General features: G+C 58.0%; 96 protein-coding genes and 1 tRNA gene. 49 read left to right on the forward strand and 48 right to left on the reverse strand.

Annotated features, from left to right (window positions below; genetic code table 11):
• On the reverse strand, positions 1-1,152 hold a 1,152-nt coding region (locus tag ACQUWM_RS16715; protein WP_428922895.1), incomplete at its 3' end, for a fatty acid desaturase.
• Positions 1,153-1,288: 136 nt separating this feature from the next.
• Between ACQUWM_RS16715 and ACQUWM_RS16720 the strand changes: the two genes are divergently transcribed.
• Positions 1,289-2,311: an AraC family transcriptional regulator gene (locus tag ACQUWM_RS16720; protein ID WP_428922896.1), complete on the forward strand. Its 1,023-nt coding sequence runs from the start codon at positions 1,289-1,291 to the stop codon at positions 2,309-2,311.
• 30 nt (positions 2,312-2,341) lie between these two features.
• Here the strand turns inward: ACQUWM_RS16720 and ACQUWM_RS16725 are convergent, their stop codons facing one another.
• The gene (locus ACQUWM_RS16725; RefSeq protein ID WP_407002635.1) at positions 2,342-3,706 is read right to left on the reverse strand and encodes a KamA family radical SAM protein; all 1,365 of its coding nucleotides are present in this window, start codon (positions 3,704-3,706) and stop codon (positions 2,342-2,344) included.
• 638 nt (positions 3,707-4,344) lie between these two features.
• On the opposite strand from ACQUWM_RS16725, the gene aceE reads away from it, so the two are divergent.
• The 3 genes from aceE to ACQUWM_RS16740 all read left to right on the forward strand — a co-directional run bounded on the left by aceE (position 4,345) and on the right by ACQUWM_RS16740 (position 10,331).
• Positions 4,345-7,014 (forward strand): pyruvate dehydrogenase (acetyl-transferring), homodimeric type, encoded by a 2,670-nt coding sequence (gene aceE, locus ACQUWM_RS16730; protein WP_428922897.1) that lies wholly within the window; start codon positions 4,345-4,347, stop codon positions 7,012-7,014.
• A gap of 10 nt (positions 7,015-7,024) precedes the next feature.
• On the forward strand, positions 7,025-8,704 hold the full coding sequence (gene aceF, locus ACQUWM_RS16735; protein ID WP_428922898.1) for a dihydrolipoyllysine-residue acetyltransferase: 1,680 nt from the start codon (positions 7,025-7,027) through the stop codon (positions 8,702-8,704).
• Between the two features lie 373 nt (positions 8,705-9,077).
• Positions 9,078-10,331 carry an NADH:flavin oxidoreductase/NADH oxidase family protein gene (locus tag ACQUWM_RS16740; protein ID WP_428922899.1) on the forward strand — a complete coding sequence of 418 codons (1,254 nt, stop codon included), beginning with the start codon at positions 9,078-9,080 and terminating at the stop codon, positions 10,329-10,331.
• Between the two features lie 499 nt (positions 10,332-10,830).
• On the opposite strand, the gene ACQUWM_RS16745 is transcribed toward ACQUWM_RS16740, so the two are convergent.
• Positions 10,831-12,045, reverse strand: coding sequence for a DcaP family trimeric outer membrane transporter (locus ACQUWM_RS16745; protein WP_428922900.1), 1,215 nt, complete (start codon positions 12,043-12,045; stop codon positions 10,831-10,833).
• Between the two features lie 397 nt (positions 12,046-12,442).
• On the opposite strand from ACQUWM_RS16745, the gene ACQUWM_RS16750 reads away from it, so the two are divergent.
• From ACQUWM_RS16750 to astB, 5 genes are read left to right on the forward strand one after another with little or no spacing between them, the layout of a single operon-like run.
• Positions 12,443-13,666 (forward strand): aspartate aminotransferase family protein, encoded by a 1,224-nt coding sequence (locus ACQUWM_RS16750; RefSeq protein WP_407002628.1) that lies wholly within the window; start codon positions 12,443-12,445, stop codon positions 13,664-13,666.
• Between the two features lie 41 nt (positions 13,667-13,707).
• The gene (locus ACQUWM_RS16755; RefSeq protein WP_407002626.1) at positions 13,708-14,724 is read left to right on the forward strand and encodes an arginine N-succinyltransferase; all 1,017 of its coding nucleotides are present in this window, start codon (positions 13,708-13,710) and stop codon (positions 14,722-14,724) included.
• A gap of 34 nt (positions 14,725-14,758) precedes the next feature.
• Positions 14,759-15,847: an arginine N-succinyltransferase gene (gene astA / locus ACQUWM_RS16760; protein WP_407002625.1), complete on the forward strand. Its 1,089-nt coding sequence runs from the start codon at positions 14,759-14,761 to the stop codon at positions 15,845-15,847.
• Complete coding sequence (astD, locus tag ACQUWM_RS16765) at positions 15,828-17,303, forward strand: succinylglutamate-semialdehyde dehydrogenase (protein WP_407002624.1); 1,476 nt, start codon at positions 15,828-15,830, stop codon at positions 17,301-17,303. Before astA ends, astD begins: the two co-directional genes overlap by 20 nt.
• A 22-nt stretch (positions 17,304-17,325) precedes the next feature.
• Positions 17,326-18,666: an N-succinylarginine dihydrolase gene (astB, locus tag ACQUWM_RS16770; RefSeq protein WP_428922901.1), complete on the forward strand. Its 1,341-nt coding sequence runs from the start codon at positions 17,326-17,328 to the stop codon at positions 18,664-18,666.
• A gap of 43 nt (positions 18,667-18,709) precedes the next feature.
• On the opposite strand, the gene ACQUWM_RS16775 is transcribed toward astB, so the two are convergent.
• Positions 18,710-19,369, reverse strand: a complete 660-nt coding sequence (locus ACQUWM_RS16775; protein WP_428922902.1) for a TetR/AcrR family transcriptional regulator — start codon at positions 19,367-19,369, stop codon at positions 18,710-18,712.
• 164 nt (positions 19,370-19,533) lie between these two features.
• Here ACQUWM_RS16775 and ACQUWM_RS16780 point away from each other — a divergent pair, with 164 nt between their 5' ends.
• On the forward strand, positions 19,534-20,613 hold the full coding sequence (locus tag ACQUWM_RS16780) for an efflux RND transporter periplasmic adaptor subunit (RefSeq protein WP_406987534.1): 1,080 nt from the start codon (positions 19,534-19,536) through the stop codon (positions 20,611-20,613).
• Positions 20,613-23,639 carry an efflux RND transporter permease subunit gene (locus ACQUWM_RS16785; protein WP_428922903.1) on the forward strand — a complete coding sequence of 1,009 codons (3,027 nt, stop codon included), beginning with the start codon at positions 20,613-20,615 and terminating at the stop codon, positions 23,637-23,639. The genes ACQUWM_RS16780 and ACQUWM_RS16785 overlap by 1 nt, the downstream gene beginning before the upstream one ends.
• 16 nt (positions 23,640-23,655) lie before the next feature.
• Here ACQUWM_RS16785 and astE read toward each other — a convergent pair whose 3' ends face one another.
• From astE to ACQUWM_RS16815, 6 genes are all read right to left on the reverse strand, one after another.
• Positions 23,656-24,702 (reverse strand): succinylglutamate desuccinylase, encoded by a 1,047-nt coding sequence (astE, locus tag ACQUWM_RS16790; protein ID WP_407002619.1) that lies wholly within the window; start codon positions 24,700-24,702, stop codon positions 23,656-23,658.
• A 168-nt stretch (positions 24,703-24,870) separates the two neighbouring features.
• Complete coding sequence (locus ACQUWM_RS16795; RefSeq protein WP_407002613.1) at positions 24,871-25,593, reverse strand: ABC transporter permease; 723 nt, start codon at positions 25,591-25,593, stop codon at positions 24,871-24,873.
• A 3-nt stretch (positions 25,594-25,596) separates the two neighbouring features.
• Entirely contained in the window at positions 25,597-26,301 is a 705-nt protein-coding gene (locus ACQUWM_RS16800; RefSeq protein ID WP_428922904.1) for an ABC transporter permease, read from the reverse strand.
• Positions 26,302-26,352: 51 nt separating this feature from the next.
• The gene (locus ACQUWM_RS16805; RefSeq protein WP_428922905.1) at positions 26,353-27,105 is read right to left on the reverse strand and encodes a transporter substrate-binding domain-containing protein; all 753 of its coding nucleotides are present in this window, start codon (positions 27,103-27,105) and stop codon (positions 26,353-26,355) included.
• A 101-nt stretch (positions 27,106-27,206) separates the two neighbouring features.
• On the reverse strand, positions 27,207-27,977 hold the full coding sequence (locus ACQUWM_RS16810) for an ABC transporter ATP-binding protein (protein WP_407002610.1): 771 nt from the start codon (positions 27,975-27,977) through the stop codon (positions 27,207-27,209).
• Positions 27,978-28,088: 111 nt separating this feature from the next.
• Positions 28,089-28,844: an FCD domain-containing protein gene (locus tag ACQUWM_RS16815; RefSeq protein ID WP_428922906.1), complete on the reverse strand. Its 756-nt coding sequence runs from the start codon at positions 28,842-28,844 to the stop codon at positions 28,089-28,091.
• Between the two features lie 204 nt (positions 28,845-29,048).
• Here ACQUWM_RS16815 and ACQUWM_RS16820 point away from each other — a divergent pair, with 204 nt between their 5' ends.
• From ACQUWM_RS16820 to ACQUWM_RS16840, 5 genes are all read left to right on the forward strand, one after another.
• Positions 29,049-29,474: a GlcG/HbpS family heme-binding protein gene (locus ACQUWM_RS16820; RefSeq protein ID WP_407002608.1), complete on the forward strand. Its 426-nt coding sequence runs from the start codon at positions 29,049-29,051 to the stop codon at positions 29,472-29,474.
• Positions 29,475-29,514: 40 nt separating this feature from the next.
• The gene (locus tag ACQUWM_RS16825; protein ID WP_428922907.1) at positions 29,515-30,987 is read left to right on the forward strand and encodes an FAD-linked oxidase C-terminal domain-containing protein; all 1,473 of its coding nucleotides are present in this window, start codon (positions 29,515-29,517) and stop codon (positions 30,985-30,987) included.
• The gene (glcE, locus tag ACQUWM_RS16830; protein WP_428922908.1) at positions 30,980-32,044 is read left to right on the forward strand and encodes a glycolate oxidase subunit GlcE; all 1,065 of its coding nucleotides are present in this window, start codon (positions 30,980-30,982) and stop codon (positions 32,042-32,044) included. Before ACQUWM_RS16825 ends, glcE begins: the two co-directional genes overlap by 8 nt.
• A gap of 190 nt (positions 32,045-32,234) precedes the next feature.
• Positions 32,235-33,443 carry a glycolate oxidase subunit GlcF gene (gene glcF, locus ACQUWM_RS16835; protein WP_428922909.1) on the forward strand — a complete coding sequence of 403 codons (1,209 nt, stop codon included), beginning with the start codon at positions 32,235-32,237 and terminating at the stop codon, positions 33,441-33,443.
• A gap of 51 nt (positions 33,444-33,494) precedes the next feature.
• Positions 33,495-33,947, forward strand: coding sequence for a DUF4124 domain-containing protein (locus tag ACQUWM_RS16840; protein WP_428922910.1), 453 nt, complete (start codon positions 33,495-33,497; stop codon positions 33,945-33,947).
• A gap of 28 nt (positions 33,948-33,975) precedes the next feature.
• On the opposite strand, the gene ACQUWM_RS16845 is transcribed toward ACQUWM_RS16840, so the two are convergent.
• Both ACQUWM_RS16845 and ACQUWM_RS16850 read right to left on the reverse strand, forming a co-directional pair.
• Positions 33,976-34,947, reverse strand: coding sequence for a calcium/sodium antiporter (locus ACQUWM_RS16845; protein ID WP_428922911.1), 972 nt, complete (start codon positions 34,945-34,947; stop codon positions 33,976-33,978).
• Positions 34,948-35,028: 81 nt separating this feature from the next.
• Entirely contained in the window at positions 35,029-36,183 is a 1,155-nt protein-coding gene (locus tag ACQUWM_RS16850; protein WP_407002601.1) for a helix-turn-helix domain-containing protein, read from the reverse strand.
• Between the two features lie 161 nt (positions 36,184-36,344).
• Here ACQUWM_RS16850 and ACQUWM_RS16855 point away from each other — a divergent pair, with 161 nt between their 5' ends.
• Positions 36,345-38,837: a penicillin acylase family protein gene (locus ACQUWM_RS16855; protein ID WP_428922912.1), complete on the forward strand. Its 2,493-nt coding sequence runs from the start codon at positions 36,345-36,347 to the stop codon at positions 38,835-38,837.
• Positions 38,838-38,896: 59 nt separating this feature from the next.
• Here the strand turns inward: ACQUWM_RS16855 and rhtB are convergent, their stop codons facing one another.
• On the reverse strand, positions 38,897-39,517 hold the full coding sequence (gene rhtB, locus ACQUWM_RS16860) for a homoserine/homoserine lactone efflux protein (protein ID WP_407002599.1): 621 nt from the start codon (positions 39,515-39,517) through the stop codon (positions 38,897-38,899).
• Between the two features lie 86 nt (positions 39,518-39,603).
• Here rhtB and ACQUWM_RS16865 point away from each other — a divergent pair, with 86 nt between their 5' ends.
• Positions 39,604-39,759 (forward strand): hypothetical protein, encoded by a 156-nt coding sequence (locus ACQUWM_RS16865; protein WP_428922913.1) that lies wholly within the window; start codon positions 39,604-39,606, stop codon positions 39,757-39,759.
• A gap of 55 nt (positions 39,760-39,814) precedes the next feature.
• Positions 39,815-41,008, forward strand: a complete 1,194-nt coding sequence (locus ACQUWM_RS16870; protein WP_428922914.1) for a multidrug effflux MFS transporter — start codon at positions 39,815-39,817, stop codon at positions 41,006-41,008.
• Positions 41,009-41,048: 40 nt separating this feature from the next.
• Here ACQUWM_RS16870 and ACQUWM_RS16875 read toward each other — a convergent pair whose 3' ends face one another.
• The 5 genes from ACQUWM_RS16875 to ACQUWM_RS16895 all read right to left on the reverse strand — a co-directional run bounded on the left by ACQUWM_RS16875 (position 41,049) and on the right by ACQUWM_RS16895 (position 45,269).
• Positions 41,049-41,219, reverse strand: coding sequence for a DUF3012 domain-containing protein (locus tag ACQUWM_RS16875; RefSeq protein ID WP_428922915.1), 171 nt, complete (start codon positions 41,217-41,219; stop codon positions 41,049-41,051).
• 218 nt (positions 41,220-41,437) lie between these two features.
• A tRNA-Phe gene (locus ACQUWM_RS16880) sits at positions 41,438-41,513 on the reverse strand.
• Between the two features lie 120 nt (positions 41,514-41,633).
• Entirely contained in the window at positions 41,634-41,906 is a 273-nt protein-coding gene (locus tag ACQUWM_RS16885; protein WP_012136792.1) for an oxidative damage protection protein, read from the reverse strand.
• Positions 41,907-41,988: 82 nt separating this feature from the next.
• Positions 41,989-43,053: an A/G-specific adenine glycosylase gene (gene mutY, locus ACQUWM_RS16890; protein ID WP_428922916.1), complete on the reverse strand. Its 1,065-nt coding sequence runs from the start codon at positions 43,051-43,053 to the stop codon at positions 41,989-41,991.
• Positions 43,053-45,269: an AsmA family protein gene (locus ACQUWM_RS16895; protein WP_428922917.1), complete on the reverse strand. Its 2,217-nt coding sequence runs from the start codon at positions 45,267-45,269 to the stop codon at positions 43,053-43,055. The genes mutY and ACQUWM_RS16895 overlap by 1 nt, the downstream gene beginning before the upstream one ends.
• A gap of 196 nt (positions 45,270-45,465) precedes the next feature.
• Between ACQUWM_RS16895 and ACQUWM_RS16900 the strand changes: the two genes are divergently transcribed.
• The 5 genes from ACQUWM_RS16900 to hisF all read left to right on the forward strand — a co-directional run bounded on the left by ACQUWM_RS16900 (position 45,466) and on the right by hisF (position 48,833).
• On the forward strand, positions 45,466-45,927 hold the full coding sequence (locus tag ACQUWM_RS16900; RefSeq protein ID WP_407002589.1) for an SRPBCC family protein: 462 nt from the start codon (positions 45,466-45,468) through the stop codon (positions 45,925-45,927).
• 113 nt (positions 45,928-46,040) lie between these two features.
• Positions 46,041-46,634: an imidazoleglycerol-phosphate dehydratase HisB gene (gene hisB / locus ACQUWM_RS16905; protein ID WP_407002588.1), complete on the forward strand. Its 594-nt coding sequence runs from the start codon at positions 46,041-46,043 to the stop codon at positions 46,632-46,634.
• A 42-nt stretch (positions 46,635-46,676) separates the two neighbouring features.
• Complete coding sequence (hisH, locus tag ACQUWM_RS16910) at positions 46,677-47,318, forward strand: imidazole glycerol phosphate synthase subunit HisH (protein ID WP_428922918.1); 642 nt, start codon at positions 46,677-46,679, stop codon at positions 47,316-47,318.
• The gene (gene hisA / locus ACQUWM_RS16915) at positions 47,312-48,049 is read left to right on the forward strand and encodes a 1-(5-phosphoribosyl)-5-[(5-phosphoribosylamino)methylideneamino]imidazole-4-carboxamide isomerase (protein ID WP_012136786.1); all 738 of its coding nucleotides are present in this window, start codon (positions 47,312-47,314) and stop codon (positions 48,047-48,049) included. The genes hisH and hisA overlap by 7 nt, the downstream gene beginning before the upstream one ends.
• 10 nt (positions 48,050-48,059) lie before the next feature.
• Positions 48,060-48,833, forward strand: coding sequence for an imidazole glycerol phosphate synthase subunit HisF (gene hisF, locus ACQUWM_RS16920; protein ID WP_407002586.1), 774 nt, complete (start codon positions 48,060-48,062; stop codon positions 48,831-48,833).
• A 19-nt stretch (positions 48,834-48,852) separates the two neighbouring features.
• Here hisF and ACQUWM_RS16925 read toward each other — a convergent pair whose 3' ends face one another.
• From ACQUWM_RS16925 to gpmI, 4 genes are all read right to left on the reverse strand, one after another.
• A complete protein-coding gene (locus ACQUWM_RS16925; RefSeq protein WP_428922946.1) occupies positions 48,853-49,638 on the reverse strand; it encodes a divergent polysaccharide deacetylase family protein in 786 nt (261 codons plus the stop codon).
• Positions 49,639-49,679: 41 nt separating this feature from the next.
• Complete coding sequence (locus tag ACQUWM_RS16930; RefSeq protein ID WP_428922919.1) at positions 49,680-51,077, reverse strand: S41 family peptidase; 1,398 nt, start codon at positions 51,075-51,077, stop codon at positions 49,680-49,682.
• 111 nt (positions 51,078-51,188) lie between these two features.
• On the reverse strand, positions 51,189-52,322 hold the full coding sequence (locus tag ACQUWM_RS16935; RefSeq protein WP_428922920.1) for a murein hydrolase activator EnvC family protein: 1,134 nt from the start codon (positions 52,320-52,322) through the stop codon (positions 51,189-51,191).
• Between the two features lie 8 nt (positions 52,323-52,330).
• Positions 52,331-53,878 (reverse strand): 2,3-bisphosphoglycerate-independent phosphoglycerate mutase, encoded by a 1,548-nt coding sequence (gene gpmI / locus ACQUWM_RS16940; protein WP_407002582.1) that lies wholly within the window; start codon positions 53,876-53,878, stop codon positions 52,331-52,333.
• Positions 53,879-54,021: 143 nt separating this feature from the next.
• Between gpmI and ACQUWM_RS16945 the strand changes: the two genes are divergently transcribed.
• Both ACQUWM_RS16945 and secB read left to right on the forward strand, forming a co-directional pair.
• The gene (locus ACQUWM_RS16945) at positions 54,022-54,438 is read left to right on the forward strand and encodes a rhodanese-like domain-containing protein (protein WP_406987492.1); all 417 of its coding nucleotides are present in this window, start codon (positions 54,022-54,024) and stop codon (positions 54,436-54,438) included.
• Between the two features lie 30 nt (positions 54,439-54,468).
• Positions 54,469-54,969 (forward strand): protein-export chaperone SecB, encoded by a 501-nt coding sequence (gene secB / locus ACQUWM_RS16950; protein WP_406987491.1) that lies wholly within the window; start codon positions 54,469-54,471, stop codon positions 54,967-54,969.
• Between the two features lie 82 nt (positions 54,970-55,051).
• Here the strand turns inward: secB and trmL are convergent, their stop codons facing one another.
• The 4 genes from trmL to ACQUWM_RS16970 all read right to left on the reverse strand — a co-directional run bounded on the left by trmL (position 55,052) and on the right by ACQUWM_RS16970 (position 59,293).
• On the reverse strand, positions 55,052-55,516 hold the full coding sequence (gene trmL / locus ACQUWM_RS16955; protein WP_407002581.1) for a tRNA (uridine(34)/cytosine(34)/5-carboxymethylaminomethyluridine(34)-2'-O)-methyltransferase TrmL: 465 nt from the start codon (positions 55,514-55,516) through the stop codon (positions 55,052-55,054).
• A 4-nt stretch (positions 55,517-55,520) separates the two neighbouring features.
• The gene (locus tag ACQUWM_RS16960; RefSeq protein ID WP_428922921.1) at positions 55,521-56,699 is read right to left on the reverse strand and encodes an acetyl-CoA C-acetyltransferase; all 1,179 of its coding nucleotides are present in this window, start codon (positions 56,697-56,699) and stop codon (positions 55,521-55,523) included.
• A gap of 124 nt (positions 56,700-56,823) precedes the next feature.
• Positions 56,824-57,945, reverse strand: a complete 1,122-nt coding sequence (locus ACQUWM_RS16965; protein ID WP_428922922.1) for a multifunctional CCA tRNA nucleotidyl transferase/2'3'-cyclic phosphodiesterase/2'nucleotidase/phosphatase — start codon at positions 57,943-57,945, stop codon at positions 56,824-56,826.
• A gap of 82 nt (positions 57,946-58,027) precedes the next feature.
• Complete coding sequence (locus ACQUWM_RS16970) at positions 58,028-59,293, reverse strand: conjugal transfer protein TraF (protein WP_407002578.1); 1,266 nt, start codon at positions 59,291-59,293, stop codon at positions 58,028-58,030.
• Positions 59,294-59,546: 253 nt separating this feature from the next.
• Between ACQUWM_RS16970 and ACQUWM_RS16975 the strand changes: the two genes are divergently transcribed.
• Together ACQUWM_RS16975 and ACQUWM_RS16980 are read left to right on the forward strand one after the other, a co-directional pair.
• Positions 59,547-60,080, forward strand: coding sequence for an LPP20 family lipoprotein (locus tag ACQUWM_RS16975; RefSeq protein WP_407002616.1), 534 nt, complete (start codon positions 59,547-59,549; stop codon positions 60,078-60,080).
• A 48-nt stretch (positions 60,081-60,128) separates the two neighbouring features.
• Positions 60,129-61,322: a flagellar assembly protein T N-terminal domain-containing protein gene (locus ACQUWM_RS16980; RefSeq protein WP_407002577.1), complete on the forward strand. Its 1,194-nt coding sequence runs from the start codon at positions 60,129-60,131 to the stop codon at positions 61,320-61,322.
• Here ACQUWM_RS16980 and ACQUWM_RS16985 read toward each other — a convergent pair whose 3' ends face one another.
• The 7 genes from ACQUWM_RS16985 to sufB all read right to left on the reverse strand — a co-directional run bounded on the left by ACQUWM_RS16985 (position 61,323) and on the right by sufB (position 67,581).
• The gene (locus ACQUWM_RS16985) at positions 61,323-61,784 is read right to left on the reverse strand and encodes a SufE family protein (RefSeq protein WP_407002576.1); all 462 of its coding nucleotides are present in this window, start codon (positions 61,782-61,784) and stop codon (positions 61,323-61,325) included.
• Positions 61,785-62,327 carry a putative Fe-S cluster assembly protein SufT gene (gene sufT / locus ACQUWM_RS16990; RefSeq protein ID WP_407002575.1) on the reverse strand — a complete coding sequence of 181 codons (543 nt, stop codon included), beginning with the start codon at positions 62,325-62,327 and terminating at the stop codon, positions 61,785-61,787. It lies immediately after the preceding gene.
• Positions 62,328-62,367: 40 nt separating this feature from the next.
• Entirely contained in the window at positions 62,368-62,721 is a 354-nt protein-coding gene (locus tag ACQUWM_RS16995; RefSeq protein WP_407002574.1) for a HesB/IscA family protein, read from the reverse strand.
• A 13-nt stretch (positions 62,722-62,734) separates the two neighbouring features.
• Positions 62,735-63,988: a cysteine desulfurase gene (locus ACQUWM_RS17000; protein WP_407002573.1), complete on the reverse strand. Its 1,254-nt coding sequence runs from the start codon at positions 63,986-63,988 to the stop codon at positions 62,735-62,737.
• 6 nt (positions 63,989-63,994) lie between these two features.
• Positions 63,995-65,281 (reverse strand): Fe-S cluster assembly protein SufD, encoded by a 1,287-nt coding sequence (sufD, locus tag ACQUWM_RS17005; RefSeq protein WP_428922923.1) that lies wholly within the window; start codon positions 65,279-65,281, stop codon positions 63,995-63,997.
• A gap of 11 nt (positions 65,282-65,292) precedes the next feature.
• Positions 65,293-66,069 (reverse strand): Fe-S cluster assembly ATPase SufC, encoded by a 777-nt coding sequence (gene sufC / locus ACQUWM_RS17010; RefSeq protein ID WP_407002571.1) that lies wholly within the window; start codon positions 66,067-66,069, stop codon positions 65,293-65,295.
• A 63-nt stretch (positions 66,070-66,132) separates the two neighbouring features.
• Complete coding sequence (gene sufB / locus ACQUWM_RS17015) at positions 66,133-67,581, reverse strand: Fe-S cluster assembly protein SufB (protein ID WP_297792469.1); 1,449 nt, start codon at positions 67,579-67,581, stop codon at positions 66,133-66,135.
• Between the two features lie 514 nt (positions 67,582-68,095).
• Here sufB and ACQUWM_RS17020 point away from each other — a divergent pair.
• Entirely contained in the window at positions 68,096-68,452 is a 357-nt protein-coding gene (locus ACQUWM_RS17020) for a helix-turn-helix transcriptional regulator (RefSeq protein WP_407002570.1), read from the forward strand.
• Here ACQUWM_RS17020 and fabB read toward each other — a convergent pair.
• Positions 68,439-69,650, reverse strand: coding sequence for a beta-ketoacyl-ACP synthase I (fabB, locus tag ACQUWM_RS17025; protein ID WP_407002569.1), 1,212 nt, complete (start codon positions 69,648-69,650; stop codon positions 68,439-68,441). The two genes, ACQUWM_RS17020 and fabB, sit on opposite strands and share 14 nt — an antisense overlap.
• An 11-nt stretch (positions 69,651-69,661) precedes the next feature.
• A complete protein-coding gene (gene fabA, locus ACQUWM_RS17030; protein ID WP_407002568.1) occupies positions 69,662-70,171 on the reverse strand; it encodes a bifunctional 3-hydroxydecanoyl-ACP dehydratase/trans-2-decenoyl-ACP isomerase in 510 nt (169 codons plus the stop codon).
• Between the two features lie 202 nt (positions 70,172-70,373).
• On the opposite strand from fabA, the gene ACQUWM_RS17035 reads away from it, so the two are divergent.
• Complete coding sequence (locus ACQUWM_RS17035) at positions 70,374-70,889, forward strand: SRPBCC domain-containing protein (protein WP_428922924.1); 516 nt, start codon at positions 70,374-70,376, stop codon at positions 70,887-70,889.
• Between the two features lie 82 nt (positions 70,890-70,971).
• Here the strand turns inward: ACQUWM_RS17035 and ACQUWM_RS17040 are convergent, their stop codons facing one another.
• Positions 70,972-72,156, reverse strand: coding sequence for an NnrS family protein (locus tag ACQUWM_RS17040; RefSeq protein ID WP_407002566.1), 1,185 nt, complete (start codon positions 72,154-72,156; stop codon positions 70,972-70,974).
• A 130-nt stretch (positions 72,157-72,286) separates the two neighbouring features.
• Here ACQUWM_RS17040 and ACQUWM_RS17045 point away from each other — a divergent pair, with 130 nt between their 5' ends.
• Positions 72,287-72,658 carry a SirB2 family protein gene (locus ACQUWM_RS17045; RefSeq protein WP_428922925.1) on the forward strand — a complete coding sequence of 124 codons (372 nt, stop codon included), beginning with the start codon at positions 72,287-72,289 and terminating at the stop codon, positions 72,656-72,658.
• A 30-nt stretch (positions 72,659-72,688) separates the two neighbouring features.
• Here ACQUWM_RS17045 and ACQUWM_RS17050 read toward each other — a convergent pair whose 3' ends face one another.
• The 4 genes from ACQUWM_RS17050 to trhA all read right to left on the reverse strand — a co-directional run bounded on the left by ACQUWM_RS17050 (position 72,689) and on the right by trhA (position 77,744).
• Positions 72,689-73,519 carry an ion transporter gene (locus ACQUWM_RS17050; RefSeq protein WP_407002564.1) on the reverse strand — a complete coding sequence of 277 codons (831 nt, stop codon included), beginning with the start codon at positions 73,517-73,519 and terminating at the stop codon, positions 72,689-72,691.
• A gap of 79 nt (positions 73,520-73,598) precedes the next feature.
• On the reverse strand, positions 73,599-74,054 hold the full coding sequence (locus tag ACQUWM_RS17055; RefSeq protein WP_428922926.1) for an EVE domain-containing protein: 456 nt from the start codon (positions 74,052-74,054) through the stop codon (positions 73,599-73,601).
• An 83-nt stretch (positions 74,055-74,137) separates the two neighbouring features.
• A complete protein-coding gene (locus ACQUWM_RS17060) occupies positions 74,138-76,801 on the reverse strand; it encodes a nitrate/nitrite transporter (RefSeq protein WP_407002562.1) in 2,664 nt (887 codons plus the stop codon).
• Positions 76,802-77,057: 256 nt separating this feature from the next.
• Entirely contained in the window at positions 77,058-77,744 is a 687-nt protein-coding gene (gene trhA, locus ACQUWM_RS17065) for a PAQR family membrane homeostasis protein TrhA (RefSeq protein ID WP_428922927.1), read from the reverse strand.
• Positions 77,745-77,916: 172 nt separating this feature from the next.
• Here trhA and wrbA point away from each other — a divergent pair, with 172 nt between their 5' ends.
• Positions 77,917-78,516, forward strand: coding sequence for an NAD(P)H:quinone oxidoreductase (wrbA, locus tag ACQUWM_RS17070; protein ID WP_428922928.1), 600 nt, complete (start codon positions 77,917-77,919; stop codon positions 78,514-78,516).
• A 73-nt stretch (positions 78,517-78,589) separates the two neighbouring features.
• Here the strand turns inward: wrbA and ACQUWM_RS17075 are convergent, their stop codons facing one another.
• Entirely contained in the window at positions 78,590-79,297 is a 708-nt protein-coding gene (locus ACQUWM_RS17075) for a Crp/Fnr family transcriptional regulator (protein WP_407002560.1), read from the reverse strand.
• A gap of 174 nt (positions 79,298-79,471) precedes the next feature.
• Here ACQUWM_RS17075 and ACQUWM_RS17080 point away from each other — a divergent pair, with 174 nt between their 5' ends.
• Positions 79,472-80,392: an AEC family transporter gene (locus ACQUWM_RS17080; RefSeq protein WP_428922929.1), complete on the forward strand. Its 921-nt coding sequence runs from the start codon at positions 79,472-79,474 to the stop codon at positions 80,390-80,392.
• Here ACQUWM_RS17080 and ACQUWM_RS17085 read toward each other — a convergent pair.
• The 5 genes from ACQUWM_RS17085 to ACQUWM_RS17105 all read right to left on the reverse strand — a co-directional run bounded on the left by ACQUWM_RS17085 (position 80,358) and on the right by ACQUWM_RS17105 (position 84,759).
• Complete coding sequence (locus ACQUWM_RS17085) at positions 80,358-81,023, reverse strand: cation transporter (protein WP_428922930.1); 666 nt, start codon at positions 81,021-81,023, stop codon at positions 80,358-80,360. The two genes, ACQUWM_RS17080 and ACQUWM_RS17085, sit on opposite strands and share 35 nt — an antisense overlap.
• Before the next feature lie 79 nt (positions 81,024-81,102).
• The gene (gene cadR, locus ACQUWM_RS17090) at positions 81,103-81,567 is read right to left on the reverse strand and encodes a Cd(II)/Pb(II)-responsive transcriptional regulator (RefSeq protein WP_428922931.1); all 465 of its coding nucleotides are present in this window, start codon (positions 81,565-81,567) and stop codon (positions 81,103-81,105) included.
• 26 nt (positions 81,568-81,593) lie between these two features.
• Positions 81,594-82,652 (reverse strand): TPM domain-containing protein, encoded by a 1,059-nt coding sequence (locus ACQUWM_RS17095; protein WP_407002556.1) that lies wholly within the window; start codon positions 82,650-82,652, stop codon positions 81,594-81,596.
• A 108-nt stretch (positions 82,653-82,760) separates the two neighbouring features.
• A complete protein-coding gene (locus ACQUWM_RS17100) occupies positions 82,761-84,107 on the reverse strand; it encodes a sensor histidine kinase (protein WP_428922932.1) in 1,347 nt (448 codons plus the stop codon).
• Positions 84,094-84,759, reverse strand: a complete 666-nt coding sequence (locus ACQUWM_RS17105) for a response regulator transcription factor (protein WP_407002554.1) — start codon at positions 84,757-84,759, stop codon at positions 84,094-84,096. The genes ACQUWM_RS17100 and ACQUWM_RS17105 overlap by 14 nt, the downstream gene beginning before the upstream one ends.
• Positions 84,760-84,912: 153 nt before the next feature.
• Between ACQUWM_RS17105 and ACQUWM_RS17110 the strand changes: the two genes are divergently transcribed.
• From ACQUWM_RS17110 to ACQUWM_RS17145, 8 genes are all read left to right on the forward strand, one after another.
• Complete coding sequence (locus tag ACQUWM_RS17110; protein ID WP_428922933.1) at positions 84,913-85,506, forward strand: cupredoxin domain-containing protein; 594 nt, start codon at positions 84,913-84,915, stop codon at positions 85,504-85,506.
• A complete protein-coding gene (locus ACQUWM_RS17115; RefSeq protein ID WP_428922934.1) occupies positions 85,503-87,179 on the forward strand; it encodes a copper resistance system multicopper oxidase in 1,677 nt (558 codons plus the stop codon). Before ACQUWM_RS17110 ends, ACQUWM_RS17115 begins: the two co-directional genes overlap by 4 nt.
• On the forward strand, positions 87,176-87,919 hold the full coding sequence (locus ACQUWM_RS17120) for a copper resistance protein B (protein WP_428922935.1): 744 nt from the start codon (positions 87,176-87,178) through the stop codon (positions 87,917-87,919). Before ACQUWM_RS17115 ends, ACQUWM_RS17120 begins: the two co-directional genes overlap by 4 nt.
• Before the next feature lie 167 nt (positions 87,920-88,086).
• Complete coding sequence (locus tag ACQUWM_RS17125; protein ID WP_428922936.1) at positions 88,087-89,442, forward strand: APC family permease; 1,356 nt, start codon at positions 88,087-88,089, stop codon at positions 89,440-89,442.
• Between the two features lie 27 nt (positions 89,443-89,469).
• Positions 89,470-89,691: a hypothetical protein gene (locus tag ACQUWM_RS17130; RefSeq protein ID WP_407002549.1), complete on the forward strand. Its 222-nt coding sequence runs from the start codon at positions 89,470-89,472 to the stop codon at positions 89,689-89,691.
• 5 nt (positions 89,692-89,696) lie between these two features.
• Entirely contained in the window at positions 89,697-91,970 is a 2,274-nt protein-coding gene (locus ACQUWM_RS17135; protein ID WP_428922937.1) for a heavy metal translocating P-type ATPase, read from the forward strand.
• 51 nt (positions 91,971-92,021) lie between these two features.
• Positions 92,022-92,480, forward strand: a complete 459-nt coding sequence (locus ACQUWM_RS17140) for an ATPase (RefSeq protein WP_428922938.1) — start codon at positions 92,022-92,024, stop codon at positions 92,478-92,480.
• A gap of 210 nt (positions 92,481-92,690) precedes the next feature.
• Positions 92,691-93,173 (forward strand): hypothetical protein, encoded by a 483-nt coding sequence (locus tag ACQUWM_RS17145; protein ID WP_428922939.1) that lies wholly within the window; start codon positions 92,691-92,693, stop codon positions 93,171-93,173.
• 77 nt (positions 93,174-93,250) lie between these two features.
• Here ACQUWM_RS17145 and ACQUWM_RS17150 read toward each other — a convergent pair whose 3' ends face one another.
• Complete coding sequence (locus ACQUWM_RS17150; protein ID WP_407002544.1) at positions 93,251-93,394, reverse strand: DUF2256 domain-containing protein; 144 nt, start codon at positions 93,392-93,394, stop codon at positions 93,251-93,253.
• A gap of 66 nt (positions 93,395-93,460) precedes the next feature.
• On the opposite strand from ACQUWM_RS17150, the gene ACQUWM_RS17155 reads away from it, so the two are divergent.
• The 8 genes from ACQUWM_RS17155 to ACQUWM_RS17190 all read left to right on the forward strand — a co-directional run bounded on the left by ACQUWM_RS17155 (position 93,461) and on the right by ACQUWM_RS17190 (position 103,209).
• Positions 93,461-95,149: an HAD family hydrolase gene (locus ACQUWM_RS17155; RefSeq protein ID WP_428922940.1), complete on the forward strand. Its 1,689-nt coding sequence runs from the start codon at positions 93,461-93,463 to the stop codon at positions 95,147-95,149.
• Between the two features lie 72 nt (positions 95,150-95,221).
• A complete protein-coding gene (locus ACQUWM_RS17160; protein ID WP_407002542.1) occupies positions 95,222-95,938 on the forward strand; it encodes a response regulator in 717 nt (238 codons plus the stop codon).
• Complete coding sequence (locus ACQUWM_RS17165; protein WP_428922941.1) at positions 95,925-97,394, forward strand: ATP-binding protein; 1,470 nt, start codon at positions 95,925-95,927, stop codon at positions 97,392-97,394. Before ACQUWM_RS17160 ends, ACQUWM_RS17165 begins: the two co-directional genes overlap by 14 nt.
• 110 nt (positions 97,395-97,504) lie before the next feature.
• Positions 97,505-98,941 carry a carbohydrate porin gene (locus tag ACQUWM_RS17170; protein WP_428922942.1) on the forward strand — a complete coding sequence of 479 codons (1,437 nt, stop codon included), beginning with the start codon at positions 97,505-97,507 and terminating at the stop codon, positions 98,939-98,941.
• Between the two features lie 39 nt (positions 98,942-98,980).
• Entirely contained in the window at positions 98,981-100,240 is a 1,260-nt protein-coding gene (locus ACQUWM_RS17175; RefSeq protein WP_428922943.1) for an ABC transporter substrate-binding protein, read from the forward strand.
• A 54-nt stretch (positions 100,241-100,294) separates the two neighbouring features.
• Positions 100,295-101,221: a carbohydrate ABC transporter permease gene (locus ACQUWM_RS17180; protein WP_406987430.1), complete on the forward strand. Its 927-nt coding sequence runs from the start codon at positions 100,295-100,297 to the stop codon at positions 101,219-101,221.
• Positions 101,214-102,083 (forward strand): carbohydrate ABC transporter permease, encoded by an 870-nt coding sequence (locus ACQUWM_RS17185; RefSeq protein WP_407002536.1) that lies wholly within the window; start codon positions 101,214-101,216, stop codon positions 102,081-102,083. Before ACQUWM_RS17180 ends, ACQUWM_RS17185 begins: the two co-directional genes overlap by 8 nt.
• A gap of 7 nt (positions 102,084-102,090) precedes the next feature.
• The gene (locus tag ACQUWM_RS17190; RefSeq protein WP_428922944.1) at positions 102,091-103,209 is read left to right on the forward strand and encodes an ABC transporter ATP-binding protein; all 1,119 of its coding nucleotides are present in this window, start codon (positions 102,091-102,093) and stop codon (positions 103,207-103,209) included.
• A gap of 19 nt (positions 103,210-103,228) precedes the next feature.
• Here the strand turns inward: ACQUWM_RS17190 and ACQUWM_RS17195 are convergent, their stop codons facing one another.
• Positions 103,229-104,761, reverse strand: coding sequence for a cryptochrome/photolyase family protein (locus ACQUWM_RS17195; protein WP_428922945.1), 1,533 nt, complete (start codon positions 104,759-104,761; stop codon positions 103,229-103,231).
• Positions 104,762-104,876 lie beyond the last annotated feature (115 nt).

Genomic DNA, 104,876 nt, shown 5'->3' on the forward strand with positions numbered 1-104,876 from the left:
GGAGGTGGGGGAGGTGGGGGCGTGGGTTTGGGGGGGAAGCGGGATCTCTTGTGGGCCCCCCGCTGCCCGGCGCTTCTCTGCAGAAGCTTCCGTGTAAAAGCGGTTCCCCCTCAGGAAAGTTCCGTAGTCGTTAAAGCGAACCCCCATCTCTCGCATCACCTTGTGGGCAGCCGGTGCCGTCCATTGCCGGATATAGAAAGGTTCCCGCACCGCAAAGTGGTGAATCGCATGGGTGCTGCCGAAGTTAAAGCAGAAAACCTGCATCGGCATCAGCCACCAGGGGTTGAGGACCTGGCATTGCTGCATCACGTTTCGGGCTTCAACATCGCCATAGTAGTGCATGTTGGAGCTGATGAAGTGCAGGCAGAACGTGCGCAGGAAAGACGGCAGCATGTACACCACGGCAAAGGTGTTCAGAATGCTCATGGCCGCTGACAGCTCGGCAGACAGGGTGAGCGGGTTGCCGCTGATCTGGGCGGTGAACAGGACCACATGGGCGACCACCCAGGTATGAAACAGCAGGTAATAAATGTTGCCCAGCGGTGCATAGGCGAACATCTGCTGCAGGCTCATTTTTCTGGCTTCGCCCCGTGATGCGGGCTTCTGGGAGCGGATGTACTGGCGCACGGCGCGTTGCATGGTAAACGGGCGGAGGAATACCGCCATCATGTTGTCCCCGGTCATCAACAGGCGCCGTAAACCCCAGCGCTCGCCATTGGTAATGCCTCGCTCTTCCAGGTCGCTCTCGGTGCCGCTGAATTTGTGGTGGTGCAGGTGAAGCTTGCGCCGTACAAAGGGACTGACGGTGCTGGCCCGTGCCAGCCAGCCCACAGCCAGCATAAGATCGTTGGCCCAGGGGCGGTTCTTGAAGTACATCAGATGGATCAAGTCGTGTTCCAGCTCATGAATGAAGGAGGCGAAAATGGCCGTTGCCGGAATGCACGCCCACCAGGGTATGTGGCCCATGACGTAGAGCGTTCCACTGGCGATCATGCCCAGCAGCGAAACGATCATGATCATTGCGCCAATCAGGTTCTGGTGTTTCTCAAGCCACGGATGGCGGTGGCGAAGTGCGCGACCCTCTTCAAGGATGGTCTTGCGGATGTAATCGGTTTTCTCCGCATCGGTCATGGTGTTTGGATCAACAGACATGGATTTGACCTTTTTAACGGTTAGGGTTGGCAACCAGGCACCTGTACCTGGTGTTATCTGATGCTATTGTGGCCGTCTCCATACCGAATCCGGGTATGATTGCACGACAAAAAACGATCATTAGACGACAATTACAATGACAACCGTTTCCATTGTTTCCAGTCAGCCTACTGTTCCAGGGACCTACGTTCTGCTGCTGATAGACGTGGTAGAGCGGTGGAATGTCACCGTGGAGCAGCTGTTGTCGGAGGAGGGGCTTGCACTGGAAGACCTGCTGCGCAGCGGCTTCCGCCTGCCGAGAGAAAGTTTTTCACGGCTTATCCAGCGGGCTATCTCGCTCACCGGTGAGCCCGGCATCGGTTTCCTGTTGGGATTACAGATGAAGGTGTCGTGTCATGGAGTGATCGGGCAGGCTGCCATGGTGGCAAAAACGCTGGGCGAAGCGCTCGATATCGCCCAGGCCTATTTCGCCGTCCCATCGTCCAACCTGACATTGTCCCTCGATCGGGAGGGTGACGAGGTTCGTCTCACACTGAGTGAGCGGGATGGGCGCTACCAGCTCGGGGAGGTGGGGGCACAGTTCCTTCTCACCGGGTTTGCCGCCATGGGGGAAGCGCTCACCGGCCGCAGGCTCAAGGGAAAGGGGGTGGTCCGTTTTCCAGAGCCGCCCTACATGGAGCGTTTTGAGCACCTGATCGCGGGGCCGCTCATTTTTGGCGGTGATTTCAATGGCTTCATCTTCGATGCATCGATTCTCGACTACCCCCTGGTCATGGCGGACCCGGTGGCGGCGCGGGTTGCCCGGGAGCAGTGCAAGGAAGAGCTCGGGCGGCTAGGTGGCGGGCGCTCGCTGGTGCAACAGGTGCGGGATCTGGTGTTTGATGAAGAGCTGGGGTTTGCTTCCATGGAGGAGGTAGCGGAAAAGCTGAATGTGACTCCGCGAACGTTGCAGCGCAGGTTACAGGCCGAGGGTGTGGTGTTCCGGGAATTGGTGGAGTCGATCCGGCAGCAACATGCCAGGCGCCTGCTTGCTATCCGGCAAAAGAGTATCGGTCAGGTGTCGGATCTTCTGGGCTACTCCGATGTCACCAATTTCAGTCGTGCATTCCGGCGCTGGACAGGCTGTTCGCCGAGGGATTATATGAAGGCGCCGGACTAGCCGGCGCCTTCCGTTCAGGAGGGGCTGGCCTCAGCCATTCCCCTTCTTCATCTGCTCGTACTCATCCTCAAAGAAGAACTTCTCTTCCCCGAGTGCCGGTTCCAGTTCATGCAGCCAGGTGGCTGTCTCACTGTACTTGGCGAAGAACGGGCGCTGTACCCAGTCCGGGTTGCGGCCCTGCAGGAAGCGCAGAACGAAAACCTTCTCGCCATTGATTTCGGTGATGCCCTGTACCTCTACCTTGCCGGGGCCAGCGCTCATGCTGGGGCCGCGGGCGGTGCGGGCCAGGCCGGAGACCTTTTTCATGGCTTCGCGGTAGATCTGGAAGGCTTCGGCCAGCGGCACTTCGAAGTAGTTTTTCGCGCCGGTGTCCCGCTCCACAAACATGTAGTAGGGAATGATGCCCAGCTGCACTTCTTTCTTCCACAGCTTGGCCCACGCCTCGGCATCGTCATTCACGTGCTTGATCAGCGGGCCCTGGGCGCGAATTTCGGCGCCAGTGGCACGGATGCGACGGATCGCTTCTTCGGCGATGTCGGTGGTGATTTCCTGCCAGTGGTTGTAGTGCGCCATGATCGCCACGTGCTTGCCGGCGTCGACCAGGCGGGCAAACAGGTCGATCAGCTCATCCGCGTCCTTGTCGGTCACGAAGCGATACGGCCAGAAAGTCAGGGCCTTGGTACCGATGCGGATGGTCTGGATGTGGTCGAATTCCGGCTGCAGCAGCGGCTCCAGATATTGCACCAGGCTTTTGGTCTTCATCACCATGGGATCGCCGCCGGTGACCAGTAGGTCAGTGACCTCGGTATGCTCCTGCAGGTAGCCGTGCAGTTTCTCGGCTTCCGTGCTGGACATTTTCAGGTCCTTGTCACCGACGAACTGCGCCCAGCGGAAGCAGAAGGTGCAGTAGGAGTGGCAGGTCTGCCCCTGGGCCGGGAAGAACAAAACGGTTTCACGGTACTTGTGCTGTACGCCGTCCAGAACCTCGCCATCCAGCTCCGGCATGTTCATTTCCATCTGGCCGGCGGGATGCGGGTTCAGCTCGTCACGGATTTCCTTGGCAACGGCCTGAATTTCTTTCTTGTCGGCACCTTCCCGGTGCATCTTTGCCATACGTTCGAAATGTTCGTCCTTCAACATGCCTTTTTGCGGGAAGACAAGTTGATAGATCGGATCGTTAGGTACCTTGTCCCAGTTGATCAGTTCGTTGATTACATACTCGTTGACCCGGAACGGCAGTACGCTGGCGACGACCTTCATCTCGAACAGGGTGTCTTCAGGGAGATTCTGGATAACCTCAATCTTGTCGAGCTGGCGGTCTGTATAGACCTTGAAGCGCCGCTCTTCGAACTCGGCAGTCGGGATGCGGTTCGGGAACGTGACGATGGAGTTCATAGATCGCCCTCTGGTTGAATGCCAATGTCAGGAGGATGGGCGTTGCCAACGCTCCTCTGGTTAAAAAACGGGCAGGCAAGTATACATAAATCGATATTTATTTTCAGGTCTAATTAAAAAATCCTGGCCTAATGGCGGGGATTGTTAAGTAATTTCTGGGAAATTCGTGGAAAGTCATCGAAGTGAGGCGAAAAGTCATTAATGTCAGGCTGGTAATTCTTTTAGCGTGATAAGGATAGGTTGCCCCTGATAGGAATACTACGACCTTGGTCTAGACTTGGTTGTTTGATGCTCGAAAACCCGTCATTATTACGTAAGTAATCGCAAGAAAAGGTTTTGGTAATCCTTAAATAGCCTTTAATGTTGCATGTCTATCTGGTTTTGTAGTAAAAAAACTACATAATGACGAGCGAGATCTGAGCAGTTTCAGGCCGGGCTCATACCTTTTGGCCAAAAGCCGCTAATACAAAGGCGTCCGGGCAGTAAAGTTGGCCAAGCTGTTCTATGCTTGATGACACTAGTCAGGCGGAAATAACCAAAACAACAGGTTCTGCAATACACCGCAGCGAATAACACCGCAGGCGCCAGGCCGCTGATCGTGGCCCGAGCGGCCTTTTTGATGCCAAGGGGAGGGTTTGATGTACCAGGACGATGATCCCATCGAGACCAGTGAATGGCTTGATGCACTGGAATCTCTTATTGAACAGGAAGGCGTGGACCGCGCCAAGTATATTCTGGAAAGGCTCTCCGAACGAGCCAGCCGCGACGGCACCGAGCTACCGTATTCGATCACCACGCCATTCCGTAACTCCATCCCCGTAACCCAGGAAGTTCGCATGCCTGGGGATCTGTTTATGGAGCGCCGTATTCGCTCACTGATCCGCTGGAATGCCATGGCCATGGTGCTTCGAGCCAATCAGCGCCCGGGTGAGCTGGGCGGGCATGTGTCCTCTTTCTCCTCGGCGGCCACGCTGTACGATGTCGGCTTTAACTACTTCTTCCACGGCGGTGATGAAAAACGGGAGTCGGACCTGGTGTATTTCCAGGGGCATTCGGCGCCGGGTATTTACGCCCGTTCCTACCTGGAAGGCCGCTTTGACGAAGCACAGCTGGACAAGTATCGGGAAGAAGTGGATGGCAATGGCTTGTCCTCCTACCCGCACCCCTGGCTGATGCCGGATTACTGGCAGTTCCCCACGGTATCCATGGGCCTTGGCCCGATCCAGGCCATCTACCAGGCCCACGTGATGAAGTACCTGCACAGCCGCGAGCTGATCGATATGGGCGACCGCAAGGTGTGGTGCTTTATCGGTGACGGCGAGTGCGACGAGCCGGAAACCCTGGGCTCCATTTCCATGGCCGGCCGTGAGAACCTGAGCAACCTGATATTTGTTGTTAACTGCAACCTGCAGCGTCTGGACGGTCCGGTGCGAGGCAACGGCAAGATTATCCAGGAGCTGGAAGGCGTGTTCCGTGGTGCTGGCTGGAACGTGCTGAAAGTGGTCTGGGGTCGTATGTGGGATCCGTTGTTCGAGAAGGACGAGGACGGCCTGATGCAGCGGGTGATGGATGAAGCCGTGGACGGTGACCTGCAGAACTTCAAGAGCAACGGTCCGGCCTATACCCGCAAACACTTCTTTGGTAAGTACCCGGAGCTGTCCAAGCTGGTGGAAAACCTCACCGACGAGGACATCAACAAGCTCAACCGCGGTGGCCACGATCCCTATAAGGTATACGCGGCCTACCATCACGCCATTCACAACAATGGCGGACGGCCCACGGTGATCCTCGCCCATACCATCAAAGGTTATGGTTTCGGTTCCGCCGGTGAGGCACAGAACACCGCGCACTCCCTGAAAAAGCTCGATATCGAGCAGCTCAAGGCCTTCCGTGATCGGTTTGCCGTGCCGCTTAAGGACGAAGAGCTCAAGGAAGTGCCGTACTATCGTCCGGCGCCGGACAGCCCGGAAATTGTCTACATGAACAAGCGCCGACAGGAACTGGGTGGTTTCTATCCCAAGCGCCGCAAGGACTGCCAGCCACTGCAGACGCCGCCGCTGGACACCTTCAAGGCATTGCTGGATGGTTCCAATGGCCGCGAAATCTCCACCACCATGGCCTTTGTGCGCCTGCTGACGGCCCTGACCAAGGACAAGCGCATTGGCAAGCGGGTGGTCCCGATTGTGCCGGACGAAGCCCGCACCTTTGGTATGGAAGGCATGTTCCGCCAGTTGGGTATCTACACGTCGGAAGGCCAGAAGTATGTGCCGGAAGATCGTGACCAGATCATGTACTACAAGGAAGACAAGAAAGGTCAGATCCTTGAAGAGGGGATCAACGAGGATGGTTCCATGGCGGCCTGGATGGCGGCAGCGACCTCCTACAGCACCAACAACTTCCCGCTGGTGCCGTTCTACATCTTCTACTCCATGTTCGGCTTCCAGCGTGTGGGCGATCTGGCCTGGGCGTCTGGCGATATTCAGGCCCGTGGCTTCCTGGTTGGTGGTACCGCCGGGCGCACCACGCTCAACGGTGAAGGCCTGCAGCATCAGGACGGCCACAGCCACATCCTGGCGCAGACCATTCCCAGCTGTAAGGCTTACGACCCGGCCTACGGGTACGAGATGGCCGTGGTTATCCAGCATGGCATCAAGGAGATGTTTGAGGACAACCAGAATGTCTTCTACTACCTGACCATCGAGAACGAAAACTACGAACAGCCGGCCATGCCGAAAGGCAAGAAGGTGGAAGACGGGATCATCAAAGGTATGTACCTGCTGGATTCCGTTGAAACCAAAGGGCGCAAGAAAACCCCGCGGGTTCAGTTGCTGGGCTCAGGCGCCATTCTCAACGAGGTGCGTGCCGCTGCTGAACTGCTGAAGGAAGACTTTGGCGTAGCCAGCGATGTCTGGAGCGTGACCAGCTTTAACGAACTGGCCCGCGACGGTCTGCACATTGAGCGCTGGAACCGCCTGCACCCGGATGACACGCCCAAGAAGGCCTACATCACCCAGTGCCTGGAGAAACAGCAGGGGCCGGTGGTGTCGTCCACGGATTACATCAAACTGTTGTCCGAGCAGGTGCGTGCCTATATTCCCAAAACCTACCTGACCCTGGGTACCGACGGTTTTGGTCGCAGCGACACCCGCGAGAAACTGCGGAGTCACTTCGAAGTGGATCGCTATTACGTGGCGGTTACCGCGCTGTCGGCTCTGGCACGGGATGGTGAGATCAAGGAGGACGTGGTTCTCGAAGCCATGCGCAAGTACGGAATCGATCGCAACAAAACGAACCCGGTGCTGAGCTAAGGAGACCGCCATGAGTGAACAGGAAATCAAGGTTCCGGATCTCGGCGGTGCAGACGAGGTCGAGGTTATTGAAGTTCTCGTCAGCCAGGGGGATTCGGTTGAGGAAGAAGATCCGATACTGACGGTAGAGTCTGACAAGGCGTCTGTTGAATTGCCGTCGCCCGGTGCCGGCAAGATCACCAAAATCACCGTCAAAGTGGGTGACAAGGTCAAGGAAGGCGACGTTGTCGGCATGATGGAAGCCAGCGGCGACGCCGGTGGTTCGGATGACGATAAAGACGCAGGTGAAGAAGCCAGCTCCGGCAAGGACGAAAAAGCCGAATCCAAGTCGGAAGACAAAGCTGAAGAGAAAAAGCCGGCACCGAAGAAATCCGGCGGTTCCCGCAAGGAGACCGTTCAGGTTCCGGCTCTGGATGGCTTCGATAACGTACCGGTGATCGAGATCAACGTCAGCGAGGGCGACGAGGTTGAGGCGGATGATCCGCTGGTTACCGTGGAGTCTGACAAGGCCACTATGGAGATCCCGTCTCCCTTTGCCGGCAAGATCGGGAAGATTCTGGTGAAGGAAGGCGACAAGCTTTCCGAAGGCAATGACCTGGTCGAAATGACCGTTGTGGAAGAAGGCAGTGAAGAGGGCGGCGAGGAGGAAGCGTCTTCTGAACCGGCAGAGTCTTCCGGCGGCGACAAGCAGGAAAGCAAAGCCGGGTCGAAAGGCAAGAGTGAGGAACCGAAGTCTGAGCCGGCTTCTGCGACTTACGAGCCGCCCACACCCGGCGCCAAGGTTCACGCCGGCCCGGCGGTGCGCAAGCTGGCCCGCGAATTCGGCGCGGACCTGACCCGCATCAAGGGTTCTGGCCCGAAAAAACGCATCCTGAAAGATGACGTGCAGGCCTATGTGAAGAGCCAGCTGCAGCAGACGCAGCAGGGCAGCACGGTGGCAGGCGGCGGTGGTGCCGGCATTCCCGGCGTGAAACTGCCGGACTTCAGCCAGTTCGGTGACATCGAGCGTGAATCCATGTCGCGCGTGATGTTCGCTACGGCCAACAACATGCAGCGTAGCTGGCTGAACGTGCCCCATGTCACCCAGTTCGAGGATGCGGACATCACTGACATGGAAGACTTCCGCAAGGCGCAGAAAGCGGCCGGCGAGAAGAAGGGTGTGAAGATGACGCCGCTTCCGTTCCTGCTGAAGGCCTGTGCCACGGCGCTGGCGGAGCTGCCGCAGTTCAATGTGTCGCTGGACATGGAGCGCAAGGAGGTTATCCGCAAGCAGTACATTCACATCGGGATTGCGGTGGATACGCCTCACGGGCTGATGGTGCCGGTAATCCGCGATGTGGACAAGAAGGGGCTCTGGGAGCTGGCCGCGGAAAGTGCGGATCTGGCCCAGAAGGCCCGGGACAAGCAGCTGAAGCCGGCGGAGATGCAGGGTGCCTGCTTTACCATTACCAGTCTGGGTGGTATCGGTGGCACGGCGTTTACGCCGATTGTGAATACGCCGGAGGTGGCGATTCTTGGGGTGTCCAAGGCGGCGATGAAGCCGGTCTGGGATGGCAAGGATTTCCAGCCGCGGCTGATGTTGCCGCTGTCGCTGTCCTACGATCACCGTGCGGTGAACGGGGCAGACGCGGCGCGGTTCACGACGCTGCTGAGTCAGCTTCTTGGGGATATTCGGTCCCTGTTGCTTTGAAAGCAGTGAGATCCGCCCCCAGCCTGTGAGTTGTGGGGCGGCGAGAGGCGGGTAATACGCTTCAGGACACGCTACGAGCACATCCATGTGCGCTTGTTTCGGGCCGTCCATGGCTCTCAACAGTCCTGAAGCGTATTACCCGCCTCTCTCGTTTTCGCCATGAGTTATTTCAAGGCCTGGCTCCCAGAGTTCTGCATTTGGCCCTCAACAGTTCTGAACAGGTATACCGGCCTTCGTCGTTCTGGCTCTCAGTAGTCCGCGTTAATGTGCCGTCTTTACCAATCTTGTTCCGTCGCAGGGGCCAATGCCCTTAGTTTCTTTACTGCCCAACATCGTCTCTACGTAACCCGAATCCTAACGATAGAGGCTCCTGATGAATCCCGCCGAAACGCTATCCCAGCCGCTTACCCTCAAGAACGGCTCCGTTATTCCCAATCGCTTTGCCAAGTCCGCCATGAGCGAGACCCTGGGCACCATTGATAACCGGGTCACCCAGGATCTGGTAACGCTGTATCGCACCTGGGCCGAGGGCGGTACCGGGCTGTCGATTACCGGAAACGTGATGGTGGACCGCCGGCACATTGGCGAGCCGCAGAATGTGGTGCTGGAGGATGAGCGGGATCTGGCGTTGCTGAAGGCCTGGGCGGAGGCCGGGAAGGTTGGGGGTAATCAGATCTGGATGCAGCTGAACCATCCGGGCAAGCAGAGTCCGAAGATGCTGAACCGGGATCCGGTGTCTCCCAGTGCTGTGCCGTTTCGCAAAGAAATGCGGAGTATGTTTGCAACCCCCAGGGCGCTGACCGGGCCGGAGATTGAGGACATTATCCGGCGCTTCGCGAAAAGTGCGGCGATTGCGGAGAAGGCGGGTTTCAGTGGGGTGCAGATTCACGGTGCCCATGGGTATCTGGTGAGTCAGTTTTTGTCGCCTCATCACAATCAGCGGACGGATGAGTGGGGTGGCTCGGCTGAGAAGCGGATGCGCTTTGTGCTGGAAGTGTATAAGGCGATTCGGGAGGTGACCGGGGAAGGCTTTAATGTGGGCATTAAGCTGAATTCGGCGGATTTCCAGCGGGGTGGTTTTACCGAGGAAGAATCCCTGGCGGTGATTGAGGTGCTGGCGGATCAGGGGATTGATCTGGTGGAGATCTCCGGGGGGAATTATGAGAATCCGGCGATGGCCAAGGGCGCTGAAGGCGGTGAGGTGAAAGAGAGCACGTTGGCGCGGGAGGCGTATTTCCTGGAGTTTGCCGAGAAGGTGCGAGAGCGGGTGGATGTTCCGTTGATGGTGACCGGTGGGTTCCGTACGGAAACGGGGATGGCGGATGCCATTGCCTCTGGTGCTACGGACCTGGTGGGTATCGCGCGTCCGCTGGCGGTGGAGCCGGATTGTCCGAAGCGGATTATGGCTGGTGAGTCGTTTACCAGTGCGGTGAAGCCGATCAGGACGGGTATTCGTTTGATTGACGATATGGCGTTGATGGAAGTGAGTTGGTATACCCGGCAGCTTGGCCGTATGGGGAAGGGCAAGGCGCCGCGTACCCATGATCGGGGGGTGCTTTCTTTGATGGAGGTGATTGGGGTGATGGCTTCGCGTGGGGTTCGGACTCGGTTGCGGGCCGGGGAGTAAGCCTTTCTTTGGTGGTAGGGCGCGGGTGGGGTGTCTGGCAAAAAACTCCGCTTGAACTCGCTGCGCTCAGACAGGCGGTGTTTTTTGCCAGACACCCCCACCCACACCCTGAAGACCTTGGGAGGGGAGTCCTTTTAATTTGCGAAGTACATTCCTTCGAAGTAGTCGCGGAGATCCTGTATGACGGCGGCTTCGAAGGGGTGGGTCAGTTCGAAGAGCAGGCTGTAGTCGGTTGATGTTTTCATGGTGTCACCTCTGTTGGATTAAAACAGTGGCGGAGTGTGGTCCGTCACTCTGACTTCAATAGATGTACTTGCATCAGATATGCCAAAAGACAAGAGTGCTTGCAGGCTGCTGAATAGAAGGGAAAATTGGGTTTATCGCTGAAGGAAGGGCTGCGGGGGATGCTGCGGTTTGGTGCGGTTGATCCTGGATGGGGCGCCCAAAAGAAACCCCGGCGCTGGGCCGGGGTTTCTCCTGAGTTAACTTCTAAAGGAACTTAGAAGTTGTACTGGGCAGCGAACAGGAGGCGGTTGGCATCGCCGTCGTCGCCGTTGACGTTTTCACGCTGCAGGAACTGGTATTCAACGCCCATCATGACGTTCTGTACCGGAGTCCACTGGTAGTTGGCCATAACGGCTGAGTTGGTTTCGCTTTTGCCAGCAACAATGGCTGAACCGAGATCATCTTCTGCATCATCCCAATCGACTTCGACAATGCCGTAGCCAATATTAACGCTGCGACCGCCGCCAAGGTTGAAGCCAGCACCAACAGAACCGCCGTAACCGGAGATAGTCTCTACGTCACCATCTCCGTCTACGTAGGCGCTTTCTGCACCAAAGTTCTCGCCTGAACGGTACAGGTAACTATTTGCGCCGTCAGAATAGCTGAGTGTGCCTTGAATGGTGATCATGTCGGTCAGTGCCATTTTAGCAGCTACAAAGGTTGCGAAGCCGACACTGCTTTCGTCATTGTCGCCGTCATCGTAGCCAACCTGATGGGCCAGTACAGCTGCTGAGTAGGATAGTCCTCCAGCAGAGTCCTCAAGGCGGGCCGTCAGTGCAGGCATTGAATCCTTGGTATTGTCCAATGCGGTACCTTCAAACTCGCCGGTCCCAACATCGGTAATCACGCCGCCGACTATTTGCTGCTCTTCCACTTCTGCTACGCCCAGAATAGATGCATTTGGATCTTCCAGGGAGATAGAAAGTGGACCTGAGGTGTAACGTGCCTGGGCGCTACGAGCCTGGAAGCCGGCGAGGCCGGGCAGGGAGTCGAAGTCCAGGGTTGAGGTGTTACCAACGAAGCTGCCGAAGTTGGACCAGGTCTGACCCATCAGCACGCCGTTGTACTCACCATAGGCGTGACGAAGGCGCAGTGAACCGCCACCGCTGCCGCGGAAGTCGCCTTCAACGTTAATCTTGACACCCTGAGGCGTCATGGTAGTAACGCCGATACGGCTCTGGAAGGCGTCGGCGCCGAAATGGCCGTCTGCAGCGTCGTCGTTATTTGCGAGGCCATCATAAGAGCCGGAACGCGTGCTCAGTGACTGATCGCTGTCAATGTCGTAGGAAGCGTTAAGACGACCGTAGCCGTATACGCTCATTTCGTAGTCGCCAGCGTTGAAGCTGACTGCTCCGGCTTGTCCAGCTACCCCCAATACCGCTGCTGCTGCCGTTGCACGAATTGCCATTCTCAGTTTGTTGCTTTGCATCGTTGTTGTCTCCACACATTATTTTTGTTGGACCCACTTCAAAGTAGTTACGAATCTGTGACATTTCAAATAAATTTGGTCATTAATTAGACGAATGTCTATACACGTAATTCGTTGCTTTACAGGCATCTGCGATTCGCAGTTCAGAGTAACGTTGCATTATGACCTCCAAAAGTACTGATCTGAGTGCTATAACGCTCGCTTCCCCTGATGTCGGGGGCGTCAGTTGGAAGTCACGGATCGTGATCGGATCGCCGGAATTGATATTATTTTCTGACACGTGGGAGAGGAGTAGGTAACAGTCAGGTGTTGCCCGGGCGGATGTGCTCATGCCCTGAGTGGCGTATGATAAATACAGCTTTCTATCTTTGAACCGTTTTAGAGAGAACCCGACCCGATGAACAGAGAACCCGTCAGTCGCGAACTGTTTGATGAAGTCATGGTACCCAATTACGCTCCCGGCTCGATTATTCCGGTGCGCGGGGAAGGCTCCCGTATCTGGGATCAGGAAGGCCGTGAATTCGTGGATCTTCAGGGCGGCATTGCTGTGACCTGCCTTGGCCATTCCCACCCCGGGCTGGTGGGTGCATTGACGGATCAGGCCGAGAAGCTCTGGCACCTGTCCAACGTCATGACCAACGAGCCCGCTCTTCGCCTGGCCAAAACCCTGTGTGATCTGACCTTTGCCGAGCGGGTGTTTTTCGCCAATTCCGGCGGGGAGGCCAACGAGGCTGCGTTCAAGCTCGCCCGTCGTTATGCCTGGGAACATTTCGGTCCTGAAAAGAACGAGATCATCTCTTTCACCAGTTCCTTCCATGGCCGCACCCTATTTACGGTCAGCGTGGGTGGTCAGCCGAAATACCGGGAAGGATTCGAGCCGGCACCCGGTGGTATTCAGCATGCCACGTTTAATGATCTGGAATCGGTCCGCGAGCTGATCTCCAAAGAGAAAACCTGCGCCATCGTGGTGGAGCCGATCCAGGGTGAGGGTGGTGTTATGCCTGCAGACCCCGAGTTCCTGAAAGGCCTGCGCCAGCTCTGTGACGAGAACGATGCCCTGCTGGTATTCGATGAAGTGCAGAGTGGTGTCGGCCGTACCGGTTACCTCTATGCCTATGAAATGTATGACGTGATTCCCGATATCCTGTCCAGCGCCAAGGGCCTGGGCGGCGGGTTCCCGGTGGCGGCGATGCTGACCACCGCCAAAGTGGCCGCGAGCCTGGGTGTCGGCACCCATGGCAGCACCTACGGCGGCAATGCACTTGCCTGTGCCGTTGCCCAGAAGGTCATCGACACCGTCAGCCAGCCGGAGATTCTCAAAGGCGTCAAAGCCCGCTCCGAGCACTTGCGTAAAGGCATGATGGAAATTGGCGAGCGTTATGGCGTGTTCAGCGAAGTTCGCGGGGCCGGTTTGTTGCTGGGCTGCGTTCTCACCGAGAAGTGGCAGGGCAAGGCCAAGGAGTTTCTGAACGCGGGTCTGGACGAAGGTGTGATGGTGCTGATTGCCGGCGCCAATGTGGTTCGGCTGGCGCCGTCCCTGATCATTCCGGAATCTGATATCGAGGATGCCCTGGCGCGATTTGAGGCGGCCGTAAAGAAGGTGACCAAGACCGATAAATAACACCGCCCCCATAACAGTCAGCTATCAACAAGGGAGGCCTTATGTGGTTGGTCCGTCCGGTTAAAATGGATGACCTGCAAGGTGTACTGGGCATCTCCGGCAAGCAGGGGGCCAGGCTTTCGTCGACCCTGCCAAAACAGGAAGACGCGTTAGCGGCCAAGATTGAACACTCCGTTCGCTCCTTCGCTGGAAAAAGCGGATCTGGCGAGTCCGCGCGCTTTCTGTTTGTGCTTCAGAACACTGACACCGGCAGAATTCATGGCGTGGCCGGTATCGATGCCAGAGCCGGTAATGGTCAGCCTTTCTACAACTACCGCCGGGATGCGCTGATTCACGCGTCCCACGAACTGGGGGTTTCCCGGCGGGTCGAAGTGCTGTACCCGTCCCACGCGTTGACGGACGCCTCACTGCTGTGTGCGTTCGCCATCGATCCCACGCTGAGAGGCACCGAGGCCTTCGAGCTGCTGTCCCGTGCCCGCCTGATGTTTATCGCCGAGCACCGGGAGTGGTTCAGCGGTCGCATGGTGGTGGAAATCCAGGGTGTCCAGACCAGCAGCGGAGAAGTGCCGTTCTGGGACAGTCTCGGTCGGCATTTCTTCAACATGGATTTTGAAACCGCGGACCAGCACTCAGGCCTGCTCAGCAAGACCTTTATTGCGGAGCTGATGCCGCCGAACCCGGTCTACGTCACCCTGCTGTCCAGTGCCGCTCAGGAAGCGCTCGGCCAACCCCATGAACTCACCAGGCCTACCTACGAGCTGCTGCAGCATGAAGGCTTCAGTGCTGGTTGCTACGTGGATATCTTCGATGCCGGCCCGGTGCTTGAGGCCCGTACGGACAGCCTCAGAACTGTGGTCACCAGCCATCGCGCCGTGCTCCATGCCAACCACGATGATGAGGGCGATACCTGTCTGATTTCCGCAGGGCGCGGGGGCACGTTCCGCTGCACCTTGACGCCGGTCGGGGAAACCCTCAGGAAGGAAATCAGGGTGCCGGTGAAAACCTGGAAAAACCTGGAGTGCAGCTCCGGCGATGACGTGAGGATTGCACCGCTATGACCATCCGGAAGTTCACACGTTCAGGGAGGCGTCCATGCTGGTAATCCGTCCGTTGCAGGAATCCGATCTGGATGCGTTGTACGACATGGCCCAGAACGCGGGAAAGGGGTTAACTACCCTGCCTGCCGACAGGGCGTTGCTCGAGCGCAAGATTAACCACGCCAGGGAAACCTTTAACCAGCGGTGTGCCCCCGAAGCGGGCCTGTACCTGTTCGCCCTGGAGGACACCGAGATCGGGCGCTGTGTCGGTATCAGCGGCATCCAGGCCCGGGTGGGACTGGATGAGGTGTTCTATAACTACCGGCTTAGCGTGACGGTCAACGCCTCGCGGGAGATGGGGGTGCACGTGCGCACACCCACGCTGCATCTTTCCAATGACATGACCGACACCACTGAAATCTGTTCGTTGTTGCTGTCCGACAGCCACCGGGGCGGCGGGAATGGGCTGCTGTTGTCGCGCTGTCGCTTCATGTACCTGGACAGCTTCCACAAGCATTTTTCGGAAAAGGTGTTTGCGGAAATGCGTGGCGTGTCGGACAAGCAGGGGCGTAGCCCACTGTGGGATGCCCTGGGCAGCCAGTTTTTTGATATGGAGTTCAGCGAGGCGGACATGTTGTCGGGGCTGGGCAACAAATCCTTTATCGCGGAGCTGATGCCGAAGTACCCGATTTACCTACCGATGCTGCCGGACGCGGCCCGTGCCGTGGTGGGTCGGGTTCACGACAACACTGCGCCGGCCCTGAAAATGTTGCAGGCGGAAGGGTTCAACTTTAACGGCCTGGTGGATATTTTCGATGGCGGGCCCGTGGTGGAGGCCTTCGTCCATAACATCCGCACCGTCAGGGAGACTGTGAGCCGGCACGTGCTGATCAGCCATAAGCCAATGGACCTGGATGTGGCGGAGTCAGGGCGGGTAATGGTGTCCAACGTCTCGTTCCGGGACTTTCGGGTAACCACCATACCCGCGGAGTGTATCGGACCCGATACTGTCACTTTGTCCCGAGAGGTTGCGGACATCCTGCTGGTGGAATCCGGAGATCAGGTTCGTCTCGCCCCGTTAAAAGACAGCACATTCAAGATTCAAGTACCGGGAGGTGCACGTTATGGCAAACCTGACAGGTGAATTGTTTATTGATGGGTTATGGCTGCAAGGCCACGGCCGTCAGTTCGAGTCGATCCAGCCAGTTACCGGGGACACCGTATGGGAGGGTGGAAGCGCCAGCCTGGAGGATGTGGATGCAGCCATTCGCGAGGCTCGCAATGCCTTTGTAAAGTGGCGCCGCAAGTCGTTCGTTGAACGCAAGGCTCTGGTGGAAGCATTCGGAGAGAAGCTGGAGGAGCACAAGGAAGAACTGGCTCACCTGATCGGCCAGGAAACCGGCAAACCGCTGTGGGAGTCCCGCACGGAAGTAGCGGCGATGATCGGCAAGATCGGCATTTCCGTGAAAGCTTACAATGAGCGCACCGGCCATTCGGAGTCCGAAGTGGCCGGCGGTCAGGCGGTGTTGCGTCATCGGCCCCATGGCGTGGTGGCGGTTTTCGGCCCCTACAATTTCCCCGGGCACCTGCCCAATGGCCATATTGTGCCTGCCCTGCTGGCCGGTAACACCGTTGTCTTCAAGCCCAGCGAGTTAACCCCGGGGGTGGCTGAGTTTACGGTGAAAATGTGGGAGCGCGCAGGCGCGCCGGACGGAGTAATCAATCTGGTGCAGGGCGCAGCGGCAACCGGTAAGTCTCTGGCCAGTCACCCGGGCATAGATGGCCTGTTCTTTACCGGTAGTTCCACGGTTGGCCATTTGCTGCACGAGCAGTTCGGAGGTCAGCCGGAGAAAATCCTGGCCCTGGAGATGGGGGGCAACAACCCACTGATTGTTCAGGATGTGGCTGACATGGACGGTGCTGTTCATCATGCTTTGCAGTCCGCGTTCCTGTCGGCGGGGCAGCGTTGTACCTGCGCCCGTCGCTTGCTGGTTCCCAAGGGTACAAAAGGGGATCGCTTTATTGAGCGATTGACGGAAGTCGCCGCCCGTATTCAGGTGGGTGAATTTGATGCCGAACCGCAGCCGTTCATGGGTTCCGTCATCTCCGCCGAAGCGGCTGAGAAACTGTTGGCGGCACAGGGCAACATGATTGAAAAAGGCGCCCGTTCTCTACTGGAGATGAAGCAGCTCAAGCCTGATACCGGCCTGTTGTCTCCTGGTATCCTGGATGCGACTGGCCTGGACGTGAGTGACGAGGAGTTTTTCGGTCCGTTGTTGACGGTCTATCGTTACAAGAGTTTTGACGAGGCACTGGAGCTGGCCAACAATACCCGTTACGGCCTGTCCGCCGGTATTCTCACCGACGATCGCAAACTCTATGAGCGGTTAGCGGATGAAGTGCGGGCCGGTATCGTCAACTGGAACCGCCCGCTGACCGGCGCCAGCAGCGCGGCGCCTTTCGGAGGTGTGGGCGCCAGCGGCAACCATCGCCCCAGCGCCTATTACGCGGCGGATTACTGCGCGTGGCCCATGGCCTCGCTGGAAGCGAAGAAGAGTGAGGTACCGGACAGCCTGGCGCCCGGGTTGAGCTTTGATTAATCAACGATTGATGGACTGACACATGCCCAAGCACGCGGTAGAAGCCAATTTCGATGGTCTGGTTGGCCCCACTCACAATTACGCCGGCTTGTCCTGGGGTAACGTGGCATCCAAGTCTAATGTGAATGCTGCGTCCAACCCCAAAGAGGCAGCGCTTCAGGGCCTGGCCAAAATGAAGCGGCTGGCGGACCGGGGGTACGTTCAGGGCGTTTTGCCTCCCCACGAGCGGCCCCACATTCCCACCCTGAAGGCACTGGGGTTCACCGGATCAGATAAGGCCGTGCTGGAAGCTGTTGCCAGGGAGAATCCCTCAATTCTGGCTGCGGCATCGTCTGCGTCGGCGATGTGGACCGCCAACGCGGCCACCGTGTCACCCAGCGCCGATACCTCCGACCATCGGGTGCACTTCACGCCGGCCAACCTGAGTGCCAAGTTCCACCGTTCCATCGAGCATGTGGTGACCGGCAGGGTACTGAAATCCATTTTTGCTGACGAAGCCTGGTTTGCCCATCATCCGGCCCTGCCTTCGGTCAGCCACTTTGGCGATGAAGGAGCGGCCAACCATACCCGTCTGTGCAGCCGTTACGGTGAGCCGGGCGTAGAATTGTTCGTCTACGGTCAGGTGGCGTTCAACGAACAGGCTCCGGCGCCGGTGAAGTACCCAGCGCGGCAATCCCTGGAGGCCTCCCGGGCTATTGCCCGCCTGCACGGCCTGAATGATAGCCACGTGGTCTTTGCGCAGCAGAATCCGGCGGCGATTGATGCCGGCGTGTTCCATAACGATGTGATTGCCGTGGGCAACGCCAACACCCTGTTCTACCACGAAATGGCCTTTCTGGAGGAAGAGCAGGTGCTGGCGGATATCCAGAGCCGGTTAACCGGCGCCGAATTGCAGGCAGTACGCGTCAGCAGCACCGAAGTGCCCATTGAGGATGCGGTGAAATCGTACCTGTTCAACAGCCAGTTGCTGAATACCGCCGACGGCATGTTGCTGGCGGTTCCGGGAGAGTGCCGTGAGGTGCCGTCTGTCAGCCGTTATCTGGATGACCTGATAAAAGGCGATGGCCCGATCACCTCGGTGGAGGTGTTTGACGTCAAACAGTCCATGCGCAACGGTGGCGGCCCGGCGTGCCTGCGTTTGCGAGTTGCGCTGAACGACGACGAACTGAAAGCCATGCATCACGGCGTGTTGATGAACGATGCTCTGTATGAGCGCCTGACCAGTTGGGTCGAAGCCCATTACCGTGAAGAGCTGGCGACGGAAGATCTGGCGGACCCGATGCTGCTGGATGAAGTCCGCAAGGCCCTGGACGAACTGACCGGTATTCTGGGGCTGGGGTCCATCTACGACTTTCAGATTTGAGTTGTTTTGTCGGATTACGCCTGCGGCTAATCCGACAATATTCTTAAGAGGCAATAGAAGAAGTCAGCATGTCCATCGTGTGACGAATCAGTGCGTCTGCGGAGAAATCCGTAGGCGCGTGCGGGGATTCGTCGCCTTCCCGTTCCGCCATTTCACTCTGACACAACAGGATCACGCCATGGAGGGCGCCGCGAAGGTACAGTGCGGTTTGCTCGGGATTGTGAATCCGGTCGCGATTCAGGGTGCCATCCTCCAGACCCAGGCGGATGGCCCCTTCCATAAGCTCCATCAACCCGGATTCCGAGCACATCATGTCCATGGCTTGTTGTTCATCGGCCTCTGTCATGGCGGTGGAGGCCTTGGTCAGTGCTGAAAAATAATCCGGTTCTTCCAGGTAAAACTGGTAGTAGGCCTCACCCATTGCAGTGATCTGTGCCAGGCCCGTGGTGGCGGTATCCCGCGCTTGCTCGAAACGGCGGCACAGACTTTCCCCTGCACGCAATATGATGCTGCGCTGGATTGCCGCCTTGTCCTTGAAGTACACGTACAGCAACGCCCGGCTCAGGCTGGCAGTGCGGGCGATGTCGTCCATGGATGTGCGGTCGTAACCTTTTTCCGAGAATACCAGCTCAGCGGCATCCAGGATGGCGTCGTAACGGGCCTGCTTTTCCCGCTCCCTGCGTGTTTTCAACTTCTCGCTCATTCTCGTGTCCGGTCGGTGGAAACTGCACTGTCATCATACCTTATGACAGATAAAAACTGATTATTGACAATTTGTCAAAGAATGACATTATGTCTTTTAGCAACGATTGCTTGCAGGGATTCCGGGGCAGACAAACATTACAAACACGGAAGGAAGGGCCGGCCATGAATCCGAATAGAATCATCATCAAACCTTTTCTGATTGCGGCCGTCGTGCTGATCATGGCGGGCTGCAAATCCCAGGAAACTTCACCCGGGAGCGCTGTTCAGGCTGTCTCCGTTCGAACGGCGGAAGTGGCGGGCGGCCAGACCGAGGGAATTCCACTGAGGTTTTCCGGGATTATCCGTGCCACCCAGAGAGCCACCCTGACATTCCAGGTGAGCGGAACCCTGCGTGAGCGCGATGTGGAGCTGGGGCAGGAAGTCTCCGAGGGTGATTTGCTGGCGCGGGTGTATAACCCGGCCCTGGAGCCGGCCCGTGATTCGGCCCGGGCCCGGCTGGACGAACTGAATACCCAGTATGACCAGGCCAAACGGGAGTGGGAGCGCTCCAGTCGGTTGCACGAACGGGGTGTGGTTTCCGAACAGACCCTTGAGCAGCTCGCTGCCCGCCGTGATGGCTTGCGGGCCAGTGTCGCGACCGCCCGCGCTTCTCTGGCGGAGGCGTCGCGGTTACTGGAAGAAAGTGTGCTGAAGGCGCCGTTTAACGGTCGGGTGGAAGCGGTGCTGGTTGAGCGGGATGAGTTTGTAGCTGCCGGCCAGCCAGTGATCAGGCTGTCTTCCCCCAAAGGGCGGGAAGTTGAGGTCCGGGTGCCGGCCTACATGCTGAGCCACGTCAGCCTGGGGCAACTGTTACCGGTATGGTCGGTACAGGACCGGAACCGGGCGCCGGAAACCGGTTCCATTGTTGAAATTGCACAGGCAGGGGGCATGCGGGGCGAGCTGCACCCGGTACTGGTGAGCCTGCCCGCTGATACCCTGGAGCCGGGAGAACCGGTTGAAGTGGGCATCACACCGACCGAGGTGGTGGCCACCACGGTTCCCCTGTTGTCCGTCATGAAATCCCCCAGCGGGGCCAGTGTGTTTCGAGTGGCGGATGGTATTGCGCGCCGCGTGCCAATCAGTGTCCAGCGGGTGATCGGCGAACGCGTGGTGGTGGATGCCGAGGGCCTTGAGCCAGGCGATCAGGTTATATACGCGGGTATGACACGGATAACCGATGGTGACGCCGTGGAGGTGCACTGATGGCTTCCCGCTTGCTGAACTGCCAGCGTTTGCTGGGCATGGTGGTGGTCATGCTGTGCCTGTTGGGCATTGCGGCCTACAGCACTATGCCCCGGCAGGAAGATCCGTCGTTTCCCTATCGTGCCGGGATGGTGACCGTGAACTATCCGGGCGCCAGTGCGGATGCCGTGGAACGCCTGGTGCTGAATCCCCTGGCGGATGAGTTGCGGCAGGTGGAAGAAGTGGACTTCACCCAGGCCACCGCGCGAACCGGGGTCGCCATCGTCCAGGTTCGCCTGAACGACACCATATACGACACCGACTCGGCCTGGGACCGGGTACGTCAGGCCATGGACCGGGCCAGGCTCGACTTCCCCGATGATGTCGGGCAGATGTCCCTGGACGACCGCATGATCGATATCCCCGCCATCGTACTGGCGGTGGGCGGCTCCACCTCGGTGACCGAACTGAGCAAGGTGGCTGAACGCCTGAAGCGGAACCTGGCGGACATCCCCGGTGTTTCCAGGATTGAACTGGAGGGGGATGCCGACGAGCAGATCACCCTGGCCCTGGACGACGCCGCCATGTACCGCCTGGGCATTTCCCCGGCCCGGGTTATGGAAACCCTGTCACGGCGAAACCAGACCATTCCCGGCGGCTTTGTCGTGGTGGATGGCCGTCGCATGTCGGTATTGCCCAACAGTGAATTTGCGGATATCGACGCCATACGCGCGACCCCCATCGAACTTCCGGACGGTTCACAGGTACCACTGGCGGCTGCCGCCGAGGTATGGCGCGGGCCGGAAGAACCACGGCAGCCCGAAACCTGGTTTGACGGTGAGCGGGTAGTGCTGGTTTCCGTCATTATGGAAGAAGACTCCACCGATGCCATTCGCTTCGGTGAGCGGGTGAGGGAACGGCTGGACGCCATACGTGGTGATTTTGCTCCGTACCAGTTACGGGAAATGTTTTTCCAGCCCGACAAGGTGGAGCAGCGCCTGGATAACCTTGCCTGGAGCCTGGTGTTGTCCGTGCTTATTATCGTTGCCGTGGTATTTACCGGCATGGGCATCCGCATGGGGATTCTGGTGGCCTCCATCCTGCCGATGGTGGCGTTGATCAGTATTGGCCTGTATGACCTGGGCGGTGGTGTGCTGCATCAGATCGCCGTAATTGGCATGGTGATCTCCCTCGGTATCCTGATCGACAACGCCATCGTGATCGTCGAGAGCATCCAGGGGCATCTGGATAATGGTATGCGCCGGCTGGATGCCCTCAGGCAATCGGTCCGGGAGCTGGCCGGCCCCCTCGGGGCCTCCACCGGGACCACGCTGGCGGCTTTTGCACCGTTGTTATTGTCCAAGGGTGGTACCGCGGACTTCACCCGGGGCGTCCCGGTGATGATCATGCTGACGCTGTCGGTCAGCTATCTGTTAGCCATTTCCGCCGTGCCATTGCTGGCTGCGCGGTTCCTCAAGCCTCGCAAAGCCGTAGGGCAGGGACGTCTGGTGGGAGTGGCCCGGTTCCTTGGTGGACTGGTCTATCGCATGCCCGGGAAGCTGATGCTGGCGGGCCTGGTTCTGGTGCTTATCAGCCTGGCGTTGACGCCGTTTATGAAGCAGCAGTTTTTCCCCAACGCCGACCGGCCGCAGGTGATTGTGGAACTCTATATGCCGGAAGGTACCGATCAGGAACGCACCTCCGCCGTGGCCGCCGACCTTGAGCGGGCCATCCGTGAGCGACCGGAAGCCGTGCGGATTCACCGCTTCACCGGATTTACCGGACCGAGCTTCTATTACAACCTGCAACGTTCACCCCAGGCGCCCAACCGGGGCCGCATCGTGGTGTCGACACCGACGCTGGCCGACACCACCGAGTTGATTCCGTGGATCCGCGAATACGCCAACAGCCATCTGCCGGAGCTGAACCTGTCCGTGGGTATCCTGGGGCAGGGGCCGCCCCGCGCCGCACCGGTGGAAGTCAGGGTTTATCATGCTGACGATGACACCAGAGCGGAAGCCGTGGAGCGGGTATTTTCGGTTTTGCGACGAGTCGAAGGCACGGTGGACGTGCGTCACGATCTGGATATTGGCGTACCCAGCATTGCTATCAACGTGGATGACGCGAGTGCAGCGCGATACGGTATCAACCGTTCTGATGTTGCCCAGGGGCTTTATGGCCAGAGTTTTGGCGTGGTCGCAGAGCAGTACCGCCAGGAGGAAGATCCTATCCCCCTGGTGTTGCGATCCCGGGAAGGTACCGGCCTGTCGCTGTCACGCCTGTTGTCGATCAACATCTACAACGACCAGGGCGACGCTGTGCCCTTGTCGGCAGTGACGTCGGTGGAAACGTCCTGGGAGCCGGCAGCACGCTATCTGCGCAATGGCGTGCGAATGAACACCGTCACCGCCAACCTGCTGACCGGATACAGCTTCAGTCAGGCCCTGCAGGGGCTGGAAGCAGCACTGGAAGACAACCCGCTGCCGCCGGGGACGCGATTGAGTATGGGCGGTGACGCGGAAGGCTCCGACGATGCCAACAATGCCCTGCTGACAACCGCTCCGATCGGCATCTTGCTGTTGCTGTTCTTCCTGCTGATCCAGTTCAATTCCTTCCGCCGCGTGGGCATCATCCTGCTGACCGTACCGCTGGCGACCGTTGGCATCTTCCCCGGCCTGGTGCTGTCCGGATCGCCGTTCGGGTTCCAGTCACTGCTTGGGGTGATTGCCCTGGTGGGCATCGTGGTGAACAACGCCATCGTGCTGCTGGACGTGATGGACCGACAACTGGAAAAAGGCGAGGGCATTCGTGAGGCGGTACGCACCGCAGTGGAACAGCGCACGCGCCCGATCTTGCTGACCACCGCGACCACCGTAGCGGGCCTGCTGCCGCTGGCATTCTCCAGCTCCACACTGTGGCCGCCCATGGCCTGGGCCATCATCTCCGGCCTGCTGGCCTCCACCGTGCTGACCCTGCTGGTCATACCCGCGGTCTGCAGCAAGGTCATCCGCTGCAGGGTCGCCGAACCCGAGAACGCACCGGCATAAAAGACAACAGGCGGAATCAGGCCCCGAGCGTTTGCCGGGGCCTGATCAACAACCCGACCCGCTGCCCCACCGGCACATTCCGGTTGGGAAACACAATCGACTCCGGCGAAGGCCCCACCCGATACTCCGTTTCCGCATCCTCCCAGATCAACGTTCCGGGAGCGTACTCGGTGAAATTGGACACATCATCCGGAACGTGGAAACGGAAACTGTCGCCAGTATTGATGATCTCATGCACCACTTCGAAGATGGCCAGGTAATCGTGAGGCGGCCTGGGTGGAACCGGTGGTAGTCCACTCATACGACGACGCAGGGCATCGCCAATGCCGGTGAACCGACTCAGATCATTCTGACCAAAGGGCCGGACCTTCCCCAGCTCCACCGTGAAACTCTCCGCCTTCAGCACAGAAGACGAAAACGACGAAAACGTCGTCCCCTCCCGGTGCTGCAGCAGCAACGTCTCAACCCCGGCCTCCAGCAAAAAATCACACTGCGCCTTGGGCGCTTCCCGCCCCGTCACAAACGGGTACAACGCAAACTTCTCCCGCCGGGATGGCCGAATCGCCGTATGCAAATCATAGTGAAACAGATTGTTGGGATGCAGCGTCGCAAACTGCCGACAAACCTCCTCCAGAAACTGCGCCCGGGCCGCCTCGGGCAACCCCTGGTAAGCATCTTTTCCATGAGCGCCATGAAACAGCCGGTTCATATTCGCATCGACAAACCGGTCACCGGACACCATCGCTGGCGGATTGCCCAGAATCAGCAGCACCGGACAGGCCAGCGCCCATTGTCCGTTCAGCAACTCCGTCACCAGACCGTTCAACACCTCAATAGGCGCGGTTTCATTGCCGTGGACCCCGGCAGAGATGATCAATGCCTCATGGTTGGGATTAGGACGGTCTTCCGGAGGGCAGAGTTCGAGAACTCCAGTAGCTCGACGAAGGGCGCGAGTGCCATCTGGCAATTGGGTTTTGATTTCGGGAAGCGGATTAGTGCAGTTGGCGAGTGTATGGGCCAACCAGTCGGGATGAGCATCAAAGAGGCAATCACTGGCTTTCATAGAATCCCCGCAAAGAGTCTGGGGTCAGCCGGCAGGAGCGCCTCCCGGGAATCTTGAAGGCCAGGGACGGCCTGAAAGAAGCGCACATGGATGTGCTCGTAAAAGCTTCCAGGAGGCGCCCCTGCCTGCTGGCCGTACACCTGTGGCCGACATATAGAAAACAAGCCGTCAGGAACCGATCGGCCGCTGATGCTTCAGCAAATGATTTTCCAGCTTGCGGAACGCAAACACCAGCGCAAACGTCAGCAGCATGTAGAGCAAAGCCACAAACAGGAAGGCATCGAACGGCGCATAAAATCGCGAGTAGATATTCCGGGCAGCCCCGGTAAGATCCACAATGGTCACCACGCTGGCAATCGCACTCGCGTGAAGCATGAAAATCACCTCATTCGAGTACGCCTGCACCGCCCGCCGCGCCGCACTCGGCAACACAATACGCCGCATGCGCAGGAACCAGTTCATGCCATAAGCCTTCGCCGCCTCAATCTCACCATGGGGCGTCGATATAATGGCACCGCGGATAATCTCGGTGGTATAGGCCGTCGTATTCAGAACGAACGCCAGCAGGGCAGGGTAAAAAGGCTCGCGGAAAATCTCCCACCAGAAAGTTTCCTGAATACCCTCAATCTGCGCCAGACCGTAGTAGATAATATAAAGCTGAATCAGCAGCGGCGTGCCACGGAACAGGTAGGTATAGAGCCACACCGGGCCCGAGATAAAGGGATTTCTGACCGTACGCATTATCGCCAGCGGAACCGCCAGCAATAAACCAATCACCAGGGACAGAAACACCAGGTGAACCGTCGTGACCAGACCATCCCAGTATTCCATGATGGTCATGGCGGTAAAGATATCGTTCTGGTTCAGCCACTGGGCAATAAAATCAGGCATCACTTACCCCTCCTGAACCACGCCGACGTTGGCCCGTTTATTGAGCCACTTGATAAACAGTTCCGAGCCTGCCGTCAGGGTCAGGTACATAAGCGCCACCGGAATGAAAAAGTGGAAAGGCATCCGCTCCGCCTTGGCGGCTTCCTCGGCCACGCGGACCATGTCCGTCAACCCGATGATGGACACCAGGGCCGTGGTTTTGAGCAGCACTTGCCAGTTGTTGCCGATACCCGGCAGGGCATGGCGCAGCATCTGCGGAAACATGATTCTGCGGAAGGTGTGCCAGCGGGTGAAACCATAGGCGCGGGCTGCCTCTATCTGACCGGAGTCCACGGCCAGGAAGGCCCCGCGGAAGGTTTCGGTCATATAGGCGCCAAAGATCAGCCCGATCGTGATCACCCCGGAGATGAACGGATCGAACTGGAAGAAAAAGTCGATTTCGTAAGCGTCCCAGACATAATCCGAGATCATGTTCACGACGACCTGACCGCCATAGTAAAACAGCAGCATCATCACCAGATCGGGTACACCGCGGATAAGCGTGGTATAGGCCGTGGCAGCACCTTTGGCCGCCCGACTGTTTGATAGCTTGGCAGAGGCGCCGATCAGCCCAAGGGTCACAGAGAGGACAAGGGAGAGGAAGGCCAGTTCAGCGGTGACAACCGCCCCTTCCATCAGGGCCGGGCCATAGCCTTTCAAATCGAGCATGGGAACGTCCGGTAAGCAGGGGGCGGCCGTTGTGGCCGCCCCGAAGCAATTTTACATCTTGATGTCGTAAGCGAAGTACTTCTTCATGATGGTGTCGTAGGTACCATCTTCCTTCAGAGTGGCCAGGGCCGCGTTCACTTCTTCCGCCAGGTCCTTGTCACGCTTGCGCATCGCAACGCCAACGCCTTGGCCCAGCTTGACCGGATCCGCCACTTCCTTGAAGCCTTCCTTACTCAGTACGGTCTGCTCACCCACCGGGTAATCCACGAAGACCACGTCCAGGCGCTGACCTTCCAGATCCAGAACCATGTCGTCTGCTGTGGTGTAGCGCTTGATGGTGACAATACCGCCGAGCTCCTCGGTCACGAAAGTGTCCATGGTGGTGCCGCGCTGAACGCCAACGGTCTTGCCCTGCATGGCTTCTTTGTCGGTGACGTCGGTGTCGAAGCCTTCAGGGGCGAACCAGCCGCCCGGGGTGTTGTAGTACGGCTCGGAGAACAGTACCCGCTCGGCACGTTCCGGAGTGATGGACATGGAAGACATGATCAGGTCGAACTTGCGCGCCAGCAGACCCGGGATCATGCCGTCCCATGCCTGGATAACGAAATCGCAGTTGGCGTTCATTTCTTCGCACATGGCTTCTGCCAGTTCGACTTCGAAACCGGTCAGCTCGCCATTGTCGTCCTTGTATTCGAACGGCTCGTAGGGCACATCAAATGCGATGCGGAGGTTGCGTTCCTGGGCCTGCACGCCGCCTGCGATCATGGCCAGGGCGCAGCTTGCTGCAATAATCAGTTTTTTCATGTGTCACTTCTCCAGTGTTTTGCCTTTTGGGCTTTATTTTTTGATGGAAGTTTGTGGTTCCAACTTTTTATTTCTTCACCGGTTCAAGATAGCACCGAGTGTCAGAAGTTGGGAGCCAGGAACTGTTTCATGCGTTCCGAATCCGGGTTATCAAACACTTTATCGGGTGTACCCTGTTCCTCGATCACGCCCTGATGCAAGAACAGGACCTGACTTGACACATCCCTTGCAAATGCCATCTCGTGGGTGACCACGATCATGGTGCGGCCTTCCTCGGCCAGGCTTTGCATCACCTTCAATACTTCTCCGACCAGTTCCGGATCCAGCGCTGATGTGGGTTCATCAAACAGCATGACCTCGGGCTCCATGGCCAGTGCGCGGGCAATCGCCGCACGCTGTTGCTGGCCGCCGGACATCTGGGCCGGGTAGTAATCCTTGCGCTCGTAGATTCCGACTTTGTTCAGGTAGGCCTCGGCGCGCTCAATGGCTTCCTTTTTGGGAACCTTGAGTACGTTGACGGGCGCTTCAATGATGTTTTCCAGCACGGTCATGTGGGACCAGAGGTTAAAGCTCTGGAACACCATCGACAGCTTGGCGCGGATCAGTTCAACCTGCTTGTTATCGGCGGGGATACGCTCGCCCTTACGATTCTTGGTGAACCGGATTGGGTCGCCGTGCACGATAATGTCGCCGGAGGTCGGGGTTTCGAGCATGTTGATGCAGCGCAGGAATGTACTCTTCCCGGAGCCGGAACTGCCAATCAGGGAAACCACATCACCTTTACGGGTTTCCAGCGAGATACCCTTGAGCACTTCAAGCTGGTCAAAGGTTTTGTGAATATCCCTGCAGATCAAAGGCGCTTGTTCCGCCATGGGCGACTCCTGAGGCTGTCATTCAAAGGCGCATGTTTTACGGACTGTGGCATCGGAAATCAATACCCCTTTCAAAGGGTTTTACCGAGAATTACAACAGATTCCGCCAAATCATTGTGTCGCAATGTTGGTGCAATGCAAGTTTTTTGCGTCGGTCGGACGGGTGACCGACGCCCCCTCTTCTTCAAGGTGCTTCAGGGATGTGATGACAAACCTGACGTGAGATGTCGCCGCTTTTTGCGCTGCGGCGGCACGACCGGAAAGTATCGCCCGGTATAGGCGGTGATGCTGTTTCATGATGGTTTGCCGCATTTCCTCGCGAGGGTTCAGGTTGGCCACGGACGCCTGCACGGTTAACAGCATCATTTTTTTCAATCCGTTCAGAATGTGAACCAGGACCGGATTGTGGGACGCCTCCACAATGGCCTGATGGAAGCCGTGGTCGGGTTCGGCATTGCTGAGTGGGTCGGTCTCTCCCAGCCGTTCGAAGGCACGGGTAATCCGTATCCGGTCCATGTTGGTGGCTCTTTGGGCGGCCAGCCAGGCAGCCTGGCCTTCAAGCTGTTCGCGCACTTCAAGCAGGTCATAAAGCGTGCGGGAGTGCCCGGAATACAGGTGCATCAGGGGGCTGCTGTCATCGGCTTCCGAGCTGCCTGGCAAGATACTGGCTACGAACGATCCCTTACCGTGATACGTTTTGATTACGCCCCGGCCCTGCAGCTCATGCAGCGCTTCACGGACAAGCGCCCTGGATACCCCAAGCCGAAATGCCAGCTGTCTTTCTGACGGAATTTTCTGGCCGGGCGCCAGGCCGCCGTCGAGAATCAGTTGTTCCAGCCGAAAAGAAATGTCTTCCGATTGAGCCATAACCCGCCTTGTTCCGATCACTACCTGTTGCTGACGAATGAACTAGAGTTGGTATACCTGACAGCATAGTCTCCAAAAACTGGTCAGACCAGTGCTCAATAATCTGGACTAACCTGTGCGTGATCCGGACTATGGAAACAGGTTGGGCGTCAGGACTTTGCACGCCCAAATGACTTCACCTGGCAGACATGGGAGCGACCACATATGTTGACGATCAATCGACTGGACTTGGGAGATGCGAGACTCCTGATTGAGGGGGCGGCACAGAAGGCTCGTGACATTGGCGTACCCATGTGTATCGCGATAGTGGATGAGTCCGGCAACCTCATCGCTTTTGAGCGAATGGACGGCGGCAAGATTACCAGTGTGACCATCGCGCAGGACAAGGCGTTTACTGCTGCCGCTGCCAAGAAAGCCACTCACGACTACAACAAGGTCAACGTACCGGGCAGCCTGGCGTTCGGTATTCATACCGAAGTGGGCGGCCGCATCAGTTCCGTCGGTGGCGGACTACCCGTGATTGTTGACGGCGAAGTGGTGGGCGGTATCGGCCTGAGTTCCGGTACCCCGCAGCAGGACATGGACTGTGCCCAGGCAGGTATCGACCATTTTGAAACCAAACGCGGTTAATGGCTGTCACAGCTGAAGCGACACATTCCCAGAGACTGATATGACCATCAAGCCGAAAGTCAGCAAAGCAGACCTGGCGGAGCAGTTCCGGACGTTTATCGACCCGGACTATGTCATTACCGATGACGAAACCATGAAGCCCTACGAATGCGACGGCATGTCCATGTACTGCGAAATGCCGTTGTTGGTGGTGCTGCCGGAAACCGTCGAACAGGTACAGCGGGTGATGCGCATCTGCAATGAAAACGCCGTGCCGGTGGTGGCCCGTGGCGCGGGCACTGGGCTCAGTGCTGGCGCCATGCCCAACAAGGAAGGCGTGGTGCTGTCACTGGCCAAGTTCAATCGTATTCTTAATATCGACCCGCTGGCGCGCACGGCCAGTCTGCAGCCCGGCGTTCGTAACCTGGCGATCAGCGAGGAAGCGGCCCAGTATGGCCTCTATTACGGTCCCGATCCTTCCTCCCAGATTGCCTGCACCATCGGCGGCAATGTGGCGGAAAACTCCGGCGGCGTGCATTGCCTGAAGTACGGCCTGACCGTCCATAACATCCTTAGCGTGGAAATGGTCACCGCCGAAGGTGATGTGGTTACCGTCGGTAGCGATGGTCTCGACAGTTGCGGCATGGACCTGCTGGCGCTGATGACCGGCTCCGAAGGCCTGCTCGGTGTGGTCACCGAGGTCAAGGTCAAACTGCTGCCCAAACCCGAAGTGGCCCAGGTAGTCATGGCCGGTTTTGACAGCGTGCAGAAAGGCGGTGATGCGGTGGGCGGCATCATCGCCCACGGCATCATCCCCGGTGGTCTGGAAATGATGGACGGCCACGCCATTATCGCCGCCGATGACTTTGCCCATGCCGGTTATCCGCGGGATGCCAAGGCCTTGCTGCTGTGCGAAGTGGACGGCACCGAAGAAGAAGTGCATGAACACATCGCCGAAGCGGAAGAGGTCTTCCGCAAACTGGGCGCCACCTCGGTGCGAACCTCCCAGAGTGAAGAAGAGCGCGCACTGCTGTGGAAAGGACGCAAGTCCGCCTTCCCTGCGGTGGGCCGTATCTCGCCGGATTACTACTGCATGGATGGCACCATTCCCCGCCGTGAAATCGCCCACGTGCTGACCGAGATGGAAAAAATGTCGGAAGAATTCGGCCTGCGGGTGGCCAACGTATTCCATGCCGGCGACGGCAACCTGCACCCGCTGATCCTGTTCGATGCCAACGTACCCGGCGAATTCGAACGCACCGAAGCGTTCGGCAGCAGCATCCTTTCCCTTTGTGTGGAAGTGGGCGGCTGTATTACCGGGGAACACGGTGTGGGTGTGGAAAAAGTTCGCCAGATGGCCGTGCAGTTCAACGACGAAGAACTGCAGCAGTTCCACGACATCAAAGCTGCGTTCGACCCCAAGGGCATCCTGAACCCGGGTAAAGCCGTCCCGGCTTTGCGGTTCTGCCAGGAATACCGCTCACTCGAATACAAATTACACAAGCACGACCATACGGATGCCGCCCATGGCTGATAATCTCCAGACACTCCGCGAGCAAGTGCTCCGGGCCCGGGATGGCGGGCAAAAACTCAATATCGTTGGTGGCGGCACCAAAGCCTTCATGGGTCGCGCCGCCGATCCGGATGCCGGCACTCTCAACGTAGGAGAGCATACCGGAATCGTCGACTACCACCCGGTGGAACTGGTGCTCACCGTGCGCGCCGGCACCACCCTGACAGAAATAGAAGCGACCCTGGCCGAAGAAGGGCAGGCGCTGCACTTTGAACCACCCCATTTCGGCGAAGGCTCCACCATCGGCGGTACCCTGGCCTGCAACCTCTCCGGCCCCGGCCGCCCCTGGGCCGGCTCCGTGCGCGACCAGGTGTTGGGTGTACGGCTGATCAACGGCAAAGGCGAACACCTGCGCTTTGGCGGCCAGGTGATGAAAAACGTCGCCGGTTATGACGTTTCCCGCATGCAGGCCGGCGCCATGGGCACCCTCGGCGTGCTGACCGAAATCAGCATGAAAGTCATGCCCAAACCGGCCGCCACCCTGACTTTGGTTCAGGACATGGCAATGGCCGACGTCATCCACTACATGAACAGCCGCGCCGCCGAACCCAAACCCATCACCGCCGCCTGCTGGCTCGACGGCAAGGTCTACGTCCGCCTGTCCGGTGCCCGCTCGGCGGTGGAAGCCACCGCTGAGAAATGGTCCGGCGAGGTAATGGAAAACGGCGACCAGTTCTGGCGCCAGATCCAGGATATGCAGCATGAATTTTTCACCGGTGACGACCCGTTATGGCGCTTCTCCGTGGGCTCCACTGCTGCTAATCCAAAGCTCGACGGCCCCTGGCTGATCGACTGGGCCGGTTCCCAACGCTGGTACCGGGGCGACGCCGAATTGAAACAGATGGAGACGCTGGCGAAAGAGGCCGGAGGACAGGTCAGCCTGTTCCGTGGCGGCGACCGCGAGGGTGAAGTGATGCATCACCAGCCGGATGCCCTGAAAGGTATACAGCGGCGTGTGAAAAATTCGTTCGATCCCGATGGTATATTCAACCCGGGCCGGCTCTACAGCTGGTTGTAACGAATTGAATTGTCCGGAAAAGGAGAGAAGAAGCCCTCTTCGATGTCCGGGAAGCGGGCGGGTAGATCTTCTCTGAAACTGTGCGGAGCCATGGATGGCGGAGCCCAAGCACACATGGATGTGCTTGAAGCGTGTTTCAGAGAAGATCTACCCGCGCGCTTGTGCTCCAAAACATAAAAGCAGGTAAAAAATGCAAACCAATCTAGTCCAACAATTCGCCAACACCAAAGAAGGGCAGGAGGCCGAATCCATCCTGCGGGCCTGCGTCCACTGCGGCTTCTGCACGGCAACCTGTCCCACCTACCAGGAACTCAATGACGAGCGCGACGGCCCCCGTGGCCGCATCTACCTCATGAAAATGTTCCTCGAAGGCCAGGAAGTCACCGAAAAAACCCGCGAACACCTGGACCGCTGCCTCACCTGCCGCAGCTGCGAAACCACCTGCCCCTCCGGCGTCCAGTACGGCCGCCTGATAGATATCAGCCGCGGCCTGATGGAAGAAGAAATGCCCCGCCCGCCAAAAGACAAGTGGGTACGCTGGGCACTGGCGCGCGTCCTCCCCAACCGCAAACTGTTCGGGGTGTTGCTGCGCCTCGGCCAACTGTTTCGCCCGGCGCTGCCGGAAAAACTGCGCACCAAAGTACCACCCAGAAAAGAAGCCAGCCCCTGGCCTGCGGCGAGCCATAGCCGCATCGTGCTGGCATTGGCCGGTTGCGTGCAGCCGTCCGCCACCCCCAACACCAACGCGGCCGCCGCCCGTGTGCTCGACCGCCTCGGCATCACCATGGTGGAAGCGCCGGAAGCCGGTTGCTGTGGCGCAGTGAACTACCACCTGTCCGAACACGAGAAAGGCCTGGAGCGCATGCGCCAGAACATCGACGCCTGGTGGCCCGCCATCGAAGCCGGCGCCGAAGCCATCATCATGACCGCCTCTGGCTGTGGCGCCATGGTGCAGGACTACGGCCACCTGCTGAAGGATGATCCGGTCTACGCCGCCAAGGCCAAAAAGGTGAGTGAGCTGACCATCGACCTGGGCGCATTCCTGCTCAAACAGGACTTGGATAAGCTCAAAGTGCACCAGAATCCGGGCAAGGTGGCCTTCCATTGTCCCTGCACCCTGCAACACGCCATGCAACAGAACGGCGTAGTGGAACAGGTGCTGACCAAAGCGGGCGTGAACCTGGCTGCCACCAAAGACAAGCACTTGTGTTGCGGGTCAGCGGGTACATACTCCGTGCTCCAGCCGGAGCTCAGCCAGAAGCTGCTGGGTAACAAACTCAAGGCACTGACCGTCGATAACCCGGACCGCATCGTCACCGCCAATATCGGTTGCCAGATGCACCTGGAAACCAAAGCCACTGTGCCAGTTCAGCACTGGATCGAATTACTGGACCAATAACCTCTGCTATAGTCCCCGGCTTACAACTGAAACCACAGGGAGTGGAATCGTATGCCAGGGAGTTTGGTAGTCTTGTTTATTGTCTCGCTATTTACCTCAGTATTCGCGTCGTCCGCGTCAGCAGGTGTTTACACCTGGACCGACGTCGACGGTGTGGTTCACTTTACCGACAAACAACCGCCGACCCGCAACCACGACACCGTCACGCTCAGTGAACCTTCGGTGGTGCCTATGTCCGAGAACATCGAGCAGGGTAGGCGGGTAACGACCATCAACCAACAGGTCAGTCGCAGTCTGGAGCGATCAGACTCAGGCCGGCGTTCTGCCGGTGGCAGCAAAAAAACGGACGCGCGTCACCAGAAAACGTGTGAGGGATACCGTAAGCGACTCGACCGGATTCAGCAGAAACTCAGGGCCGGTTACAGTAATGACCAGGGCAACCGCCTGCGGCGTCAGCGCAGAGAGGTGAGCCAGGCCCTGAGCCGTGAATGTCTGTTGCGGTAGGGCCCCTTCACTATTGGAGTCGGGCAGGTTACTGCCCGAATGTGGTGGTCACCAGATAGGCGGTATAGCCGACAAAGCAGGCCATGAGCAGGGTGCCTTCCACTCTGTTGATCCGGCCCGGACCACGGAAGCCATAGCCAAGCACAAACAGCGCAAAGGTAAGGCCAGCCATCACCGGAAGGTCCCGCACCAGAACTTCATCCGCGACCGGCATGGGTGAAATCATGCCGGCGATGCCCACCACCGCAAGTGTGTTGAACAGGTTGGAGCCCAGAATGTTGCCCAGAGCCAGATCGTGCTCACCCTTGCGGGCAGCAATAACAGACGATGCCAGCTCCGGCAACGAGGTTCCAACGGCCACAATGGTCAGGCCGATGATCAGATCGCTTACGCCAAAAGCCGTGGCCAGATCCACCGCCCCCCATACCAGAATGCGGGAGCTGATGATCAGCAGGATCAGCCCGGCTATCAGCCAGAACACCGCCCTGCGAATGGGCATGGCATGGGCTTTTAGCTCCACGCTCACTTCATCCGCGAGTGGGTCATCCGGTTTCTTCATACCTGACCAAATACTCCAGGAAAGTAGTGCCGCAAAGGTCAGCAGCAAGCCAACGGCATCCAGCCGGCTGAGGGAACCATCCAGAATCTGCCAGGCCGCCAGAAGCGTCACCAGGATCAGAATGGGCAGTTCCTTCCGCATGACCTGAGAATGCACAGCAATCGGAGAAATCACTGCGGTGATACCCAGAATCAACGCAATATTGGTGATGTTGGAGCCGTAGGCGTTACCCAGCGCCAGTCCGGGGTTGCCCTGAGAGGCGGCCAGAGCCGAAACCACCATCTCTGGTGCGGATGTGCCAAAACCAACCACCACCATCCCGATCAGCAGCGGCGGCATGCCGAAATGTCCGGCGGTGATTGCAGAGCCCTCAACAAACCGATCAGCACTCCAGACCAGCAGGGCAAGACCGGCAAAAATGGCAAGTAAGGCAATGAGCACGTTAGTGAACTCCTGTGTAAGCGTTGCGATATTTGACGGTACGCGCCTTCTCGGCGCAATTACACACATCTACCTATGCATTCATGGGGATAAATCCGGATTGGCGCATCCGGAATGCCTCGAATGTTTTTTACGAAACTCGGTAGGTGTGCAGCCCTTGAGTTTGCGGAATGCGGTATTAAACGTGGACTTTGAGTTGAACCCCACGTCGTAACAGATTTGTGAAACATTGAGATCGGTACCGGACAGGGCCTTGCAGGCGGCCTGTATGCGATACCCATTCACCCATTCATAGAAATTGGATCCGGAACACAGGTTGATGGCAGCGGATGCGTTGTGGGTGGTTGTACCGCATTGCTCGGCGAGTTTCCCGAGTGTCAGTGAGCTGTTCCTGAAAAGGTCCTTTTCCATGGCAATAGTGAGCTCCCGGAACAGAAGCCGTTCAGCTTGTGCTGCGGCTTCGTCGCCAGACATTTCCGGTAGCGCTGCGGGGAGGCCTTCGTTGTGTACCGGGGCTTCCCTTGGAATATGCATGGGCGGGTGGGCATGAGTCAGCAGCAGGTAAGTCAGGTACGCGGTAGTCGGCGCCAGCACGTAGATGACAGAAAAGCTCTCGCCGAATGCGATATAGATAGCGATGCGGATGGTCATGCTGGCAACGATAATCAGTTGGATCAGCTGCAGGTGACCGATCCACTCCCGCACCGCGGGCTTACGGGTGTTGACCCCCCGCAAGTGCTGTATCCACCAGTAAGTCAGGCTAAGGCCGCCGATGACCGCCAGATACGAATTACCATAGAGAGTGACCGGCTCCCAGAGCGACTCAGATGTACGGGCCTGAAGCATCCAGTGTATCTTGAGTTTGCCCGGCAGGCTCCAGAAGGGAATGGCAAGCAGTGCGACCGCAATCATGGGGGAGGCATGCAGCCACCGATTTTTCTTCCGTGCCAGGACATTTTCACCCTGCAGCGCTCTGATGTATCCGTAGATGCAGAAAGGAATCAGTACTATGACCGGATCTGCCAGCTTCAGGAAAAACGGAACCTGCCGGAACCAGCCGCTGGCATGATAGAGAAACTCGAGAGACTGCAGGACGATAAGGCAGACGAGTGCCAGTAAATAGGCCATGGGCAGCCGATCCTGCTGTCGCTTCACAAACCAGCCCAGACTGGCGAGAAGCAGGATCCCTCCGATGCACAGGCACACCAGTGCTGCAGCAGCCGTCCAGTAATTCATTTTGACCTCGCGTTCGGATAGATCGAGACGAACTCGTAATCTGTTGTTATCAAATAATAAATCATTGTTTTGTCGGGTCCATCGACACGGACGACCAGGGCCTTGTTATGCCGTTAAATGGTTGGCTCCAAACCACAAACATAACAAGAGAGAAACCTGCTATGCGTATACCTGTCGGTATTCTTCTGCTTGGCTCTGCCATATTATCAGGCTGTGGCGGCGGCTCTGACAATTCAAGCCATCAGCCTGCGCCGGAGCCGGATACAGACTATCAGGCGACGATTCGGTATACCGAATCCGGCGTGCCTCACATCACCGCTGAGAACTATGGATCTCTGGGGTATGGCATCGGGTATGACCATGCCCGACACAACCTGTGTACTCTTTCCGAGCAACTGGTCAAGCTCAAATCCCGCAAGTCCCGATACTTCGGCCCGGGTGACAATAACGCAAATCTGTTGATGGATGTGGGCTACAAGGCGCTGGACTATCCCGGCCAGGCCGCTGACCTGTTCGGCCAGTTGTCAGAAAGGTCCACCGAGCTTCTGGAGGGCTATGCAGCCGGATTCAATCGCAACCTCGAAGAGCGGCAGGGGCCAGCGGATTATCCGTCTCCCTGTCGGGGCGCCGAATGGGTTGAGCCGATTTCAGCCCAGGATCTGTTGGCTTACCAGCTGGATCTGGCGGGGCTCTCAAGTGCTCGGAATTTCCTCAGCGCCATTGCTGCTGCGCAGCCGCCCACCGCGAAAGCGCACACTTTGCAGGCCACGCTCGACGTCAGCCAGGTGCTGACCGCCGAAGGTATCGGCAGTAACGGCTGGGCGCTGGGGCGGGACAAAGTGGATGGTGCCAGCAGCCTGCTTCTGGGCAATCCTCATTTTCCATGGGATGGCGAACTCCGGTTTTACCAGAACCATTTGACCATTCCCGGGGAGCTCAACGTCAATGGCGTCACCTTGATCGGGTTGCCAGCTGTTGTTATCGGGTTCAATCATAACCTTGGCTGGACCCATACGGTGTCCCAGTCCAAACGTTTCACGCTTTACCAGTTGACCCTGGACGAGGAAGATCCCGCCCGCTACCTGTACGATGGCTCCTATCGTGATATGACAAAAAAGAACGTCACCATCGAAGTGAAGTTGCCGGACGGCAGCCTGACGGAACATAGCCAGCCGGTCTATTTCAGCCACTACGGGCCGATGGTCAATCTTGCCTCTCTGTCGCCCGCTATGGGCTGGAGCAGCTCGTCCGCCATTACATTCCGAGATGCTAACGTCGGTAACATCCGGATGCTTGATCAGTGGCTGGCCATGGGAAAGGCGGACAACCGCGAGACATTCTTCCAGGCCTTTGAAGATCATCAGGGCATTCCCTGGGTCAATACCGTGATGATTGACAAGGAGGGCACCGCGAACTTTATTGACGGCACTCAGGTCCCGAGGCTCAGTGCCACCGCCGAGCAGTATTGGCGTATGGCGTCTCAGTCTCCTGAGCTGGCTCCGATCTGGCTGGACGGTGCCGGTAGTGTCCTGCTGCCGGGTGATGATTCCGGGTATGAGTGGGTCGATACCGGTAAAGCCGGGGCCCCCGGGCTGGTGCCATTTGCCGATGCTCCGAAACAGACCCGTACGGATTACGTGTTCAATGCCAACAGCAGCCACTGGCTCACCAACCTCGACGAGCCTCTGGAAGGGTTCAGCATTCTCTATGGACCGGAACAGACCGTTCGCAGTACCCGTACCCGTTATAACGCACAGTTGATCAGCGATAACAGTGGCGGCGGACTGGCAGGGCCGGATAGCCTGTTTTCCCTGGAGGAACTTCAGAATGTGCTGACCCACAACGGTTCCCTTTTTAGTGGCGAATGGCGCAATGAGCTGACCCAGCGCTGTACCAACTATCCCACCGTTGACTACCAGGGAGTCGAGTTTGATCTGACGCCGGCCTGCCAGACCCTGATTGACTGGGATGGTCGCTACAACTCTGACAGCGCCGGCGCCCATCTGATGCGCGAATTCCTTGTTGCTTTCAGGGTTTCAGGTCACCGGGCGCTGGCTGACAACCTGTTTGCAGAAGGATTCGATGTGATGGCTCCGGCATCCACGCCTGCAGGCCTGGCTGCCATTGACCCGGCAGCGCCGAAAGAAGATCCGGTTCTCAAAGCGCTCGCAGCCGCTGCGGACCGGCTGACAAGCGCCGGTATTAGCCTCGCCGCGCCTCTGGGCGATTTGCAGTATGTCCTGAAGGCCGAGGGAAAGCAGCCGATTCCGGTATCCGGGGGGTACTCCTTCGAGGGCGTGTTCAACATGGCGGAAACCACGGCAGCCTCCCGGAGCACATCGGATCTGGCCAATACGCTGACCGGAACGCCGGTACCCGACAGTCTGCTATTTGCCCTGGATGAGAATGGGGGCGGTGACGAAGAGTTGGCCTATCGCATCAACTACGGCTCGAGCTTCGTGATGGCGCTGGAGTTCACCGAAGACGGGCCATACGCGGAGATGTTCCTGTCCTACAGCCAGGATCATGATCCGGAAGGCGAGCACTTTGAAGATCAGACCAGAAAGTACAGCGAGCTGGAATGGCGCCCGATGTTGTTTGACAGCAGCGATGTTGAGGCGGCTCTCGTGGACACCATCGAGTTAAGGGAGTAACCGACGCCTGCCGGGAAACTGACCGGGCCGATTAGCGGCCCGGTAGTGTTGTGGTAGGTTCATGCTCGCTTGAAACTGGCCAGGGCAACCGCAGCTGTCACGAACAGGCCGCCGAATACCCGGTTCATCTGCCGCTGGCGGTATGGTGTGGTCATAAAGCGGAAGAGCTGGCTGGCTAGCAGGGCGTAGCCCAGCATGACCAGGCAATCCACCAGGATAAGCGTCGCACCCATGGTGACCAGTTGCGGGCCATGGGGCTGCCCGGCGACCAGGAATTGCGGGAACAATGCCACCAGGAAAACCGTGGCCTTTGGGTTGGTCAGGTTGACCAGGGCCGATTGCCAGAAACGCTTTTGCCCACTCACCATGGGCTGGTTCTCAGCAACGCTCTCAACCACCGGCTCCCGCCATTTCTGGATGCCCAGCCAGATCAGGTAAGCCACCCCCAGCCACTTGATAATCGCCAACGCCCATACTGATGAGGCGACCAGCGCCCCGAGACCGGCGCCAACCAGCAAAATCTGGGCGCCATAACCCAGTTGCAGGCCGAGTATGGCCGGCATAGACTGCTTCACGCCGTAACGTAGTCCGTTACTCATGGTGTTCACTGCACCCGCACCCGGCGAGATGCTGATCAATACCGCTGCCACCATGAAAGTCAGCCAGAGTGTGAGTGACATTCCTTATAGTCCCTTTGCTGAAGTGTGAACGGAAGGTGCTAAACTGGCACCGCAAACCCATGATAGCGCCAACAGGAGAAATCGCCATGGCCAGGAAGCGGGCAAAGCCCATACAACACAGCGCTGTGCAGCGCGAACTGAGAACCCCGAAGTATCACATGCGGGTAGTGGAAGACAAAAGCAAGTACAAGCGCAAGCGCGACAAGACGGTGAGAATCGAGGATTTCCGCAAGGCTGCCTGACGGGTGGTTTTACGAAAATCCTTGATTCTCCCTCCTGTAGAGCTCTCACGTTTTTATGCCCCAGATTCAGCTGGCGATATTATTGGGAATGACGGTCGCACTGGGACCGTTGGCACTGGACGCCTACCTGCCAGCTTTTCCGGACATCTCTGATGGCCTTGGCGTGTCCCACGGACAGATCGGGTTAACCCTCAGTGCCTATGTTGGCGCACTGGGGCTGGCGCAACTTGTCGGTGGGCCGTTATCTGATCGTTATGGCCGCCAGCAGGTTCTGTTGGGCGGGCTCTCCATATTTGCTGCAGCGGCCTTGATGGTTGCCCATGCCGACACGATAGATCAGATGTTGTTCTGGCGGGTCATCCAGGGGATTGGCGGTGCTTTCTGCGCGGTATCGGTTCCGGCTATTGTCCGGGATCAGAGCCAGGGTTCCGAGGCGGCCCGTTTGTTCGGGCTTATCGGGTTAATCATGTTTGTGGCCCCCGCGCTCGCGCCTTCCATCGGTTCCGTGCTGCTGGTAATCAGTGATTGGCCGGCGATCTTCCTGATGTTGACGGTATACGCCGTGTTGCTGGCCATCGTCCTGCACTTTGCATTGTTCCGACGCCTGCCGAAGCGGGAGAGGGAGGCTACCCCTGTCTCCACTCTTGTGACCAACTATCTGCTGGTGCTGCGGCACCCGGTGACCATGAGGTTTATTGGTCTGCAGGCGCTGTGCTTCAGCGCCATGCTGGTGTTCATTACCCATGCGTCCTTCATCTACCAGGAGTGGTTCGGGTTATCCAAGGCCATGTTCTCCGGCCTGTTCGCCGCCAACATCGGGGCCATGGCTTGCATCAACCTGTTGAATCGTCGGCTTCTGAATCGTTTTGAATCCGTCGATATTCTCAGGGTGTCGGTTTTCCTCCAGACCGTTGCAATCATCGCGTTGGTGCTATCCGCCTGGGCCGCCGCTCCCTATTGGGTTGTCGCAGCATGCATCATCGTTGCCGTGGCCTTCATGGGGGCCATCGTGCCCAACAACATGGCCAACGCCCTGGAGTTCTTCCCGCAACTCGGTGGCACTGCAGCCGCCTTGCTGGGCGCAGCGCAATTCACCATCGCTGGCGCCATCAGTGCGATATCAGCCACGCTCAGTGGCGGTTCGCTGCTGCCCATCGTGTTGACCATGGCGGTTTGTGTGGCAGGGGCTGCGGTTCTTGCGGCCGGGGCGCCAACTGCGGTTCGGCGGGAGTTGGCGTTGTCGCGGTGATGTCCGGATACGCCCGCTGTCACACTGGCAATACAAACTCTTAACGGAAAATGCAGTGCTTGGCGAAATCGCCAGCTTCGTTCGTCGTCCAGTCTCCCTTCGGTTTATCTTCCATATCCACGCACCAGGCTTCGCTGCCGACCTCCGGGCTGCAGGCGGTCAGGATGAATGCTGCGGTGGCTGCGGCGAATGCCTTCAAGGCTCTTGTCATGGGAACTCCCCCTGTTGAAAAGGCGGCATTATGGCAATTTTCGGGGAAGGATGGGAGCAGTCTCTCCACTCAAAATGAGTAGGCTCTCGGTCAGGAATTTATCAACAAAGGAGGGGCTGATGGGCAGGGGTATTGAGCGTACAGGCCGATAGGCCAGACGTATGCGGATTCCGGAAACAACAAAGCCCGCGCAAGGCGGGCTTTGTCAGAATTCTTAATGGTGCCCGGAGGCGGAATCGAACCACCGACACGGGGATTTTCAATCCCCTGCTCTACCGACTGAGCTATCCGGGCGTGTTGCGCTACTGCTGTGCAACGGGGCGCTATTAAACCGGTTTCGTTGTTTTGAGTCAAGGCTGAGGGGGAAAAATTTCCGGATCTTTTGCGGATTGCTCAGCCTTTGATCAATAAGGGTTATTTTTCCGGGGGTACGTAGCCTTCGGCTTTGTCGAAGGGCTCGTTGTTGAAGAAGCGCTCCATCTGGGCCTGCAGGTATTTGCGGGTGTTCGGGTCCATCAGGCTCAGGTGTTTTTCGTTGATCAGCATGGTTTGCTGGTTCTGCCATTCTTCCCAGGCTTTCTTCGAGACGGTTTCCCAGATCTCCTGGCCTTTCTTGCCGGGCATGGGCGGGAAATCCAGTCCTTCCAGTTCTTCCTGGTACTTGCGACAGAAAACGGTGCGGCTCATGTCTGCTCCTGTTGGAATTGGCCGTATGGATAGCTGCGCAGATGATAACAGATCGAGGCCCGGCACGGGTCAGTGTGCGGGCTCAGAGCAGGGCGGTCTGCTCTGGGTTGGTTAGCAGCGTGCGTATGGGGGCAGGCAGGCCCAGGGTTAGGGCCTGATCCCGGTGCAGCCAGCGCTGGTTGTCGTTATCGGCGATGGTGTTGCTGGCGGTCACTGAAAGCCTCGCGGGCTGGATGTGCAGGTGATAGTGGCTGAAAGTGTGGCGGAAACCACCAATCAGTTCGGCGTCGCTGCAATCAAAGCCATACGCCTGCTCACAGGCCTCAGGCAGTTCATCCGGACTGAATGCCGGGTCAAGCTCGGGAAGGCTCCACAATCCGCCCCAGATGCCGCTGGGAGGGCGCCTTTCCAGCATGATCCGCCCCTCGCTGTCTTCGAGGATGACCATCCAGGTGGTTTTCTCCGGTTTGGCCTTTTTGGGTTTTGAGCCCGGGTACAGGCTGACTTCGTTATTCCGTTGGGCAAGGCAGCCGCTTTGCAGCGGGCATGACTCACACTTGGGGCGTGAGCGGGTGCAAACCATGGCGCCCAGATCCATGATGGCCTGGGTATAGTCCCGTACCCGGGTGTCCGGGGTGTGTTGTTCTGCATGTTCCCATAAAGTGTTGAGCACTCTGGTCTGTCCCGGCCAGCCCGGTACGGCATGGTAGCGTGCGAGCACGCGTTTCACGTTGCCGTCGAGGATGGCTGCCCGTTTGCCGAACGCCTGGGCCAGGATGGCGGCCGCTGTGGAGCGGCCAATGCCGGTGAGGGATTCCAGTTTCTCCTGGTCTTCCGGGAACTCACCGCCAAAGTCGTTCACCACGGTTCTGGCGGCTTTTTGCAGGTTGCGGGCGCGGGCGTAATAGCCAAGGCCGGACCAGTGGCTGAGTACATCATCCTCCGGCGCCTCCGCCAGGGCCTGCACGTCCGGGAACCTTTGCATGAAGGCCTGGAAGTAAGGGATCACGGTGGCGACCTGGGTTTGCTGCAGCATGATTTCCGACACCCAGACCCGGTAAGGGGTTCGGTTGTGGTGCCACGGCAGGTCATGCCTGCCGTGTTGGTCGTACCATGCGAGGAGATCCCGGGCGAAACCGTTACTCATTAGTTAAACAGCCCCTTCACCGCGTCCTTGATCTTGTCGCCTTCTTCGCCCAGTTGTTCGTCGATTTTTTCCTGAACTTTTTCTTTGGCTTTGTCTTTGGCTCTATCGGTTTCTTCCTTGACCTTTGCCCGTGCGGCGTTGGCGGCGATGTCCTTCAGGGTGTCGCGGAAGCGGGAACCGTCAAAGGAGCACAGGCCGGCGGAGTCTTCGGAGAAGTTGCCACGGCATTCAACGGGGATAACAACGTCTTCAACGTATTCCGTTACGCGGCAGGCCTCATCACGGTGGATTTCACCGACAATCCGCAGGCCCAGTTCGTAATCCAGGTTCGTTTGCTTCAGATCAACCGTGCCGTCGCCCTCCAGACGCATGCCCGCCAGGGCCGCGACCAGGTCGGTATTGTTGAGGGTGTTGCCGTCGATCTTCAGCGTGCCCTTCATGTCGTTAAAGGGCGTGGTGGTTCCCCAGTCACTGGTGCCCAGGCTTTCCTGGTTCGCCAGCGCGATGCCCTGGCACGCCATGCGCGTCAGGTTCATTTTACGGAATTCGCCTTCGGCCAGGTTGAACGCGATTTCGCCATTGGCGTTTTCACGCAGTGCCGAGATGCGATTGCCGGTGGTTTTTACATCCACGGACAGGTTAGCGCCACCGGAAAGCATGTCGATTTCCGCCAGGTCTGTCAGCAGCGGTAACGTCTGCACATTGTTGACCTTGGAGCCGATTGTCCATTTCGGGTTATCCGTGCGGGCGTCCAGAGTAACGTTGGCGCCGAAGCTGCCGTAGTATAGCTTGCCGCTGAACTCGTCCACTTTCAGTACGCCGTTTTTGGCGGTAATGGACGACTTGATCTCGTTGATGTTGAGGTTGCTGATGATCAGCTCGCCCAGGCCGAGGTCAATGTCCAGCAGCAGGGTGCGCAGGGTTTCCAGTGGCAGAAGATCGCTTTCCTCAGCCGATGCCTGCGCTGTACTTCCTGTCTCCTCGGGGGCATCGCTTGTGTCGCTGGCGGCTTCGCTGCCGTCGTCTTCCTTCGCGGGCGGCAGGTAGCGGTCAGCGTTGATTGCATCACCCTGCAGGTTCAGTGCAACGGCGCTGTTGCTCAGGGTGTAGCTACCACCGCCTGAGAATGTGGTGTCATCCAGGCTGATGGACAGGTCGCTCAGTTCAACCGTGCCGGCCGGGCCGCCGATGCTGGTGGAGAAGGCGACAGCCTCGAGTACTTTGGGATCTTCGGTTTCAATAGCTGGCTGGCCGAGAGCTGCCATCAGGCTCTTGAGGGAGAACTCGTCAATGCTGAGGGTGCCGTTGAGCTGTGGCTTGTCGCCAAAGCCATTGACCGTCAGGTCGGTGTTGAGCTTGAGGTCGGCGAGGCTGGCGGTAAAGCCGTTGATGCTGGCGGTTTCGTTTTCGAGGTTGGCCTCGATGGAACCGGCCAGTTCAGCGGTTACTGCTTTGCCACCGAACGGCTCGCCGTTCATGTCGAAAACGGCCTCAAGGTCGGAGATGCCGAACTCGTTGAGGGCTTCGTTCGCGGCGAGACGGGCGCTCAGGCTGCCATCCACCACAAGTTGGGGTTGTTTGGTTTCAACCCGGAAGCTGATGTCCAGTGGAAAGCTGCTGCCCAGGGTGATGTCACTGGCATTCACCGTGAAGTCTTCCAGGGTCACGGACTGGCCGGTGCTCGCATCATTGTAGTGAACCTGGGCATTGCTGATTTCCACGTTCTCGACATTGAAGTTCAGCGGCTCGCCGCCAGCGGCTTCGGTGTCCTCCTGGGCTTGCTCGCTTTGCTGTTCTTCAGCCGGTTCCTGGCTTTCACTCGCTTCACCTTCCGGCATGATGCGGGTCCAGTTGCCATTGCCGTCCTTATCCACGTTCAGGCGCGCATCCAGACCATCCAGCAGGAAGGTATTCACCCGTGGTGACATGGCAATCAGTGACCAGAAGTCCATCTGTGCCACCAGCTGCTCCATCCGCACGAAGCGTTCGCCCTCAAGGGTGGCTTCCACGCCATTGAGCTCCAGGCCGAGGGGAATGAAAGACCAGCCGATGTCACCCTCCAGGATGAGATCGAGGTTGGTGTTGTCTTCGGCGGCTTTCTCGATCTGTGGCTTGTAGTCATTGGGGTCGATGACCATAACAGCGATTGCAACAGCGGCAATGGCCAGAATGATCAGACCGACGATAGCGAAGGCGATATAGCGAACAGCTTTCATAATTCAGGCTTCCTTCCATTTTTATGCGTTCGGGCAGCGCAGGACGAACAGACTTAAGGATAACGCAGGGTTAACAAAATAAAAGCGCGGATGTATGACAATACGTTAGTGATAGGCCAAAATAGGCGTCCTGTTTTCTGACAACTTTCTGACAACAACGTTGTGACAACTTTACAAAGATAAAAAGGAGCTGGCTGTGGCTATCACTGTATCGATCGAGCTGAACCGGGAACTGGACCTGCCGGGCAGTTACGATGAGGTGTTCGACCTCCTGGCCGACGTACCCCGTTCTGCCAGCCACTTCCCGAAAGTGGACAAGTTGGTGGATCTTGGCGATAACGCCTATCGCTGGGAGATGGAGAAGGTGGGTGTCGACAAACACGCCATTCAGTCCGTCTATGCCTGTAAATATTCTGCGGACAAAAGCAGCGGCAGGATTACCTGGGAGCCGGTAAAAGGCGAAGGCAACGGCGTGGTTCGTGGTTCGTGGACGATCACCTCGAAAGGGGATGACGTTACCGCCGTCAAATTCCAGACCAACGCGGAACTCACCGTGCCGTTGCCCGGCATGTTGAAGCTGGCCATCAGCCCGGTTATCAAGCATGAGTTCAACAGCCTGGTGGACACGTACATGAGTAACCTGAAGAAAGCCTTCTGAGGTTCGGGTATCAACCCCATTGAAGGTCATGGTAGGACTCGGGGATGCAGAAAAGGTATAATCTGCAAATAATCAGTTTCCGGCATTTTGCCTATTCATAACCTGGAGTCCCCATGGCCGAACGTAAGGCTCGGGTAGAGAGAAATACCCTTGAAACGCAGATCACCGTCGAGATCAACCTGGACGGTACCGGGCAATCCTCCTTTGATACCGGTGTGCCCTTCCTTGAGCACATGATGGATCAGATTGCCCGCCATGGTCTGGTGGATCTGAACATCGTCTCCAAGGGCGACCTGCACATCGATGATCACCACACCGTGGAAGACATCGGCATCACCCTGGGGCAGGCTTTCAAACAGGCCGTTGGCGACAAGAAAGGTATCCGTCGTTACGGTCACGCCTATGTGCCGCTGGATGAAGCCCTCTCAAGGGTTGTGATCGACCTGTCTGGCCGCCCCGGTCTGATGATGGACGTTCCCTACACCCGGGCTGCCGTAGGTGGCTTTGACGTGGACCTTTTCGAGGAGTTCTTCCATGGCTTCGTTAACCACTCCATGGTGAGCCTCCACATCGATAACCTGAAGGGCAAGAATACCCACCACCAGATCGAGACGGTATTCAAGGCCTTCGGGCGCGCCTTACGTATGGCTATCGAGATGGACGAGCGCATGGCGGGCATTACTCCGTCCACCAAGGGCTCGTTGTAGAAAGGCTCACTGTAACCGGTCATCGAAGGACACCGCATTACCATGAAAACCGTTGCCATTATCGACTACGGCATGGGCAACCTACACTCTGCTAAAAAAGCGGTAGAGCACGTAGCCCCGGACACCACCGTACTGGTTACCGACAACGCCGATCAGATCCGCGAAGCCGACCGGGTGATATTGCCCGGGGTCGGCGCCATTCGTGACTGCATGGCCGAAATCCGCCGTTTGGGCGTGGACAGTCTGGTGCGCGAAGTGTCACAGGATCGCCCGTTCCTGGGCATCTGCGTTGGCATGCAGGCACTGATGTCCCGCAGCGAGGAAAACGGTGGCGTAGACTGCATCGACCTGTTTCCTTCTGAGGTGCGCTACTTCGGCGACAACCTGACAGAAAACGGAGAGCGTCTGAAAGTGCCCCATATGGGCTGGAACGAGGTCTACCAGACCATCGAACACCCGCTCTGGCACAACATTCCGGACGGCGACCGTTTCTACTTTGTGCACAGCTACTACGCCGAAGCCGAAGGCAACGCCGACATCGCCGGCCGCGGCCATTATGGCGTTGATCTGGCGGCCGCGGTGGCGAAAGACAATATCTTTGCAGCGCAGTTCCACCCGGAGAAAAGTGCCCGGGCGGGACTGCAGTTACTGAAGAATTTTACTGAGTGGACTGGAAAATGCTGATTATCCCCGCCATTGATCTGAAAGACGGCAAATGCGTTCGCCTGCGTCAGGGCCGCATGGACGACTCCACGGTATTCGGTGACGATCCCGTCGATATGGCGACCCGCTGGGTGGAAGCCGGCGCCCGCCGCCTGCACCTGGTTGACCTGAACGGCGCCTTCGCGGGTGAGCCGGTCAACGGCGAAATCGTCCAGGCCATTGCCCGTAAATACCCGGACCTGCCCATCCAGATTGGCGGCGGCATCCGCTCGGCGGAGACCATCGAAGCGTACCTGAAAGCGGGCGTGCAATGGGTCATCATCGGCACCAAAGCCGTGAAAGAGCCGGACTTCGTCACTGAAATGTGCAAGAAATTCCCGGGTCATATCATTGTTGGTCTGGACGCCAAAGACGGCCGCGTAGCAACCGATGGCTGGGCGGAAGTCTCCGAAGTGATGGCTACGGATCTGGCGAAGCGCTTTGCCAACGACGGCGTCGACTCCATTGTCTACACCGATATCAGCCGTGACGGCATGATGCAGGGTGTGAACGTTGAAGCGACGGCGGCGCTGGCCGAAGCTGGCGGTATTCCTGTTATCGCCTCCGGTGGCGTCACCAACATGGATGATCTCAAGCGTCTGGCGACCGTGGCGGATAAAGGCATCCTTGGTGCCATCACCGGGCGCGCCATCTACGAGGGCACGCTGGATGTGGCAGAGGCCCAGGCCTACTGCGACAGCCTGAAGGCATAAGGACACATTTATGGGACTGGCCAAACGCATCATTCCCTGCCTGGACGTGGACAAGGGCCGCGTCGTGAAAGGCGTGAACTTTGTTGATATCCGCGACGCGGGTGACCCCGTTGAGGTGGCTCGCAAGTACAACGAGCAGGGCGCGGACGAGATCACCTTTCTGGACATCACCGCCAGCCACGAGAGCCGGGATACCACCTACGAAACCGTTGAGCGCATGGCCAGCCAGGTGTTTATTCCGCTGACCGTTGGTGGTGGTGTACGCACGGTGGAAGATATCCGCAAGCTGCTGAACGCTGGCGCCGACAAGGTGTCCATCAACACCGCTGCGGTGTTTAATCCCGAATTTGTGCGGGAAGCCGCCGATCGCTTTGGCAGCCAGTGCATTGTGGTGGCCATTGACGCCAAGCGGGTGTCAGCGGAAGACGAAGCTCCGCGTTGGGAAATTTTCACCCACGGTGGCCGCAAACCGACCGGCCTGGATGCAGTGGAGTGGGCGCGGAAAATGACCGACATGGGTGCCGGTGAACTGTTGCTGACCAGCATGGACCGGGACGGCACCAAGATCGGTTTTGATCTGGGGCTGACCCGGGCGGTGAGTGATGCGGTATCGGTGCCGGTGATTGCTTCCGGCGGTGTCGGCGAGTTGCAGCATCTGGCGGACGGGGTGACCGAGGGCGGCGCGGATGCGGTGTTGGCGGCCTCAATCTTCCATTTTGGTCAACATACCATTCCTGAAGCCAAGGCGTTTATGAAGGCCCAGGGGATTGAAGTTCGGGAGTAGGTGGCGCGGCCCCAAACACCTATTCGCTCTTGGCGTACGCAGGCCGGATGGCCTGCTTCTCACCTTCCGCAAACATCGGCCGGTTGTTATTCCGAATGGCCCACAGGCCGCTCACCGTTGCGACTGCGATGCCTTGCTCGTCCAGCTTGGGCAGATTTTTCTCCAGATAGTCTACGGTCACCTTGTGCGGGTGGCCAATGCCGACGGCGCTGCCGTTCTTCCGTGCCCGCTCAATCAACAATTTGAACTGCCGATCCACGTATTCTTCCGTCTGCTCATGATCAAGAAAGACATCACGGGTGAGGGCGGGAATGCGATAGGCGTCTGCGACCTTGCCGGCAATCGACGATGCAATGGTGCGGCTGTCTACGAAATACACCGGATAGCGGTCCAGCTCCGACATAACCCAGTCCATGGGTTCCAGCTGTTGGGTCAGCAGGCTGCCCATGTGGTTGTTGACACCCTTGACGTGAGGGATAGACCGGAGGGCGCGGCGAAGCGTGTTCTTCAGGCTTTCCTGATCCATCTCGGGTGTCAGCCCGCCAGGGCCTAGCCCGAAATTACGGGTATTCGCCATAGGCGCGTGGAGCATGATTTCCTTGTGCCTGAGGTGGGCCAGCTTTGCCAGGGCAACGGTGTGTCGTCGATAGGGCAGGAAGGCCAGTGTCACCGGCTGTTCCAGGTTTGCCAGACGCTTGCCTTCGTGGAGGTTGTGGCCCATGTCATCAATGATGATGGCAATCGTCGGCGGCACTTGCCCTTGCGGCGCTGGCCCGGGAGTCTCCGCCCGGGCGGTTGTTGCCAGAAGCGTCGCGGCAATCAGTGAAATCAGCAGTCTCAAGGGCTTTAATCCGCGTTGTTGATGCTGGTCTTGTTGCCGCGCTTATCCAGAATCCGCAGGCCTTTGAGCAGGTTAAGCGCCGAACGCAACTGGTAATCCTGCTCAGCAGCGGACGCGTTCTGACGTTCTTCCTCAGCGCTGTCCTCGCCCTCATCCTGACCTTCCAGGTGGCCGCTCAGGTCTGCTTCCGTAAAGAATGGGCGGCCATCGAGTTCCTGCAGCTCAGCAGGTTTGACTTCGATGTCCGGCTTGATGCCCTTGGCCTGGATGGAGCGCCCGTCCGGGGTATAGTAACGGGCCGTTGTCATCTTGATGGCGTGGGTCTCATCCAGGGGAATGACGGTCTGTACGCTGCCCTTGCCAAAGGATTGGGTGCCCATCACTACTGCACGCTCATGGTCCTGCAGCGCGCCGGCGAGGATTTCCGAAGCGGAAGCGGAGCCGCCGTTAATCAGTACAACAATTGGGGTGCCCCCCACCACATCACCGGCTTTGGCGTTGAAGCGCAGGCGCGAGCTCTGTATGCGGCCCTCGGTATAGACAATCAGGCCTTCATCAAGCAGGGCATCAGCCGCCTCAACCGCGGCCTGCAGAATGCCGCCCGGGTTGTTGCGCACATCGATCACCAGGCCGTCGAGGTCGTTGCCATATTCTTCTTTCAGGTCGTTCAGGGCATCGACAAACTGGGTGCCGGTATCGGCCTGGAACTGGGTGATGCGGACATAGCCATAGCCATTATCAATCAGGCGGGATTTGATGCTGGTTACCTTGATGATGTCCCGCTCAACATCAATCTCGATGGGGGCATTTTCGCCTTCCCGCATGATGGTCAGCGTGAGGATTGTTCCGGGTTTTCCCCGCATCAGTTTGACGGCTTCTTCCAGGGACATGCCTTTCACCGGCTGGTCACCAAGCTTGATGATCAGGTCGCCGGCCTGTACCCCGGCCTTCTGGGCAGGGGTGTCGTCAATCGGCGCAATCACTTTTACAAAACCGTCTTCCATGCCCACTTCGATGCCAAGGCCTCCGAATTCGCCGGAAGTGCTCTCTTCAAGCTGCTCGTAATCCTTGGGGGCCAGGTAGGTGGAATGCGGGTCGAGGTCGGACAGCATGCCCTTGATGGCACTTTCCAGCAGCTGCCGGTCATCGACTTCCTCAACGTAGGCATCCTTGATGCGGCTGAACACTTCGGTGAACTTGCGCAGGTCATCAAGGGGGAGCTGCTCTTCAGGATCGGGGAGCTGGATCTGCACACGTTCGCCATTCTGCACACCTTCCAGGAGTTCTCCGGTACGGTCATCGGTTTCCTGGGCATGGACAAGGCCGGGAAAGGCAACAAAGCAGGTAATCAGAGTCAGTGCGCGGATCGTTGTGGCGTTATGTGTACTTCTGGCCCGTCTCATTCACTTATCCTGTGTATATTCCGATGGTTGAGCAGTCCCCTGCATACCGGGACAGTATGGCGTCACTGGTCGGGTTTGTCAGCCCTTGGCCTCTATAACCGGGAGCCGCGTCTACTTTGCCAGCCAACTGCGGGGATTCACGGGTTTGCCGTTGCGGCGAATTTCGAAATAGAGTGCAGGGTCATCGGTGCCGCCAGTGCGTCCGGCGGCGGCAATGGCCTCACCGGCTTCCACCCAGTCTCCCGGGCTGGTGTAGAGGCTGCTGCTATGACCGTAGAGCGTCATGTAGCCATCGCCATGATCGACAATGGTCATCAGGCCGAACCCTCGCAGCCAGTTGGCAAACACCACCCGGCCATAGTGTATGGCTTTTATGTCTGCATTTTCTTCTGTGTTCATCAGTAGCCCGTTGCGGCGGAGCTTGCCGTCGGCATAGGGTGCGCCAAATCCACTGAAGACCTTGCCTTTGGCAGGCCAGGGCAGTTTGTTCCTCAGTGACTTGAACGGCGCGGACTCGTTGGGCGCCGGGATGTCGGCAATGGCCTCTTCCACCTCGCGCAGCAGTTTCTCCAGGCGTTCCCTGTCAGCTTCCAGCTCCTTGCGTTCATCTTTCCTTTCGCTGATTTCGTTGTCCAGGGCGGCGAGTGTCTGCTTGCGTTGGGCCTTGTTGCTGGTGAGCTTTTCCTGACGTTCAGCCACATCGGCTTCCAGCTTGCCCAGTTGAGCGCGGGCAGCTTCAGCCTCTTTTTGGGTTTCTCTCAGTTGGCGGAGATTCGCATTGAACACCTCAAGGCGCTGGACGGTGTCCCGGCTGAGATATTCGTAATAGGTCATGGTGCGGGCGATCTTGTCCGGATCAATCTCGTTGAGCAGGACTTTGACGGCGGGGGCATCCCCTTCCATCCAGGCGGCGCGAATCTGTTTTTTCAGGCTTTCACGCTGGCTTTCCAGAGTACGATTAAGGTCTTGTTCTTCTTTCTGCAGTTCCCTCAGCCGTTGTTGCTGCTTTTCCGCCTGGCGGCGCAGCTCCCGCCGCTCCCGGGTTAGGCGGCTGATATCCTGCTCGATACCGGTCAGCTGCTGTTCCAGGGATGAGCGATCTTCTTCAGCTTCTGCCAGCCATTGATCAATGTCGGCAATCTGTTCTTTCAGCTCTTCAATCTGGCCGGGAGTCACTTCCTGATCGGCCAGCACTGGCAGCGCACTGAATATCAGTGCGGCTGCCAGTAATCGGGGGAAAAACAATCGATCTCTCAACCGATGGTTACCAGGCTATGCCCAGTCATTTCCGCGGGCTGTTCCAGCCCCATCAGGGCCAGCAGGGAAGGCGCCACATCGCTCAGGCTGCCGTCATCTTTCAGGTTGACCTGGCGCGGGCCGGTGTAGATCAGCGGCACTGGACCAATGGTGTGAGCGGTATGAACCTGGCCGGAATTGGGGTCGGTCATTTGCTCGCAGTTGCCATGGTCTGCAGTGATCAGCGCTTCGCCGCCCACCTCATCCAGGGCTTCGACGATGCGTTTGACGCACTGGTCGATGCACTCCGCGGCCTTGATGGCGGCGTCGAGTTTGCCGGTATGGCCAACCATGTCACCGTTGGCGTAGTTGCACACCACCAGGTCGTACTTGCCGCTCTTGATGGCTTCCACCAGTTTGTCCGTGACTTCCGGTGCGCTCATTTCCGGCTGCAGGTCGTAAGTGGCCACTTTGGGAGACGGCACCAGAATACGGTCTTCGCCTTCAAACGGTGTTTCAAGGCCGCCATTGAAGAAGAAGGTGACGTGGGCGTACTTTTCGGTTTCCGAAATGCGCAGCTGGGTTTTGCCCAGGTTGGAAACGTATTCACCCAGGCCGTTGACCAACTGCTCGGGCGGGTAGGCGCAGGCCGTTTTGATATCGGCGGCGTATTCGGTGAGCATAACGAAATCCGCCAGTTCCGGGTGCTTGCGGCGTTCAAAGCCTTCGAAATCCTTCTCCACGAAGGTGCGGGTCATTTCCCGGGCGCGGTCGGCACGGAAGTTCATGAATACGACAGTGTCACCGTCATTAATGGTGCCTTCAGGTTCGCCCGCTTCGTGGATACGGGTCGGTGTGACGAACTCGTCGTTCTCGCCACGCTCGTAGGCCTGCTCCAGTGCGGAGACGGGGTCCACTGCGGTGAACTCGGATTCGCCCAGGGTCATCAGGTTGTAGGCGGCTTCCACCCGATCCCAGCGGTTATCGCGGTCCATGGCGTAGTAGCGGCCAACAATTGAAGCCACCCGACCCACGCCGAGGCTTTTCAGTTTGGCGGCGGCTTTTTCGAGGGATGGTTTGGCGCTGCGCGGTGGCATGTCGCGGCCATCCAGGAAGGCGTGGATATAGACTTCTTTTGCGCCCCGGGCTTTCGCCAATTCCGCGGCTGCCAGGATGTGTTCCTCGTGACTGTGGACGCCGCCCGGTGACAGCAGGCCCATCAGGTGTACCGCGCGACCGCTGCTGACGGCTTTGTCGATGGCGGCGCAAAGAGTCGGGTTTTCCGCAAAGGTACCGTCTTCCAGGTCCTTGTCGATACGTGTCAGGCTCTGGTACACCACGCGACCGGCGCCCAGATTCATGTGGCCAACTTCGGAGTTGCCCATCTGGCCCTGAGGGAGCCCCACAAACATACCGGAGGTGTTGATCAGGGTTTTGGGCTGTTGCTGCCAGAGCTTGTCCCAGAACGGGGTGTTGGCGTTGCTGATGGCATTGTCTTCAGCCGGGTCACGGTGGCCCCAGCCGTCCAGAATAATCAGTGCAGTCGGCTTACGCGTTGCGGTCATCACTTCATCCGGTATGGTTTTGAAATTTGTAAACGGGAGTGCAGATTCTAACCGTTTTCACGTCATCAGGCCACGCAGGTCTGCCTTCTGTCACTGGTTCAGGGTGTGTATAATCCCGCCAAACTAATTAACTGGGTGTTTTCATGGACAGGTTTATTGAATTTGCCGTCAACCACTACATTCTGGTGTCGCTGTTTGTGGCGTTCCTGCTGGCGATTCTGGTGCTGGAGTCCCGTCGCGGCGGGCAGAAAATTTCAGCCCAGGGCGCAGTAGGGCTGATTAACCGCGATGAGGCCGTGGTAGTGGATATCCGTGACCGCAAGGACTTTACCGAAGGCCGGATCACCGGTTCCGTGAACATCCCGTTGAGCGCCATCAAGAGCCGCGCCGGCGAGCTGAAAAAGTTCAAGGACAAGCAGATTATTGTGGCAGACAAGATGGGTCAGCATTCTGCGATGGCGGTCAAACAGCTGAAAGCTGAAGGATATGAGAACGTGGTCCGCCTAAATGGTGGCATTGCCGACTGGAAAGGCAGTAACCTTCCATTGGTGAAGAAGTAAAAACGTTGAATAATACGAAAAGGATTGAACATGGCTGAGAATCAGCAAGGCGCAGCAGGTAGCGAAAACCAGAACCAGCCGCAATTCGCGCTGCAGCGTATCTATGTGAAGGATCTGTCCTTCGAATCCCCCAACTCGCCGGTGGTTTTCCAGGAGCAGTGGAAGCCGCAGGTGAATCTGGATCTGAACACCTCTCACAACAAGGTCAGCGACAACCAGTACGAAGTGGTGTTGTCCCTGACGGTCACCGCAAAGATGGGTGAGAAGGTGGCGTACATCGTCGAGATCCAGCAGGCCGGTGTGTTCCTGCTGCAGGGCATTGAAGGCCCGCAGCTGGGCCAGATGCTCGGCGCGTACTGCCCGACCATCCTGTTCCCGTATGCGCGTGAAGCTATCGACGGCGTTGTGAACAAGGGCAGCTTCCCGGCTCTGATGCTGGCGCCGGTGAATTTCGACGCCATCTATGCCCAGGCGCTCAAGCGCAAGCAGGAAGAAGCCGAAGGTGAAAGCAAAGAAGAGCAGACTCACTGAAGCATGTTTTCAGGTATCCGCTCCCATAAAAAAACCGGCATTTGCCGGTTTTTTTATGTCTGCCTGAAATAGGTAGCGCTGTTCAGACTGCGCCTTCAAACCCCAATTGCCGCCAGGCTTCATACACCACCAGCGCAGCGGTATTGGACAGGTTCAGGCTTCGGCTATGTGGCCGCATGGGGACCCGCAGGCGGCGTTCCGGCGGCAGGTCGCTCCGGACATCCTCTGGCAGCCCGCGGGTTTCCGGGCCGAACATCAGGTAGTCGCCATCCTCAAAGCGGGCTTCATGATAGTGCTGGCTACCCTTGGTGGTCAGCCCGAACAGCCTTTCCGGCTGCTCGCTATCCAGAAAAGCCTGGTAATCCTTATGGACTTTAACCGTGGCGTATTCGCTGTAATCCAGGCCGGCCCGCCGCATCTGTTTGTCTTCCAGATTAAACCCCAGCGGTTCAATCAGATGCAGCTGGCAGCCTGTATTGGCGCATAGCCGGATAATATTCCCGGTATTGGGGGGAATCTCCGGCTCATACAGCACCACATGCAGCATGCAATCAGCGCTCGACCGCGAGGGCGACGCCCATACCGCCACCAATGCACAGGGTGGCCAGGCCTTTTTTGGCATCCCGGCGAGTCATCTCATGCAGCAGAGTGACCAGAATGCGGCAGCCGGAGGCGCCAATCGGATGGCCGATGGCAATGGCGCCGCCATTCACGTTGACCTTGCTGGTGTCCCAGTTAAGCTCCCGGTTCACGGAAATGGCCTGGGCTGCGAACGCTTCGTTGGCCTCGATCAGGTCGAGATCGTCCACACTCCAGCCGGCCAGTTTCAGGCAGCGCCGGCTGGCGGGAATCGGGCCGGTGCCCATGATGGTGGGATCAACACCTGCATTGGCGTGTGCCTTGATGGTGGCCAGCGGGGTCAGTCCCAGCTCTTTTGCCTTATCAGCACTGCAGACGATCACTGCGGCGGCGCCATCGTTGAGGGACGACGCATTGCCGGCAGTGACTGTGCCGTCTTTCCTGAAGGCCGGGCGCAACTTACCGAGACCATCGGCAGTGACGCCATCACGGGGATTCTCGTCCTTGTCGACGACAATCGGGTCACCCTTGCGCTGGGGAATGCTGATCGGAACGATCTGGCTGTCAAAATAACCGGCATTGCGGGCGGCCACGGCCTTCTGTTGGGACGCGGCGGCAAATTCATCCTGCTCTTCGCGGCTGATGCCGTATTTATCGACAATGTTCTCGGCGGTGACACCCATGTGGTAATCGTTGAAGGCATCCCACAGGCCATCCTTGATCATGGTGTCGACCATGTTCCAGTCACCCATGCGCTGACCGTTGCGGCTGTTGGGCAGCACGTGGGGCGCTTGGCTCATGCTTTCCTGGCCACCGGCGATCATCAGCTCGGCGTCACCGGTGCGAATAGCCTGGACCGCCATGTGAACGGCCTTGAGGCCGGAGCCACAGACCTTGTTGATGGTCATGGCAGGCACGGATGCCGGGATGCCTGCATTGATCGAAGCCTGGCGAGCCGGGTTCTGGCCGCAGCCGGCGGTCAGGACCTGTCCCAGGACAACCTCGTTGATCTGCCCGGCTGGCACACCGGTTTCTTCAAGCAGAGCCTTGATAACGGCGGATCCCAGCTGGTCGGCACGCAGGCTGGAAAGGCCGCCGCCAAAGCTTCCGACGGCGGTACGTTTGGCGGCTACGATGACAACATCACGCATGGATTCTCTCCGGTTCTGAAAGGCGCAAGGCTAACCTGATTGCTTGCGCAGGCAGGATGAAAACTGATTTCATTGTAACGGAAACCCGTTAAGCACCAAAGCAGCTGGTGGCCAGCCGGTGCTTTCAGTGGCGGTGTTTCAGAATCCGTTCGGCAATGCGGCGCAAACGTTCCCGCCGGATCGCCTCTCCCAGTGCCTTGCCCTTATGGCCCTGCGCCATCAGCTCTCTTGCATCGACATCGGCCGCAACACTTGCAGACTCCCGCATCAGGGTGATGGCGGCACCGTACTGGTCGGGCAGGGTGCAGGTGACGGTGGTCAGCAACCGCCGGAATCTTTCTGGCCGCCGCCAGGCGTCCGCCTCGTCGAGCAGGGTAAGGATACCTTGTTCTGTAATCCCGGCATCCGACTGGTCGCGAAGCTGGGGTGCCAGCCGGCTGGTAAGGCGTGCCAGATCCTGGCAATCATTGGGCGCCTTGAGTGCTTGTGCCCGTTGATTGGCCTGCTCTTCGGGCAGGTGGGACAGCAGCGCTGCGAAGCGGGTTGCCGTGTCAGCATCCCCGGTGGAAACGCAGTTCAGGGAAGCCAGGGCTGTTGCCAGCGCGGTGGTTTCGGACAGTTCGGGGACCAGAACTGACAGGGCGTCACAGCCCTGGAGCACCTCGAAGAAGGTGGCGGGATCGTTTTCATGAAGGGCCCGCTGAATTTCCTGCCAGACCCGCTCCGGTACCAGGTGATCCACTTCGCCGGAAGCGGTCATCTGTCGCATCAGTTCCATGGTGCTGTCTGCAACCCGGAACCCCATTGGAGCCAGGCGAGCAGCAAAGCGAGCGGTGCGGAGTATTCTCAGGGGATCTTCTGCGAAGGCGTCTGAAACGTGGCGCAGACGTCGCGCCTTAATATCGGCCTTGCCGTTGAAAGGGTCTGCCAGCTCCCCGGACGTGGACATCGCCATGGCGTTGATGGTGAGGTCGCGGCGCCTGAGGTCGTCCTCCAGAGTGACGTCCGGCGCGCTGTACACCGTAAAGCCATGGTAGCCTCGGCCGGCCTTGCGCTCGGTGCGGGCGAGGGCGTATTCCTCGCGGGTGTCGGGGTGCAGGAATACCGGGAAGTCGGCGCCGACCTGTTTGAAGCCCTGTTTCAGCATCTCCTCAGGGGTGGCGCCAACGACGACCCAGTCGCGGTCCTTGACCTCCAGGCCCAGTAGTTTGTCCCGTACCGCGCCGCCAACCAGATAGGTTTCCATGGGTCCCGAATTGCTCCAATGCCGGAAAATGATCGGGGGATTATCGGCGGTAGCGACGGCCGAGGCAAACCGATTTCCTGATCTAGAAAGAAGCCCCCAGCTCGATGGCAGCACCTACTTCCGAGTCGCTGAACAGTGCGCCGATATCCAGGCGAGCGCCAAATGGCGACAGGCCGATACCGGCGGTGAACTGGGTTTCTTCCTCAATGCCGTCGTTATTGTCGTTGCTTGCCAGGTTCTGGCGAACGCCAGCCCGCAACTGGGCATAGCGGAATACATCAAATTCCGCGCCAACGGCCAGCCATTGGGTATCGTCCTCGTAGCCAAAGGCTTCCTTCTCGGTCAGGTCCAGTTCGGCGGTCAGCACATGGAAGTCGCCTTTGTGGGCAATGCCGGCGGTGACCATGGGGTGGAGTTTGAGTTTTCTCTTCTCTTCACCCAGTTCCGGACGGCTGGCCGCGGACTCCAGATCCATCGGAATGACATTCTTGACGACGGCGCCAGCGCTCCATTCCCTGTTTTCGCCAAAGCCGTAGACCATACCAAGATCGAAGTTCAGTCCGCTTTTCGTGGTTTCAAATTCATTGCTGTCGAAATCATCATCCTCGAAGCCGGATACCCTTTCCGTGTACTGGAAAGTGCGGAGCTGGACGTATTTGGGTGAAAAACCAATCTGCAGCGCGTTTCCATCTGACACTTCAAATGAGCGGGCAAGTGAGACGCCTACCTCAATGACTGCTGATGCGAGGATGCTGCCACGAGACTGCAGGTCCTGATCCAGATCAGCGGTTGCCAGCGTCAGCTCGTCTGCATTTTCCAGCTCTTGCAGGAATGCGTCATCCTGCTCGTCGAGTTCGCCGCGGACGGTTGCCCGCAGGTTGCCGGTGGAGAAAAATCCGACCGAGTACTCTTCGGTCGGTATTGCCGCGGCAATTGCCAGTCCCGCGTCAACCCGAACGGTGTCCTTGTCAAAGTCATTGAGCTGGCGTCGTATATCGCCCGCAATGCGACGGGCCTCGTCGGGATTGGACGTGCGGTTCAATTCCTGAAATCGATCAATGTTGTCCTTGATGTCATCAATCTGGTCCACGGTTTCTTCTTCGTCCGCGAAGCGCGCGTTGACCGAAGGCAGGATCAGGCCGAAATCATCTGACCGCTCATGGTTGTCCGCGGCAAGCATGGCAGGGTTGGTTGCGCCGGCGGCAGCCGGATGTGCTACCGCGATTCCGGTCCCGCCCATGGCAAAGGAGCGGGAAGACATGAACTGTTGGGGGCTCGCCACGGCCGTTGCGGTTGCAACGGACAGTCCGATTGCGATCGACAGCTTGGTCAGGTGATTTGCGGTCATAGGTTTTCCTGTTGTTTTTCGGTAAATTCAATGCCAGACATTACACGTGGGTCAGGTTAGGGGAGTTCCTTTTTTTTCGCATTGGTGAAGCGGTAACGGTTTGTTCTACGGATGTAAATGCCGGTATTTTTTTGCCGCTCCGACCCCGGCGCGCTGCCGTCATGTTGATCGAGTTACGCTTAATCAACGGGTTATAAAACATGGCGTGATTTTTTCATGGCAGGGTGCACATGAGAATTTTCGGAGAATGAACATGACCCTGCGCTGGATAACCGCACCCGTGCTGGCCCTGATGGTTGGTTGTGCCCCGGTGGGCAGCTATCAGACTGGTAACGAGAGTGAGCGGGAGCTGGACCCGATCACGGTTCGGGTAAGCGGTTTTGGTACCTACGAGGATGCTTCCAAAGATCGGCTGAACACCCAGGAGCGCCTGCTGGCCCGCCGTGCCTCCAAGCTGGATGCCTACCGCAACCTGGCGGAGCGGGTCTACGGAACCGTCATTTACGGCAGTTCCACCGTGAACGACTTCGTTCTGCGCAATGACATGTTTCGCACCTACGTGGACAGTTACATTCGCGGTGCAAAAACGGTGGCGGTGAATGAGCACAGTGACGGCGTGATTGAAACGGTGATGGAGCTGAAGCTGGAGCCCCGGTTCCGGTCCTGTGTGGCAAAGGTATCCGACTCACAGGTTCAGAACCTGTGCCCGATCCCTATGCCGCGGGGCAACGACAGCGTCGGGGATGTGCAAAGCCGCAGCGTCGATTCCCTGTACTATCTTGACTGACCTGCTTGACTGACCTGACTGAAAGTCCGACTGGGTGACCGTATCGCCATGAATACTGTTCGTATACTGCTTGTTTTGACTCTGTTGGTGACACCGGCGGCTCAGGCCGTGGTGCTGGAGGGGGTAGGGCACGCAACCATCCATGGTGGTGACGTGGACGCGGCGCGGGAAGAGGCACGTAGAGCAGCGCTGCGGGACGTTGCGCTGCGATATGAAGCACAGATCAGCAGTCGCGACACGGTGGAGAATGGCGTGGTGACGGAATCCCGCCTGCAGGTGGCGTCTTCGGCCCGTGCCCGTGACGCGCGGATAGTAGATGAGTATCGCCGTGGAGACCTGTTGCGGGTGACCGTGCGGGCCGACATGTCTGCAGGCAGCAGTTGTGGAGCCGGCCAGGCGGCTGGTCTGAAGAAACGTGTGGCAGTGGCCGGCTTCCCGATCCTGCATCCGGATCAGGCGCGGGTTGGTCGTATCGATGACGCCGGCGAAATCTTGCCGCAGCAGTTGCAGGCGTCCCTGAGGGAAACTGGTCGCCTTCAGGTATACGGCGCCACCACGTCCAGGCTTTTCCAGGATTTGCTGAACGCGCCTACCCAGCAGAAATTTGATAATCGGCTGACTAACGTCATTCAGGTGGCCCGTGAGCTGGATGTACAGTTTGTGGTGACGGGTGTGATCCGGGATCTGGGCGTTTCCGATCCTTCGGCCTGGGGCACGTCGGTTCTGGACCGGTTGCAGAGGGGGGTTGGCGTTGCCAACCAGAACCGGCGCTTTGTGGCGGATTTGATGGTGTTTGATGGCTTCAGTGGCGCGCCAGTCTATCAGCAGCGGTTTGCCACGGAAGCGCAGTGGGATGCCGGTCCGGGCGCCTCGGCCGGTTTTAATTCCGCCGGCTTTCAGGAAACCGCCTATGGCCAGGCTGTCTCTGGGATCATGGCGGATATGAGTTCCGCGGTTCAGGAAGCGCTGGCCTGCCAGCCGTTTATTACCCGTATTACCCGCGTGGATGGTAACCGGGTTACCCTGGCGTCAGGCGCTACGGCCGGTCTGCGCCCGGGTGATGAGCTGCATCTGTATCGCAGTCAAAGCTTCTTCGATTCACTCGGGGGGACGCCGGAGCTGTCTGACAGCCAGACCCGGATGACTCTGAGAAACGTTCACCCGGATTTCAGCAATGGCGAGATGCCGCTGTCCGGCGGCGAGATCAATATTCAGCGGGATGACGTGGCCATCGTCTGGTAATCAGGCGGCGGCCACCCGGGCAGCGGTATCGCGGATCTTGCCAACCATGGCGCGCAGACCATTGCCCCGGGTCGGGGAGATGTGACGGAACAGGTCCAGTTGCTCGAACAGCTCATCGATGTCGGTGGCCAGCAGATCCCGTGGGGTCTTGCCATTCAGGGCCACCAGGATGATGGCAGCCAGGCCGCGCACGATCATGGCGTCCGAGTCGATCAGCAGAAACAGCTTGCCGCTCTCCTCATCATAGTGATGAGTCAGCCACACCTGGCTCTGGCAGCCATGCACGTAGTTTTCCTCGGTACGGGCTTCATCCGGGAATGATGGCAGCTGCTTGCCAAGGTCAATGATAAAGGCGTAACGCTCTTCCCAGTCGTCCAGAAACTCGAAGCCGTCCAGAACGTCTTCCAGAGTGGTGTCTTTTCCGAGCGGATTGTTCAGAAAGGTCTGTTCGCAGGCAGTCATTTACAACATCCCCAGTTCAAGCTTGGCTTCGTCGGTGAGCATGTCGTTGTTCCAGGGCGGATCAAAGGTCAGGTCCACCGTCACCTTGTCGACATTGGGGACGTACTCGACCTTGCGCTGGACATCATCGGTGATCACCGGACCCATGCCGCAGCCCGCGGCGGTCAGGGTCATTTTGATATAGACGTGGTTGCCATCCTCTGTGCCATTCTCGATCTTGCACTCGTAGATCAGACCGAGGTCCACCACGTTGACCGGAATTTCCGGGTCGTAGCAGTTACGCATGGCTTCCCACACCTGGTTTTCATTAATGGTGCCGTCTTCCGGGGTGTCGAAGCTGCTTTCCAGGGGCTGCTTGCCGAGAGCATCTGCGTCGTGGCCCTCAATACGGGCAAGGTTGCCGTTAACCGCAACGGTAAAGGTGCCGCCCAGTGACTGTGTGATGGTCACGAAGGTATCCGACGGAATCATGATTTCGGTTCCGGCAGGAACAAGGCGGGCTTCCACCTCGCGTTTGGTCAGGACAACTTCCCGTTCTTGCATGCCTGTACTGGCCTCGCTGTTTTCTGTCTTTGGTGTCGAATTACGCTACGGTAAAGCTCTCGCCACATCCGCACTCGGCGGTGGCGTTCGGATTCCGAAACTGGAACATGGAGTTCACGCCCTCGGTAACGAAGTCGATCTCGATCCCGTTCACCAGCGGCAGGTGTTCCTCTTTCACGTACACGTCCACGCCGTCAATGTGAAACACCTTGTCATCGGAGGCGGCTTCTTCCACCCAATGTGTCTCGTACTTGAAACCGGAGCAACCACTTTTCTTGATGGCGAGCCGGATACCCATGGCTTCCGGCTTCTTGTCCAGTTGTTTGCGCACGTGCGTGACCGCGCTTGGCGTCATAGTGACGGCAACGGTCGGGGTGAAGACTTCGGCTGTCATAATTCCACCTCCATCAGGCAAACAGGCGCTGGATTTTTTGCAGGGCTGTGAACAATTGTTCCACCTCATCCAGCGTATTGTAAAATGCAAAGGAAGCCCGGGCTGTACCGGGAACTCCGTAGAAATCCATCAGTGGCATGGCGCAATGGTGGCCGGTGCGGATAGCGATGCCCTGCTGATCCAGCAATGTTCCTATATCACTGGGGTGTAGCCCGGCGATTTTAAAGGACATGACCGGAACCTTGTGCTTCGCGGTGCCGATGATTTCCATGCCGGGCACGGTCTCCACCAGCTGATTGGCACGGTCCAGAAGGGCCTTCTCGGCTGTCTCCATGGCACGGCGGTCCAGGCGACCCACATAGTCGATGGCGGCGCCCAGGCCGACAGCTTCGGCCACCGCCGGTGTGCCAGCCTCAAACTTGTAAGGCAGGGTGTTCCAGGTGGTGCCCTCAAACGACACCCGTTCAATCATCTCACCGCCACCCTGATACGGGGGCATGTCTTCCAGAAGCTGCGCCTTGCCGTAAAGCACGCCGATGCCGGTCGGCCCGAACAGCTTGTGGGCAGAGAACGCGTAAAAATCGCAGCCCAGCGCCTGAACGTCCGGCTGATAATGGGGCACGGCCTGGGCGCCATCCACCAGGGTAATGATGCCACGGGCCTTGGCCTGTTTGATCAGTTCGGCGACCGGATTAACGGTGCCTAGCGCGTTGGATACATGGGTAATGGCAAAAATACGGGTGCGTTCATTCAACAGGCTGTTGAACGAATCCAGATCCAGTTCGCCTTCCGGTGTGATCTGAACCGGTACGACTTTGGCGCCGGTTCTCTCGGCCACCATCTGCCAGGGCACGATGTTGGCGTGGTGTTCCATCTGGCTTACCAGGATCTCATCGCCCGCTTCCAGGCGAGGGGCCAGGCCGTTGGCGACCACGTTAATGGCTTCAGTCGTGCCGCGGGTCCAGATAATTTCCCGGGTGCTCTTGGCATTGAGGAAGTTACGGACGGTTTCCCGTGCGCCTTCAAACGCGGCGGTCGCCCGGTCACCCAGGGTATGGGCGCCACGGTGAACATTGGAGTGCATCTCCCGGTAATAACGATCCATGGCGTCCAGCACGGCCACCGGCTTCTGGGCCGAAGCGCCATTGTCCAGATACACCAGCGGCTTGCCGTTTACCTGCTGTGACAGGATCGGGAAGTCACGGCGAATGGCGTCAACGTCAAACGCGGTTTGCTTGGCTGTGTTGGCCACGGACAGATCAGTCATAACCGGTTATGCCCCCTCGAATGTCTGATCAAAGAACTGGTTCAGTCGGGTGTGGGCGGTATCCCGTACCTGCTCCACCGGAATCTGCTCAACCAGTTCATTGATAAATGCCATGGTCAGCAGAACGTTGGCTTCCCGCCGGCCTATGCCGCGAGACACCAGGTAGAACAACGACACTTCATCCAACTGGCCTATTGTTGCACCGTGAGCACACTTGACGTCGTCCGCATAGATCTCAAGCTCCGGCTTGGTATCTATCTCTGCACCGTTAGACAGCAGCAGGTTCTTGTTGTTCATATCCGCATTGGACTTCTGGGCATCCTGATGGATATGAATGCGGCCATTGAACACGGCGTGTGACTGGTCGGCGGCAATGTTGCGATAGGTTTCCTCGCTGTTGCAGTGCGCCGCCACGTGCTCGATGGTGGTGTGGTTGTCGTAGTGCTGTTTGCCCTGGGTGACCACCACGCCATTGAGCTTGCATTCGGCGCCTTCGCCCTCCAGGCGCACCTGCAGGTCGTGCCGGCGCAGTGGACCGCCAAAGCCTACGCAGTGGCTTTCAAAGCGTGAGCTGCGCTGCTGGCGCACACCGGTTGCACCGATATGCTGAACATTCTCGCCTTCCGTGTTGAGGCGGATGCTGGTGACGTTGGCGCCGTCGCCCAGCGTGAATTCCGTGACGGTATTGACCATGACGGCTTCACTGCCGCTGGAAATGTATTCCTCCACCACGGTGATCTGGCTGTGGCGGCCGGCATCCACGAATATGCGGGGATACGCGGAACCACTGGCGTCGGCGTTGACTTCATGGACGATGAACAGTGGCTGGTCCAGCACGGCGTCCGGCTTCAGGCGGATCAGCAGGCCGTCCTCGAAGCGGGCGGAGTTGAGCCGGGCCAATTGTACGGCCTTGTTGTCCAGAGTGCTGTCCATGCGATCCGCCAGGCTGGCGGCGGCGTCGTCATCCAGGTCGCCAAAGCGTTCAATAGTGATGCCTTCCAGATCCGGGTAATCGCTGGCTTCCGGCATCATCACGCCATTCAGGAAGGCCACTTTATAGCCGGGTACTGCCAACCCGCTGCCGGTTTTGCCATCGGCGGGCAGCGAAATGGCCATGTCGTCGGTCAGCTTCAGGTACTTGCTGGAGTACTTCCAGTTTTCCGTTTTGCGGGTCGGCAGTGGCATATCCACCAAGGCCGTACCCCGTTGTTTGCGCAGCGCCAGCAGCGGCTCAGGCAGTGATTGCCCGGCCGGATGAAGGAACGCGGCGGAAAGTGTTGGTGCTGGTTTCATTCCGCTCTCCCTCAATTGGCTGAGTTGGCTGCTGCTTCTTCTTCGTCTTTGATGCCGAGCCAGCCGTAACCGCGTTCTTCCAGTTCCAGGGCCAGTTCGCGACCACCGGACTTGACGATTCTGCCGCCGGCCAGCACGTGGACGTGGTCTGGAACAATGTGGTTCAGCAGGCGCTGGTAGTGGGTCACCATCAGGATGGCGCGATCTTCGGCACGCAGGGCGTTGACGCCGTTAGAGACGACCTGCAGGGCGTCGATGTCGAGGCCGGAATCGGTTTCGTCCAGGATGGCCAGCTTAGGCTGCAGCAGTAGGGCCTGCATGATCTCGTTCCGTTTTTTCTCGCCACCGGAGAAGCCTTCGTTAACGCCACGCTTGAGGAAGGCCGGGTCCAGATCGACCTGCTTTGATACTTCCTTCGCCAGCTTCATGAACTCCGCGGCGTTCATTTCGGCCTCGCCCTTGTGGTGACGCATGGCGTTCACGGCGGTGCGCAGGAACTGCAGGTTACTGACGCCGGGAATCTCCACCGGGTACTGGAACGCCAGGAAAATACCTTCGCGGGCACGCTCTTCGGTTTCCAGGTCCAGCAGGTTCTCGCCATTCAGGGTCACTTCGCCCTCGGTTACCTCAAATGCCTCGTTGCCTGCCAGCACCTGGGACAGGGTGCTCTTACCAGAGCCGTTAGGGCCCATGATGGCGTGAACTTCCCCGGCCTTGATCTCCAGGTTGATGCCCTTGAGGATTTCTTTGCCCTCGACGGAGGCGTGCAGGTTCTTGATGCTGAGCATTTGTCGGGTTCTCTCTTCTCTAAACTGTATGAATTCGTTTATATACCGGTGCGCGGGCCGCTGTTAACCAACGGAGCCCTCAAGGCTCACTTCCAGCAGCTTGCCGGCTTCCACCGCAAATTCCATCGGGAGCTCTTTGAACACCTCTTTACAGAAGCCGTTCACGATCATGGAAACCGCTTGCTCCGGGTCGATACCACGCTGGCGGCAGAGGAACATCTGTTCGTCGCTGACCTTGGAGGTGGTGGCCTCGTGCTCGACGATGGCGGACTTGTTCTTGCTCTCGATGTACGGGAACGTATGTGCGCCACAGCGGTCGCCGATCAACAGCGAATCACACTGGGTAAAGTTGCGGGCGCCTTCCGCGCCGGGGCCGAATTTCACCAGGCCACGGTAGGCGTTGGAGCTTTTGCCAGCGGAAATGCCCTTGGAGATGATAGTGCTGGAGGTGTTCTTGCCCAGGTGAATCATCTTGGTGCCGGTATCGGCCTGCTGGTGATTGTGGGTCAGTGCCACTGAGTAGAATTCGCCAACACTGTTGTCACCGCGCAGTACGCAGCTCGGATATTTCCAGGTTACGGCGGAGCCGGTTTCAACCTGGGTCCAGGAGATTTTGGAGTTTTTGCCGATGCAGGCGCCGCGCTTGGTGACAAAGTTGAAGATGCCGCCTTTGCCGTTTTCATCGCCCGGGTACCAGTTCTGAACGGTTGAGTACTTGATCTGGGCATCGTCGAGGGCAACCAGTTCGACCACCGCAGCGTGCAGCTGGTTTTCGTCACGCATCGGCGCGGTGCAACCTTCCAGGTAGCTGACGTAGCTGCTGTCTTCAGCAATGATCAGCGTGCGTTCGAACTGGCCGGTGTTGGCCGCGTTGATGCGGAAGTAGGTGGACAGCTCCATGGGGCAGCGTACGCCCTTGGGCACGTAGACAAAGGTGCCGTCGGAGAACACCGCCGAGTTCAGGGCGGCGAAGAAGTTGTCACCGTGGGGCACGACCGAGCCCAGATACTTCTGCACCAGTTCCGGATAATCCTGGATGGCCTCGGAAATGGAGCAGAAAATCACGCCGGCTTTGGCCAGCGGTTCTTTGAAGGTGGTGGCGACGGATACCGAGTCAAATACGGCATCAACGGCAACGCCAGCCAGCTTTTCACGCTCGTGCAGCGGAATACCCAGTTTTTCATAGGTTTTCAGCAGTTCCGGATCCACTTCGTCCAGGCTCTGGGGCATGTCTTCTTTGCGCTTGGGCGCGGAGTAGTAGGAGATGGAGTTGTAATCCACCTTGGGATAACCCACATGAGCCCAGTCCGGCTCGTCCATTTCAAGCCAGCGACGGTAGGCTTTCAGGCGCCATTCCAGCATCCACTCCGGCTCTTTTTTGATCCCGGAAAGGCGGGCGATAACGTCTTCATTCAGTCCGGGCTCGAACGTATCGGATTCGATGTCTGTTACGAAACCGTGTTCGTATTCCCGTTTGATCAGCTCGTTCACCTCTTGGTCGGTGGTCGCCATGATCGTCGCTCCGTATTCTCTCATCGTGGGCTTGTGGCCCTTGGTGTCGCCGCCGGTCGCGTTGTTGGTCTGACGGGCGGATGTCATCTGTCTGGGTGTTGCAGCGGTCGCTCATCCTGTGAGTACGCCCTGCAATCGGTTTTTGGAGACGGATTTTCCTGGCCCGACTGCCGCTCTCGGGCAGCGTAAAGGGGCGGATCCGTTGCTTCTGGCGAGCGATTATACAATACCACAGTAAAATAGTCAGGTATTAAATTGGACTCGTGGTGATTATACCTTAATCGGCCCTTGGGGCACTAAGGGGCTGGCAATCGGGGTAATAGTCTGGTCGTTTTTAGAACTTAATTGGTCGGGGCGAGGGCTCCGGGATGGAAATCTGACCGGGTATTTTGCCTCAACGGAAACTCCATTCCTTGATCCTGCTCAAAGGTCGTATTGATTGTTTTCGGCTAACATGTGTACGCTGTTTGTTATTGGCATATCGGGCCAGAGCCCAGGTTAGGAGGAACAACGAATGTCATCAGAGCCTCTGAGGACGGAGGTAGCGCGGGCGCCGCTCAGCTCAAGAGTGAGTTCGCTGATCAGCGTGCAGCTGACACGCGGTAAGGTGGGGGTTGAGGCGGTGGCCTCGCAGCTGCATATGAGCCGCTATACCTTGCACAAGAAACTGAAGAGAGAGGGGCTGACTTTTGCTCGTCTGCTGGAGGACGTTCGCCGCAAACAGGCGTTGTCTTATATGCAGGACAAAACCAAGCCGCTGGTGGAGATTGCCGAGCAGCTTGGATTCTCGGAACTGAGTGCATTCAGCCGGGCGTTCAAGCGCTGGATGGGCACTTCCCCGGCTGAATACCGCTCAATCAGGTTTTCTTGAACACCAGTGTGCCGTTGGTGCCACCAAAGCCGAAGCTGTTGCTCATGACCAGGTCGAGATTCTGGTTATCCATGCGTTCCCGCACGATGGGATAGCCTTCAGCACCAGCGTCCAGGTTCTGGATGTTGGCGGATGGGGCAATAAATCCTTCCCGTTGCATGATCAGGCTGTAAATGGCCTCATGTACGCCCGCGGCACCCAGGGCATGTCCACACAGGGGCTTGGTGGAACTTAGCGGTGGGATCTTGTCGCCGAAGATTTCTTTCAGGGCTTTCAGCTCGGTCACGTCACCGGCAGGGGTGCTGGTGCCATGGGTATTTACGTAGCTGATTTCGCCTTCCAGGTTTTTCATGGCCTGTTTCATGCAGCGCACAGCACCTTCACCGCTCGGAGCAACCATGTCGGCGCCGTCAGAGGTGGCGCCGAATCCGACGATTTCAGCCAGGATGTTGGCACCGCGTGCTTCCGCGTGCTCAAGGGCCTCCAGGGCCAGAACTCCGCCACCACCGGATATGACGAAGCCGTCCCGGTCCGTATCGTAGGTGCGGGAAGCCAGTTCCGGGGTGTCGTTGTATTTGGTGGACAGTGCTCCCATGGCATCAAACAGCAGGCTCAGGGTCCAGTGGATATCCTCACCGCCGCCGGCAAACATGACGTCTTGGCGGCCGAGAGCGATCAGATCCGCTGCGTGGCCAATGGCGTGCGCGCTGGTGGCACAGGCGGAGGTAATGCCATAGTTGATGCCGCGGATACCAAAGCCTGTCGCGATGGAGGCGTTGATGGCGCTGCCCATGGTGCGCGGCACCCGATAGGGGCCGACACGGCGGAGACCACGGTCACGATGGGTATCGATGGCATCCAGCAGTTCAACCGTAGAGGCGCCACCCTGACCAAAAATGATACCGGTGGTATCGGCCTTGATGTGCTCGTCGGTCAGTCCCGACTGTTCAATGGCCTCCTGCATTGCCAGGTAGGTGTAGCCGGAAGCCGGGCACATGAAGCGCCATAACTTGCGGTCGATCAGTTCCGGCAGGTTGAGATTGATCTGGCCACAGACATGGCTGCGCAGGCCATTGTCCCGCGCTTCTTCACTGAAGCCTATGCCGGGAAGGGATTCCTTCAGGGATCGGGTCACTTCTTTCTGATTGGTACCTAGGCTGGAAACAATGCCCATGCCGGTAATGACAACGCGACGCATCTGGTTAGCTCCTAAAAATCATCGGTCGAGGTGAACATGCCAACCCGGAGGTCCTTGGCAGTGTAGATTTCACGGCCGTCCACTTCCATCCGGCCATCGGCAATCGCCATGGTCAGTTTGCGCCTGATCACGCGTTTGAGATCCAGGCGGTAGGTTACCTTTTTGGCGCTGGGTAGCACCTGACCGGTAAATTTCACTTCACCAGCACCGAGCGCGCGTCCCTTGCCTTCACCTCCACCCCAGGCGAGGAAGAAACCGACCAACTGCCACATGGCGTCCAGTCCCAGACATCCGGGCATAACGGGATCGTCGACAAAGTGCACCTTAAAGAACCAGAGGTCCGGGTTGATGTCGAGTTCGGCTACCAGGCTACCCTTGCCATACAGGCCATCATCGTCTGCGATATGCGTGACGCGGTCGAACATCAGCATTTCATCAATGGGCAGCCGCATGGAGCCTGGGAAGAGTTTGCCGTGGCCGCATTTGATCAGCTCTTCTTTATCAAAATGATCCGGGGACATAGTGCCGTTATCTCTGTTACAGAATGGTTTACTGATACTTTAGCTGTTATTTCGAGAGTCGCTATTGACCTTTAGTGGATGATTTCCGGAAAAAGGATCAGGCGTTTCGGGTGACGTTGACCGTCATCAACGACCGTTGGGGGCGCCACTGTTACTTTGGGTGAAACGCTGAGATAAGCGGTCGATTTGGGAGGGAAAGCCTATGTCCGGTGAGTGTCATGATATTCATGGTGATATCCAGTGTGATGGTGACCGGATCTGTGTGAGATTGCATCGAGAGATTGAGCATTCGCCCGCATCCGTCTGGAGGATGTTGACGGATTCTGTCTGCCTGAGTCAGTGGCTGGCCCCCGGGATTCTTGAGCAGGAGGAAGGTGGGCGAATCAAGCTGGACTTTGGCAACAGCGGCACTCCAATTGATCGTCGTATCAAGGTGTTCGAACCGAACCGGCTGCTTTCCTATTCGTGGAGTGCCGGAGATGATCCGGAAAGGCCGCTGACCTGGGAGCTGAGGGAGCGTCACGGAGGTACGCTGTTGAGCCTCACTCTTTTATTGCCCAACGACCACCTTGTGGCCATTTCCTGCGCTGGCTGGGATGCCCACCTGGAAATGTTGATGGCAGCGCTGGAAGGCATCAGCATTCATTTTCCAGCCGCCCGTTTCCGGGAGGCCAGAGCGGTATTTGCAGAGCAGTTGAAGCAAAAGCTGGTTGCCTGAACAACGACAGCCTTGTCTTTAAAGTAATAAACGGGCCTCTTCGGAGGCCCGTTATTTTTGGGGTTCTATACGGACGAAACTATCAGCCGGGGCGACCGTCCGGCCTGGGACTGGTGAGTATTCCAGTGTACTGGATCAGAAAAATGCCATAGGCAACAAACCACAGGGCTGTACTACTGCCAATGCCCGGGTGCCATGGGATGATGCTGAAAGCTGTCAGAACGCGCACCACCGCAGCCAGATGGATGGCAATGAACGCGATCACCATGCCTTTCGGCAACACCAGTGGTCGCCCGGTATGCCCGAGGGAGACCCGCGCGATAACGCCGAGAATCAGGCCGCCCACGGCCCCGGTGCCGGCGGCATGGGTCCAGGCTGCGGTGGGCCAGTCGGCGAGGATGGAGCCGGCGAGCAGGACAAAGGCAACGGGAACCCAAAGTATGGACAGGTGCAGAATCCAGAGCAGCGGTTCTTTGCGGAGCAGCCAACCTTTCCATCCGGCCAGGCGAACCAGGGTCAAGGTGGCGGCTGTGATGGCGAGAATGGCCGTGATGGTTTGCCAGCCCGTGACCAGCGAAACCAGGAGGAGGGCAATGTTGACAAGCGTTGCCACGTCCAGAGCCGGCACCGTCTTGATTATAGAGCCATCCAGTCCTCGCTGGCGGAGCCATCCGGCAGAGAAGGCGGGGGTAATGCGGCCACCAATGACGCTGATAAGAGCCAACGTAACAATCAACCCACCGTAGCTGAAGGTAGGGTCCAGCCGACTGACGAAACCGATTTGCATAAGCCATAACAAGCCGAGAACGACCAGGATCATCAGTTGCCGTTTCTGCCTGGCCCGCCAGATGCGCCATCCGGCATCCACCATAACCAGCGGCAGAAACGCCAGGTTGACTCCTTGCACCAGCCAACCGGGCAGGTCTGCGCCAAAGGCCAGTAATAAGCGGCCCGCCAGCCAGACGCCCCAGAGCAATGCCAGTCGAATGCCATGGGTACGTTCGGTTTGAGTCCACACGCAGACCGCCGTGAGAAGGAAGCCGGCGATGGCTGCGGAAAGGAATCCAAACAGCATTTCGTGTTGGTGCCAGAACAGCCCCGGCATGGCCAGCGGCAGTTGAATGGTTCCACTGACCTGCAGTACCCAGACAGGAATGGCGAGCAGTGCCAGTACCGTCATTGACAGGAAGAAGATGCGGAAGGGGTAACCGAAAAGCTGGCTGACCCTGCAGATCCGGGCGGGGGCGGGCGTTGAAGTGGCCTGCATGGCGATGGCTCCACTGATGGTGCGTTTATAAGATATATTTTATCTGAATGTTATTGTGAAAGGATATACCCTGTTGGCGGTATCTTTGCGTACAATGCCGCTATCACTTTGATTGACAATGGAATGAACTATGAGTGCCTATCTGATCCTGAAGCACATTCATATGACTACGGCGTATCTCACCGTTGTTCTGTTCGCTTTGCGGCTGTTGCTGGACGCCGTGGGCAAGCCTGACTGGCGACAAACTCCTTTGCGGTGGATTCCTCACGCCAACGACACGGTTTTGCTGGTAGCCGCGATCAGTCTGCTGTTTGTCACCCCCTGGATGCCGTTTGTCCACGGCTGGCTGACGGCAAAGATTTTCCTGTTGGTGGGCTACATTGTGGCGGGCGTGTTCGCAATGAAGCAGACCGCAAGTCTGACAGTCCGGTTGGTGGCATCGGTTCTGGCACTGGTGCAGGTCATGGCCATTTTCCATCTGGCCATGACCAAACCGTTGTGAAGCACTGTTCTGAGGTAAGGTAATCCGGGGCTAGCGCCCCCCGGATTTTTCGGACACCTGGTCGGTCAACTCCTTCAGTTGTTCCTGCACTGCCCGCAACTGGCGGGCAATTTCATCCCGCTCGTCATGGGCCTGCTGTGCCTGCTCGGCGTTCTGTTCCTCGCTCATGACTTCCAGAATGGCGCCGATCATCATGTTCAGGAAGACAAAGGCCGTCAGGAAGATAAACGTCAGGTAGTAAATCCAGCTGAGCGGGTACTGTTCCATGGTTGCGTACATAACATCGGTCCAGTCCTCAAACGTGGCCACGCGAAACAGGGTAAGCATGGCAATGGCCACATCGCCCCACAAGTTCTCATCGACCTTGGCAAAGAACATCGAGCCCATGGCTGCATAGATGTAAAAGATGATGAACATCAGCAGGGCGATGTAGCCCATGCGGGGAATGGCCTTGAGCAGGGAGTTGATCAGGAAGCGCAACTCCGGCACCACCGATACCAGCCGCAATACCCGGAACACCCTCAGCAAACGTCCCAGCAACACGGCCTCGGAGTTATCCAGCGGGATCAGGCTGCCAATAACGACCAGGGTGTCGAACAGATTCCAGCCGTCGAAGAGAAAGCGCTTCTTGTCATTGCACACGCCAAAACGAAAGAGGATCTCAATCAGGAAGAACAGGGTTATGGCGTTATCCAGAACGCTGAGACTCTGCTCGACCCAGGACGGCACATCATAGGTTTTTGCGCCGATGGTGAGCGCCGACAGGATGATGATGGCGATAACCACGCCCTGAAACAGTTTGCTGGACTCAATACGGCGCAGTTGCTCGAAACCGGATGTGGTGCTTAATTCTGACGACATGGCAATCAACGGCTCCAGTTAATTCGCAGGGGCCAGAATTCTAAAGGGCTGGGGGGCGATTGGGTAGCTCGAATTTTATTCAGACGCTGCCGAGCAGGATCTGCCATTGGTCATCAGTGACCGGCATAACGGACAGCCGGTTGCCCCGCTTGATCAGCGGCAGGTCGTCCAGCCCCGCCAGGGTCTTAATTTCATCCAGAGGCAGCAGCCGTGGAAGTTTCCGTAGATACGCCATGTCGACTGCCTGCCAGCGCGGCTTGTCTGGTGTGCTTTTCGGATCGTGGTAGGGCGAATCCGGGTCAAACTGCGTGGGGTCCGGGTAGGCTGACCGGACCACCTTGACGATACCTGCGATGCCGATATGTTTGCAGCTGGAGTGGTAGATGAAAACCTCATCTCCCTCTGCCATATCCGTTAGAAAATTCCGGGCCTGATAGTTGCGTACACCATCCCAGGGGATGGTCTGGTTCGCTGCTTTTGTAAAGTCATCAATGCTGCATTCTGACGGTTCGGTTTTTACCAGCCATTTGGCCATCAGGATCTCCTTCTATCGGCGATGCCCAGTATAACCGAGAACGGTTTCCCCGGCAGGCGCCAGGGAAACCGTGAATGCCTGTCTCAGCAAGGAGACGGCGCATTCTTTCTGGCGTAGAACCACCAGGTGACCACCAGGCAGCTCGCATAGAAGGCAACAAATGCCAGCAATGCAGCAGAGACCCCTCCGGTGAGGTCAATGGAGGTACCGTAGGATTTGGGGATAAAGAAGCCGCCGTAAGCCGCAAAGGCGGAGATGAAGCCCAGCACCGCAGCGGACTCGCGATTGGCCGCTTTGTTGGCTTCCTCGGGCTTGTCCGGTTGCTCTTTCATCAGCAGGTTTCTGAAGATCACCGGTACCATGCGGAAGGTGGAGCCGTTACCTATCCCAGTGGCCACAAAAAGCACCAGGAAGCAGCCAAAGAAGCCCCAGAAGCTCCCATCATTGAGGTCGTTTGGCAGGAATGACATCACCCCGAAGACGCCAGCAATCATGACCGCAAAGGTCCAGAGCGTTACCCTCGCTCCGCCAAGCTTGTCCGCCAGCATGCCGCCCACCGGGCGTGCCAGAGCGCCAACCAGCGGGCCCAGGAACGCGTACTTGACCGGATCCACATTGGGAAATTGCATGCCGGACAGCAGGGGGAAACCGGCAGCAAAGCCGATGAAACTGCCGAACATGCCCAGATACAACCAGCACATCAGCCAGTTATCCTTACGCCTGAAGATCACAGCCTGTTCACGGAAGCTCGCTTTGGCGTCGGCAATGTCATTCATGCCGAACCAGGCTGCAACCGACGCGATGATGATCAGGGGCACCCAGAGGAAGGCAGCGTTTTGCAGCCACAGGGGCTCACCAGCCTGGGCGCCTTCCTGAATGATCAGCGGGTCCCCTACCATGGGGCCAAATGCGCTGGTTGCGATCACCAGAGGAGCCAGCAATTGCATGCCGGATACCCCGAGGTTGCCAAGACCTGCATTCAGGCCCATGGCGCCGCCCTTCTGCGACTGGGGGAAGAAAAAGCTGATGTTGGCCATACTGGACGCAAAGTTACCGCCGCCAAAACCACAGAGCAGGGCCAGGATCAGCATGATCAGGTAAGGCGTATCGGTATTCTGCACCGCCATGCCAATCCACAGGCAAGGCAGCAGTAAGGAGGCAGTGGAGATGGCCGTCCAGCGACGCCCCCCGAAGATGGGAACCATGAAACTGTAGAAAATCCGCAATGTGGCGCCAGACAGCGCCGGTAGTGCTGCCAGCCAGAACAGTTGGTTGGAGCTGTAGGTGAAGCCCAGGCTTGGCATTTTCACCACCAGGATGCTCCAGATGGTCCACACGGCAAAGGCCAGGAACAGGTTGGGGATGGAGATCCACAGGTTGCGGGTGGCGATCTTCTTGCCCTTGGTTTCCCAGAAGGTCTTGTCCTCCGGTTTCCATTCCTCCAGAACGAAGGCATTGGGGGTGGATAGCTCCGGCAGGTCGGTCTTTTCTTCACGCGCACGCCACTCAACCCGTTCGGCCGAACGGATGGAATAGTGCATCCAGGCCAGGGCGCCGGCAACAATCACGAACAACAGCATGAAGCTGCTCTGCCAGATGCCGATGACATCGTTGAGCATGCCGAAGGTCAGTGGCAGGAAAAAACCACCGAGCCCGCCGATCATGCCGACAACACCGCCAACCGCACCCACGCTGTTGGGGTAGTAAGCCGGGATATGCTTGAACACCGCTGCTTTGCCCAGAGACATGAAAAAGCCGAGCACGAAGGTCAGCAGAATAAAGCCGATCAGGTTCAGCTCAAGGCTGAAGCTGATGGTGCTCTCGATGCCCTGAATCTGGTACTCCGTGGGTGGATAGCTGAGCAGAAAGGTGCAGACGGTCGAGGCAATAAAGGTCCAGTACATGACCCGCCGTGCGCCGTAGCGGTCGGACATCCAGCCACCCAGAATGCGGAACAGGGAGGCGGGTATGGTGTAAAGCGCTGCCACGAAGCCGGCGGTTTTGATGTCCAGCCCATAGACCTGGATCAGGTAATGCGGAAGCCACAAGGCGAGTGCAACGAAGGCCCCGAACACGAAAAAGTAGTAAAGCGAGAAGCGCCATACCCGCAGGTCTTTAAGCGGGCTAAGCTGCTGGAAAAACGACTGGGCACGACGCGCCGCGCGCTGTGAGGCCAGTGGATCTTCGCGGGCTATCAGTGGAAAGACAACGCCCATAATCGCCAGTATCGCAGCATAGATCTGGGCGGTGTACTCCCACCCGAATGCCACCAGCAGGAAAGGTGCGCCGAAGTTGGTTATCGCCGCACCCACGTTGCCGGCGCCGAAAATGCCCAGCGCGGTGCCCTGTTTTCCAGGCTCAAACCAGGCCGAGGTGTAGGTCACCCCGACAATGAAAGCGCCGCCGGCCAGGCCGACACCAAGAGCGCCCGCCAACAACATGTTGTAGCTGGTGGCCAGGGTGAGGGCGTAAACGCAAGCTGCGGTCACCAGCATCAACACACTGAATACCAGGCGTCCGCCAAAGCGATCCGTCCAGATGCCCAGGAACAGCCGGCTGATAGAGCCGGTCAGGATCGGGGTGGCCATCAGCAGGCCAAGCTGGGTATCGCTGAGCCCGAATTCCTGCTTCAGCCTGATGCCAATGATGGAAAAGATCGTCCATACGGCAAAACACAGGGTGAACGCCAGGGTAGATAGCCCCAGAGCCCTGTTCTGGTCCCTGCGGGTGGCGACGGTTGTGTCCATAATGCACTCCAAATCATGGATATTGGGATATGGAGTGACTGTAATCGCCGCGTGTGGCCTGAAAATTGAGCAATATCAAGGCGAGGTTTGTTGAAAAAGTCAGTTGCGGGAAATGACCTTTATGTTGCCAGGTAAGTCTGAAAATTTAATTTAAAACAAAGGGTTGGCGGTTGTAGCCCTAAAGGGGTAGGTGGCTCGGCTGGCCGGGGCATAAGGGGTAGTCAGTTGTTCCGCCCCGAAATCGGGGCGGGGCGCATCAGGTGGCATAAGGCAGAACGCCGAAATAGACAGCACTGAAATGCAGTGCGCTGCCGCCTATCACGAACAGGTGCCAGACGGCGTGCATGTAGGGGATACGGTCGGCCAGGTAAAAAATAACGCCGGCAGTGTAGGCCACCCCTCCGGCTATGGTCAGGTACAGAGCTGTTTCGCTCAGGCTGGCTGCCAGATCTGATGAGGCAACGGTAATCAGCCAGCCCATCGCAACGTAGATGCCCACCCTCGCCAGTTTGAAGCGGTTCCTGAAAATAATCTTGAGCACGACGCCGGTGATCGCCAGGGACCAGATAATCGCGAACAGCGTCCAGCCCGTGGTGCCGCGCATGTTGACCAGCAGAAACGGCGTGTAGGTGCCTGCGATCAGCAGAAAGATGGCGCAGTGATCCAATGTTTTGAACACGGCCCTCAACTTCGGATGGCGGACACCGTGATACAGCGCTGAGGCCATGTACAGCATGATCAGTGACGCCCCGAATATACTGAAGCTGACAATCTTCCAGACGTCTCCCAACTGACTGGCGGCGACGATCAATACCACGGTTCCGATAACGCTGAGAATCGCGCCAAGTCCGTGGGTGGCGCTGTTCAGCCACTCCTCAATCCGGTGATGGATGGTTTGCACGGTTTCCGGGGTTTTCATTGCTTTGGGGTCCAGGTCAGTCATGGCTGCTACGGTACTTCAGCGTACAAGTGTACGCAACGACTAAAGTATGACGGTTGCATGAAGTCGTTCAGATTTACTGAATGAAAGTGAGAAAATCTTTCGGTTTGTCCCCCTGTGAATGCGAGTTAGTCTAGCTGCATCAATTAACTGCAGATGCAGGGGAGCTAAAATCATGGCGAAAATTCTTGTTCTTTATTATTCAATGTACGGTCATATCGAAACCATGGCGAACACCGTGGCCGAAGGTGCCAGGGGTGTCGAGGGTGCGGAAGTCACTATCAAGCGGGTATCCGAAACCATGGCCGACCAGGCATTTCGGAGTGCCGGCGGTAAAGCCGATCAGGGCGCCCCGGTGGCCGATCCCAGAGAGTTGGCGGAATACGATGCGGTGATTTTCGGTACGCCAACCCGTTTTGGCAACATGGCGGGCCAGATGCGCACCTTCCTGGACCAGACTGGTGGTCTGTGGGCCGAGGGCAGGCTTCACGGCAAGGTTGCGAGTGTGTTTACCTCGACCGGTACCGGCGGCGGCCAGGAGCACACCATCAGCTCCTTCTGGACCACCCTGGCGCACCACGGCATGGTCATCGTGCCGCTGGGTTACGGTATTCCGGAATTCTTTGACATTTCAGAAGTAAACGGGGGCACGCCCTACGGCGCTTCGACCATTGCCGGTGGTGACGGTTCCCGCCAGCCCAGCGAAAAGGAGTTGGCCATTGCCCGTTACCAGGGCAAGCACGTCGCTGAGCTTGCGATGAAATTGCACGGTTAATAGCGCCGTTCCTGAAGGGGCAGAGCCATTGCGGCCTGCCCCATTTTTTGTTTCCGAAGGCCAGAGCCGGGGATTATTCCGGTTGTGTCCGCAGCGCGCTCTTGATTCGTGAGAACGTGGCCGGTACGACCCCCAACCATGATGCCAGCTGGTTGTCAGGGACCCGCTTTACCAGTTCCGGATATTCCTCCAGAAGTAACACGAAGCGCTCCCGGGCGGACATGGTCTGCTTGCGGAACTCACGCATACTGGTGAGCTCCGCCAGTTCCTCGGTCAGCGCCAGGGCGAAGCTGCTCCATACCCCGTCACCCTGCTTTTGCAGGGCGGAGCGGAATGCGGCGAAGTCCGCCACCCAAAGGGTTGCAGGGGTTACAGCGGTCAGGCACAGGGTATTGCGGGCAGTCCGGCTGCGGCCAAACACTGGCCAGACCATATCTCCCTCGGTAAAGAAGTGGTGCACTGCTGTCTTGCCACTCGGCGCTTCCCGGAACAGCCGTAGTATGCCGTACTGAACCAGGTACACATGCTCCCAGGGCGCGTCGTGCCGTTCCAGCGGGTGTTCTGTGTCGACCCTGCGCTGATGAAACAGGCCGGACAGATCGTTCAGGAACAGGTGGTCAGGGGTTGTCGGATCGTTATTCAGATGAATGCCGAAAACCCGGCTGAGGCTGTTAACCAGCGCCTGTTGGGTTCCAGCCGTTGGCTGATCGATGATGTCCGGATTCTGGTCTCCCAGATAGCAGGGCGCAGATGATAGGGTTGAGCCGGTTTGCACTGTCATTACCTGTGAACTCTTTTCCGGTCAGTAAGCCTGCAGTATTCCAGTAAGTAAAACGCAGGTTAAATGACTTAAATCATTAAGGGTTATAGGGTGAATCAATAAAAGCGTAGTTGTGGCTGTAGTGTTAGACTTCGCGGTTTGAATCCACGCCCAGTCTTTCCGTCCGGAGTTCCCATGGCAGCGGCACTGGCCCTTCTCTATAAACTGCTTCCCCTTTATATCACCGTCGCGTTCGGGTGGGTCGCCGGCCGGTACCTCGAAGCCAGTGGCAAACACATTGCCGGGATCATGCTCTACATTGTCACCCCCTCGGTGGTGTTTTCCGGCGTCATGGCCGCGCCGTTGTCAGCGGAGGTCATCCTGCTGCCATTCCTGACGTTTGGCCTGTGTACGGTCATCGGGGTGGGACATCTCTGGGTCGCGAGGCGCTTTATCACCGATGGCAGCGCCAGCCTCATGCCTCTGTCAGTTGGGACCGGAAACACCGGTTATTTTGGCATTCCGGTGGCCCTTTTACTGTTCGGGCAGGAGGGGTTGGCGCTGTATATCGTGTGCATGCTTGGCACCACGCTGTTCGAGAATTCGGTGGGCTTCTATCTTGCCGCCCGGGGGCGGTACAGCCTGAAAGATGCCCTGATACGAGTGGCAAGACTTCCCTCGGTGTACGCGTTCCTGCTGGCGGTTGTGCTGAACCTGTCCGGAGTTTCGATTCCGGATGTGTTTACCCCGCTGTTTGATAACCTGCGTGGCGCCTACAGCATTCTGGGCATGATGATCATCGGTATGGGCATCCTCAGTTTCCGCGGACTGGCCGGAAACCTTCGCTTTACCGGCCTGGCGTTCCTGGGCAAATTCGTGACCTGGCCGGTGGTGGCGCTGCTGTTCTGGTGGCTGGATGCCAACCTGTTCGGCGTGTATGACCTGGCGGTCTACCAGGCCATCTTCCTCATTTCCATCACGCCAATCGCCGCCAATACCGTGGTGATTGCGACTCTGCTGGATACCGCACCGAGACAGGCGGCGGGCACCGCGCTGCTCAGCACGCTGTTTGCGTTGGCGTTTATTCCTGTGATGGTGGCGTTGGTGATGCCGTAAACGTCCCGGAGGAGCGTGCGTTTTGTGCTCCCCGGATATCATCACGGGCATGGCGAATCACGCTGATGCCCGAGGTGATGGCCAGGCCGCCCATCACCGCTGCCACCGCCAGGTCCGGCCAGGCGGTACCGGTGCCGAAGACCCCCAGAGCTGCCACCATCACCGCCATATTGCCGATGGCGTCGTTACGGCTGCACAGCCACACCGAGCGCATGTCGGAATCGCCTTCCCGGAACTTGAACAGTATGATCGCGACGCCCACGTTGGCCGCCAGAGCGAGTAAGCCGACGGCCCCCATGGTCAGGGGTTCCGGCGTGATGCCGCTTTGCGCAACCCAGGCAGCCCGGGCCAGCACGGCGATGCCGAACAGTGTCATGGTAATGCCTTTCAACATGGCGGCCCGGCCACGCCAGAGCATGCCCATAGAGAGCACGGACAGCGACAACAGATAGTTGGCGCTGTCGCCGAAGAAGTCGATGGCATCGGCCATCAGGGAAACCGAGCCGGACTGCAGGCTGGCAACGCCTTCCACCAGGAACATGCCCAGGTTGACCCACAGGGCAATCCACAAGGCTTTGCGAAAGCCAGGAGCGGGGGACTTTGGTTCGGGAGCTGAACAACTACACGCCATGAATACCTCCTTTGTCAGAATGTATTCATTAAAAACCCTGTAGTAGCTACAGAGTCAACGGATGCCTTGCGGAAAAGTTTCAGCGCGTTCCCGGGGTGTGGTGATGAGTGCCAGGAATGTGATTGTGATTGGCGGCTGGCGCTTCCCGGGCGGATTCTGAGGTCAGGCCACCGAGAATACCGCATTCACTGACCGTGCGGCCTTCCGAACAGGCTTTCTGGAGCCGTTCGAGGGTGTCTTCCAGACTGGCCAGCTCCCGCAGGCGCTCGCGCACATGGCTGAGGTGGCGGTCCAGCAGCGCATCCACTTCGCTACAGTCGGCTTCCGGCTGATCGGCCAGGCGAATCAGTTCCCGGATTTCGTCCTGAGCCATGTCCAGATTGCGGCAACGCCTGATGAAAAGCAGGCGGTCGAGGTGGCTTTGCCGGTAGTGTCGATAACCGCTGGCCTGCCGCTCCGGCTCCGGCACCAGCCCGATCTTCTCATAGTAGCGGATGGTTTCCACCGGAATGCCAGTCGTTTTTGAGATTTCACCGATTTTCATAGCACGGACCCTGGCGGATGATGGAGCTATTGTGGATAGGGGTAGCCATTGCGGTCAAACCGCAAATCCCTGAAGGCAAAGCCATAGGGGCCGGAGTACCCCGGCACGAGTCGCCACTCGTTGTTACGTCCGAAACGGATGGCATTGATCATTACGGTGAAATCCAGACGCCACTCGCCATCCTCCTGCAGGAAAAAGTACGGTGAACAGGTGCGGGCCTTGATGGGGTAGCGCAGAACGGCGCGATTGTCCTGGTGAAACAGTTTCTCAGGCTGGCAATTTCGGAGGCTTTTCGCCACGTTGTCCATCTGCGCCGGTGTCATCACCCTCTGGCCCAGCATCTCACGGGTCTGCCTGGAATAGATCGACAGCCGCGGATTGTTGTTGCGGTCTTCCATCGCCCGCCGGTAGCGATCCAGGACGTCTCGGGGGGACGCCTCCCCGCTCAGCGCCACATCATCATCCCGTCGCGAGGCTGTCCCTTCGCCAATCCTGGCGTCCACCCGGGCGCCGCCGCCACCGGAAGAGGCCTCCTGACCTCCGGAGAATGAATCCAGGCCATTGGCCGCATCGTTGGCACGGGTGATGAGCAGTTCTGTGGTAGCCAGGATGCCGTCGGCAACCCGGTCGGCGGCGAAAAACTCTGTCATCTGGCTGTGCTCAACGTAGAAGACAAATGCGTCTGTGTAAGTAGGCTCCAAGGCGTAGCTGACTTCCAGGCGAACCTGGTTGCTCTGGGCGTCAATCACCAATAAAAGGCCGCGCCCGTTGTCACTGGCCGCCCCTATATTGCCGTCGCGAAAGTAGTTCACGGCAAACTGATTGATGTCGTCAATGCCCCGTGCAATCAGGATCCGGTAGTCAATATCGTGATCGGTCAGCAGATAATCGTGGAAGCGAGTGATCCGGTCACGTTCTTCCGGACTCAGCAGGTTGATGTGGTCCGTTACCCGGGGAACGGTCGCCAGGCGGTCGTTAGCTTGATAGGCAATCGCCAGCACGACGGCTGCAAACAATCCCAGCATCACCAGCAGGCGTACCCGTCCTGCTTGCCGGTTAAGGGAGACGTCTTTCCGGGCATACATCACTGGAACTCCACCGGTAATCCTTGCAGATAGTTGTTGTCCATTGGGCATTATTACCGAAAATATCGAATAGTCGCCACCAACCGGTTCGCGAAAACCGGAGTCACATCATTCTCCGGACCGGGGCAATGTTACGCGGGCAATCAGCCCTTGTGCTGGCGGAGAGGTGAACTGCAGGGTGCCACCATAGCCAGCCAGAATGTCCCTGACGATCGCCAGCCCCAAGCCATGCCCCGGCGTCTGTTCGTCCAGTCGTAAGCCCCGGGTCCCGAGGGTATCGAGTTTTTCCGGCGCGACACCGGGGCCATCGTCACGGACGTCCAGGGTCAGTTGGGCGTCATCCTGGCCCAGGTGTAGGGATACCTGGTGTGCGGCCCACTTGCCTGCGTTATCCAGCAGGTTGCCCAGAATCTCATTCAGGTCGTGCTCTTCAACCGGCCAGCGGGTTTCCGGGCGCAGTTCGGTTTCCAGTTCGAAGTTCTTGTCGGGGTAGAGCCGGCCCAGCATCCACAGCAGATCCCGGGACTGGCTGACGGGTTGCGCGGCCTTGCCAGCCTGGGGGCCGGCGAACCGGCTGCGACGCATCTCGCTCTCCAACTGGTGGTCGATGTCGGACAGCCGTTGGGCCAGCTGTTGTCGCATTTCCGGGTCCAGGGCCCGGGTGTCATCCTCCAGGACCTGGCGAATGGCGGACACCGGTGTTTTCACGCTGTGGGAGAGGTTGGCCAGGGCATCCCGGGATCGGGCCAGCCTCTGGTCCAGGGTGTCCAGAAGCTGGTTCAACTGGCTGATCAGGGGCTGGAACTCCGCCGGGGCGTCCACATCCAGCCGGTCGCTTGCGCCGGTTTGCAGGGCGGTCAGACCATGCTGAAGCCGGGTGACGGAGCGCAGGGATAACCGAATGGCCAGCCAGATGGCCAGTATCAACAGCGCCAGAAGTATGGCGGAGACTATACCGGTCCACAGGTGCAACTCCTGCTGGCTGTGCTGAAGGTTTGTCAGGTCCTCCGCCACCACGATCACGACCGGATCCCCGTTCAGTGTCAGGGCCTTGCGGTAGGCCAGAAAATCGGCGATGGAATTACTGGATTCCGGATTGGTTTTACGGACAAAACCGGTATCTGTCTCGTTCAGCAAGGGTTCGAGAGCCCCAGACCATTGGGCCGGGGAGCTGTGAATCTGGCTGCCTGTGCGCAGGGCAAACGCGTGGTGGAAGACTTCTTCAAAATAGTCACCCTCGGCAATGTCACGGATTTCTTCTGAGCCGGACTGCCGCAACTGGTGTTCCAGGAAGGACACTTCGTCCTGTAGCCGGTCTTCAACGAATCCGCGGGCCATGCGCTCCAGCAACAGGCCATGAACGATCCAGGCCACAATCATTAATGCAATGGCGGCAGGCAGCAACAGGGTGAGCAGGCTTTTGCGGATGGAGCGCCGGGGGTCAATCCAATGCATTGAAGATGTACCCCTGGCCCCGACGGGTGGTGATGGCTTCCGCCCCGGTGATTTTCCGTAGCCGGCGCACATAGGCCTCAATGGTGTTGTCGCTTGGGCTGTCGTTGAGGTTGTAAAGCTGCTCCAGCAACTGTTCCTTGGAGAACAGCTGGCCCGGGCGGCTCATCAGGCAACGCAGCAGGCGAAACTCGGTTCCGGTCAGGGAGTGCTCCTGGCCGTCCGGTGTCTGCAGGCATTGGCGGTACTCATCCAATTCAAAACCACCGGCAGTCAGCTTTGCCTCCACCCGACCCTCACTACGTCGAATCAGGGCGTTCAGCCGTGCCAGCAGTTCCTCGGTCTGAAAGGGTTTGGCCAGGTAATCATCGGCTCCGGCCTTGAGGCCGTTCACCTTGTCCTGCCAGTCACCCCTTGCGGTCAGGATCAGCACCGGCATGGTCAGTTTGTCGGCTCGCCAGCTTTTGAGCACATCCAGCCCGTTGCCGTCGGGCAGACCCAGGTCCAGCACCACTGCCCGGTAGTTTTCCTGTTTGCCGAGTTGTTCGGCCTGTCTTGAGGTACCAGCTTCATCGACGGTAAAACCGGCGGCAGTCAGTTGCCTGTTCAGGCTATCGGCAATGAGGGTGTCGTCTTCCACCAGAAGCAATCGCATGGGCATTCCTGCGTTTCGGAGTCGATTGAAGTGTAGGGCTGTTTGCTGAATGTAACCTGAAAAAGTGCTCATCGGAAAATTCAGCAAGGATTCAGGTTGCTGGGGCAGAGTAGGGCTCAACTTTCAAAGATCAACTCATTCCGGGAGATACCGATGAATCCGATCCTCAAGAATACTCTGTTGCCCGCCATTGCTCTGGCGTTCTCTTCGGGCGTTTACGCTGCCGGTAACCACGGCGGGCATCATGGCGGTGACGCCGTAGGCGAGCCCGGCAAGGCCGAGAACGTGTCCCGCACCATCGATGTGACCATGCTGGACAACTACTACGAGCCCGAGTCCATCTCCGTGAAGCCCGGCGAGACCATCCGCTTCCGCGTGACAAACGACGGCGCCCTGGTGCATGAGTTCAACATCGGTACCGCAGACATGCACGAGGCCCACCAGGAAGAAATGCAGATGATGGTGGAGCATGGCGTCATCAAAGGTGACCACATAGACCACGACATGATGGAAATGGACATGGGTGATGGCCATTCCATGAAACACGACGACCCCAACAGCGTGCTGATGGAGCCGGGTGAGACCCAAGAGATTATCTGGACGTTCGCTGAAGCTGCCGATCTTGAGTTTGCCTGTAACGTGCCCGGGCACTATCAGGCAGGCATGTACGGCGACATTGAGTTTGAGGCAACGGTTGCCGCTAAAGAGCGCACCCGAGGTGAGTCTGAAAGCGAGTCTGTGCAATGAACAAATGTATTCTGGCTGCCGTCCTTGCCGGCTTGATGCCGTTCCAGGTATTCGCCGGCGAGTACGATATTTCCGTTGATCGGGTCCAGATTGATACCGGCGATTTCGTCAAGGAAGGCATTGGATACAACGGTGCTTCCCCGGGGCCGGTATTGCGGTTCAGGGAAGGGGAAGAGGTGACCATCAATGTCACCAATAACCTGGACGAGATGACCTCCATTCACTGGCATGGCCTGATTCTGCCCTTTGAGCAGGATGGTGTGCCGGGTATCAGCTTCCCCGGCATCAAGCCCGGAGAAACCTTTACCTACAAGTTCCCTATCGTCCAGAACGGTACCTATTGGTTCCACAGCCATTCCGGATTTCAGGAACCCAACGGCGCTTATGGCGCTATTGTGATCGAGCCCGAGGGCCGTGAACCCTTTCGATATGACCGGGAATACGTGGTGCAGCTCACCGATAAGCACCCTCATTCCGGTGACCGCATCATGCGTAACCTGAAAATGTCCGCCGATTACTACAACCGGCAGCAGCAAACCGTGGGAGACTTCTTCGCCGAATCTGGTGAAAAAGGCTTTATGGCAACCCTGAAGGACCGGATGATGTGGGGCGATATGCGCATGATGAAGGCGGATATCGAAGACGTGCAGGGCTTCACCGGGCTAATCAACGGCAAGGGGCCGGAGCAGAACTGGACCGGGTTGTTCAAGCCGGGTGAGCGAATTCGCCTGCGCTTTATCAACTCCTCCGCCATGACCTATTTTGACGTTCGCATTCCCGGGTTGGAAATGACCGTGGTTCAGGCCGATGGCAACAATGTGCAGCCGGTGAATGTGGATGAGTTCCGCATTGGCGTGGCGGAAACCTACGATGTGATCGTTCGCATCAAGGATGAGAAAGCCTACACCATCTTTGCCGAATCCATGGGCCGTTCTGGCTACGCCCGAGGCACTCTGGCGCCTGCGGATGGTATGACGGCGGAGGTACCGGAGCTGCGTGAAGCCCCGTTGCTGACCATGGCCGACATGGCCGGGCACATGGACCATGGCGGTATGGATCATGGTGATATGGGCAAGGATTCCAAAATGGATCATAGCGCCATGGGCCATGGCAGTATGAATACGGGTGATGGGGAGGCCCTTCCGGAAGACTCCTTCTATGCCGAGGGCAGCGGGCTGATGCCCACGGCAAGCAATGGCGGCAAGTTTCTCTCCTACGCAGACCTGAAAGCCCAGAACCCGCTGTACGAGGATAGAGAGCCGACTCGGGAAATTGAACTCCGCCTTACCGGAAACATGGAGCGTTATGAGTGGAGCATCAACGGCACGAAGTACGAGGATGCCGACCCCATCGTGCTGCAGTACGGCGAGCGGGTTCGCTTCAAATTCGTCAACGAGACCATGATGACCCACCCGATGCATCTGCACGGCATGTGGTCGATCCTCGACGTGGGTGAAGGTAAGTGGAACCCCCTGAAACACGTCATCAGCGTTGCGCCCGCCACCACGGTGTATATGGAAACCGAAGTGGACGCGCCGGGTGAGTGGGCTTTCCACTGCCACCTGTCTTACCACGCGGCTTCCGGCATGTTCCGCAAGATCGTGGTGGAAGGCGGTCCGGACAGCACCGTGGCTGAAGGCGAGCAAAGCGGACAACAGGGAGGTGAATCATGAGTCGTCTGACGATATCCATGTGTGGCCTGTCCCTGGCGGTGGCTACACTGGCAACCCCCGTGGTTGCTCAGGAAGATCCGGCCAAGAAAACCCAGACCGCCAAGACCTTCTGGGGCGTGTCTGCCGAAAAGTTCGAGTACCGCTATAGCGATTCACACGAGGAGTTGGCGGTTGTAGAGGCTGATGCCTTCTATGGCACCGATGAGTTGAAATTCCGCTGGCTGTTCGAGGGCGAGTGGGAAGAAGCCCACAATGCCTGGGAAACCCTGGAAAACCAGTTTGTTGCCCAGACTCCGGTTAGTGACTTCTGGGACGCCAAGGCGGGTATCCGCATAGACACCCCCGAAGGCCCTGACCGGGTTTACGGTGTGCTCGGACTCACCGGGTTGGCTCCCTACTGGTTCGAGGTGGACACCAATCTTTATGTCAGCGATGAAGGGGACGCTTCGGTGGACCTTGAGGCTGAGTACGAATTGCTGATCACCAACTATTGGATCGTGTCGGCTACGTTTGAGGGGTTGCTGGCGTTTTCGGAGGACAGGGAGATTGGAGTAGGCACGGGGCTGAACTCCACCGAGGTGGGTCTGCGTCTGAGCTATGATCTGATCGATCGGTCTTTCTCTCCCTACATTGGCGTGGTTCACGAGCGCAAATACCGTGATACGGCGGATTTTGCCAGAGATTCCGGTGGCAGTACCGAAGACTGGTTTGCTGTCGCAGGCGCCAGACTCTCTTTCTGATCCTGCAGCTATAAAGGGCCGGGATACTCCATTCCGGCTCTGACGTCCTTTAGTTGATGCAAGTCAAAAGCCCGATAAATGTCGGCTTGGCCTCCCGTATTTTCAGCCGTAGTTCAGTTTCGGGTGTTGTGATGCAAGCAAGACATCGGAAGCTGGCCGGAGGTTGAATGAGCTGGGAACAGGACAGAACCACGCGCTATCAGGAAGGCAGCCTCACCCTGCCTGGAACGGTTATGCTGGGCACCGGCGTCATGATTGGCGCCGGTATCTTTGCGCTGACCGGGCAGATGGCGCAGATGACCGGCGTGCTTTTCCCGCTGGCCTTTCTGGCCGCTGCCGTGATTGTCAGCTTCAGCGCGTATTCCTACATCAAGATCTCCAATGCGTACCCCTCTGCGGGCGGCATTGGCATGTACCTGCACAAGGCCTATGGAAACCGGTTACCAACGGCGTTTAATGCCTTGTTGATGTACTTTTCCATGGTGATCGCCCAGAGTTTTCTCGCCCGGACCTTCGGCTCCTACACCATGCAGCTTTTCGGCGGTGACGAAAGCGGTCGGATGGTACCTATTCTCGGGGTTTCACTGATTCTGGCAGCCTTTCTCATCAATCTGCTGGGCAACCGAATGATTCAGGGCGTGGCTTCCTTCATCGGGATCCTGAAAATCGTGGGCATACTGAGTTTCGGGCTGGTGGGGGTCTGGATCGCTGACAGCCTTTCTGTCGACTTCTCGAGCCCTGGAGAGGCCGGAACAATGGGCAATTTCCTGGGTGCAACCGCGCTCGGCATTCTGGCCTTCAAGGGCTTCACGACCATTACCAACAGTGGCTCCGAAGTATTAAACCCCAAGCGGAACGTAGGGCGCGCGATCATTATTTCCATTGCGGCCTGCGTGGTGATCTATACGCTGGTAGGTTTTGCGGTCGCCAGCAATCTTTCTCTGGCGGAAATCATCGAAACTCAGGATTACTCCCTTGCGGCCGCGGCACGCCCGGCACTGGGCGATTACGGTGTCTGGTTCACGGTCGCCATCGCCATGATGGCCACGGCAGGTGGCATTCTGGCCAGCATTTTTGCGGTCTCGCGCATGCTGGCCATGCTGACGGAAATGAAACTGGTTCCCCACAGTCATTTCGGCATGCCGGGCAGCATCCAGAAGCACACGCTGGTCTACACTGTAGTCTTGGGGCTGATACTGACCGCATTCTTTGATCTCTCCCGCATCGCGGCGCTGGGCATTGTGTTCTACCTGATTATGGACATTGCCATCCACTGGGGCGTGCTTCGCTATTTGCGCGAAGATGTGCAGGCCAAAGCGTGGGTGCCAGCCATGGCCATTCTGCTGGATTTTCTCGTCCTTGGCGGCTTTGTCTGGGTCAAGCTGAACACCGATCCGTTTGTCATCGGCGTAGCGGTCGTAGCGATGATCGTTATCGCAGTCGCAGAGCAGGTTTTCCTGAAAAAGTCCCAGAATACGGGGCAATCAGGACATGGCGAATCTCATGCTCATGATCATCATTAATCAGCGTTCGAGCTGGAGGGCAGTACCATGATGGGAGACAACATGTTTGGCAACACCATGTGGGCGGGGCACTGGCTGTGGATGCTGGTGATTGCCATTGTGGTGGTGATACCGGCCTGGCGTATTTGCCAGCGCACGGGGTACCCGGGCTGGCTGGGAATTCTGATTCTGATACCGATGGTGAATCTGATTCTGCTGTACGTCATTGCGTTCGGAGAATGGCCAGCCAACCGGGACAGAGAGGGATAAGTCAGATGGATACCAAGGCTTCGTCATGGCAGAAGGAATTTGAATTGATCGTGCCTGGCATGGGGTCTGACCATTGCGCGGGCATTATCAGCAAGACGATTGGTCGTCTGGACGGTATTGAAGAGTTATCCACCAATATAGCCAAGCACCGGGTCAGTGTCCGGGTTCGGGCTGACGGACCTGACGCGGAAGCCCTGAAGACTGCTGTAGAGGGGGCAGGCTACGATGTGGCCGCAGTCACTGGTGGTGAGGACCCTGACCGGGAGGATGACACTGCCATTGATGAGGCCTACCTCAGTCTTGCATTGCGCAGGCTCTGGATTGCGGCACTGCCCACCACGCTGATCATGGTGCTTATGGTGCCCAACATGTTCTGGCAGCCGGTGCCTGGCTATCTGGCAATCGTTGCCCTGCTGGCATTCCCGGTGGTGTTTCTTTTCGGCGGGGCAGCCACTCACAAGGCCTCATGGCGCTCCCTGAAAAACGGCACCTTCAATATGGACGTGCTGATTTCCATGGGCAGCCTGCCGCCATACGTGATTGGTCTGGTTGGCTTTGTGTATCCGATGACCTCTTTCATCGAAATGGCCGCCACCATTATGACGTTTCACCTGGTTGGCCGTTATCTGGAAGCGAAAGCCAAGGGCAAGGCCACTGAGGCAATCCGGAGGTTGCTCACCCTGGGCGCCAAGACCGCCCGTGTGGAACGGGAGGGGGAGGAAGTCGAAATAGCCGTGAAAGAGCTGTCTCCCGGTGACATTATGGTTGTTCGGCCCGGCGACAAGGTTCCGACCGACGGAGAGGTAGTAGAGGGTGAGAGCCATCTGGATGAATCCATCGCCACTGGCGAGTCGATCCCGGTCTATAAGAGCGCGGGAGACACCGTTATCGGCGCCACCATCAATAAGGAAGGTCGCCTGAGGGTCAAGGCTACCCGGGTTGGCGGTGACACCTTCCTCGCCCAGGTGGTGAAGCTGATCGATGAGGCACAGGGGTCCAGGGTGCCCATTCAGGAATTTGCGGACCGCATGACCGGTCGCTTTGTGCCGCTGGTTCTGATTATCGCGTTGGGCAGTCTTGTTGCCTGGCTGTTGGCAGCGGATACGCTCCGGCCAATCCTTGAATGGGGCGCCGGCTTCCTGCCGTGGGTAGACCCAACAGCGGCTACACCGGTGCTGGCTATACTGGCGGCTATAGCGGTGCTGGTGATTGCCTGTCCCTGCGCACTGGGGCTGGCAACGCCGACGGCGCTGATGGTGGGCTCCGGCGTTGGCGCCGAGCGGGGCATCCTGATCCGCTCCGGAGAGGCCATCCAGACCTTCAAGGACGTCAAGGTTATGGTCCTCGACAAGACGGGCACCATCACCCGCGGTGAGCCGAAGCTGACTGATGTCGTAGCAGCCGAGGGCGTTTCGGAGACGGAACTGCTGGAGCTTGCCACCACGGTGGAAAATGCGTCTGAGCATCCCATCGCCCGGGCCATTGTGGACGGTGCCCGGGAGCGGGGCATAAAGCCCGGGGACGTTGTTGATTTCCGCTCCACCGGCGCCCGGGGTGTGTCCGGCACGGTGGGTGAGAGAACCGTGCTGATTGGCAACCGTCTCCTGCTTGAAGAGCATGGCGTTAATGGGCTGGAGGCCCTGGATAAGAGTCTCCACGATCTGGAGAGCCAGGGCAGAACCGCCGTCATCGTTGCCCGTGACGGCGAGGCCTGTGGCATTGTCGCGGTTGCCGACACGCTCAAGGATGAATCGGTTGCCGCCATCCGGGCCATGCATGAGCAAGGGCTGCACGTAGTGATGATCACCGGTGATAACGAACGTGCGGCTAACGCCGTTGCACAGGAAACGGGTATTGATGAGGTGCTGCCGGAGGGCAAGGTGGACGCCATTCGGGAGCTGCAGGAGAAATACGGAAATCATGTAGCCATGGTGGGCGACGGTATCAACGATGCTCCCGCTCTGAAGCAGGCCAATGTTGGTATAGCCATAGGTGCGGGGGCCGACGTCGCTATTGACGCGGTTGACGTCACTCTGGTTCGGGGAGAGCTTTCGGGCGTTATTGATGCCATGTTGCTGTCCCGTGCCACGTTCAGAAAGATTGTCGAGAATTTGCTGTGGGCAAGCGGCTACAACGCAGCCGCTATTCCTATTGCGGCAGCAGGCCTGTTGCACCCGATGATTGGCGTGGTGGCAATGACCGCCAGCTCCCTGTCAGTCATCGGTAATTCGATGTTGCTAAGACGGCGCTATAGCAATGAGCGCTCCCGGGTTGCTTGATTCAAAATAAATCCGGCTGCTCATGCTGGCCGGGGTAAAGGGGGAACCGGAATGGAAATCAAAACATTTGGTGAACTGATCGACTGGCCCCGAGGTCTCCATGCGCATTTAGCCCGTTGCCTTGCGCATTGTGCGACAAAGAACGAGGAAGAGCGGGCAAGGGCGCTATTGGACTACCTGGCAACCCACGAGTCTGAAATAGAGCGTATCGTCAAAGAGTTTGAGAACCAGGGAGATGCGAAGGCTTTAGACACAAGAGTTTACGACTACCTCGCTCACAATCCTGTCAAAACCCACAGAACCTGCGATGAGCCATACGCGGAGCTTGATTTTGAAGGCATCTGCCGTGAGGTCTTCGACTTTCATGAGCAGATTATTGATCTCTATAGAACGCTGATCGGAAAAGCAGAGATTCCTGAGGCAAAGGAACTGCTCGAATCACTCTTGACGATGGAAGAGAACGAATCCATGCGTCTGGCTAGACAAGTTGGTCGAATGGATGATCTCTGACTGTTTGTTCGCTAAACCAGGTTTTCATGCATGGATGTGGCGCTCATGTTTACCATGACAGGCGTGGGGTGCATTGCTGCGCCGATCCCATGATCCAGATCAAGGTTCGTTGATTTAACCTCACCGCGAGATCACTTTTCAGCCCGGATTCAGTTTCATGATCTTTACTGAATGTGATGCAGGCATTATCTCGATATTGAGGGGGATCTCATGAACAGAATTAACCGTTTAATCGCGTGCTCCTTTCTCGTGGCCGCCCCGGTTTTTGTGCTTGCACAAGGCAATGCCGGGCAGATGTCGCAAGGTGGAATGATGAACCAGGAACACATGCAACAGATGCATGAGAACATGTCGCGAATGCAGGGGATGATGCAGCAAATGCCCAATGCCGGCTCGCAAGAGGAGCGCCAGCGGCTGATGCAAGAGCATATGGAGTCCATGCAGGAACACATGGGTATGATGCGCGGTGAAATGATGGGCCCGGGCATGATGGATCAGGGAATGATGGGCAATGGTCAGGGCATGATGAATAACCAGGGCCAAAAGCAGCCTGGTAACGCGCAGGGCAATCGCGCTGGCGGTGCCGGGATGGATAATGAGCAGCGTATGAACATGATGGAGAATCGCATGGATCAGATGCAGCTCATGATGGAACAGATGCTGGAGCACCAGCGGCAACTGAACCGGAATTGATCGCTGTCCCTTAACCTGAACCAGTTCACTGTGCTGTTCGCTGACGGTCTTTCCGTTGGCGAACCACACAGCCATGGTCATGGCTGCCCGCCCCTGATGCGTCGGCAACGTTCACTACAGTAACGGACATGATCCCAGTCTTTCGCCCATTTCTTGCGCCAGGCAAACGGCCGGTCGCAAACCGGGCAGGTTTTCTCGGGTAAGTGCTTCTTTTTGTGCATCCGGCTCAAATGGTTTTTACTGAATGTAGCCTCTTCCTACGTTCACAGCGCCCTGGGGGATTGTTGATGGCCCGATTCAGTGACGATATCCAACCTCCATCCATCTTGATCTTTGACTGGCACGGCACGTTGGTGGATACCCACGATGCCATGTTCAGCGCGATGGAGGAGATGCTACCGCAACTGGAAGACCTTGGGCTGGTGGAGCGGCTGCTGCCGGAAGACAAATGCCGCACCGCTGATGACGCCCGCCTGGTACGTTACATCCGCATTTTTCGTCGCTTGCATCCGCGAATACTGGCGGAACGGCGGGTGTCGCGTACCGATATCTTCAATGCCATCTTCGGTGACGACAAGGACGCCAAACTGATTGCCCACAAGGCTTATAATGCGTGTTACCGCAAGTACTTCGGCAAAGTGAAACCCTTCCAGCCCGGTGCCTATGAATATCTGACTGCCCTGAAGGAAATGGGTATACGCCTGGGTGTATCCACCAACCGCAACCGGGAATTCCTCGACAAGGAGTTGAAAATGGTGGATGAAGGCCGCTGGCAGGATCTGTTTGACGTGACCGTGTGTGCCGACGATGTCACCGAATACAAGCCGGACCCGGAAGTCATTCTCAGAACCCTGGAAAAGGCCGGGTTACCTGTGGATCAGCGTGCGTGGTACGTCGGTGACAGTTACGTGGACATGCTCACCGCAAATAAGGCTGGAGTCGCAGGTGTTTTCTATAACGGCGCATGCTGGGAACCCGGTCGCATCGACAGCTGGTTCTCCCATCGCGATGCGCCCGTTGCGATCCTCGACAGTTTTGAGGATTTGGTGGATCTTTTAGCCCTGTTGGAACGGAGGTCTCCTGACGCGTTTCGGTTCTCACCCGCTGAGGTCCGCCCCCGGCCATTTCCGCCGCCCGAGCGACCGGCGCCGCGAATTGAACCGGACTGGCACCCGGCGGTGGTCCGGCTGATCCGCCCTTCGGTGGTCCTGTTTGACTGGCACGCCACCCTGGTGGATACGTTGGATGCCATGTACCACGCGGTGGATGACATGTTGCCGGATTTCCACAAGCTCGAGCTGATGGACCGTATGGTGTCTCCTGAAGACAGCAAGACGCCGGAGGATGTCAAACTCGTCGCCTATGTGCGGGAGTTTGCAAGGTTGCACCCGAAAGTGAAGGCCGATCGCAAAATATCCCGTACCGATATCTTCGAGGTGCTGTTCGGCGAGGATCAGGAAGCCAAGCAGATTGCCCACAAGGCCTTTAACCATCATTATCGCAACCATTACGGCACGGTAAAGGCGTTTGAACCGAGGGTGCGGGATGTGCTGGAAGGGTTGCGGCGGCTGGATATTCAGGTGGGTGTGATTACCAACCGGGACCGGGAGTTTTTCGAGCACGAACTGGCGGCGGTGGAAGACACGGGTTGGACAGAACTGTTCGATGTAGACGTTTGTGGTGATGACACGCCGTTGCGTAAGCCTCATCCTGACCAGCTACTGCTGGCGGTGCAGAAACTGGATTATCCGCCCGATCCCAGTGTCTGGTATGTCGGGGACAGCACCACGGATGTGATCGGTGCCAAGCGGGCAGGCATGACCTCGGTGTTCTTTAACGGGGCACAGTGGGACCAGCCCTGGCTCAACAAGATCTTTCCCGGAACCCATAAACATCCCGACAAACCCGATGTCGTGGTGAATGATTTTTCCGAATTCTGGGCGCTGGTGCTGGCGTGTGAAATAGGGCCGCCGTGATATAAATGGGACTTTTGCCACACAGCGTTTAGACCTATGCTGGCACGCCTGAATAACAACAAAGGTCTTCCAATGTCTGATGTAAAAGCGTCGATTCTTGTCGTGGACGACGACCTGGCGATACGCGAGCTATTGCATGAACACCTGTCCCGGGTTGGCTACGATGTGATGACCGCCGCCGAAGGTGAAGATATGCGCCAACGGCTGGCGGAGTCCCGGGTGGACCTGATTGTTCTTGACGTCATGATGCCAGGGGACGATGGCTTTACACTTTGCCGTGAGATCCGCGAGCATTCGCAGGTTCCCATCATCATGCTGACGGCGAGCTCCGATGAAACCGACCGTGTGGTCGGCCTGGAAATTGGCGCCGATGATTACCTGGCCAAACCGTTCAGTGCCCGCGAACTACAGGCCAGGGTCAAGGCGCTGTTGCGGCGTTCGAGTTTCACCCGAACGGACAATCCCAGGTTTGTCCGGTTTGATCGCTGGCGGCTGGACACTCTGGCCCACGAACTCATCTCGGAAGAGGGAAGCACCACTGCGCTGTCCGGCGCCGATTTTGCCCTGTTGCAGCTTTTCCTCGCTCACCCCAACGAAGTGCTGGACCGTGACACCATTTCCGGTGTGACCCGCGGCCGCGAGTCCATGCCGCTGGACCGGGTTGTGGATGTGGCGGTCAGCCGCCTGCGCCAGCGTCTGGGGGATCAGGGCCGCAATCCCAGGCTGATCAAGACCGTGCGTGGGGCGGGTTACCTGCTGGCGGCAACGGTGACCCATGTCGCGGAATAATAACGGCGCGATCGACACCGGCCGCAAGGCCTGGCGTCTTGTACCCTCGTCGCTCCTCGGCCGTATCCTGCTGTTGACGCTGGTGGCCATGGGGGTTGCCCAGGTGGTCTCAAGCGTAATCTGGGTAGGCACTTTCCGGGCCCAGCAAGTGGAGGGGCTGGTCAGCACCACCCGCAACCTCGCTTCTTCCGCCGCGGCAACCACGCAGTTCTTCAAATCCCTGCCGCTGCAATACCGGCACATTGTGCTGGATCAGTTGAGGGACATGGGGGGCTCGCGCTTCTTTGTCTCCCTCAATGACAAACGCATTAATATGCGCGCGTTGCCAGACAGTGAGCGCAAACAACTGGTCACAGAGGAAGTCAAGGCAGTGCTCCGGAGCCGGCTGGGCAAATCGACCAACCTGCATGTTGAATTTGTTCACCCCGATGATTTGCGAATCCTCAATACCGAGCTGCCACTGGATGCGTTACCCCGATCCTGGGCTCATTACGCACTGACCCTGGAGCCCATCAAACCACCGGTTCTGGTGACCCAGGTGGAAGTGGCCGAAGGCGAGTGGTTGTATCTGGCGTCGTTGTTACCGGCGCCCTATGTGTCGCTGGATGACGAAAGCATTCCCGGCCAGCAGATTGTCTTTATCCTGGTGATGATCGGCGTGCTGTTTCCTGTACTGGCATGGCTGGTGCGCCGCCAGACCCGGCCGTTGCGTAAACTGGCCAGGGCGGCGCGGGATCTGCCACTGGACGAATATCAGCCACCATTGCTGGAGCAGGGCAGCGCTGAAATTGTCGCGGTTACCCGGGGCTTCAATGCCATGCGCCGGCGGCTGCAAAGTTACATCAGCGACCGGGACCAATTATTTCGCGCAATCTCCCATGACCTTAAAACCCCGATAACGAGGCTGCGCCTGCGAGCCGATCTTATTGACGACGATGACATTCGTGAGCGATTCGAAAGTGATCTTCAGGAGCTGGAATTACTGGTAAAAGGTGCCCTGCAGAGCATGAAGGACACCGACATTCATGAGAATGTTGAGCTTGTCGATATTGATGGCATGTTACGGCGAATGGCGGATGCCTACATCGGTGACAGCCCCGGTGTTGTCGTGGAGGGCACCTGTGCGCCGTACCGTGGCAAGCCCCTGGCGTTGAAGCGCTGCCTGGGCAATCTGGTGGATAATGCGGTGAAGTACGGGGAGACGGCGATCATTAGCGTGGAGGACTCCCCGGAGCAGCTAACCATCCACGTCAGGGATCATGGGCCGGGGATTCCCGAGGCCGAGCTTGACCGGATTTTCGAGCCCTACTATCGCCTTGGTCAGGAGCACCGAAAGGGGCATGGTCTGGGCCTCGGAATTGCCCGCAACATTGCCCAAAGCCACGGTGGTGATCTTGAAATAGCCAATTGCCCGGACGGTGGCCTGGATGTGACCCTTACGTTACCGCGACATTGAAATTGCCATGTAACAAACCTGTTACATCGGTCTTTCTGTTTGATACGTTCCCCTTTCGGGTATTGCCATAGACTCTGATGTTGCTAATACAACAAAAACAAGGAGTCATAATGAATACCTGTAAACCGTACCCTACTGCCTGGACCAACAATGCCATCACCGGTCGCCGACTGGTGGTCGCGGTGAGCGTAGCTTCACTGGCTCTGGTTGCCGGCCAGGCACTGGCTCAGGAAACCGTGGAAGACCGCCTGTCAGCCCTGGAGCAGAAGTTGGCAGAGGTTGAACCCCAGGCCCGGGGTGACGAGGGCTTCTCCTTCAACACCTACGCCCGTTCAGGGCTGCTGCTTAACAGTGACGGCAAGAGTGCGCCCGGCGGCCCTTACCTGACGCCGGCCGGGTCGGTGGGTGGTGCAGTGGGCCGGCTGGGTAACGAACCCGATACCTACCTGGAAGCCATCCTCAACTACAAGACTGTGGCGGATAACGGTACCAAGGCTCATTACCGCCTGATGATTGCCGACTCCACCACCTCCAGCAACGACTGGACCGCTGGCGACGGCGCCGTGAACGTGCGTCAGGCCTATGTCGAATTCAGCGACCTTGCCAGCTTCACTGGCATTTTCGAAGATGCCTCGATCTGGGCCGGCAAACGCTTTGACCGTGACCTGGACTTTGACATCCACTGGCTCGACAGCGATATCGTCTTCCTGGGCGGCACCGGGGTCGGACTCTACGACGTGGCCTTCAGTGAGTCGGTGAAGTCCAACTTTTCCTTTTATGGACGCAGCTTCCAGGATTTTCCCTCCGATCCTGACACCACTGACGGCGAGTCCGACACCGACAACCTGATCCTCACCGCCAATAACTATTTCGGCAACGTACAGTGGCTGATCAATGGCATGTCCGCTGCGGATAACGACGAGCGTATCGTCGGCGGCGTTATGGAGGCTGCCGACACCGGTGTGCAAACCATGCTTGCCTACCACGGTGACAGCTTCTTCGGGATCTCCGATGGCAACTTCAAGGTGGCGCTGCTACACGGCCAGGGCCTGGGTGCGGAGGTCAAGAACCTCGGCGCCGATGGCAACCTGCATGAAGACGCGGCCAGTACCCGTGTGGCTGCCTACGGTACCACCCGGTTGAGTGATAACTGGCGTATCGCCCCGGCAATCCTGGCGGAAACCAGCAAGGATCGTTATGTGGAAGGGGATGACTACCAGTGGCTGACCATCAACACCCGCCTGGCCAATGAGCTGGGTGCCAACTTCGAGATGCAGTACGAAGCCTCCTGGCAGGTGATGGACCTGAATCCGGAGGGCTACGAAGGGCGCGAGGACGTTGATGGCGACTACGCCCGCTTCACCATTGCGCCAACCTTCAAACCGCAGGTTGGCGGTTTCTGGAACCGCCCTGAAATCCGTGTGTTTGCCAGCTATTCCACATGGGACGACGAGCTAAACCGTTTTGATGGCGGTGATGCCCTCGGTCAGGAAGACTTTGGCGGCAGCCAGTGGACCTTTGGTACCCAGATGGAAGTCTGGTTCTGATACTGACAAACGTCTCCACTACAAAAACAAGGAGTCATTATGAAAACGTTCAAGCGTCATCTTACAGCCCTGGCGGTCTCTGCCGCCCTGATGCCAACAGCGGCCGTCCAGGCCGGTGAAGTCGAGGTTCTGCACTGGTGGACCGCCGGTGGTGAAGCGCGGGCCGCCGCGGCCCTGAAAGAAATGATGGAAGAGCAGGGCCACACCTGGAAAGATTTTGCGGTGGCCGGCGGGGGCGGTGAAGCCGCCATGACGGTGCTGAAAACCCGCGCCGTCTCCGGTAACCCGCCTGCGGCAGCGCAGATTAAGGGCCTGGACATCCGTGAATGGGCGGAACTGGGCTTTCTGACCAGTCTGGACAGTGTTGCCGACGCTGAAAACTGGGACCAGCTCATTCCGCCCCGGATTTCCGAAGTCATGAAGTACGAAGGCAAATACGTAGCGGTGCCGGTGAACGTGCACCGGGTGAACTGGTTATGGGTGAACCCGGAGGTGATGGAAGATGTCGGCGTTGACGTGCCCACCACGCTGGACGAGTTCTTCGAAGTGGCCGACAAGCTCCAGGCCGAGGGGTACATTCCCCTGGCGCACGGTGGTCAACCCTGGCAGGACGCGACCGTGTTCGATGCGGTGGCACTGGCGGAACTGGGCCCCGACGATTACCGCAAGGCGTTTGTCGACCACGACATGGACGTAATCAACAGCGACAGGATGGAAGAGGTTTTCGCACAGTTCGCCAGGGTAATGAGCTACGTCGATGACAATGCCGCGGGCCGGGACTGGAACACTGCCACTGGCATGGTGATTCGTGGTGAGGCGGCCATGCAGATCATGGGTGACTGGGCCAAGGGTGAATTTTCCGCTGCCGGACTGACGCCGGGTGAGGATTATCTGTGCGCGCCGGCTCCGGGCACCACCGGGCGATTCACCTTCAACGTGGATTCCTTCGCCATGTTCAGCCTGACAGAGGATGAGGACATCAAGGCGCAGAAGGATCTGGCACGTACCATTCTGGAACCCGAATTCCAGACCCTGTTCAACCAGAATAAGGGGTCCATTCCGGTTCGCACCGATATGGATATGAGCGCGTTTGATATCTGTGCCCAGGCGTCGATGGAGACGTTCAAGACCAGTGCCGACGATGGCGGCCTGGTGCCAAGCTTCTCCCATGGCCTGGCGACCACCAGCTACATCCAGGGCCAGATCTTCGATGTGGTCACCAACTTCGTTAACTCCAACAACCCGGACCCGGCAAAAGCTACGGACCAGTTGGCAGCTGCCATCCAGTCCGCCATGTAATGCCCCATCAGGCCGCCGGCCGGGCGGCCTTCGGGTTTATCCGGAGGATTTCTTATGGAACATACTCAACGTCGCCCTGCCGTGGCGGCCAGGGCACCGTCTGGCCTGATGGATGGCCTGCAGCGCTGGCTACCCAAGCTGGTGGTGGCGCCAACGTTCATCCTGATCGGCATTGGTATATACGGCTACATGCTGTGGACGGGTGTACTGTCGTTCACCAATTCCAGCTTCCTGCCCAGTTACGATTTTGTCGGCCTTGCGCAGTACGCCAAGCTGATGGAAAGCGAGCGCTGGCTGGTCGCGTCCCGGAATCTCGCGATCTTTGGCGGACTGTTCATCGGTATTTGCCTGCTGATTGGTGTGGTGCTGGCCATTTTCCTGGACCAGCGCATCCGCCAGGAAGGCGCCATCCGCACCATTTATCTTTACCCCATGGCACTGTCCATGATTGTAACCGGCACGGTCTGGCGCTGGATTCTGAACCCGCGCCTGGGGCTGGAAAAGCTGATGCACGACTGGGGATGGACCTCCTTCAGCTTCGACTGGCTGGTGAATTCCGACTTTGCCATTTACACCATTGTGATGGCGGCGGTATGGCAGGCCTCCGGCTTTGTCATGGCCCTGTTCCTGGCCGGCCTGCGGGGCGTTGATTCGTCGATCATTCGCGCCGCACGGGTGGATGGTGCCAGTCTGCCGGTCATCTACTGGAAAATTATCTTGCCTTCCCTGCGGCCGGTATTCTTCAGCTCGGTGATGGTGCTGGCCCACATCGCCATCAAGAGTTTTGATCTGGTCATGGCCATGACGGCGGGTGGCCCGGGCTATTCCACCGACCTGCCGGCGGTGTTCATGTACGCCCACACCTTCACCCGCGGCCAGATGGGCCTTGGCTCTGCCAGCGCCATGCTGATGCTGGGCGCCATTCTCGCACTGCTGGTGCCTTACCTGTATTCCGAACTGAGGGAGAAGCGCCATGACTGATGTGATTCGTACCGGCTTTCGCCCCAGCCGCATTGCCATCTACGGGGTGCTGCTACTGGCATGCCTGGTGTACCTGATTCCGCTGATCGTTATGTTGATCACCAGCTTCAAGACACCCATGGATATCCGTACCGGCAACCTGCTGGCCCTGCCGACCGACTGGACGGTCGTGGGCTGGACCAAGGCCTGGTCCGAGGCCTGCACCGGTGTGCAGTGTGAGGGAGTCAAAGGGTATTTCTGGAACTCGTTCAAGATGACCGTGCCGGCGGTACTGATTTCCACGCTGTTGGGCGCCTTCAATGGCTACGTGTTGTCCAAGTGGAAGTTCAAGGGCTCTGACCTGATGTTCGGCATGCTGCTGTTTGGCTGCTTTGTACCATTCCAGGTCGTCCTGCTGCCCATGGCGGCCACCCTGGGCAAGCTGGGCCTGGCCAACACCACGGCCGGCCTGGTGCTGGTCCACGTGATCTACGGCGTGGCGTTCACCACACTGTTTTTCCGTAACTATTACGTGGCCATACCCGACGCCCTGGTGAAGGCGGCACGGCTGGATGGTGCCGGCTTTTTCACCATCTTTTTCCGCATCCTGCTGCCCATGTCCACGCCCATTTTTATGGTGTCGTTGATCTGGCAGTTCACCCAGATCTGGAATGACTTCCTGTTCGGCGTGGTCTTCGCCAGTGGCGACAGTCAGCCGATAACGGTCGCCCTGAACAATCTGGTGAACACCAGCACCGGGGTGAAGGAATACAACGTGGATATGGCCGCCGCCATGATCGCCGCCCTGCCAACGCTGGTGGTGTACATCGTGGCAGGCAAGTACTTTATACGCGGCCTGACGGCCGGCTCGGTTAAGGGGTAAAACAACAATGTCGCAACTTGAACTGCGGGACATCCGCAAGACCTACACAGGGGCCCTGGACGAGACCCTCAAGGGCATCAACATTGACATCGCATCCGGTGAATTCCTGACCCTGGTCGGGCCATCGGGCTGTGGCAAGTCCACGCTGATGAACAGCATTGCCGGCCTGGAATCCATTACCGGTGGGTCGATAGTGGTGAATGGCAAAGACATATCGGGTATGGAACCGAAGGACCGGGACATCGCCATGGTGTTCCAGTCCTACGCGCTTTACCCCACCATGTCGGTGCGCGAGAACATCGCCTTTGGTCTGAAGATTCGCGGTATGCCAAAAGAGGAAATTCGTCAGGAAGTCGAGCGTGTTGCCGACCTGCTGCAGATCTCCGCATTGCTGGATAAAAAGCCTTCCCGGCTATCCGGTGGTCAGCAGCAGCGGGTGGCCATGGGGCGAGCATTGGCCAGACGGCCGAAGATCTACCTGTTCGACGAACCGCTTTCCAACCTGGATGCCAAGCTGCGGGTGGAGATGCGCACCGAGATCAAGAAGCTGCACCAGCGGCTGAGAACCACCATTGTGTACGTCACCCATGACCAGATCGAGGCCATGACTCTGGCGGACCGGATTGCCGTGCTCAAGGACGGCGAGTTGCAGCAACTGGGAACACCAAAGGAAGTGTACGACACCCCGGAAAACCTGTTTGTGGCGAGTTTTATGGGCTCGCCTTCCATGAGTTTTATAGACGTGGAGATCGAACGGGCGGAGACCGGCCTGTCAGTAACGGTTGAAGGTAGCGACGGTCGCAAGCTGGCCCTGCCAGTGCCGGCGTATCTGGAGAGCTGGGCCGGTAAGCGGGTGGTGCTTGGCATCCGCCCGGAGCATATAAGCCAGCCCGACGATCAGAAGGCAGATCATCCGATGGTGACCAGCGGTCGCTTTACGGTGGAGGTCACCGAACCGACCGGGCCGGATGTGCTCGCCGTTATCCGCCTGAACAATAAGGATGTGCAGTGCCGGCTGGATGCGGAGCACCCGGTGAACTGGGGCGAGGAAGCCGATCTGATGTTCGACATGCGAAAAGTCGTGTTCTTCGACCCGGAAAGTGAGAAACGCATTCGTCCGCAGTAGAACTAGCAGGGCTCCCGCTTCAGAGTTGCTCCAGCTGTGCCAGTAATGTGTTGGCGCGGTGGAGCAACGCCTCCCGCCTCTCCGGTTTCTGCTTGTCCCAGTTCCGGTACATCATGCCCATGCGGGGATTGTTGGCAAAGTCGTCCCGATGACGGGTGATGAAATGCCAGTACAGGGTGTTGAACGGGCAGGCATCCTCTTCCGTGGACTTGTTCACGTTATAGTGGCAGTTGCTGCAATGATCAGACATCCGCTGTATGTACTTGCCGCTGGCGGCGTAGGGTTTGGAGCCCAGGTAGCCGCCGTCAGCGTGCATCACCATGCCGAGTACATTGGGTAGCTCGACCCAATCATAGGCATCGGCGTACACCGCCAGGTACCAGTCACAGATCTCCTCCGGTTGGACGCCGGCCAGCAGCGCAAAATTACCGGTGACCATCAGCCGCTGGATATGGTGGGCGTAGGCGTTGCGGCGGGTGGCATCAATGGCCTTGTGCATGCATCGCATCTTTGTGTCCCCCGTCCAGTAGAACCAGGGCAGGGCGCGAGTATTGCCGAGGCGGTTTTCCTGAGCATACCCCGGCATATTCAGCCAGTAGATCCCGCGCACAAACTCCCGCCACCCCAGAATCTGCCGGATAAACCCCTCCACCGCATTAATCGGCGCCCGCCCGGCATGCCAAGCCTGGGCAGCGGCTTCGCACACGGCCAACGGGTCAAGCAGACCGCAGTTGATGTAGGGAGACAAGATGGAGTGAAACAGCCAGTCCTCATTATCGGACATCGCGTCCTGAAAATCGCCGAAGCAAGGCAGTGCGAAATCGATGAAGTAGTCCAGCGCCTGCTCCGCGTCATTCGGCGTCACGGCAAAATGGAAGTCCTCGGTGGTGCCGAAATGATCGGGAAAATGCCTCTCCACCAGTGCAACCACCTCCTGTGTCACCTCATCCGGCTCCACGCGGAAGGGCGCGGGAGCTGGCGGCTTGCCGGCCCATTTGCGCCGGTTGTCCGCATCGAAATTCCACTGCCCACCTTCGGGCTTGCCATCGGAAGTCATCAGCAAGCCTGTTTTTCGCCGCATTTCCCGGTAAAAGAACTCCATTCGCAGCTTTTTGCGATCTTTTGCCCATTCTGAGAATTCCTGCTTGCTGGCGATAAACCGGGTATCCGTGCGGATCTCCACCGGCACTCCCAGCCGTTCATGCCACCGACCGATCTGCTCGTGCAGGCGCCACTCGCCGCATTCGGTGGTGATAACCCTGTTCGAATCGGTCTCTTTTAGCTGGCCGGCGATGACGGCCTCCAGGCTCCGGGCCTCGTTATCGGGGTGGTAAGTCTGGTAGTGAACCTGCCAGCCCTCCGCCTCCAACCGCTGCGCAAAGTGCCGCATGGCGCTGAACAACAGGACCAGTTTTTTCTTGTGGTGATTGGTGTAGCTGGCTTCGTCGTGGACTTCTGCCATCACGACCCTGTCCCGTTTTCGGTCAGCGCCTTCCAGTGCGCTTATATCAGCGGTCAGTTGGTCGCCGAGGATCAGAATCAGGTTTGGCATGTTTGGATCGTGCTCCAAGGTTTAGGCTTTGGTGCATAGTCAGGCGGGTGGAGAGGGCCCTGCCAAAATCGTGCGGAGCCATGGATGGCGGAGCCCGAGCGTACAAGGATGTATT

This window comes from Marinobacter sp. DUT-3 (assembly GCF_050379435.1).
Taxonomy (GTDB): domain Bacteria; phylum Pseudomonadota; class Gammaproteobacteria; order Pseudomonadales; family Oleiphilaceae; genus Marinobacter.

Excerpts from the sequence above, each read along its gene's own strand:
- ACQUWM_RS17035 (WP_428922924.1), top strand. The coding sequence starts at position 70,374 with ATGTCCGGTGAGTGTCATGATATTCATGGTGATATCCAGTGTGATGGT.
- ACQUWM_RS16960 (WP_428922921.1), bottom strand. The coding sequence starts at position 56,699 with ATGCGTGATGTTGTCATCGTAGCCGCCAAACGTACCGCCGTCGGAAGC.
- ACQUWM_RS17100 (WP_428922932.1), bottom strand. The coding sequence starts at position 84,107 with ATGCATTGGATTGACCCCCGGCGCTCCATCCGCAAAAGCCTGCTCACC.
- ACQUWM_RS16885 (WP_012136792.1), bottom strand. The coding sequence starts at position 41,906 with ATGAGCCGCACCGTTTTCTGTCGCAAGTACCAGGAAGAACTGGAAGGA.
- ACQUWM_RS17110 (WP_428922933.1), top strand. The coding sequence starts at position 84,913 with ATGAATCCGATCCTCAAGAATACTCTGTTGCCCGCCATTGCTCTGGCG.
- ACQUWM_RS17075 (WP_407002560.1), bottom strand. The coding sequence starts at position 79,297 with ATGACAGTGCAAACCGGCTCAACCCTATCATCTGCGCCCTGCTATCTG.
- ACQUWM_RS17190 (WP_428922944.1), top strand. The coding sequence starts at position 102,091 with ATGTCGCAACTTGAACTGCGGGACATCCGCAAGACCTACACAGGGGCC.
- mutY (WP_428922916.1), bottom strand. The coding sequence starts at position 43,053 with ATGAGTAACGGTTTCGCCCGGGATCTCCTCGCATGGTACGACCAACAC.
- ACQUWM_RS17160 (WP_407002542.1), top strand. The coding sequence starts at position 95,222 with ATGTCTGATGTAAAAGCGTCGATTCTTGTCGTGGACGACGACCTGGCG.
- cadR (WP_428922931.1), bottom strand. The coding sequence starts at position 81,567 with ATGAAAATCGGTGAAATCTCAAAAACGACTGGCATTCCGGTGGAAACC.
- astE (WP_407002619.1), bottom strand. The coding sequence starts at position 24,702 with ATGAAAGCCAGTGATTGCCTCTTTGATGCTCATCCCGACTGGTTGGCC.
- ACQUWM_RS17140 (WP_428922938.1), top strand. The coding sequence starts at position 92,022 with ATGGAAATCAAAACATTTGGTGAACTGATCGACTGGCCCCGAGGTCTC.
- ACQUWM_RS17020 (WP_407002570.1), top strand. The coding sequence starts at position 68,096 with ATGTCATCAGAGCCTCTGAGGACGGAGGTAGCGCGGGCGCCGCTCAGC.
- ACQUWM_RS16785 (WP_428922903.1), top strand. The coding sequence starts at position 20,613 with ATGGCTTCCCGCTTGCTGAACTGCCAGCGTTTGCTGGGCATGGTGGTG.
- ACQUWM_RS17105 (WP_407002554.1), bottom strand. The coding sequence starts at position 84,759 with ATGCGATTGCTTCTGGTGGAAGACGACACCCTCATTGCCGATAGCCTG.
- ACQUWM_RS17175 (WP_428922943.1), top strand. The coding sequence starts at position 98,981 with ATGAAAACGTTCAAGCGTCATCTTACAGCCCTGGCGGTCTCTGCCGCC.
- hisB (WP_407002588.1), top strand. The coding sequence starts at position 46,041 with ATGGCCGAACGTAAGGCTCGGGTAGAGAGAAATACCCTTGAAACGCAG.
- sufT (WP_407002575.1), bottom strand. The coding sequence starts at position 62,327 with ATGCAAGAACGGGAAGTTGTCCTGACCAAACGCGAGGTGGAAGCCCGC.
- ACQUWM_RS16725 (WP_407002635.1), bottom strand. The coding sequence starts at position 3,706 with ATGAACTCCATCGTCACGTTCCCGAACCGCATCCCGACTGCCGAGTTC.
- ACQUWM_RS17085 (WP_428922930.1), bottom strand. The coding sequence starts at position 81,023 with ATGGCGTGTAGTTGTTCAGCTCCCGAACCAAAGTCCCCCGCTCCTGGC.
- fabB (WP_407002569.1), bottom strand. The coding sequence starts at position 69,650 with ATGCGTCGCGTTGTCATTACCGGCATGGGCATTGTTTCCAGCCTAGGT.
- sufB (WP_297792469.1), bottom strand. The coding sequence starts at position 67,581 with ATGGCGACCACCGACCAAGAGGTGAACGAGCTGATCAAACGGGAATAC.
- aceE (WP_428922897.1), top strand. The coding sequence starts at position 4,345 with ATGTACCAGGACGATGATCCCATCGAGACCAGTGAATGGCTTGATGCA.
- ACQUWM_RS17185 (WP_407002536.1), top strand. The coding sequence starts at position 101,214 with ATGACTGATGTGATTCGTACCGGCTTTCGCCCCAGCCGCATTGCCATC.
- fabA (WP_407002568.1), bottom strand. The coding sequence starts at position 70,171 with ATGTCCCCGGATCATTTTGATAAAGAAGAGCTGATCAAATGCGGCCAC.
- sufD (WP_428922923.1), bottom strand. The coding sequence starts at position 65,281 with ATGAAACCAGCACCAACACTTTCCGCCGCGTTCCTTCATCCGGCCGGG.
- ACQUWM_RS16750 (WP_407002628.1), top strand. The coding sequence starts at position 12,443 with ATGAACAGAGAACCCGTCAGTCGCGAACTGTTTGATGAAGTCATGGTA.
- ACQUWM_RS17120 (WP_428922935.1), top strand. The coding sequence starts at position 87,176 with ATGAGTCGTCTGACGATATCCATGTGTGGCCTGTCCCTGGCGGTGGCT.
- ACQUWM_RS16755 (WP_407002626.1), top strand. The coding sequence starts at position 13,708 with ATGTGGTTGGTCCGTCCGGTTAAAATGGATGACCTGCAAGGTGTACTG.
- ACQUWM_RS17000 (WP_407002573.1), bottom strand. The coding sequence starts at position 63,988 with ATGACTGATCTGTCCGTGGCCAACACAGCCAAGCAAACCGCGTTTGAC.
- ACQUWM_RS16825 (WP_428922907.1), top strand. The coding sequence starts at position 29,515 with ATGACCATCAAGCCGAAAGTCAGCAAAGCAGACCTGGCGGAGCAGTTC.
- ACQUWM_RS16965 (WP_428922922.1), bottom strand. The coding sequence starts at position 57,945 with ATGGAAACCTATCTGGTTGGCGGCGCGGTACGGGACAAACTACTGGGC.
- ACQUWM_RS17080 (WP_428922929.1), top strand. The coding sequence starts at position 79,472 with ATGGCAGCGGCACTGGCCCTTCTCTATAAACTGCTTCCCCTTTATATC.
- ACQUWM_RS16930 (WP_428922919.1), bottom strand. The coding sequence starts at position 51,077 with ATGAGACGGGCCAGAAGTACACATAACGCCACAACGATCCGCGCACTG.
- ACQUWM_RS17045 (WP_428922925.1), top strand. The coding sequence starts at position 72,287 with ATGAGTGCCTATCTGATCCTGAAGCACATTCATATGACTACGGCGTAT.
- ACQUWM_RS16850 (WP_407002601.1), bottom strand. The coding sequence starts at position 36,183 with ATGAATTACTGGACGGCTGCTGCAGCACTGGTGTGCCTGTGCATCGGA.
- ACQUWM_RS17155 (WP_428922940.1), top strand. The coding sequence starts at position 93,461 with ATGGCCCGATTCAGTGACGATATCCAACCTCCATCCATCTTGATCTTT.
- ACQUWM_RS16780 (WP_406987534.1), top strand. The coding sequence starts at position 19,534 with ATGAATCCGAATAGAATCATCATCAAACCTTTTCTGATTGCGGCCGTC.
- glcE (WP_428922908.1), top strand. The coding sequence starts at position 30,980 with ATGGCTGATAATCTCCAGACACTCCGCGAGCAAGTGCTCCGGGCCCGG.
- ACQUWM_RS16815 (WP_428922906.1), bottom strand. The coding sequence starts at position 28,844 with ATGGCTCAATCGGAAGACATTTCTTTTCGGCTGGAACAACTGATTCTC.
- ACQUWM_RS16720 (WP_428922896.1), top strand. The coding sequence starts at position 1,289 with ATGACAACCGTTTCCATTGTTTCCAGTCAGCCTACTGTTCCAGGGACC.
- ACQUWM_RS16975 (WP_407002616.1), top strand. The coding sequence starts at position 59,547 with ATGACCCTGCGCTGGATAACCGCACCCGTGCTGGCCCTGATGGTTGGT.
- ACQUWM_RS17145 (WP_428922939.1), top strand. The coding sequence starts at position 92,691 with ATGAACAGAATTAACCGTTTAATCGCGTGCTCCTTTCTCGTGGCCGCC.
- ACQUWM_RS16810 (WP_407002610.1), bottom strand. The coding sequence starts at position 27,977 with ATGGCGGAACAAGCGCCTTTGATCTGCAGGGATATTCACAAAACCTTT.
- ACQUWM_RS16800 (WP_428922904.1), bottom strand. The coding sequence starts at position 26,301 with ATGCTCGATTTGAAAGGCTATGGCCCGGCCCTGATGGAAGGGGCGGTT.
- ACQUWM_RS17050 (WP_407002564.1), bottom strand. The coding sequence starts at position 73,519 with ATGTCGTCAGAATTAAGCACCACATCCGGTTTCGAGCAACTGCGCCGT.
- rhtB (WP_407002599.1), bottom strand. The coding sequence starts at position 39,517 with ATGTCACTCACACTCTGGCTGACTTTCATGGTGGCAGCGGTATTGATC.
- ACQUWM_RS16740 (WP_428922899.1), top strand. The coding sequence starts at position 9,078 with ATGAATCCCGCCGAAACGCTATCCCAGCCGCTTACCCTCAAGAACGGC.
- ACQUWM_RS16895 (WP_428922917.1), bottom strand. The coding sequence starts at position 45,269 with ATGAAAGCTGTTCGCTATATCGCCTTCGCTATCGTCGGTCTGATCATT.
- ACQUWM_RS16945 (WP_406987492.1), top strand. The coding sequence starts at position 54,022 with ATGGACAGGTTTATTGAATTTGCCGTCAACCACTACATTCTGGTGTCG.
- ACQUWM_RS17170 (WP_428922942.1), top strand. The coding sequence starts at position 97,505 with ATGAATACCTGTAAACCGTACCCTACTGCCTGGACCAACAATGCCATC.
- ACQUWM_RS17180 (WP_406987430.1), top strand. The coding sequence starts at position 100,295 with ATGGAACATACTCAACGTCGCCCTGCCGTGGCGGCCAGGGCACCGTCT.
- astD (WP_407002624.1), top strand. The coding sequence starts at position 15,828 with ATGGCAAACCTGACAGGTGAATTGTTTATTGATGGGTTATGGCTGCAA.
- ACQUWM_RS17195 (WP_428922945.1), bottom strand. The coding sequence starts at position 104,761 with ATGCCAAACCTGATTCTGATCCTCGGCGACCAACTGACCGCTGATATA.
- ACQUWM_RS17130 (WP_407002549.1), top strand. The coding sequence starts at position 89,470 with ATGATGGGAGACAACATGTTTGGCAACACCATGTGGGCGGGGCACTGG.
- trmL (WP_407002581.1), bottom strand. The coding sequence starts at position 55,516 with ATGCTGCATGTGGTGCTGTATGAGCCGGAGATTCCCCCCAATACCGGG.
- ACQUWM_RS16805 (WP_428922905.1), bottom strand. The coding sequence starts at position 27,105 with ATGAAAAAACTGATTATTGCAGCAAGCTGCGCCCTGGCCATGATCGCA.
- sufC (WP_407002571.1), bottom strand. The coding sequence starts at position 66,069 with ATGCTCAGCATCAAGAACCTGCACGCCTCCGTCGAGGGCAAAGAAATC.
- ACQUWM_RS17095 (WP_407002556.1), bottom strand. The coding sequence starts at position 82,652 with ATGTATGCCCGGAAAGACGTCTCCCTTAACCGGCAAGCAGGACGGGTA.
- ACQUWM_RS17150 (WP_407002544.1), bottom strand. The coding sequence starts at position 93,394 with ATGCACAAAAAGAAGCACTTACCCGAGAAAACCTGCCCGGTTTGCGAC.
- ACQUWM_RS16970 (WP_407002578.1), bottom strand. The coding sequence starts at position 59,293 with ATGACCGCAAATCACCTGACCAAGCTGTCGATCGCAATCGGACTGTCC.
- secB (WP_406987491.1), top strand. The coding sequence starts at position 54,469 with ATGGCTGAGAATCAGCAAGGCGCAGCAGGTAGCGAAAACCAGAACCAG.
- wrbA (WP_428922928.1), top strand. The coding sequence starts at position 77,917 with ATGGCGAAAATTCTTGTTCTTTATTATTCAATGTACGGTCATATCGAA.
- ACQUWM_RS16775 (WP_428922902.1), bottom strand. The coding sequence starts at position 19,369 with ATGAGCGAGAAGTTGAAAACACGCAGGGAGCGGGAAAAGCAGGCCCGT.
- ACQUWM_RS17040 (WP_407002566.1), bottom strand. The coding sequence starts at position 72,156 with ATGCAGGCCACTTCAACGCCCGCCCCCGCCCGGATCTGCAGGGTCAGC.
- ACQUWM_RS16745 (WP_428922900.1), bottom strand. The coding sequence starts at position 12,045 with ATGCAAAGCAACAAACTGAGAATGGCAATTCGTGCAACGGCAGCAGCA.
- hisH (WP_428922918.1), top strand. The coding sequence starts at position 46,677 with ATGAAAACCGTTGCCATTATCGACTACGGCATGGGCAACCTACACTCT.
- ACQUWM_RS16820 (WP_407002608.1), top strand. The coding sequence starts at position 29,049 with ATGTTGACGATCAATCGACTGGACTTGGGAGATGCGAGACTCCTGATT.
- hisF (WP_407002586.1), top strand. The coding sequence starts at position 48,060 with ATGGGACTGGCCAAACGCATCATTCCCTGCCTGGACGTGGACAAGGGC.
- ACQUWM_RS17135 (WP_428922937.1), top strand. The coding sequence starts at position 89,697 with ATGGATACCAAGGCTTCGTCATGGCAGAAGGAATTTGAATTGATCGTG.
- hisA (WP_012136786.1), top strand. The coding sequence starts at position 47,312 with ATGCTGATTATCCCCGCCATTGATCTGAAAGACGGCAAATGCGTTCGC.
- ACQUWM_RS16795 (WP_407002613.1), bottom strand. The coding sequence starts at position 25,593 with ATGCCTGATTTTATTGCCCAGTGGCTGAACCAGAACGATATCTTTACC.
- ACQUWM_RS16980 (WP_407002577.1), top strand. The coding sequence starts at position 60,129 with ATGAATACTGTTCGTATACTGCTTGTTTTGACTCTGTTGGTGACACCG.
- ACQUWM_RS16840 (WP_428922910.1), top strand. The coding sequence starts at position 33,495 with ATGCCAGGGAGTTTGGTAGTCTTGTTTATTGTCTCGCTATTTACCTCA.
- ACQUWM_RS17060 (WP_407002562.1), bottom strand. The coding sequence starts at position 76,801 with ATGGACACAACCGTCGCCACCCGCAGGGACCAGAACAGGGCTCTGGGG.
- astB (WP_428922901.1), top strand. The coding sequence starts at position 17,326 with ATGCCCAAGCACGCGGTAGAAGCCAATTTCGATGGTCTGGTTGGCCCC.
- glcF (WP_428922909.1), top strand. The coding sequence starts at position 32,235 with ATGCAAACCAATCTAGTCCAACAATTCGCCAACACCAAAGAAGGGCAG.
- ACQUWM_RS16875 (WP_428922915.1), bottom strand. The coding sequence starts at position 41,219 with ATGACAAGAGCCTTGAAGGCATTCGCCGCAGCCACCGCAGCATTCATC.
- ACQUWM_RS17165 (WP_428922941.1), top strand. The coding sequence starts at position 95,925 with ATGTCGCGGAATAATAACGGCGCGATCGACACCGGCCGCAAGGCCTGG.
- aceF (WP_428922898.1), top strand. The coding sequence starts at position 7,025 with ATGAGTGAACAGGAAATCAAGGTTCCGGATCTCGGCGGTGCAGACGAG.
- ACQUWM_RS16855 (WP_428922912.1), top strand. The coding sequence starts at position 36,345 with ATGCGTATACCTGTCGGTATTCTTCTGCTTGGCTCTGCCATATTATCA.
- ACQUWM_RS17125 (WP_428922936.1), top strand. The coding sequence starts at position 88,087 with ATGAGCTGGGAACAGGACAGAACCACGCGCTATCAGGAAGGCAGCCTC.
- ACQUWM_RS17055 (WP_428922926.1), bottom strand. The coding sequence starts at position 74,054 with ATGGCCAAATGGCTGGTAAAAACCGAACCGTCAGAATGCAGCATTGAT.
- ACQUWM_RS16870 (WP_428922914.1), top strand. The coding sequence starts at position 39,815 with ATGCCCCAGATTCAGCTGGCGATATTATTGGGAATGACGGTCGCACTG.
- ACQUWM_RS16985 (WP_407002576.1), bottom strand. The coding sequence starts at position 61,784 with ATGACTGCCTGCGAACAGACCTTTCTGAACAATCCGCTCGGAAAAGAC.
- ACQUWM_RS16995 (WP_407002574.1), bottom strand. The coding sequence starts at position 62,721 with ATGACAGCCGAAGTCTTCACCCCGACCGTTGCCGTCACTATGACGCCA.
- ACQUWM_RS17115 (WP_428922934.1), top strand. The coding sequence starts at position 85,503 with ATGAACAAATGTATTCTGGCTGCCGTCCTTGCCGGCTTGATGCCGTTC.
- ACQUWM_RS16865 (WP_428922913.1), top strand. The coding sequence starts at position 39,604 with ATGGCCAGGAAGCGGGCAAAGCCCATACAACACAGCGCTGTGCAGCGC.
- trhA (WP_428922927.1), bottom strand. The coding sequence starts at position 77,744 with ATGACTGACCTGGACCCCAAAGCAATGAAAACCCCGGAAACCGTGCAA.
- gpmI (WP_407002582.1), bottom strand. The coding sequence starts at position 53,878 with ATGACCGCAACGCGTAAGCCGACTGCACTGATTATTCTGGACGGCTGG.
- astA (WP_407002625.1), top strand. The coding sequence starts at position 14,759 with ATGCTGGTAATCCGTCCGTTGCAGGAATCCGATCTGGATGCGTTGTAC.